The organism is Streptomyces sp. NPDC002602, from assembly GCF_042889445.1.
Lineage (GTDB): Bacteria > Actinomycetota > Actinomycetes > Streptomycetales > Streptomycetaceae > Streptomyces.
This window is the reverse complement of record NZ_JBIAQX010000008.1, coordinates 183,376-297,098: the sequence shown is the minus strand read 5'-3', so window position 1 is coordinate 297,098 and position 113,723 is coordinate 183,376. Positions and strand designations below refer to the sequence as shown.

General features: G+C 72.6%; 97 protein-coding genes and 1 pseudogene. 52 read left to right on the top strand and 46 right to left on the bottom strand.

Going from position 1 to position 113,723, the window contains the following annotated elements; translation table 11 throughout:
- Nucleotides 1–75: 75 nt before the first annotated feature.
- Both ACFYW3_RS23205 and ACFYW3_RS23200 read left to right on the top strand, forming a co-directional pair.
- Nucleotides 76–423, top strand: a complete 348-nt coding sequence (locus ACFYW3_RS23205; protein WP_389387168.1) for a PRC-barrel domain-containing protein — start codon at nt 76–78, stop codon at nt 421–423.
- A gap of 156 nt (nt 424–579) precedes the next feature.
- Nucleotides 580–909 (top strand): STAS domain-containing protein, encoded by a 330-nt coding sequence (locus tag ACFYW3_RS23200; protein WP_351761840.1) that lies wholly within the window; start codon nt 580–582, stop codon nt 907–909.
- A gap of 23 nt (nt 910–932) precedes the next feature.
- On the opposite strand, the gene ACFYW3_RS23195 is transcribed toward ACFYW3_RS23200, so the two are convergent.
- Both ACFYW3_RS23195 and ACFYW3_RS23190 read right to left on the bottom strand, forming a co-directional pair.
- Nucleotides 933–1,298 carry an STAS domain-containing protein gene (locus tag ACFYW3_RS23195; RefSeq protein ID WP_389387167.1) on the bottom strand — a complete coding sequence of 122 codons (366 nt, stop codon included), beginning with the start codon at nt 1,296–1,298 and terminating at the stop codon, nt 933–935.
- Between the two features lie 236 nt (nt 1,299–1,534).
- Nucleotides 1,535–1,822 (bottom strand): WhiB family transcriptional regulator, encoded by a 288-nt coding sequence (locus tag ACFYW3_RS23190; RefSeq protein ID WP_389387166.1) that lies wholly within the window; start codon nt 1,820–1,822, stop codon nt 1,535–1,537.
- Nucleotides 1,823–2,048: 226 nt separating this feature from the next.
- On the opposite strand from ACFYW3_RS23190, the gene ACFYW3_RS23185 reads away from it, so the two are divergent.
- Nucleotides 2,049–2,315, top strand: a complete 267-nt coding sequence (locus tag ACFYW3_RS23185; protein WP_351761832.1) for a DUF6479 family protein — start codon at nt 2,049–2,051, stop codon at nt 2,313–2,315.
- 154 nt (nt 2,316–2,469) lie between these two features.
- Here the strand turns inward: ACFYW3_RS23185 and ACFYW3_RS23180 are convergent, their stop codons facing one another.
- Both ACFYW3_RS23180 and ACFYW3_RS23175 read right to left on the bottom strand, forming a co-directional pair.
- Nucleotides 2,470–2,658, bottom strand: coding sequence for a DUF6381 family protein (locus ACFYW3_RS23180; protein ID WP_351761829.1), 189 nt, complete (start codon nt 2,656–2,658; stop codon nt 2,470–2,472).
- 112 nt (nt 2,659–2,770) lie between these two features.
- Complete coding sequence (locus ACFYW3_RS23175; protein ID WP_351761826.1) at nt 2,771–3,598, bottom strand: ribonuclease BN; 828 nt, start codon at nt 3,596–3,598, stop codon at nt 2,771–2,773.
- 229 nt (nt 3,599–3,827) lie between these two features.
- Here ACFYW3_RS23175 and ACFYW3_RS23170 point away from each other — a divergent pair, with 229 nt between their 5' ends.
- Nucleotides 3,828–3,956 (top strand): hypothetical protein, encoded by a 129-nt coding sequence (locus ACFYW3_RS23170; protein WP_266952688.1) that lies wholly within the window; start codon nt 3,828–3,830, stop codon nt 3,954–3,956.
- A 21-nt stretch (nt 3,957–3,977) separates the two neighbouring features.
- On the opposite strand, the gene ACFYW3_RS23165 is transcribed toward ACFYW3_RS23170, so the two are convergent.
- Nucleotides 3,978–5,246 (bottom strand): YhgE/Pip domain-containing protein, encoded by a 1,269-nt coding sequence (locus ACFYW3_RS23165; protein WP_389387165.1) that lies wholly within the window; start codon nt 5,244–5,246, stop codon nt 3,978–3,980.
- A 251-nt stretch (nt 5,247–5,497) separates the two neighbouring features.
- On the opposite strand from ACFYW3_RS23165, the gene lpdA reads away from it, so the two are divergent.
- A complete protein-coding gene (lpdA, locus tag ACFYW3_RS23160; RefSeq protein ID WP_389387164.1) occupies nt 5,498–6,901 on the top strand; it encodes a dihydrolipoyl dehydrogenase in 1,404 nt (467 codons plus the stop codon).
- Between the two features lie 110 nt (nt 6,902–7,011).
- Here lpdA and ACFYW3_RS23155 read toward each other — a convergent pair whose 3' ends face one another.
- On the bottom strand, nt 7,012–8,694 hold the full coding sequence (locus tag ACFYW3_RS23155; protein WP_389387163.1) for a BCCT family transporter: 1,683 nt from the start codon (nt 8,692–8,694) through the stop codon (nt 7,012–7,014).
- A 198-nt stretch (nt 8,695–8,892) separates the two neighbouring features.
- Between ACFYW3_RS23155 and ACFYW3_RS23150 the strand changes: the two genes are divergently transcribed.
- Nucleotides 8,893–9,450 carry a chloride channel protein gene (locus tag ACFYW3_RS23150; RefSeq protein ID WP_389387162.1) on the top strand — a complete coding sequence of 186 codons (558 nt, stop codon included), beginning with the start codon at nt 8,893–8,895 and terminating at the stop codon, nt 9,448–9,450.
- A gap of 155 nt (nt 9,451–9,605) precedes the next feature.
- Here ACFYW3_RS23150 and ACFYW3_RS23145 read toward each other — a convergent pair whose 3' ends face one another.
- The 12 genes and pseudogenes from ACFYW3_RS23145 to ACFYW3_RS23090 all read right to left on the bottom strand — a co-directional run bounded on the left by ACFYW3_RS23145 (nt 9,606) and on the right by ACFYW3_RS23090 (nt 22,797).
- Nucleotides 9,606–9,896 carry an SHOCT domain-containing protein gene (locus ACFYW3_RS23145; protein ID WP_351761811.1) on the bottom strand — a complete coding sequence of 97 codons (291 nt, stop codon included), beginning with the start codon at nt 9,894–9,896 and terminating at the stop codon, nt 9,606–9,608.
- 42 nt (nt 9,897–9,938) lie between these two features.
- Nucleotides 9,939–10,412, bottom strand: coding sequence for a DUF6325 family protein (locus tag ACFYW3_RS23140; protein ID WP_389387161.1), 474 nt, complete (start codon nt 10,410–10,412; stop codon nt 9,939–9,941).
- 204 nt (nt 10,413–10,616) lie between these two features.
- Nucleotides 10,617–11,387, bottom strand: coding sequence for a GAP family protein (locus ACFYW3_RS23135; protein ID WP_389387160.1), 771 nt, complete (start codon nt 11,385–11,387; stop codon nt 10,617–10,619).
- A 90-nt stretch (nt 11,388–11,477) separates the two neighbouring features.
- Nucleotides 11,478–11,987, bottom strand: a complete 510-nt coding sequence (locus ACFYW3_RS23130) for a gluconokinase (RefSeq protein ID WP_351761860.1) — start codon at nt 11,985–11,987, stop codon at nt 11,478–11,480.
- Nucleotides 11,988–12,041: 54 nt separating this feature from the next.
- A complete protein-coding gene (locus ACFYW3_RS23125) occupies nt 12,042–13,622 on the bottom strand; it encodes a GMC oxidoreductase (protein WP_389387159.1) in 1,581 nt (526 codons plus the stop codon).
- 51 nt (nt 13,623–13,673) lie between these two features.
- Nucleotides 13,674–14,633 carry a cyclase family protein gene (locus ACFYW3_RS23120; protein ID WP_389387158.1) on the bottom strand — a complete coding sequence of 320 codons (960 nt, stop codon included), beginning with the start codon at nt 14,631–14,633 and terminating at the stop codon, nt 13,674–13,676.
- A 1-nt stretch (nt 14,634) separates the two neighbouring features.
- Nucleotides 14,635–16,455, bottom strand: a complete 1,821-nt coding sequence (locus ACFYW3_RS23115) for a glycoside hydrolase family 15 protein (protein ID WP_351761797.1) — start codon at nt 16,453–16,455, stop codon at nt 14,635–14,637.
- A gap of 312 nt (nt 16,456–16,767) precedes the next feature.
- Nucleotides 16,768–16,889, bottom strand: a pseudogene (locus ACFYW3_RS23110) (IS481 family transposase); the annotation flags it as partial.
- Nucleotides 16,890–17,139: 250 nt separating this feature from the next.
- Complete coding sequence (locus tag ACFYW3_RS23105; RefSeq protein ID WP_389387157.1) at nt 17,140–18,549, bottom strand: hypothetical protein; 1,410 nt, start codon at nt 18,547–18,549, stop codon at nt 17,140–17,142.
- 218 nt (nt 18,550–18,767) lie between these two features.
- Entirely contained in the window at nt 18,768–19,967 is a 1,200-nt protein-coding gene (locus tag ACFYW3_RS23100) for an NAD(P)/FAD-dependent oxidoreductase (RefSeq protein ID WP_389387156.1), read from the bottom strand.
- Nucleotides 19,964–21,361: an FAD-dependent oxidoreductase gene (locus tag ACFYW3_RS23095; RefSeq protein WP_389387155.1), complete on the bottom strand. Its 1,398-nt coding sequence runs from the start codon at nt 21,359–21,361 to the stop codon at nt 19,964–19,966. The genes ACFYW3_RS23100 and ACFYW3_RS23095 overlap by 4 nt, the downstream gene beginning before the upstream one ends.
- Nucleotides 21,358–22,797, bottom strand: coding sequence for an FGGY family carbohydrate kinase (locus ACFYW3_RS23090; protein WP_389387154.1), 1,440 nt, complete (start codon nt 22,795–22,797; stop codon nt 21,358–21,360). Before ACFYW3_RS23090 ends, ACFYW3_RS23095 begins: the two co-directional genes overlap by 4 nt.
- Nucleotides 22,798–23,211: 414 nt before the next feature.
- Here ACFYW3_RS23090 and ACFYW3_RS23085 point away from each other — a divergent pair, with 414 nt between their 5' ends.
- Together ACFYW3_RS23085 and ACFYW3_RS23080 are read left to right on the top strand one after the other, a co-directional pair.
- Nucleotides 23,212–24,192 carry a hypothetical protein gene (locus ACFYW3_RS23085; protein ID WP_351762751.1) on the top strand — a complete coding sequence of 327 codons (981 nt, stop codon included), beginning with the start codon at nt 23,212–23,214 and terminating at the stop codon, nt 24,190–24,192.
- 79 nt (nt 24,193–24,271) lie between these two features.
- Complete coding sequence (locus tag ACFYW3_RS23080; protein ID WP_351762753.1) at nt 24,272–25,807, top strand: amino acid permease; 1,536 nt, start codon at nt 24,272–24,274, stop codon at nt 25,805–25,807.
- 94 nt (nt 25,808–25,901) lie between these two features.
- Here ACFYW3_RS23080 and ACFYW3_RS23075 read toward each other — a convergent pair whose 3' ends face one another.
- The 3 genes from ACFYW3_RS23075 to ACFYW3_RS23065 all read right to left on the bottom strand — a co-directional run bounded on the left by ACFYW3_RS23075 (nt 25,902) and on the right by ACFYW3_RS23065 (nt 31,706).
- On the bottom strand, nt 25,902–26,105 hold the full coding sequence (locus ACFYW3_RS23075) for a cold-shock protein (protein ID WP_266952720.1): 204 nt from the start codon (nt 26,103–26,105) through the stop codon (nt 25,902–25,904).
- 139 nt (nt 26,106–26,244) lie between these two features.
- Nucleotides 26,245–27,651, bottom strand: coding sequence for a M1 family metallopeptidase (locus ACFYW3_RS23070; RefSeq protein WP_351762756.1), 1,407 nt, complete (start codon nt 27,649–27,651; stop codon nt 26,245–26,247).
- A 35-nt stretch (nt 27,652–27,686) separates the two neighbouring features.
- Nucleotides 27,687–31,706, bottom strand: a complete 4,020-nt coding sequence (locus tag ACFYW3_RS23065; protein WP_389387153.1) for a Pls/PosA family non-ribosomal peptide synthetase — start codon at nt 31,704–31,706, stop codon at nt 27,687–27,689.
- A gap of 257 nt (nt 31,707–31,963) precedes the next feature.
- On the opposite strand from ACFYW3_RS23065, the gene ACFYW3_RS23060 reads away from it, so the two are divergent.
- Both ACFYW3_RS23060 and ACFYW3_RS23055 read left to right on the top strand, forming a co-directional pair.
- Entirely contained in the window at nt 31,964–32,698 is a 735-nt protein-coding gene (locus ACFYW3_RS23060) for a helix-turn-helix domain-containing protein (protein WP_351762762.1), read from the top strand.
- An 86-nt stretch (nt 32,699–32,784) separates the two neighbouring features.
- Entirely contained in the window at nt 32,785–33,786 is a 1,002-nt protein-coding gene (locus ACFYW3_RS23055; RefSeq protein ID WP_389387152.1) for a DMT family transporter, read from the top strand.
- A 122-nt stretch (nt 33,787–33,908) separates the two neighbouring features.
- Here ACFYW3_RS23055 and ACFYW3_RS23050 read toward each other — a convergent pair whose 3' ends face one another.
- Nucleotides 33,909–34,052, bottom strand: a complete 144-nt coding sequence (locus tag ACFYW3_RS23050) for a hypothetical protein (RefSeq protein WP_266952730.1) — start codon at nt 34,050–34,052, stop codon at nt 33,909–33,911.
- A gap of 108 nt (nt 34,053–34,160) precedes the next feature.
- The gene (locus ACFYW3_RS23045; protein WP_351762768.1) at nt 34,161–34,439 is read right to left on the bottom strand and encodes a hypothetical protein; all 279 of its coding nucleotides are present in this window, start codon (nt 34,437–34,439) and stop codon (nt 34,161–34,163) included.
- 211 nt (nt 34,440–34,650) lie between these two features.
- On the opposite strand from ACFYW3_RS23045, the gene ACFYW3_RS23040 reads away from it, so the two are divergent.
- The 3 genes from ACFYW3_RS23040 to ACFYW3_RS23030 all read left to right on the top strand — a co-directional run bounded on the left by ACFYW3_RS23040 (nt 34,651) and on the right by ACFYW3_RS23030 (nt 37,748).
- A complete protein-coding gene (locus ACFYW3_RS23040) occupies nt 34,651–35,703 on the top strand; it encodes a mechanosensitive ion channel domain-containing protein (RefSeq protein ID WP_351762771.1) in 1,053 nt (350 codons plus the stop codon).
- A 171-nt stretch (nt 35,704–35,874) separates the two neighbouring features.
- Complete coding sequence (locus tag ACFYW3_RS23035; RefSeq protein ID WP_389387151.1) at nt 35,875–36,222, top strand: hypothetical protein; 348 nt, start codon at nt 35,875–35,877, stop codon at nt 36,220–36,222.
- Between the two features lie 152 nt (nt 36,223–36,374).
- Nucleotides 36,375–37,748: an NAD(P)/FAD-dependent oxidoreductase gene (locus ACFYW3_RS23030; protein WP_389387150.1), complete on the top strand. Its 1,374-nt coding sequence runs from the start codon at nt 36,375–36,377 to the stop codon at nt 37,746–37,748.
- A gap of 159 nt (nt 37,749–37,907) precedes the next feature.
- Here ACFYW3_RS23030 and ACFYW3_RS23025 read toward each other — a convergent pair whose 3' ends face one another.
- On the bottom strand, nt 37,908–38,105 hold the full coding sequence (locus ACFYW3_RS23025) for a CsbD family protein (RefSeq protein WP_351763782.1): 198 nt from the start codon (nt 38,103–38,105) through the stop codon (nt 37,908–37,910).
- 123 nt (nt 38,106–38,228) lie between these two features.
- The gene (locus ACFYW3_RS23020) at nt 38,229–38,456 is read right to left on the bottom strand and encodes a DUF5133 domain-containing protein (RefSeq protein WP_266952748.1); all 228 of its coding nucleotides are present in this window, start codon (nt 38,454–38,456) and stop codon (nt 38,229–38,231) included.
- A gap of 203 nt (nt 38,457–38,659) precedes the next feature.
- Here ACFYW3_RS23020 and ACFYW3_RS23015 point away from each other — a divergent pair, with 203 nt between their 5' ends.
- A complete protein-coding gene (locus ACFYW3_RS23015) occupies nt 38,660–39,064 on the top strand; it encodes a hypothetical protein (RefSeq protein ID WP_351763780.1) in 405 nt (134 codons plus the stop codon).
- Between the two features lie 462 nt (nt 39,065–39,526).
- Nucleotides 39,527–42,421: an AAA family ATPase gene (locus ACFYW3_RS23010; protein ID WP_389387149.1), complete on the top strand. Its 2,895-nt coding sequence runs from the start codon at nt 39,527–39,529 to the stop codon at nt 42,419–42,421.
- 64 nt (nt 42,422–42,485) lie between these two features.
- Here the strand turns inward: ACFYW3_RS23010 and ACFYW3_RS23005 are convergent, their stop codons facing one another.
- Nucleotides 42,486–45,260: an AAA family ATPase gene (locus ACFYW3_RS23005; protein WP_389387148.1), complete on the bottom strand. Its 2,775-nt coding sequence runs from the start codon at nt 45,258–45,260 to the stop codon at nt 42,486–42,488.
- 341 nt (nt 45,261–45,601) lie between these two features.
- Here ACFYW3_RS23005 and ACFYW3_RS23000 point away from each other — a divergent pair, with 341 nt between their 5' ends.
- Nucleotides 45,602–46,693 carry a helix-turn-helix domain-containing protein gene (locus tag ACFYW3_RS23000; RefSeq protein WP_389387147.1) on the top strand — a complete coding sequence of 364 codons (1,092 nt, stop codon included), beginning with the start codon at nt 45,602–45,604 and terminating at the stop codon, nt 46,691–46,693.
- A 40-nt stretch (nt 46,694–46,733) separates the two neighbouring features.
- Here ACFYW3_RS23000 and ACFYW3_RS22995 read toward each other — a convergent pair whose 3' ends face one another.
- Nucleotides 46,734–47,732, bottom strand: coding sequence for a helix-turn-helix domain-containing protein (locus tag ACFYW3_RS22995; RefSeq protein WP_351761730.1), 999 nt, complete (start codon nt 47,730–47,732; stop codon nt 46,734–46,736).
- Between the two features lie 409 nt (nt 47,733–48,141).
- Here ACFYW3_RS22995 and ACFYW3_RS22990 point away from each other — a divergent pair, with 409 nt between their 5' ends.
- Nucleotides 48,142–49,131, top strand: a complete 990-nt coding sequence (locus tag ACFYW3_RS22990; protein WP_389387146.1) for an alpha/beta hydrolase fold domain-containing protein — start codon at nt 48,142–48,144, stop codon at nt 49,129–49,131.
- On the opposite strand, the gene ACFYW3_RS22985 is transcribed toward ACFYW3_RS22990, so the two are convergent.
- Nucleotides 49,116–50,090, bottom strand: a complete 975-nt coding sequence (locus tag ACFYW3_RS22985) for a helix-turn-helix domain-containing protein (RefSeq protein WP_351761736.1) — start codon at nt 50,088–50,090, stop codon at nt 49,116–49,118. The two genes, ACFYW3_RS22990 and ACFYW3_RS22985, sit on opposite strands and share 16 nt — an antisense overlap.
- A gap of 123 nt (nt 50,091–50,213) precedes the next feature.
- On the bottom strand, nt 50,214–51,314 hold the full coding sequence (locus tag ACFYW3_RS22980; RefSeq protein ID WP_389387145.1) for an FAD-dependent monooxygenase: 1,101 nt from the start codon (nt 51,312–51,314) through the stop codon (nt 50,214–50,216).
- 161 nt (nt 51,315–51,475) lie between these two features.
- On the opposite strand from ACFYW3_RS22980, the gene ACFYW3_RS22975 reads away from it, so the two are divergent.
- From ACFYW3_RS22975 to ACFYW3_RS22965, 3 genes are all read left to right on the top strand, one after another.
- Nucleotides 51,476–52,447 carry a TetR/AcrR family transcriptional regulator C-terminal domain-containing protein gene (locus ACFYW3_RS22975; RefSeq protein WP_389387144.1) on the top strand — a complete coding sequence of 324 codons (972 nt, stop codon included), beginning with the start codon at nt 51,476–51,478 and terminating at the stop codon, nt 52,445–52,447.
- A 47-nt stretch (nt 52,448–52,494) separates the two neighbouring features.
- A complete protein-coding gene (gene argG, locus ACFYW3_RS22970; RefSeq protein WP_351761744.1) occupies nt 52,495–53,943 on the top strand; it encodes an argininosuccinate synthase in 1,449 nt (482 codons plus the stop codon).
- Between the two features lie 449 nt (nt 53,944–54,392).
- The gene (locus tag ACFYW3_RS22965; RefSeq protein WP_389387143.1) at nt 54,393–54,782 is read left to right on the top strand and encodes a C40 family peptidase; all 390 of its coding nucleotides are present in this window, start codon (nt 54,393–54,395) and stop codon (nt 54,780–54,782) included.
- Between the two features lie 200 nt (nt 54,783–54,982).
- Here ACFYW3_RS22965 and ACFYW3_RS22960 read toward each other — a convergent pair whose 3' ends face one another.
- Complete coding sequence (locus tag ACFYW3_RS22960) at nt 54,983–56,440, bottom strand: FUSC family protein (RefSeq protein WP_389387142.1); 1,458 nt, start codon at nt 56,438–56,440, stop codon at nt 54,983–54,985.
- 111 nt (nt 56,441–56,551) lie between these two features.
- A complete protein-coding gene (gene katG, locus ACFYW3_RS22955; RefSeq protein ID WP_389387141.1) occupies nt 56,552–58,786 on the bottom strand; it encodes a catalase/peroxidase HPI in 2,235 nt (744 codons plus the stop codon).
- Between the two features lie 358 nt (nt 58,787–59,144).
- Here katG and ACFYW3_RS22950 point away from each other — a divergent pair, with 358 nt between their 5' ends.
- Entirely contained in the window at nt 59,145–59,555 is a 411-nt protein-coding gene (locus tag ACFYW3_RS22950) for a Fur family transcriptional regulator (RefSeq protein WP_351761756.1), read from the top strand.
- Nucleotides 59,556–59,753: 198 nt separating this feature from the next.
- Nucleotides 59,754–60,176, top strand: a complete 423-nt coding sequence (locus ACFYW3_RS22945; protein ID WP_389387140.1) for a hypothetical protein — start codon at nt 59,754–59,756, stop codon at nt 60,174–60,176.
- On the opposite strand, the gene ACFYW3_RS22940 is transcribed toward ACFYW3_RS22945, so the two are convergent.
- Nucleotides 60,143–60,790: a TetR/AcrR family transcriptional regulator gene (locus ACFYW3_RS22940; protein WP_389387139.1), complete on the bottom strand. Its 648-nt coding sequence runs from the start codon at nt 60,788–60,790 to the stop codon at nt 60,143–60,145. The genes ACFYW3_RS22945 and ACFYW3_RS22940 overlap by 34 nt on opposite strands.
- A gap of 287 nt (nt 60,791–61,077) precedes the next feature.
- Between ACFYW3_RS22940 and ACFYW3_RS22935 the strand changes: the two genes are divergently transcribed.
- The 4 genes from ACFYW3_RS22935 to ACFYW3_RS22920 all read left to right on the top strand — a co-directional run bounded on the left by ACFYW3_RS22935 (nt 61,078) and on the right by ACFYW3_RS22920 (nt 64,854).
- Nucleotides 61,078–61,869: an SDR family NAD(P)-dependent oxidoreductase gene (locus tag ACFYW3_RS22935; RefSeq protein ID WP_389387138.1), complete on the top strand. Its 792-nt coding sequence runs from the start codon at nt 61,078–61,080 to the stop codon at nt 61,867–61,869.
- Nucleotides 61,870–61,991: 122 nt separating this feature from the next.
- Nucleotides 61,992–62,381: a hypothetical protein gene (locus ACFYW3_RS22930; RefSeq protein ID WP_389387137.1), complete on the top strand. Its 390-nt coding sequence runs from the start codon at nt 61,992–61,994 to the stop codon at nt 62,379–62,381.
- A 107-nt stretch (nt 62,382–62,488) separates the two neighbouring features.
- A complete protein-coding gene (locus ACFYW3_RS22925; protein WP_389387136.1) occupies nt 62,489–63,058 on the top strand; it encodes a PadR family transcriptional regulator in 570 nt (189 codons plus the stop codon).
- Between the two features lie 77 nt (nt 63,059–63,135).
- On the top strand, nt 63,136–64,854 hold the full coding sequence (locus tag ACFYW3_RS22920) for an acyl-CoA dehydrogenase family protein (protein WP_389387135.1): 1,719 nt from the start codon (nt 63,136–63,138) through the stop codon (nt 64,852–64,854).
- 122 nt (nt 64,855–64,976) lie between these two features.
- Here ACFYW3_RS22920 and ACFYW3_RS22915 read toward each other — a convergent pair whose 3' ends face one another.
- Nucleotides 64,977–65,432 (bottom strand): hypothetical protein, encoded by a 456-nt coding sequence (locus ACFYW3_RS22915; protein ID WP_389387134.1) that lies wholly within the window; start codon nt 65,430–65,432, stop codon nt 64,977–64,979.
- On the opposite strand from ACFYW3_RS22915, the gene ACFYW3_RS22910 reads away from it, so the two are divergent.
- The 9 genes from ACFYW3_RS22910 (at nt 65,425) to ACFYW3_RS22870 (ending at nt 73,781) form a co-directional block, all read left to right on the top strand.
- On the top strand, nt 65,425–65,550 hold the full coding sequence (locus tag ACFYW3_RS22910; RefSeq protein WP_351914083.1) for a hypothetical protein: 126 nt from the start codon (nt 65,425–65,427) through the stop codon (nt 65,548–65,550). The two genes, ACFYW3_RS22915 and ACFYW3_RS22910, sit on opposite strands and share 8 nt — an antisense overlap.
- Before the next feature lie 187 nt (nt 65,551–65,737).
- On the top strand, nt 65,738–66,460 hold the full coding sequence (locus tag ACFYW3_RS22905; RefSeq protein WP_351761784.1) for a response regulator transcription factor: 723 nt from the start codon (nt 65,738–65,740) through the stop codon (nt 66,458–66,460).
- Complete coding sequence (locus ACFYW3_RS22900; RefSeq protein ID WP_389387133.1) at nt 66,457–67,875, top strand: ATP-binding protein; 1,419 nt, start codon at nt 66,457–66,459, stop codon at nt 67,873–67,875. The genes ACFYW3_RS22905 and ACFYW3_RS22900 overlap by 4 nt, the downstream gene beginning before the upstream one ends.
- A 231-nt stretch (nt 67,876–68,106) precedes the next feature.
- The gene (locus ACFYW3_RS22895) at nt 68,107–68,946 is read left to right on the top strand and encodes a CAP domain-containing protein (protein WP_351761790.1); all 840 of its coding nucleotides are present in this window, start codon (nt 68,107–68,109) and stop codon (nt 68,944–68,946) included.
- A 459-nt stretch (nt 68,947–69,405) separates the two neighbouring features.
- Entirely contained in the window at nt 69,406–70,944 is a 1,539-nt protein-coding gene (locus ACFYW3_RS22890; protein ID WP_389387132.1) for a sensor histidine kinase, read from the top strand.
- 6 nt (nt 70,945–70,950) lie between these two features.
- Entirely contained in the window at nt 70,951–71,358 is a 408-nt protein-coding gene (locus tag ACFYW3_RS22885) for a roadblock/LC7 domain-containing protein (protein WP_351371370.1), read from the top strand.
- Nucleotides 71,355–71,714, top strand: coding sequence for a DUF742 domain-containing protein (locus tag ACFYW3_RS22880; protein ID WP_389387131.1), 360 nt, complete (start codon nt 71,355–71,357; stop codon nt 71,712–71,714). The genes ACFYW3_RS22885 and ACFYW3_RS22880 overlap by 4 nt, the downstream gene beginning before the upstream one ends.
- Nucleotides 71,695–72,321: an ATP/GTP-binding protein gene (locus ACFYW3_RS22875; RefSeq protein WP_351757992.1), complete on the top strand. Its 627-nt coding sequence runs from the start codon at nt 71,695–71,697 to the stop codon at nt 72,319–72,321. The genes ACFYW3_RS22880 and ACFYW3_RS22875 overlap by 20 nt, the downstream gene beginning before the upstream one ends.
- Nucleotides 72,318–73,781: a cytochrome P450 gene (locus tag ACFYW3_RS22870; protein ID WP_389387130.1), complete on the top strand. Its 1,464-nt coding sequence runs from the start codon at nt 72,318–72,320 to the stop codon at nt 73,779–73,781. The genes ACFYW3_RS22875 and ACFYW3_RS22870 overlap by 4 nt, the downstream gene beginning before the upstream one ends.
- 86 nt (nt 73,782–73,867) lie before the next feature.
- Here ACFYW3_RS22870 and ACFYW3_RS22865 read toward each other — a convergent pair whose 3' ends face one another.
- The 3 genes from ACFYW3_RS22865 to ACFYW3_RS22855 form a co-directional block, all read right to left on the bottom strand.
- Nucleotides 73,868–74,965 (bottom strand): hypothetical protein, encoded by a 1,098-nt coding sequence (locus ACFYW3_RS22865; protein WP_389387129.1) that lies wholly within the window; start codon nt 74,963–74,965, stop codon nt 73,868–73,870.
- 5 nt (nt 74,966–74,970) lie between these two features.
- The gene (locus ACFYW3_RS22860; RefSeq protein WP_351757984.1) at nt 74,971–75,876 is read right to left on the bottom strand and encodes a class I SAM-dependent methyltransferase; all 906 of its coding nucleotides are present in this window, start codon (nt 75,874–75,876) and stop codon (nt 74,971–74,973) included.
- Nucleotides 75,877–76,385: 509 nt separating this feature from the next.
- A complete protein-coding gene (locus ACFYW3_RS22855; RefSeq protein WP_389387128.1) occupies nt 76,386–76,805 on the bottom strand; it encodes a molybdopterin-binding protein in 420 nt (139 codons plus the stop codon).
- 467 nt (nt 76,806–77,272) lie between these two features.
- Between ACFYW3_RS22855 and ACFYW3_RS22850 the strand changes: the two genes are divergently transcribed.
- On the top strand, nt 77,273–77,773 hold the full coding sequence (locus ACFYW3_RS22850; protein WP_389387127.1) for a DUF5709 domain-containing protein: 501 nt from the start codon (nt 77,273–77,275) through the stop codon (nt 77,771–77,773).
- Nucleotides 77,774–77,859: 86 nt separating this feature from the next.
- On the opposite strand, the gene ACFYW3_RS22845 is transcribed toward ACFYW3_RS22850, so the two are convergent.
- Nucleotides 77,860–79,581 (bottom strand): alpha/beta hydrolase, encoded by a 1,722-nt coding sequence (locus tag ACFYW3_RS22845; RefSeq protein ID WP_389387126.1) that lies wholly within the window; start codon nt 79,579–79,581, stop codon nt 77,860–77,862.
- A gap of 414 nt (nt 79,582–79,995) precedes the next feature.
- On the opposite strand from ACFYW3_RS22845, the gene ACFYW3_RS22840 reads away from it, so the two are divergent.
- The 3 genes from ACFYW3_RS22840 (at nt 79,996) to ACFYW3_RS22830 (ending at nt 83,601) form a co-directional block, all read left to right on the top strand.
- Nucleotides 79,996–81,468 (top strand): basic amino acid/polyamine antiporter, encoded by a 1,473-nt coding sequence (locus tag ACFYW3_RS22840; RefSeq protein ID WP_389387125.1) that lies wholly within the window; start codon nt 79,996–79,998, stop codon nt 81,466–81,468.
- Nucleotides 81,469–81,494: 26 nt separating this feature from the next.
- Complete coding sequence (locus ACFYW3_RS22835) at nt 81,495–82,223, top strand: CPBP family intramembrane glutamic endopeptidase (RefSeq protein WP_389387124.1); 729 nt, start codon at nt 81,495–81,497, stop codon at nt 82,221–82,223.
- Nucleotides 82,224–82,341: 118 nt separating this feature from the next.
- The gene (locus ACFYW3_RS22830) at nt 82,342–83,601 is read left to right on the top strand and encodes an arginine deiminase (protein WP_389387123.1); all 1,260 of its coding nucleotides are present in this window, start codon (nt 82,342–82,344) and stop codon (nt 83,599–83,601) included.
- A gap of 123 nt (nt 83,602–83,724) precedes the next feature.
- Here the strand turns inward: ACFYW3_RS22830 and ACFYW3_RS22825 are convergent, their stop codons facing one another.
- The 3 genes from ACFYW3_RS22825 to ACFYW3_RS22815 all read right to left on the bottom strand — a co-directional run bounded on the left by ACFYW3_RS22825 (nt 83,725) and on the right by ACFYW3_RS22815 (nt 89,217).
- The gene (locus ACFYW3_RS22825) at nt 83,725–86,616 is read right to left on the bottom strand and encodes an ATP-binding protein (RefSeq protein ID WP_389387122.1); all 2,892 of its coding nucleotides are present in this window, start codon (nt 86,614–86,616) and stop codon (nt 83,725–83,727) included.
- 190 nt (nt 86,617–86,806) lie between these two features.
- Nucleotides 86,807–88,165: a cytochrome P450 gene (locus tag ACFYW3_RS22820; protein ID WP_389387121.1), complete on the bottom strand. Its 1,359-nt coding sequence runs from the start codon at nt 88,163–88,165 to the stop codon at nt 86,807–86,809.
- Nucleotides 88,166–88,179: 14 nt separating this feature from the next.
- On the bottom strand, nt 88,180–89,217 hold the full coding sequence (locus tag ACFYW3_RS22815) for a terpene synthase family protein (RefSeq protein WP_351757961.1): 1,038 nt from the start codon (nt 89,215–89,217) through the stop codon (nt 88,180–88,182).
- Between the two features lie 417 nt (nt 89,218–89,634).
- Between ACFYW3_RS22815 and ACFYW3_RS22810 the strand changes: the two genes are divergently transcribed.
- Together ACFYW3_RS22810 and ACFYW3_RS22805 are read left to right on the top strand one after the other, a co-directional pair.
- Complete coding sequence (locus ACFYW3_RS22810) at nt 89,635–89,940, top strand: hypothetical protein (protein ID WP_389387120.1); 306 nt, start codon at nt 89,635–89,637, stop codon at nt 89,938–89,940.
- Nucleotides 89,941–90,028: 88 nt separating this feature from the next.
- A complete protein-coding gene (locus ACFYW3_RS22805) occupies nt 90,029–91,138 on the top strand; it encodes a mechanosensitive ion channel family protein (protein ID WP_389387119.1) in 1,110 nt (369 codons plus the stop codon).
- A gap of 66 nt (nt 91,139–91,204) precedes the next feature.
- Here ACFYW3_RS22805 and argJ read toward each other — a convergent pair whose 3' ends face one another.
- The 3 genes from argJ to ACFYW3_RS22790 all read right to left on the bottom strand — a co-directional run bounded on the left by argJ (nt 91,205) and on the right by ACFYW3_RS22790 (nt 94,748).
- The gene (gene argJ, locus ACFYW3_RS22800) at nt 91,205–92,350 is read right to left on the bottom strand and encodes a bifunctional glutamate N-acetyltransferase/amino-acid acetyltransferase ArgJ (RefSeq protein ID WP_389387118.1); all 1,146 of its coding nucleotides are present in this window, start codon (nt 92,348–92,350) and stop codon (nt 91,205–91,207) included.
- Nucleotides 92,351–92,553: 203 nt separating this feature from the next.
- Entirely contained in the window at nt 92,554–93,567 is a 1,014-nt protein-coding gene (locus ACFYW3_RS22795) for an SDR family NAD(P)-dependent oxidoreductase (protein WP_389387117.1), read from the bottom strand.
- On the bottom strand, nt 93,564–94,748 hold the full coding sequence (locus ACFYW3_RS22790; protein ID WP_389387116.1) for a glycosyltransferase: 1,185 nt from the start codon (nt 94,746–94,748) through the stop codon (nt 93,564–93,566). The genes ACFYW3_RS22795 and ACFYW3_RS22790 overlap by 4 nt, the downstream gene beginning before the upstream one ends.
- A gap of 80 nt (nt 94,749–94,828) precedes the next feature.
- On the opposite strand from ACFYW3_RS22790, the gene ACFYW3_RS22785 reads away from it, so the two are divergent.
- Nucleotides 94,829–95,518 carry a response regulator transcription factor gene (locus ACFYW3_RS22785; RefSeq protein ID WP_351758005.1) on the top strand — a complete coding sequence of 230 codons (690 nt, stop codon included), beginning with the start codon at nt 94,829–94,831 and terminating at the stop codon, nt 95,516–95,518.
- Nucleotides 95,515–96,900 carry a HAMP domain-containing sensor histidine kinase gene (locus ACFYW3_RS22780; protein WP_351757944.1) on the top strand — a complete coding sequence of 462 codons (1,386 nt, stop codon included), beginning with the start codon at nt 95,515–95,517 and terminating at the stop codon, nt 96,898–96,900. The genes ACFYW3_RS22785 and ACFYW3_RS22780 overlap by 4 nt, the downstream gene beginning before the upstream one ends.
- Nucleotides 96,901–96,940: 40 nt before the next feature.
- On the opposite strand, the gene ACFYW3_RS22775 is transcribed toward ACFYW3_RS22780, so the two are convergent.
- Nucleotides 96,941–97,552, bottom strand: a complete 612-nt coding sequence (locus tag ACFYW3_RS22775; RefSeq protein ID WP_351757941.1) for a TetR family transcriptional regulator — start codon at nt 97,550–97,552, stop codon at nt 96,941–96,943.
- Nucleotides 97,549–99,054 (bottom strand): MFS transporter, encoded by a 1,506-nt coding sequence (locus tag ACFYW3_RS22770; protein ID WP_389387115.1) that lies wholly within the window; start codon nt 99,052–99,054, stop codon nt 97,549–97,551. Before ACFYW3_RS22770 ends, ACFYW3_RS22775 begins: the two co-directional genes overlap by 4 nt.
- Before the next feature lie 333 nt (nt 99,055–99,387).
- Between ACFYW3_RS22770 and ACFYW3_RS22765 the strand changes: the two genes are divergently transcribed.
- The 8 genes from ACFYW3_RS22765 to ACFYW3_RS22730 all read left to right on the top strand — a co-directional run bounded on the left by ACFYW3_RS22765 (nt 99,388) and on the right by ACFYW3_RS22730 (nt 110,588).
- A complete protein-coding gene (locus ACFYW3_RS22765) occupies nt 99,388–99,795 on the top strand; it encodes a YciI family protein (protein ID WP_389387114.1) in 408 nt (135 codons plus the stop codon).
- 8 nt (nt 99,796–99,803) lie between these two features.
- Complete coding sequence (locus tag ACFYW3_RS22760) at nt 99,804–100,979, top strand: RNA polymerase sigma factor (protein WP_389387186.1); 1,176 nt, start codon at nt 99,804–99,806, stop codon at nt 100,977–100,979.
- A gap of 458 nt (nt 100,980–101,437) precedes the next feature.
- Nucleotides 101,438–102,472, top strand: coding sequence for a 3-oxoacyl-[acyl-carrier-protein] synthase III C-terminal domain-containing protein (locus ACFYW3_RS22755; RefSeq protein ID WP_351757935.1), 1,035 nt, complete (start codon nt 101,438–101,440; stop codon nt 102,470–102,472).
- A 9-nt stretch (nt 102,473–102,481) separates the two neighbouring features.
- A complete protein-coding gene (locus ACFYW3_RS22750; protein ID WP_389387113.1) occupies nt 102,482–103,396 on the top strand; it encodes a hypothetical protein in 915 nt (304 codons plus the stop codon).
- A gap of 4 nt (nt 103,397–103,400) precedes the next feature.
- On the top strand, nt 103,401–105,437 hold the full coding sequence (locus ACFYW3_RS22745; protein ID WP_389387112.1) for a fatty acid CoA ligase family protein: 2,037 nt from the start codon (nt 103,401–103,403) through the stop codon (nt 105,435–105,437).
- Nucleotides 105,422–106,723 (top strand): NAD-dependent epimerase/dehydratase family protein, encoded by a 1,302-nt coding sequence (locus ACFYW3_RS22740; RefSeq protein ID WP_389387111.1) that lies wholly within the window; start codon nt 105,422–105,424, stop codon nt 106,721–106,723. Before ACFYW3_RS22745 ends, ACFYW3_RS22740 begins: the two co-directional genes overlap by 16 nt.
- The gene (locus ACFYW3_RS22735) at nt 106,720–109,884 is read left to right on the top strand and encodes a non-ribosomal peptide synthetase (RefSeq protein WP_389387110.1); all 3,165 of its coding nucleotides are present in this window, start codon (nt 106,720–106,722) and stop codon (nt 109,882–109,884) included. Before ACFYW3_RS22740 ends, ACFYW3_RS22735 begins: the two co-directional genes overlap by 4 nt.
- Entirely contained in the window at nt 109,881–110,588 is a 708-nt protein-coding gene (locus tag ACFYW3_RS22730) for a formyltransferase family protein (RefSeq protein ID WP_389387109.1), read from the top strand. The genes ACFYW3_RS22735 and ACFYW3_RS22730 overlap by 4 nt, the downstream gene beginning before the upstream one ends.
- Nucleotides 110,589–110,870: 282 nt before the next feature.
- Here the strand turns inward: ACFYW3_RS22730 and ACFYW3_RS22725 are convergent, their stop codons facing one another.
- Entirely contained in the window at nt 110,871–111,071 is a 201-nt protein-coding gene (locus ACFYW3_RS22725) for a hypothetical protein (protein ID WP_351757916.1), read from the bottom strand.
- Between the two features lie 907 nt (nt 111,072–111,978).
- Here ACFYW3_RS22725 and ACFYW3_RS22720 point away from each other — a divergent pair.
- Nucleotides 111,979–113,586: a phospholipase gene (locus ACFYW3_RS22720; RefSeq protein ID WP_389387108.1), complete on the top strand. Its 1,608-nt coding sequence runs from the start codon at nt 111,979–111,981 to the stop codon at nt 113,584–113,586.
- Nucleotides 113,587–113,723 lie beyond the last annotated feature (137 nt).

The following is a 113,723-nucleotide window of genomic DNA, read 5'->3' as shown; positions in this document are numbered from 1 at the left end:
GCCGCCGGCGGGAGCCCCGGCCGGGAAACATGGCCGCGTCCCCTCGGCGTGAGGGGCGACCAGGAAAGAGGATCCATGTCCGAACTGTGGAGCTACGGCCCCGACTCCCGCTACCCGGTCGGCGCCGTGCTGATCGGATTCAAGGTGGAGGCCGCCGACGGTCACATCGGCAAGGTCGACTCGCACACCGAGGACGTCGGGTCCTCGTACATCGTCGTGGACACCGGACCGTGGATCTTCGGCAAGGAGGTCCTCCTGCCCGCGGGAACGATCGAAAGCGTGGACATGGAGGGGGAGCGGATCCGGGTGAGCCGCACCAAGGAACAGATCAAGAACGCACCCGAGTACGACAAGGACAAGCACCGCGGCGACGCCGCCTACCGCAGCCGCGTCGCCGACTACTACGGCCGCGACCAGGGCTGAGCTCGCCGGCCCGGGCACCGGCGACACGCGGCCCGGCCGGCCGGTTCACGATTCCGTCGGCCGGGGTAGCCTCGCACCGGACGTGCTGCCCGGGAACGGGCGGCGGACGGCTCGTCGTGTGGAGCGACCGGGATCCGGCGCGTGAAGGGGTCGCAGGTGGAGCAAGGCGTGGTGGTGCTGCCGGACGACGGCGGGGTCCGTGTGATCACGTGCGTGGGGGAGTTCGATCAGGACACCCTCGGACCGCTGACCGCGGCGAGTGCGGCGGCCGTCGCCGATCCGTCCCTGCGGCGGATCGTGTTGGACGTCCGCGAGGTCACGTTCGCCGACTCCTCGCTGCTCAACCACATGGTGATCCTGCTGCGCAGCGGCCGCCTGGTCCTCGCCGGTCCGGTACCGCCCCGGCTGGACCGGCTGCTGGAACTCACCGAGGCCCGCGCGTTGTTCACCATCACCGACGGCGTGGACGAGGCGCGCGCCATGTGAGCCGCCGCCCCGAGGACGGCGGCTCAGGTCTGGAGCGTCGCGGCGGCGAGGTCGGCATGGACGGTGACCACCTGGTCCGCGCCGGTGACCTCCAGCAGACGGCCCAGTTGACGGGAGGGCCCGGCGATCCGCAGGTCGGTGAGCTGCCGTACGCGCAGCAGCACGCTCAGGCACGTGGAATCAGCGAAGGAGACGCCCCGCGCGTCCAGGATCACGATGTGGTGCGAGGCCGCGGCCTGGCTGAGTGCCGCTTCCAGGGGAGGGAGCGTTTCGAGGTCCAATTCCCCGCGCGCCTCCACCACCCAGGCCGCCCCCGAGGCGTGTTGGTACCCCAGGGGGCCCCGCGAGCCGTCGGTTCCGGTCGCGTCCGCTCCGATCGGTCCACTCATGATGTCGTCTCCCAAGACGTCTCCTGCGGCGGCGAGTACGTCCGAGGACCGCGTGCGTGATCGGGTCTCGAACGTCGAGGGCGGGGCACGGCTGGTGCTGTGACCCGGTGAACCTTTCCGGCCACGGCACCAGGCCGTCTCTTTCGGATCTTGCCTGGTACTCGGGAGCCTCTCCGCCTTGCGATGCACGGCACCGGACGACGCGGGCCTGACCGGCAGGATCCGAAAGAGACGGCCTAGGCCGCCGCGGGGCGCGATTCGGCGGCCGGTTGACGTTCCTTCGCCGTCAACCCGCCCCAGACCCCGTACGGTTCCGCGACGCTCAGGGCGTGCTCCAGGCAGCGGGCCCGCACGGGGCATGCCGCGCACACGGCCTTGGCCGCTTCCTCGCGCATCGTCCGGTCCGGGCCTCGTTCGCCGTCCGGGTGGAAGAACGCCTCCGAGCCCAGACCGCGGCACGCGGCCTCCATCTGCCAGATCCAGTGGTGCTCCGCCCGCCCGGGCAGATGCGACACCTTCGCCATCCCCATTGCTCTCCCACAGCCGCGTCCATCGAACACATTCCTCAAAGGCCGTCTGACCGCAAAGACTTGTTCGAAACGTGAGGCGGGGTCCGGCGCCGGGATCCACCGGTGTCCCGCTTCGGTACCGGCGGGGGTCGGGGGCGGGGTGCCGGGAGGCCGTCGTCGCTGGTGGCGCGCCGTGTCACCGCACCGCCGTAAGTCCGCCGATCGCGGGTAGGCGGGATTCATGACTGCCATCGCGTACGCCACCGAGATCCCCTCCGACATCGCCACCGGCGCGCTCGCGGCCGAGGGCCAGGGCTCGCTGTACCTCGTCATCGCCGGCGTGGTCCTGGTCGTCCTGCTGATCGGCGCCTTCTGGTACGGCAGCCGACGCAACGCACGGCGCGAGGCCCCGGCCCAGCCGACCGAGCAGCCCACCGCGGCGCGAGGACGCGAGGACTCCTGGCAGACGCCGGGGGAGGCCGCGGGAGGCACCGACCCCCGCCCGTGAGCCCTGCCCGCCTCGCTTCAGCCCTTGCCCGGCCCCGCTCGGCGGCGGTCGCCGCGGGCCGGGCCCCGCGGGCCGTGCCCGCCCGCGGACCGGGGCCGTCGCGGGTCACGCCGCCCCCGCCCGGGGGTGAGGCGCCCTCAGGGGCGCCGTGAGGTCACATGGGGTCCATGGTCCCGGCGCCCGGGCCGTTCTCCTGCTCGCTCTTCTCGCGAATGTGCAGGGCCTTCTGCGTCAGCCGCTGCCGTTCCGCGGGATCCATGGCCCGCTGGGCCGCCTGCTCCAGTTCCTGGGCCTCGTCGCGCATCTGCCGTGCTCGCGCGCTCGGCCGGCTCTCATTGCCCATGATCCGTCCTCGGGTCGGGGAGTGGTCGGAGTGGATCCGGGGAGTATCGCTCCGCTCCCCCCAGCCAAACAGTGCCGGACCCCGTCCGCCACCCTGGCGGGCGACCGCCGACTCACGGCTCCCGCCGCGTGCCGAGCGGCCGGCGCGGCAGCTCGTCGTGCAGGAGCCGGCCGACGAGCGCGCCGCCGAACACGACGACCCCGACGCCGACCAGCCAGGACTGGATGACCAGGACGGTGCCGAAGGGGCCGTAGGTGACGGCGCTGGACGCGATCAGCGGCGAGAAGACGAGCCTCGAGAAGATCCGGAGCCCGAACAGGCCGATCATGGTCGCCACCGCGCCCGGGAGCAGCGCGCGCCAGGGGAGCCGGCCGGCGAGCAGCAGTCGCTGGGACCACCAGAAGAACAGGACGCCGATGAGGACCGTGACGAAGCCGCGGGCCGGGGAGTCGCGCCACGGCGGGGAGAACGCGGACAGGTACAGGGCGCCGATCAACACGCCGAGCCACAGGACGTGCCGCCACCGGGCCCACCATCGGGCAGGGGGCAGGTCCCAGACCCGCTCGTAGCCGCTCTGCAACATCGTCGCGAAGGACAGACCGAACACGGCGAGGAGTGCGAGGCCGAACGCCGTCGTGGTCCGCCACGCCTGACCCGGCAGGGCGAAGAGCCGTTCGATCTCCATCCGGGCGGTCGCCGACACCCCGAGCCCGTCCCCGAGCCACTGCGCGAACCCCTGCCCGCCGCCGGCGTCCGCCGCGGACACGACGACCAGCAGCGGCACCAGCGTCAGGAACCCGAGGGCGGCGAAGCCGAGCGAACGTTGCCACAGGTCCAGCTCCCGCACGCGCCCCCACCGGCGCCCCGCCCGCGCGCGCCGGATCGCGCTGCGCAGCCGTCCCGCTGCCGACAGCCGCCCGGACCCCTCAGAACCGGTCATCACGGCAGGGGGACGTCAGGGGGCTCCTCGTCCGCGGGCGTGACGAGGGGAACGTGGGGTTCGAGGTGGGTGTGACGAGCATGGCCGCTCCAACCGCTGCTCCCACCGTAGGACCGAGTGACGGATGTGGCACACGCTGAAGGCCGGCCCATCATGGGAGGGCGGGGCCGGCCGCACGGTCATGCGACCGGGCCGCGCTCGCGGCAGCGCGCCGACCGGAGGTGACGCCATGGACACGGACATCGACGAATCACGCAGGGACGAGTCGCGCAGGGCGTGGCTCATGATCTTCGGCATCCTCGCCGTGATCTTCGCCGACCTCCTGGCGATCATCCTGATGAACACCGTCGGCAGGTAGATCGCCCCTGGTCGAGGTGGATCAGACGGGCTGCGGGGTGAGGCGCTTGAGCCCCTTGCGGTCGTAGTACCTGGTCATGGCGAAGCCGAAGAGCAGGGCGAGGACCGTGCCGACCGCGATCATGATCCAGGAGCGGGTCAGCCCGGCGTCGCCCCGGGCGTCGAAGTAGAGGATCGCCCGCACCCCGTCACTGAGCTGCCGCATGGGCTCGAAGTGCGACAGGAAGCGGTAGAAGCCGGGCACCGCCTGGAGCGGCACCGTGGCGCCCGACGAGGGCAGCCCCAGCACGATGAACACGAACATCGACACCAACTGGCCGATCCCGCCGAACGCGGCGTTGATCGCCTGTACGCCGAGGCCGACGGCGAGAGCCGCGCAGAAGGAGAAGATCCACAGCAGGGGCACGTGGGACGCGTCCATGCCGAGGACGACGACGCAGGCGAGGAGGACCAGCGAGGAGCTGAGGAGCGTGATGCCCGCGGTCATCATCATCTTCAACAGGAGCGTCTGCGTCCGGTTGATCGGCACGGTGGGGCGGCGGGTGTGCCAGGGGCCGATCTCGTTGTCCGCGTAGCCGAGGGCGGTGTCGACGCCGTTGCTGATGACGTTGCCGCCCATGAACCCGGCCAGCACGAGCAGCAGGGTGTAGTAGAACGCCGTGAGGCCCAGGCCGCTGTTGGTGCCGATGGGGTGGCCGACTTGGGTGACGACGTTGACCGGGTCGGCGAGCAGCAACCTCACGGTGGGGCTCGACCGCGTGCCGGCCGAGGCGGTGAGCTGCCGGCCGAGGCTCTGGGACGCCTGGTGCGCGGCCTTCGTCGTGATCTGACTGGCGAGCGAGGAACCGAGGCTTCCCTTGCCCGGGTTGGTGAGCACGGTGATCGTCGGCTGTTCGGTGGCCCGTGACGTGGTGAGGGCGGTGACGGTGTTGGTGAATCCGGCCGGGACGACCAACGCGCCGTACACCTTGCCGGAGTCGAGCTGGTCCTGGGCCTGGGCGCGGGTGAGTGTGCGCCAATCGGCCTTGCCGCCACCGGTGTCGGCGGCGATGGCCGTCGTGACCTGCGCGCCCAGGTTCTCCTTCTGTCCGGCCGGCGGCTTGCCGGTGTCGTCGTTGACCAGGGCGATCGGCAGGTCGTGCAGGTCCCAGTTGGGGTTGACGATCCCGCCCATGTACAGCAGGGACAGCAGCAGGGCGAGCAGCCCCGTGAGGACCGTGGGCACCAGCCACAGCCGGGGGCGGCGCACCAGCGTCGCGGCGGTGGCCTGAGGGGCGGCGGGCTCGGCCATGGTTCTCCGTGGGGTCCGGGCGGTACGAGGACCGCGCAGCGGGGCGGGACGGGCCGACCGGGTGACGTCGCGGCGACCGTACGAGAGGCCAGGATGCGGCCCGCACGGGTGCCCGCCGGTGCACGCCTCGCGTTCCTCCCCCCGTTGCAGTACCGGCCCCCCGGCCCCCGTCCTCGACCGGCACGGCCTAGGGTCGACGGATGTGTCCCGGCACAGGCCCTGACACTCGGTCCGACAGAAGAGGAACGCACATGGACGAGCGCTTCGACGTCGTGGTACTCGGCGCGGGACCCGGCGGTTACGTGGCCGCGATCCGCGCCGCCCAACTGGGACGGCGGGTCGCGGTCGTGGAGGAGAAGTACTGGGGCGGTGTCTGCCTGAACGTCGGATGCATTCCGACCAAGGCGCTGTTGCGCAACGCCGAACTCGCCCACCTCTTCACCCACGAGGCCAAGACCTTCGGCATCAAGGTGGAGGGCAAGGTCACCTTCGACTACGCGGAGGCGTTCAACCGCAGCCGCCGGGTCGCGGACGGCCGGGTCAAGGGCGTCCACTACCTGATGAAGAAGAACGGCATCACCGAGATCGACGGGCGGGGCACCTTCCTCGACGCGAACACCCTCCGGGTGGCCCAACCGGACGGCAGTACCCGTGAGGTCTCCTTCGACCAGTGCGTCATCGCGACCGGCGCCACCCCGCGGCTGCTGCCCGGAACCCGACGCAGCGAGCGCGTCGTGACGTACGAGGAGCAGATCCTGGCCCAGGACGTCCCGGAGTCCGTCGTGATCGCGGGCGCCGGTGCCATCGGGATCGAGTTCGCCTACGTCCTGCACAACTACGGTGTGAAGGTCACCATCGTCGAGTTCCTCGACCGGATCGCACCGCTGGAGGACGCGGACGTCTCCGCCGAACTCGCCAAGCAGTACCGCAAGCTCGGGATCGACGTGCTGACCTCGACCAGGGTCGAATCCATCGACGAGTCCGGCCCGCGGGTCCGCGTGCACGTCACAGGCAAGGACGGCGCACCGAAGGTGCTGGAGGCCGACAAGGTGCTCCAGGCGATCGGCTTCGCGCCGAACGTCACCGGCTACGGCCTCGAAGCCACCGGCGTACGCGTCACCGAACGCGGGGCGATCGAGGTCGACGGCCGTTGCCGCACCTCCGTCCCGAACATCTACGCCATCGGGGACGTCACGGCCAAGCTCATGCTGGCCCACACCGCCGAGGCCATGGGCGTCATCGCCGCCGAGACCATCGCCGACGCCGAGACGATGGAACTCGACTATCCGATGATCCCGCGCGCCACCTACTGCCAGCCGCAGATCGCCAGCTTCGGCTGGACCGAGGCCCAGGCGAAGGAGAAGGGCTTCGACGTCAAGGTCGCCAAGTTCCCCTTCACCGCCAACGGCAAGGCACACGGTCTGGGCGACCCGGTCGGCTTCGTCAAGCTGATCAGCGACGCCACCCACGGGGAGATCATCGGCGCCCACCTGATCGGGCCCGACGTCACCGAACTGCTGCCGGAACTGACCCTGGCCCAGCAGTGGGACCTGACCGTGCACGAGGTAGCCCGCAACGTGCACGCCCACCCGACGCTGGGCGAGGCGGTCAAGGAAGCCGTCCACGGACTCGCCGGACACATGATCAACTTCTGAGTCGGGGGAGGCCGTTCCGGGTCGCGGGCGTCCGCGCCCCGCAACGGCCTCACGCGCGCCCGGTGGCCGGGCCCTGCCGCGCCCGACCGCCGGGTCCTCCGGCCCCGCCGTTACGGCTCCTCGTCGAGCGGGGACGGCGGCCGGGGTCCGGTGGGGGTCGGGCCGGTGCCCGGCCCGATGCGGATCTCGAAGTCGCCGTCGTACTCCTCGTGGCCGGCGACCACGGCCTGGGCCACGGCCTCCTTGCCCATCTCCCCCCGGACGATCAGCGGATCCCGGCGCAGATCGCGCATGAGGGCCACGCACATGCCGATCATGACCACGGTGAACGGCGCCGCCACGAGGATCGTCAGGTTCTGCAGCCCGGCGAGCGCGTCGCCCTCGCCGTTGCCGATGAGCAGCATGATGGCGGCGACGGCCCCGGTGACCACGCCCCAGAAGACGACCACCAGTCGGGCCGGTTCGAAGGTGCCCTTCTGCGAGAGGGTGCCCATCACGATGGACGCGGCGTCGGCGCCGGAGACGAAGAAGATGCCGACGAGGACCATCACCAACAGGCTCATCAGGGTGGGAACGGGGAACTGTTGCAGCAGCCCGAAGAGCTGCCCCTCCGGCGTGGTCTCCTTGCCGAGCCTGCCGCTCTCCTGGAGTTTCATCGCCGTGCCGCCGAACACGGCGAACCACAGCAGGCTGACCGTGCTCGGTACCAGGATGACGCCGCCGATGAACTGACGGATCGTGCGGCCGCGGCTGATGCGGGCGATGAACATGCCGACGAACGGCGTCCAGGAGATCCACCACGCCCAGTAGAAGACGGTCCAACTGCCCAACCAACTGGCGACGTCACCGCCGCCGGTCGCCTCCGTGCGGCCGATCAACTGGGGCAGGTCACCGAGGTACGCGCCGAGGGACGTGGGGAGCAGGTCGAGCACGATGATGGTGGGTCCGGCGATGAACACGAAGGTCGCGAGGACGAGGGCGAGCACCATGTTGATGTTCGACAGCCACTGGATGCCGCGCTCCACGCCGGAGACCGCGGACGCCACGAACGCCACGGTCAGCACGGCGATGATGGCGACCAGGAGCGCGGTGCTGACGGTGCTCATCCAGCCGAGTTCGCGGAAACCGCTGCCGATCTGCAGGGCGCCCAGGCCCAGGGAGGCCGCCGAGCCGAAGAGGGTGGCGAAGATCGCGACGATGTCGATGACGCGGCCCGCCGCTCCGTGCGCGTGCCGGGAGCCGATGAGCGGCTCGAACACCGCGCTGATCGTCTGGCGCCGGCCGCGCCGAAAGGTGCTGTACGCGATGGCGAGTCCGACGACCGCGTAGATCGCCCACGGGTGGAGCGTCCAGTGGAAGAGCGTGGTGGCCATCGCCGTCTGCATCCGCTCGGCGGAATCGACGGGGTGGGTGCCGGGCGGGGGCGTCCCGTAGTGCGCCAGCGGTTCGCTGACGCCGTAGAACATGAGGCCGATGCCCATGCCGGCGCTGAACATCATCGCCACCCACGACACGGTGCGGAACTCCGGAGCCTCGCTCTCCCGGCCGAGGCGGATCCGGCCGTAGCGGCTGATGGCCAGCCAGAGGGCGAAGACGACGAAGCCCGTGGCCGCGAGCATGAAGGCCCAGCCGCCGTTGTGGATGAGCCCCTTCAGCAGGCGGTTCGACACGCTCTCCAGCGAATCGGTGGCCAGGGCGCCCCACAGCACGAAAGCGAGGGTCAACACGGCCGTGACGCCGAAGACCACCTTGTCTGTTCGGGAACGAGGGCCGGTCGGTGAATCGTTCGACAACGAATTCCCCCTTCGCGAAGGGCCGAAAAACCCATATGGGTGATGATGATGGCTTATCACACTTTTGCCCGCGAATCGGTGTCCTGACGGCCCTCGGTCGTCGATGTCGCCGGCCTCGCGCCGCGCAGCGGAACGACGCCCGTCCGTTCGCCCGGTCGGGGACGGTTTCGGCGCGGTCGTGGCGAGGTCCGGGACGGCATGCGGCCCTCGGGCCGGTCTCTGACGGACGCGACGGATCCGACGGACCTGCCCGTCCCGCCGCTCGCCCTGCTGCCCGCCTTCCTGCTGTTCGAAGCGGCCACGGGCGTCCTGGGGGCGGCCTACAACCGCCTCGTCATCGGGCTCCCGGACCTCTGCGACCACGTCACCCGCGTCGGACCGGTCGCGCGAGCGGCCGCCATCGGCGCCGTCATGGGCCTCCTGCTCGGCGTCGACCCCGAGCCGGCCGGCGGTGGGGACCGGCTGAGCGGGCGCCTGCTGGGCGGCGACATCCCACTGATCCCCGTGCTCGCCGGATACCTCGTGGTGCGGTTCCTGGCCGGCCCGCTCAGCTACGCGGCCCGCACACCGGGCGGGCTGTTCGCGCCCCTGCCGGCCGTGGGAGCCCTGTGGGGCGTCCTCGTACACGCGCTCGCGCAGCCCCTCCTCCCGGGCGGCGCCGCCGACGCGGTGCCGTTCGCCATCGTCGGGATGGCCGCGCTCGTCGCCTCGGTCGTGCGCGCCCCGTCACCGGCATCGTCCTCGTCGTCGAGATGACGGGCGCGACCTCGCCGCTGATTCCCCTGATGACCGCCTGCTTCGCCGCGACCCCGACCGCCGACCGGATGGGCAGCACCCCCGATCCACGACAGCCTGCGCCCGCGGACGGTGTGGCGCGACTGAGCGCGCCACACCGTCCGCGGGCCGTCGGATCAGCCGAGGATCCGGCGCTTCTGCTCGGCGAACTCCTCATCGGTCAGCAGCCCCTGCTCCTTGAGGGTGCCGAGCTCCTTCAGCTGGTCGATCTTGCTGCTCATCTCGTCGCCGGGTGCCGCGACCGGAGCCGCGACCGGAGGAGCCGCCTGGGGGGCGGGCTCCGCCTGCGCCTGGGCGTTCTGGTCCGCCCACCGGCCGGATTGCCGTCGGGACACACGGTTGGACACCGCGGTCGCCGTTCCGGCGACGACGGCGGTACGGGCGATCCCGCGAAGAAGTCCGGGCATGATGCTCATCTCCAAGCTGGGCGGAGTCGGCCGAGGCCGCCCTCACCGTCCGTCGGTCGGGTCCTCGAAGGCGTCCAGCGTCGCGAGCAGCGACTGGACGGGGATCCGTCCGGCCGCCACGAGCTGTGCGCCCGCACGCCGCATGGCGCGGGCGAAGGGCGCCGCCCAGGTGTTCTCGTACACGATGATCCCCGCCGAGTTGCCCGGTTGCAGGGCGACGCCGGCGTCGTCGATGTCGCCCTGGTCCAGCAGACCGGAGGACGCCCCCTCGAAGACCGAGAGGTCCACCTCGTCGCCGAGGTCACGGAGCTCCACCGCCATCACCGAACCGTCGGCGTCCTTGCGGACGAAGACGAGGTCGAGGATGCGGATCACGCCGCGATCCACGAGATCGACGAGCAGGGGAAAGCCCTCGCCCGTCATGCGGTTTCCCGGGAACTCGATCACGAGATAGTCCACCGGGCCCATGTCCTCGATGGATCCGCCTCCGGTACGTTCCTCGACCTCGTTGCTCATGGTTGCTCCCGTCTGGCTGGGTGGGGGAGGACGTGCCGACGGCCGTGGGCGCGGGCCGTGGGGTCCGGCGCGCATGAGGCAGGGGCGGACGTCATCTACTGCCATTCCAACACCGCCCCGGTGCCGCCGCATGTCCGGCTTCCGCCCGGTCGCCCGTCCGGCGGGACGCCGAGCCGGCGACGCGCGGACGGGGGCGCGCGATCGTCAGCCGGTCAGCAGGTAGATGTTCTGCGCGGTCAGCCACAGGCCCAGCACCAGTGAGCCGATCACGATCGCCTGTTCCTTGTGGCGCAGCAACCACGCGCGCAGCCCGTGCAGCCGTACCTGGGCGACCTCGGGCGAGAACACGATGTACAGCTCGGCGGCCAGCAGGCCCGCGCTGGCAAGGAGGCAGAAGCCGAACAGGGCCGCGAAGGTGGCCGGATGCGAGGTGTTCGCCTCGATCACGGTCACCGCCCCCGCGGCGACCAGACCCCACGGCTGGAGCAGAACCGCCAGGGCCGCCGCCCCCCACATCGACGGCGACTCCACGGCCGAGGCGGTCGCCGTGGAGGGCTCGCCGGCCGCGTCGAGGCCGCGGAGGGTGCCCGTACCGCCCGTACCGCCCGTGCCGCCCGTACCGCCTGTACCGCCCGTGCCGGTGAACGTGGTCCTCGCGTCCCCGCCGCCCGCCGCGTCCGAGCGCGCCCGCCGCATCCTGCGGCGGCGACGCAGGCCGTAGGCGACGAGCCCCAGACCGATGGCCGACTTGATCGTCAGCGCCGCCACACCGGGCGGGGAACGGGGCGCGGGGGGCCGGCCGCCGGTCACCAGGAGCACGATGGCGATCACCGCGACCAGACAGGCGAGCCAGGCCAGGATGAAGACGAGCCCCTTCCGTGCGCCTCTCGCCGATGTCACCACCAGCACGAACGCCATGACGGGCAGCGGGTCGAGGGCGATGGCGAGCCCGATGAGCATGAGGTCGAGGACCATGACGCCCCCAGAGTGGGACCACCTACGACGCTACACACGGGACGTTTCGGCGACACCTTTTCGGCCCGGGAGCCGTCCCCGTCCCGGACGCTATCCGTCCTTCGCCACGCCCCGGGCCTCGAAGCGGGTGATCGCCGCCTGGGCCCGGGCGAGGACCGCGTCGGCGGCCGTGTCCGCGTGGACGGTGAGCCCGGGTTCGTCGGCTCCCAGGGGCTCCAGGGCCTCGTACTGCGACTCCAGGAGCGCGACCGGCATGAAGTGCCCCGCCCGACGGGCGACGCGCGCCCGTGCCACCTCCCGGTCCAGCTCCAGGTACAGGAACCAGACGCCCGCACCGGCGGACCGGAAGCGGTCCCGGTACTTCCGTTTGAGCGCCGAGCACGAGATCACGACGCTCTGCCCGGCCCGGGTGCTCTCGCGGACGTACTCGACGAGGCTCGCCAGCCACGGTTCGCGGTCCGCGTCGTCGAGCGGATGCCCGGCGGCCATCCTGGCGACGTTCGCGGCCGGGTGGAAGCCGTCACCCTCCGCGAAGGGCACGTGAAGCCGCCCCGCGAGGAGCCGCCCCAGCGTGCTCTTGCCCGAGCCGGAGACGCCCATGACCACCACGACGACGGTCGGCGCCGTACGGGCCGCGACCGGGGCCACCGCGCCTCAACCCAGGCGCTCGGCGATGACGTCACCGACGCGCATCGCGTTCGCGATGGCGGTCAGGGACGGGTTCACCGCGCCGATGCTCGGGAAGAAGCTGGTGTCCACGACGTAGAGGTTGTCGAGGTCGTGGGCCTTGCAGTTGACGTCGAGCGCCGAAGTCCGCGGGTCGGTGCCGAAACGCACGGTGCCGGCCTGGTGGGCGGTGGCGCCGATCGGCATCCCCTTGTGCAGGTAGAGGCTGTGGGGGAGCAGATGGTGCGGGTGCATGCCGAGCGCGTCGAGCATTCCCCGCAGCTTGTGCCGCAGCCGCTTCAGCCCTTCGATGTTGTTCTTCTCGTCGAGGGCCAGATGGACGTCGCCGTTGCCGTCGAGAGTGACGCGGTTCGCCGGCTGGGGAAGGTCCTCGCCGCACAGCCAGAAGTCCACCGCGTGATGGGCCATCACCTCGAACGGCATGTCGGGCGAGAGCAGTCCGGCCCAGTGGGGCGCCTCGCCCTTGATCTGGTCCGAGTCCGACTTGCCCAACATCTGGATGCCGCCGAGCGGGAAGTCCCAGTCGTCGGAGCCCAGGTACCAGTCGTTCAGAGCGAGGGTCTTCTGGAAGCGGGTGTCGTTCGGTTCCTTCGACACCGCCATCAGCGCCAGGTTGTTGTGCCGCATGTAGTGGCGGCCGACCGTGTCCGAACTGTTGGCCAGGCCGCCGGGGTGCCGCTCGTCGGCCGAACGCAGCAGCAGCACCGCGGAGTTCACCGCGCCGCACGCCACCACCACGATGTCGGCGCTGAAGCGCGCCTCCGTCCCGTCCTCCATCCGCGCGACGACATCGGTGACCGTGCCGCCGGCGGCGTCGGTCTCCAGCCTGCGGACGTCGGCGCCGGTGACCATCTCCACGTTGTCGTGGCGCAGGGCGGGGTCGACACAGATCACCTGCGCGTCGGCCTTGCCGCCGAGCGGGCACGGGAAGCCGTCCACCCGGTCGCAGCGGATGCACACGCTCTCGTGGGTGGCGCGGCCCTTCGCGTCCTGGGTGAGGTTCACGCCGATCGGCAGGTGGAAGGGATGCAGCCCGTGGGCCGTGAGGTCCTCGCTGAGCTGCTGGATCCGTGGCTCGTGCTCCACCGGCGGGTAGGCGTACTGGGCGCTGACGGGCCCCTCGCTCGGATCCTCGCCGTGCCGGCCGTGCACGAGGTAGAGGTGTTCCGCCTCGGTGTAGTACGGCTCCAGGTCCTCGTAGCCGATCGGCCAGGCGGGGGAGAGCCCGCCGTGGTGGCGCAGCACGCCGAAGTCCTCGGGGCGCAGCCGGAACAGCGCGGCGCCGTAGAACTTGGTGTTCCCGCCGACGTAGTAGTTGACCTCGGGCGGGAACCGGTCACCGTGTTTGTCGTACCAGAACTCGGGCGCCCGGTACTTGCCCTTGACGAAGACCGCGGTGGACTCCCAGTTGTCACGTTCCCGGGGAAGGTACCCGCCGCGCTCCAGGATCAGGATGCGCTTCCCGCTCGGGGCGAGACGGTGGGCGATGGTGCCGCCGCCGGCTCCGGTGCCGATGACGATGACGTCGTATCGCTGGTTGTCGGCCATGGCCGCCACCTTGCTGTCGATGGTGTGGGGGTGCCCGCCTTCGGACGGAGGTCAGAGGACGGCGATGGGGTTGACCGGCGAGCCGGTGGCCCGGGGCAGGCGCAACGGCGCGACCACGCAGAAGAACGACCAGCGGCCCGCCTCCTCGCAGAGCGGCACCAGGTCCTCGAAGCGGAGGTAGTCCAGGAGGTACAACCCGAGGGCGTGCACGCCCAGTACGTGCACCGGGAAGTCCACGCCGTCCGTGACGCTCGGCGCCGTGTCGTTGTTGCCGTCACCGCCCAGAAGGGCGACGTGGCGATCGGCGAGGAACTCCATCGCCGTCGGGTGCAGTCCCGCGCGGGAACTCGCGGCGTCCCACGGGCCGAGTTCGGTGCGTCTGAGCCGGTGGCCGACCCGGACGAACAACAGGTCCCCTTCGCCGACCTCGACCCGTTGGCCCCGTTCGGCGGCCGACAGGTCGTCGGCGGTGACGTGATCGCCGGGCTCCAGCCACGGCACCCCGCGCAGCCGCGGGATGTCGAGCAGGACCCCTCGGCCCACGATGCCGTTCCTGACCGAGTCCACCGACAGGGCCACCGCCCCCTCGGGGGTGAGCGTGGCCGCGTCGACGCCGCCGTGCAGGGTTCCGTCGTAGACGACGTGACAGAGGGCGTCGAGGTGGCTGTCGGCATTGCCGTGGACGTTCATCTCGAAGTGGTCGAGGGCGAAGTGGAGTCCGTGCGCGTGGACCGCGCTCCGGGACGGCCCGGTCAGCCTGTGCGCGGCCGGCTCCGGATTGTCGGGAGAGGTCCGGGTCTCGATCGGCGCCGCGAGCGTCACCGTCCGGCCGGTCCGGATCTCGTTCGCCGCCGCCCTGACGTGCTCGGGCGTGATGGTGGCCACCGCGCCCCGGACATCGCTCGTCGCCCGGTCCCGAAGGCGCCGGTAGAGCGCCTCGAAGTCGGCGGGACTCTGGCGCGGTGGGACGCCCGGCGACCGGGGCTCCGCGGGCACCGCTTCCCCGGCCATGTCAGTCGCGTTGCCGGTCGAGGGCTTCGTCGAGCGTGCAGGCCGCCGTGATGAGCGACAGGTGGGTGAAGGCCTGCGGGAAGTTGCCGAGTTGCTCGCCACTGGGACCCACCTCCTCGGCGAAGAGGCCGACGTGGTTGGCGTAGGTGTGCATCTTCTCGAACGTGTACCGGGCCGGCCGAAGCCGCCCCGCCCGGGCGAGCGCGTCCACGTAGAGGAAGGTGCAGAGACTGAACGTGCCCTCGGAGCCCCGCAGTCCGTCCGGGGAAGCCGCCGGGTCGTAGCGGTACACCAGGCTGTCGGACACCAGCGTGCGGTCCATCGCGTCCAGGGTGGACAGCCACGACGGATCCCTGGGGCTCACGAACCCCACCCGGGGCATGAGGAGCAGAGAGGCGTCCAGGATGTCCTGCCCGCCGTAGTGCTGCACGTAGGCCCCGATGGATTCGCTCCAACCGCGTTCCATCACCTGCTCGATGATGGCGTCGCGGGTCGTCCTCCAGTGTTCGGTGTCGGCGGGCCGACTGAACTCGGAGGCCAGTTTCAGACCGCGGTCGAAGGCGGCCCAGCACATGACCCGGCTGTACGTGAAGTCCTTGCGGCCGCCGCGCGTTTCCCAGATGCCCTCGTCGGGGCGGTCCCAGGAGTCGGCCAGCCAGTCCAGGGTGCGGGAGAGCACCTTCCAGCCGCGGTAGCCGGCCTGGGAGGCGATCTCGTGCCCCGCCGACAGGGCGTAGAGCGCCTCGCCGTAGATGTCCAACTGCAACTGGTCCGAGGCCGCGTTGCCGAGCCGCACCGGAGCCGAGCCGCGGTAGCCCTCCAGATGGCCGAGGATCTCCTCGGTGAGCAGGGGTTCCCCGTCGACCCGGTACATGATCTGCAGGGGTTCGCCGGGCTTGCCCTCCGTCTCGCGCAGGCGGTCACCGAGCCAGCGCACGAAGGAGTTGGCCTCCTCGACGAAGCCGAGGTCGAGCAACGCCCGGACGGACAGCGAACCGTCGCGCACCCAGGTGTAGCGGTAGTCCCAGTTCCGTTCGCCGCCGACCTGTTCGGGCAGGCCCATCGTGGCCGCGGCGACCGGGGCGCCACTGGGAGCGTAGGTGAGCAGCTTCAGGGTGATCGCGGAACGGTTCACCATGTCGGGCCAGCGACCCCGGTAGTTGGAGCCGCGCACCCACTTCTGCCAGAAGTCCGCCGAGTCCCAGAGCTCCTGGGTGATCCCGTCGACGCTGAGTGGAGGCGGTGCCTCGGCGCCGGTGCCGCAGACCGTGAGGACGGCCGCCGCGGTCTCCCCGACGTTCAGCGTGACCGACCCGCGCAGATCGTCGCCGTCCCTCTCCAGGGGGAAGGTGCTCTGCAGGAACGCGGTCACGCCGGGCGCGCGGAAGGTGGAGAGCCCCGGCGTCACGTCGAGTTCGTGGGCGGCGCGGGCGTAGTCGAAGCGCGGGCGGCACTCCAGGTCGAAACTGACGGTTCCCCGCACCGTGCGTGCGGTCCGGATCAGGGTGTGCCGGTCCGCGGGGGAGAGGCCGGTGTTCGGGGTCATCCAGTCGATGACCTCACCGACCCCGTCGGGCGACATGAACCGGGTGACCAGAAGAGCGGTGTCCGGGTAGTAGAGCTGCTTGCACGTGGCCTGGGAATCGTTGGACGCGAGCCGGAAGTATCCACCCCGGTCGTGATCGAGCAGCGAGGCGAAGATGCTGGGCGAGTCGAAGCGCGGCGCCGCGAACCAGTCCACGACGCCCCGTGACGTGACCAGCGCGGCCGTTTGCAGGTCGCCTATGAGCCCGTGCTCGGCGATGGGCGGGTATCGGTCCATGTGTGTCCCCAGACGAAGGAGATCCCCTGATCTCACTATCTTCCAGAAGCCGCCGATGTGCCCGTTGCGCCGTCCGGCGGCTCCCCGCACCGGTCACGGGCAGCCGTCCATCCGCCCTCCGACGAGGCGGAAACCGCAGCTCACGGCCGGGGTCGGATGATGCGGGCGCCGACTACGGAGAGTCGCCGTCCTCCTCGGCGGCCGGTACGGGGGCGGGCGGCCGGATGCCGCCGGCCTGCCCGCGCCGGGCCTCACCCGCCGGTGCGTCGCGGGTTCGGCGCAGGTCACGGACACGGACCCGGACGGCGGCGGGTGGGCGGTGGCTCGTGATGTGCGCATCTCGGCGGCGACGTGGCGACCGGACGGCCGGATGCGAGGAGTTCGACCGGCAGCCGTCTTCCGAAGACGGTCAGTCGGGCGTTACCGTGGGACACGAAGACCTCCGCGCGGTGGGTTCCCAGACAGTTCCCGCCACATCGGAGGTCTTCGCCATGTTCAAGACCAGACCGGTGTCACCGCACTGGGCCGTCTCTTTCGGATGTTGCCTGACCCGCGCCGCCCGGCACCGCACCTCGCCGCGTTGTCGAGGCACCCGAGGGCGTCCGGTACTAGGGAGCCTCTCCGCCGTGCGATGCACGGCACCGGACGACGCGGGCCTGACCGGCAAGATCCGAAGGAGAGGGCCTAGCGGCCGATCTTGCCGCTCGTGAGGGGCCACTCGCGGTTCAGGGCGCCCAGCGGGATGCGGCGTTCGAAGACCGGGGTGCCGAACAGGGCCAGCTTGAACTGGAGTTGCCCGCTGAGGTCGAAGCCGCCGTAGACGGCCCACGCACCGCTCACGGAGGCCTTGCCGTCGGTGGAGGCGGACGCCTTGACGTCGGCCTCACCGCGCAGGTAGGGGGCGAAGTCCGCGGACACGCCAACGGCTCCGTACAGGCCGACGGCGGCCTCGGCGCCGAGCGCGGCCTTGACGCGCCCGTTGGCGGTGACCTCGGCCTTGACCGGCGTGCTCCGGACGTGCGAGGTACTGACCGGATTCCAGCCCTTGCCCAGCGCGTAGCTGCCACCGACACGGAAGTCGCCCTTGACGTCCTGCCGGACGTCGAGGGTGACGCGTCCGTCGGCTTCCACCTGGATGTAGCAGGTCAGGTCCAGGGTGACGACCACCGGTACCGGGCCCACCTGGATGACCGGGGCGCCGTGCAGCTTGGCGAACGGGATGCGCTTGGGGGCTCCCGTGCTCGCGGCGGCATGGCCCTTGAGGCTCCACTGGGAGGACCAGTCACCGTTCATGCCGAGGAAGGCGGATCGGGGGCCGGAGCCGCCCGAGCCGTCGTACGAGAACTCCACCGTGGGGGCGAGTTGGACGAATCCGGAGACCGAGGCACCGGCGGAGACGGGGGCTCCGGGGGCGGTCTCGACGGGGGCGTTCACGTCGAGCCGCAGGTTGCCCAGGGGCAGCTTCGCGCCCTCGGGGCCGAACCGGACCCCCTGGCTCTTGGCCCAGGAGAGCGTGACCCCCTTCATCAGGGGTTCGACCGTGACCGACGCCGGGTCGACCGGGACCTTGCCGTCCGCCTTGTCGTCGTCGAGGACGGAGGACAACGTCGTGGAGGTCGTCTCGACCTCGGTGCCCAGAGGGGTCTTCGCGCCGACCTGGGTGACCTTCGCGAGGAGTCCGTCGGGGGCTCCCGGCGCGGGGGCGCTGGCGATGACGTCGCCCACGGCGACGGGCTTGTCGGGTGCCGGCGAGCCGCTCGCCGAGCTGCCCGGCGACGGCTTGACCGGCTGCGGGGGACGGGATATGACGGCCCGTCCGGTCTTGCGGTCGTAGGAGGCGACCTTCAGCGACGACGCCTTCGGGGCGCCCTTCCCGCCGCCGGTGCCCGCCCGGGCGACGGCCGTCGGGGTGGGGGAGTCCACCGGGGCCGCGGCGACGTCGAGTCGCCGCGAACCGTCGGCTTCGGACGCGAGGGGGGAGGGAGCCGCGGTTTCGGCGGTGGCGCCGGTGTGCGTGGTCGAGGCACAACCGGTCGCGGCGAGCACCAGCGTGGTGAGGCCGGGGAGGAGGAGGCGTCTGGCGAGCATGCGCACGTACGTAAGGCCTTCTGGTTGGGGGGAGGTTGCGCTACTGGGAAGTAACGTGAGGGTCGATCATGCCAGGCGGATTCACCGCGAGGGCATTAACCGGCCACCGCGCACCCGCGACCGCGCCGCGACCGAGGGTCCGCATCCGGGTCGGGTCCGCATCCGGGTCGGTGTCCCCGCGCGCCCCGACGCCCCGCCCGATACGTCAGGCGACCGACGCCGCGTCAGGCGACCGACACCGCGACGGGTCCGCCCGACCGGTCGACCCGGCCCGTCCACCCCACCGGCAGCCGCAGCGACCGGGACGGTGACACCTGGTGGGGGATCCGGCGCCGCCACAGCCGGCGGCCGTCCTGCTCGACCGTCACCACCGGGCAGGTCAGGGGTTCCCCGGACCGCACCAGCAACGGACGTCCGGCGAGGCCCGTGAGGCGGTTCGGTGTCACCCACACCAGCGGGGCCCGCACCACCAGGAGCGGGCCCGGGGCCGGCCAGGGCGCCCCCGCGAGGTGCGCCAGGACCGGTGTCGCGGCGGCGGCGCCCTCCGAGGCGGCCGTGGCGGCGCGCTCGACGCCGCGCAGCGCGTTGCCGACCGCGAAGACGCCCGGGGTCCGCGTACGGAAGGACGCGTCCACGCAGGGGCCGCGGGTGCTCCCGTCCAGGGTGACGCCGCCGCGGCGGGCCAGTTCGTGGTCGGGGATCCAGTCGCCGGTGAACACCACCGTGTCGCAGGCCAGGACTCCCGACCTGCCGTCCCGATGGCGGACGGCCACACCCGACAGGCTTGCCCTGCCGCGCAGTTCGGACACGGTCGTGGCGGTGAGCAGCGGTACCCCCGGGAGGGCGCGGGCGCGCGGTCGTTCGGTGAGCATCGCCACCACGTCCGCGCCCGCGTGCCGCAGGCTCCGGACCGCGTGCCGGGCCACCGGCTCGGCGCCCACCACCACGGCCCGCCGGCCGACCGCCCCGCCGTGGAGGTGGACCCACCGCTGCAACTCGCCGGTGGTGAAGACACCCGCCGGACGGGACCCCGGGACCAGTCGGGCGCTGCGGGGGCGCTCCCTGGCTCCCGTCGCGAGGATCACGGCCCGGGCCCTGATCCGTTCGAGTCCCGCCGGACTCGTGGTCTCCAACGTCAGGGGTCCCGCCCAGCCGGTGGCGCTGACACCGGTACGGACGTCGACCCCGGCGTTCACGGCCCCTTCCGTCAACTCCCGTGCGTACGCGGGCCCGTGGAGCAGGGAACGCAGCGGCCGGGCGGCGTCCCATCCGAGGCCGTGGTGGCAGTGGCGGGGCGCCCCGCCCGCCTCCCGCTCACGCTCCAGCACCTCGACCCGTCCGGCGCCGGCGCCGGCGAGGCGGGCGGCCAGGGTCAACCCGGCGGGACCGGCCCCGACGATCAGGACGTCGACCGTACGGTTCACCGCCGGGCCTCCTCGAACAGGGCGCGAACGGCGGCGCCACAGTGGAAGCCCTGACAGCGGCCGCCCCGGGCGCGGGTGCGCCTGCGCAGTCCGTCCGGCGAGGCGGGCGGGATCGTCGACGCGAACGCGTCGCGGATCTCCCCGCGGGTCACGCGCTCGCAGTGGCAGACGATCCTGCCGTACTCCGGGTCCGCCTCGATCATCCGCGCGTCGCGGTACGGCCGGGGGTACGCCTCGCCCAGGTTCGGCATCCGTACCGGCTCCGGCTCGCGCGCGCCGGCCACGGGCAGGCCTCCGTCGGCGAGCAGTTCCACCACGTGGGCGGCGATGGCCATCGAGGCGGTCAGGCCCGTCGAGCGGATCCCGCCCACGGCGACGTACCGCTGCGCGGGATGGGCCCTGATCGCGTAGTCCTCGTGCTCGGTGGCGGTCCGCAGCCCGGCGTAGACGGCGGTGACCTCCTCCTCCAGGAGCGCCGGCAGGATCCGCCGGCCCTTCTCGCGCAGCAGCGCGAGTCCCTCGGCGGTCGATCCGGTGTCCGTCTTGTCGTCCAGGTCCTCGGCGGTCGGCCCGAGCATCACGTTCCCGTACACCGTCGGCGACACCAACACCCCCTTGCCGAGGGCGCCCGGCACCGGCAGCAGGATGTGCCGGACCAGATCGCGGGCGAGTTCGTCGAACACGATCAGCTGGCCCCGCCGGGGCGTCACGGTGAAGTCCGCGTGGCCCAGGAACCGGTCGATCTCGTCCGCGTACAGGCCCGCCGCGTTGACCAGGTGACGGGTGCGCAGCGCCCCCCGTGTCGTGGTCAGGGTGTGCGGGTCTCCCGAAGCGACCGATTCGACACGGCAGCCGAGGTGCAGGTCCACGCCCGCGCGGACGGCCTGCGTCGCGTACGCGAGCGTGGTCGTCCAAGGGCAGATGATGGACTCGCCCGGCACGTCGAGCGCCCCCGTCACGCCCGGTCCGAGACGGGGTTCGCGGGCCCTCACCTCCTCGGCCGGGATGATCCGGGCGGCGTGGTAGCCGTTGCGCACGGCCTTGTCGGCGAGGCCCGGCAGCGCGGCCCGCTGCTCCTCGTCCCAGGCGACGAGGAGCGCCCCGAGCGGCTCGACGGGGATGCCGCTCTCGGCGGCGTACGCGGTGAGCAGCCGTCGGCCCTCCCGGACCAGCCGGGCTTCGAGGGAGCCCGGCACCGCGTCGAAACCGGTGTGCAGGATCGCGGTGTTGGCCTTGGACGTGCCGTCCCCGACGTCGTCGGATGCCTCGACCAGGGCGACGCGCAAGGGGAGTCGGGCCAGTTCGCGGGCGATGGCCGCACCCACCACGCCCGCGCCGACGACCGTCACGTCGTACGTCCCGCCCGGCAGGGCGCCCGCCGTGGTGACGCTCATGCCGGGCCGTCGCCGAGCATCGCCGACACCGCCGTCCGAAACCGTGCGCGGCGTTCCGCGGCCTGCCCGGCGTCGCACCTCGGCTCGTAGACGGCGGCCGGCTTCCACTCCGGGACGGCCTCGTGGACGGTGAGCGACGGATCGAGACCGAGCCGGGCGACCGCGCCGACGCCCAGCGCTGTCACATCGGGCAACGCCGAGACCTCGACGGGGATCCGGAGCAGATCGGCCTGGGCCTGCATGAGCAGCGCCGAACGGGTCAGCCCGCCGTCCACGCGCAGGGACGTGAGCGGCGCGCCCAGATCGCCGGCGACCGCGTCCGCGAGCTCCGCCACCTGCGCGGCGATGCCGTCACACAGGGCGCGCACCAGGTGCCCGGCCGTGGTGTCGAGGCCGAGGCCGGTGACCGAGCCCCGCAGGTCGCCGCGCCACCACGGGGCGGCGAGCCCGGCGAGCGCGGGCACGAAGGTGACGCCCCCGCAGTCCGCGACGCCGCCGCCCACGGTGTCGATGTCCTCGGCGCCCGACACCACCCCGAGATCGGTCAGCCAGCGCACGGCGGACGCGGCCGTGTACACCTGTCCGTCCAGGCAGTAGTCGGTGCGTCCGGCGATCCGCCAGGCGACGCAGCCGACCAGCCCGGAGGCGCTTCGACGGGGCAGCGGTCCGCTCTGCGCGAGCAGGAACGCCCCCGTTCCGTAGGTGCACTTGGCGGCGCCGGGTTCGGTGACGCGCTGGGCGAGCAGCGCCGCCTGCTGGTCCACGAGCAGCCCCGTCAAGGGCACCTCGGGCCCGAAGGCGGTGGTGGTGCCGACGCGGGTGTCCGCGTCGACGATCTCCGGCAGACGTTCGCCCGAGAGGTCGAAGGCGCCGAGGGCCGCGTCCGACCAGCGGACGGTCTCCAGGTCCAGCAGTTGGGTACGGCCCGCGGTCGCCGCATCGGTGACGAACGCACCGGTGAGACGGTGGACCAGCCACACATCGCTCGTCGTCACGACACCCTCGCGGGTCAGATGACGGCGTATCCAGGCCATCTTGGGCGCGGCGAAATACGGGTCCAGCGGCAGTCCCGTCGTCTCCCGCAACCACGCGGCGTGTGGCGCGAGTTCGGCGCAGAGCGGTTCGGCGCGCCGGTCCTGCCAGACGATCGCGTCGGTCAGCGGTTCACCGCTCGCCGGATCCCAGGCGAGGACCGTCTCGCCCTGGTTGGCCAACCCCACCGCCACCACGGGTTCACCGGCCGCGGCCAGCGCGGCGCGCCCCGCCTCGACCACCGAGTTCAGCAGCTCGAAGGGGGCGACCTCCACCCGGCCGCCCGGCAGGTATCGGGGGCGCACGGCTGCGAAACCCGAGCCGATGACCCCGCGTACCGGACAGATCACGAGTGCCTTGGTGCCCGATGTGCCTTGGTCGATCGCGAGCACCGGGCCCGTCATCACCGCTCCGCTCCTGGGGTCCACACGTCTGATCTCCGGTCGCTTGATCGTCGGTCGGAAGCCTTCACCAGCGGAGCCACCCCGTCAAGATCCGCCGGCGAGGTGACGCGCCTGCCTGACGCAAAGTCACATGTCTTGCATGACTTGATGTTTGCGGTCGTTCATGTCCCCGGATGCGGATGCGCTCACTCGTTCTATAGTGATCGCCGATCAACGGGAAGGATGCCGACCGTGGGTCAACGGCGGGGATCGAGCGCACGGTTCGCACGCGGTTCGCACGTCCCGTGCGCCGGTAGGGCCGCGGTGTGGCGGTCGAACGCCGACTGAACCCACCCTCCACGCGACCCGAGGACTGATGAACACGACCACCGCACGTCGCCCGCGACCCCGCCTCCCGTCGACCGGGACGAGGTGATGGCGGGCGGAGACCTCCGGCCCGTCTACCACCCCGCCGGCCACGACAACGAACTGCGGCTCGCCGTCCAGGACCTGCGCACCGGTCGCTGGGTCTCGATGGAGCGGTTACTCGAACGGACGACCGGCTGGGGACTGTGGACCCAGCGCACCCAGGTCCTCGCCGCCGTCGCCGCCGGAACCGATGTCGTCCAGGCATGGCGGGCCGAGCAACCGCGAAGCCTCGCGGCGACCGTGATGCACACCCGGGTCGCCGTCGAACGTGCCGTACGCGCCCACCGTGCCGGACACCCCCGCACCCACGAGCTGTGGGAGGAGGCCTGGCAGGCCTGCAACGCCACCGCCGGCCTCAGCCCCGCCGACCCCGTGCCCTGGATCTGCCTGCTCGCGCTCGCCCTCCTCGACGAGCACCACCAGATGGACGAACACCGGCTCCCGCCTCCCGGCCCGATGCTGCCCACGGGGCCCTGGGGCATCCTCGCGGAGGCGGACCGGCGGGACCCGTACAACCGCGAGGCGTACCACCGGATGCTCCAGTTCGTGTACGCGCGCACGCCGCGACCCCTCTCCGACGCGGCCGACTTCGTCCACTGGGCGGCCGGTTCCGCTCCGCCCGGGTCCGCCGTCCACGTGCTGCCGCTCTATGTGCGGGTCGAGCGCTACCGACGCGAAGGCGGCCAGGACAAGGCCCTCGACCTGCACTGGGTCGCCGAGGACGCCGCCCGCGAAGCCGGACACGCCCTGGACGCGTGGTTCCACCACACCGACCCGGAGTACGCCTCCCCGCTCGATCTGAACCACCTGGCCCACGCCCTGTGGGGAGCCCTCCGCTTCGACGACGCGTCCCGGGTCTTCGACGCGATCGGCCGGTACTGGACCGCCCTGCCGTGGGCGGACCGGACCCGCGACCCGGCCGACCCGGCAGCCGCCGAGGAGGTGTTCCTCCAGGCCAGGTCCCGCAGCCTGGCCGGCCGGGACTGAACCACCCCGCGGACCCGCTCCCGCGACACCACCCCCGCACCCCACCGTCCCCTGCTCGACCACCCCCGGAGGTACCGCCATGTCCCGAACCGCATGGGAATCCCGCCAGGACCGCAAGGCGGCCCCACCCCGACAGGACGAGGAGGAACGACTCAGAGAACTGGGCTACCAGCCCGTCCTCGCCCGCCGCATGGGCGGCTTCGGCAACTTCGCCATCAGCTTCTCGGTCATATCCGTCCTCTCCGGCTGCATGACCCTGTACGGCTTCGGCCTGGGCACCGGCGGCCCGTCCGTCATGCTGTGGGGCTGGGTCGGTGTCGGCCTCTTCGTGCTCTGCGTGGGCCTCGCCCTGGCCGAGGTGACCAGCGCCTACCCGACGTCGGGGGCGCTGTACTACATGGCCGACCGGCTCGGCGGACGCCGCTGGGGCTGGTACACGGGCTGGCTGAACCTGCTGGGCCTGCTCGGCGCGATCGCCGGGATCGACTACGGCGCCGCCCTGTTCACCGGAGCCTTCCTCAACCTCCAGTTCGGCTTCGTGCCCACCGCCGGCTCCACGTTCCTGATCTTCCTGTGCATCCTGCTGCTGCACGCCACGCTCAACCTCTTCGGCGTCCGCCTCGTCAGCGTGCTCAACTCCATCAGCGTCTGGTGGCACCTGGCCGGTGTAGCCGTGATCGTCGGCGCCCTGGCCTTCATCCCCGACCACCACCAGTCGGCCTCGTTCGTCTTCACCGAGTTCGTCAACGACACCGGCTGGGCCAACCCGTTCTACGTGGCGGCGGTCGGCCTGCTCCTCGCCCAGTACACCTTCTCCGGCTACGACGCCTCCGCGCACCTGTCCGAGGAGACCTCGAACGCCTCCGTCTCCGCCGCCAAGGGCATCGTCCGGGCCATCTGGGTCTCCTGGATCGCCGGATTCGCCCTGCTCGCGGGCCTCACCTTCGCCATCCAGGACTACGCGGCCGTCCAGAACAGCGCCACCGGCGTCCCACCGGCCCAGATCCTCCTGGACGCCCTCGGCTCCGGCGGCGCGACCGCCCTGCTGCTCGTCGTCATCGTCGCGCAGCTCTTCTGCGGCAACGCCGAGGTGGCCGCCGCGAGCCGGATGGTCTTCGCGTTCAGCCGCGACAACGCCCTGCCCGGCTCGGCGCTGTGGCGCAAGGTCAGCAGCCGTACCCAGACGCCCGTCCCGGCGGTGTGGCTGTCGGTCGTCGTAGCGGGCGTGCTCGCCCTGCCGTCCCTCTACTCCGCCACCGCGTACGGCGCCGTGACCGCCATCAACGTCATCGGCATCACCCCGGCCTACGCCATCCCCATCTACCTGCGGCTCCGCGCCGGCAACCGGTTCGAACCCGGCCCGTGGCACCTCGGCCGCTGGAGCAAGCCGATCGGCTGGATCGCCGTCGTCTGGGTGGCCGTCGTCACCGTGCTGTTCTGCCTGCCGCAGAAATCCCCGGTCACCATCGACTCGATGAACTACGCGGTGATCGCCCTGGCCGTGGTGTTGGTGCTCGCCAGCGTGTGGTGGTACGTCGCCCGACGCTCCTACGGGACCCCGTCCGCGTACGGGAACGCCCGGGAGCAGGCGGAGATCGCCGAGGACATCGTCTGAGCACACGAAGCGACGCCCGCCCGGGCCGGTCACCGGATGGTGGCCGGCCGGGGCGGGCGGGGTGAAGCCTCGCTCAGAGATCCGTGCGCTGCGTTCAGGCGACCACGATGTTCTCGGCCTGCGGCCCCTTCTGCCCCTGGGTCACGTCGAACGTGACGGCCTGCCCCTCGGTGAGCTCCCGGTAGCCCGAGCCCGCGATGTTGGAGTAGTGGGCGAACACGTCCGGTCCGCCACCCTCCTGGGCGATGAAGCCGAAGCCCTTCTCGGAGTTGAACCACTTCACGGTGCCACTGGCCATGCCGAACATCCTTCGTCCACACGGGGAACCGGCCCGGTCGGGACGGCCCCGAAGCGCGGCGCCGCCGGGCTTCGGCAGCAGGACTACCCCGATCCGCGCCCGCGTACGCCAGGCGGGGACCCTTCGATCGGGGCGCTTGTCAGGCGGAGTCGCGCCCCCTGCGGGCGGGCTCGCCGTTCGCCGGCGGGTAGCCCGGTCGTGCCGGCACCGGCGGCCGCAGCGGCGGCGAGGGCAGCGGCGGGAGGGCCGGATCGTAGAGCCAGGTCGCGAACAGGTCGTCGACCGGTTCGGCCGCGTAGCGGGCCACGTGGCCGATGAAGCCCGCGGTGGTCACCACGCCGTTGCGGTGCGCCGCGGCCCAGTCGCGCAACATCCGGAAGAACGCGCCGTCGCCCAGGGCGCAACGCACCGCGTGCACGGCCAGACCCCCGCGCTGGTACAGCCGGTCGTCGAACATCAGCTTGCGGCCGGGATCCGCCGGCGTGAGGTCCTGCGGCTGCGAGGACAGCAGCCGGTGCGCACCGACGGCCAGCGCGTGCGCGGTGCGGCCACCGGAGTGCTCCGACCAGAGCCATTCCGCGTACTTCGCGAAGCCCTCGTTCAGCCAGATGTGCCGCCAGTCGGCGATGCTCACGCTGTTGCCGAACCACTGGTGGGCGAGTTCGTGGGCGACGAGCCGCTCCGAACCGCGCGCGCCGTCCACGTGATTGGCGCCGAAGAGCGACAACCCCTGGGCCTCCACCGGCACGTCCAGTTCCTCGTCGACCACCACGACCGCGTACTCGCCGAACGGATAGGGGCCGAACAGGTCCTCGAACAACCGCATCATGGCGGGTTGCCGGGCGAAGTCGCGGGAGAAGCGCGGCAGCAGGTGGGCCGGTACGTGGGCGGTCTGCGGCACCCCGCCCAGGCCGGGGTCGCCGAGCAACACCGTCTGGTACGCGCCGATGGCCAGGCCCACCAGATAGCTGGAGGTCGGCGCGGACTGTTCGTACACCCAGGTGGTGGTGCTGGCCTTCGTCGTGCGGGTGAGCAACCGGCCGCCGGCCACCACCGTGTAGGCGGACGGGGTGTTGACCGAGATCTGGTACGAGGCCTTGTCCGCCGGCCTGTCGTTGCACGGATACCAGGAGGGGGCGCCGACCGGCTGGCTGGCCACCAGCGCGCCGTCCGTCAGCTCCTCCCAGCCGATGCCGCCCCAGGGGCTGCGCACCGGCTTCGGATTGCCCGCCCAGTGCACCTCCACCGTGAAGGCGGCGCCTGCGGCGAGCGGCTTGGCCGGCCGGACCCGCAGCTTTCCGCCGCGGTGGGTGAAATGCGGCGCCCGGCCGTTCACCAGGACCCGGCCTATCTTGAACTCGGCCAGGTTCAGGTGGAACTCGGCGAGCGGTGCCCGCCCGGCGATCGCGCTGAGTCGGGCCGTCCCGGCCAGCCGGTTGGGGCCGGGACGGTACTCCAGAGCGAGTTCGTAGCGGTGCACACGGTAACGGGGGTCGCCGTTGGCCGGAAAGTACGGGTCCGATGCCGCTGTTCTCTGGCCGCTCATGCCGCTACCGCTCCCTGCGCTGTGCTCGGGCCCTCTCAGGCCCGCCACGCCTCGATCGGGTTGCCCAGCCAACGGGTGTTGGCGGGGACGGATTCCCCGGCCATCACGAGAGAGGCGGGACCCAGTGTGCTGTGGGCCCCGACCGTACTCCCGGGCAGGACGATTCCGCCCGGCCCCAGGGTGGAGCCCTCACGGAGGACCACAGTATCCGTCCTCAAGATCCGGTCGTGGAAGAGGTGCGTCTGCAACACGCAGCCGCGGTTCACACTGACCGCGTCGCCCAGCACCACCAGGTCCGTCTCGGGCAACCAGTAGCTCTCGCACCACACGCCCCGGCCGATCCGGGCCCCGAGGGCGCGCAACCACAGGGCCAGCACCGGCGTACCGGGCACGGATCCGGCCAACCACGGCACGGCCAGCACCTCGACGAAGGTGTCGGCCAGCTCGTTGCGCCACACGAAGCCGCTCCACAACGGGTGCTCTCCGGCCCGGTGCCGCCCCACCAGCAGCCACTTCGCGGCCACCGTGACCCCGCACGCCGCCGCGCCGGCCGCGAGCAGGACCACCCCGGACAGCAGCGCCGCGCCCGCGACCCCCGTCCCGTCCGCCGTGCCCAGCGCGCAGAGCGCCGCCACCGTCAGCACGGCCAGGGCCGCCGAGCAGAACACCGGCACGAGCCGGCACAGCTCCACCAGGCCCCGCGCCCACAGCAGCCGTACGGGCGGATCGTAGGTCAGGCTCTGGTCGGCGTCCGCGGTGGACCGGGGCAGCCTGACCGGCGGCAGACCCAGGTACGAACTGCCCTTCTTGGCCTTCTTCGGGGTCGCCGACAACACCCCGACCAGCCCGCCGTCCGGCACCGTGCGGCCCGGCGCGGTCATGCCGGAGTTCCCCAGGAACGCCCGCCGGCCGATCTCGGAGTGGCCGATCCGCATCCAGCCGCCGCCCAGTTCGTACGGGGCGGTCAGGGTGTCGTCGGCGAGGAAGGCACCCTCGCCGACGGTGGTGAGGCTCGGCAGGGCGAGGACCGTGGACACCTCCGCGCCCCGGCCGATCCTCATGCCCAGCAGCCTCAGCCACACCGGAGTGATCAGCCCGGCGTACAGCGGGAACAGGGTCTCCCGCGACAGGTCCATCAGCTGGGTGACCGTCCACGCCTGCCAGCCGATCCTGCCGTGCGTCGGATGCGTGCCCGTCCGCAGGCCGAGGCTGAGCAGCCGTACGGACACCAACAACAGCAGCGCGTACGCCGCCCCGAACGCGAGGGCCCCGGGCACCACGGCGAGCAGGGCGCCCCGCAGCGCCCCGCCGAGCCCGGCGTCGGCTGGCACGAACCGACTCACCACGAGCAGGGCGGGCAGGGCGGCGAGCACCGGCAGTGCGGTGAGGCCGAAGCCGGCGGCGCCGTAGGCGGCCCGCCACCGGAGCGAGCGCGGCGGGCGTTCCCGGGGCCAGTTGCGCTTGGCCTTGCCGAGCTTGACGGCGGGAGCCCCGGCCCAGCGCTGGCCGGTCGGCACCTGCCCGGCCACGGCGGAACCGGGGGCCACCTCGGCCCGCTTGCCGACCCGCGCGCCGGGGAAGAGCAGGCTGCGGGTGCCGACCACCGCACCCGCTCCGACCTTCACCGGGCCGATCACCAGCCGGTCCCCGTCCAACCAGTGCCCGCTCAGGTCCACCTCGGACTCCACGGCGCAGCCGCGGCCGAGCTTGAGCATGCCCGTCACCGGCGGCAGCGAGTGCAGGTCCACCTCGGGCCCGACCTTGGCGCCGAGGGCCCGCGCGTAACGCTCCAGCCAGGAACCGGTCAGGGAGGTCGCGCCGGCGCACTCGGCGAGCCGCTCGGCGGTCCACAACCTCAGGTGGACGCTTCCCCCGCGCGGGTGACGCCCCGCCTTCACCCCGCGCAACAGCAGGCGCGCGCCGCCGGCCGCGATCACCAGCCGGCCCGGCGGACTGAACAGCAGCGCCGCGCCGGCGGCGACCAGCCACCACGAGGCGGTGGGCGCCCACGGACAGGGCCCGAACAGGTGCACCACGTTGCCCAGGGCCAGCAGCGCCACCGTCCAGCGCAGACCGACCAGCGTGAACAGCGGGAGCAGCAGGAGCGACTGCGCCACCTGGGAGCGCGGCGGAACCGGGGCGACGACCCGGGCCGCTTCCTCGTCCCGTACCGACTTCTCCAACCGGCGGGCCAGCTTGCGCAGGGTGGGCTGCTGATAGATGTCGAGGACGGCCGCACGCGGGTAGCGGGTGCGCAGGCGCGTGGTGAGCCGGGCGGCGGCGAGGCTGTTGCCGCCGATCGCGAAGAAGTCGTCGCAGGCCCCGGCGACGGTCACCCCCAAGGTCTCGCCCCACTGCTCGGCGAGCCAGGCCTCGGTGCCGTACAACTGCTCGACGGGCCCGTCGGCCTCCGTCTCGGGGAGCGGCCAGGGCAGCGCGTCCCGGTCCACCTTGCCGGAGGTGCGCGTCGGCAGGTCGGCGACGGGCGCCAGCAGCGGCACGAGGGCCGCGGGCAACTCGGCGCGCAGCCGCTCGACGGCCGCCGCCCGGTCCCAACCCTCCTGGGTGACCAGATAGCCGACCAGGAGTTGGTTGCCGCCGCGTGCCGTGCGGACGGCGCACGCCGCGCCCGCGACGCCGGGCAGGGCCTGGAGCGCGGAGTCCACCTCGCCCAGCTCGATCCGGCGACCGCCCAGCTTGATCTGTTCGTCACCGCGACCGAGGAAGACCAGCCCCTCCGGTTCCGCGCGGACCAGGTCGCCGCTGCGGTAGGCGCGCCGCCAGCCCAGGGACTCCAGCGGGGCGTACTTCTCGGCGTCCTTCACCGGGTCCAGGTAGCGGGCCAGTCCGACACCGCCGATGACGAGCTGTCCACTGCCGCCCATCGGCACCGGTTCGCCGGACTCGTCGACCACGGCCAGTTCCCAGCCGTTCAGCGGGAGGCCGATCCGGATCGGCTCCTCACCCGTCAGGAGCGAGGCGCAGGCCACGACGGTGGCCTCGGTGGGACCGTAGGTGTTCCACACCTCACGGCCCTCGGTGACCAGGCGCTGGGTCAGCTCGGGCGGGCACGCCTCCCCGCCGAAGATCAGCAACCGGACGTCGGCGAGGGTGTCGGGCTCCCAGAGCGCGGCCAGGGTGGGGACCGTGGACACCACGGTGATGTCCTGTTCCAACAGCCAGGGGCCGAGGTCGGCGCCGCTGCGGACCTGGGAGCGGGGCACGGGCACCAGGCAGGCGCCGTGACGCCAGGCCAGCCACATCTCCTCGCAGGACGCGTCGAAGGCCACGGACAGCCCTGCCATGACCCGGTCGCCGGGCCCGACGGGCTCCTCGGCGAGGAACAGCGCGGCCTCCGCGTCGACGAACGCGGCGGCGCCGCGATGGCTCACGGCGACGCCCTTGGGCTTGCCGGTGGAACCGGAGGTGAAGATGATCCACGCGTCGTGCTCGGGCCCGGGGCGCGCGGCGGGCTCCGCCGGGAGCCCCGAGGGCGCCGCCGCCGGTCCGGTCACCTCGACGCGCTCTCCGGCGCCCAGGACGGCCCGCACCCCGGCCTCGGCGAAGACCAGCTCGGCCCGCTCGTCCGGGTCCTCGGCGTCGACCGGCACGTAGGCGGCGCCGGCGGCGAGCACGGCGAGGACGGACATGTACAGCTCGTTGGTCCCGGACGGCACGCGAACGCCGACCCGGTCGCCTCGCCCCACCCCGGCGGCCGCGAGGGCACGCCTGCGACGCTCCACCTCCGAGGCCAGCGCCCGATAGGTCAGGCGGGCGGCGCCGTCGTCCAGGGCGAGCTCGTCGGGATGCGCGCGCACGGTGGCGTCGAAGACGTCGACGAGGGTGCGCGGAGGGGCGGCGGGCCCGGCGGAGAAGACCGCGCCCTTCCCGGACTCCCCGCCCGTCCCGTGCTCCCCGTGCTCCCCGTGCCCGGCGGAACCGCCGGAACGCTCGGGCCCGAAGCCGTCTCGATCCGCCTCGGCGGCGCCCACGTGGCCGTTTCCGCCCTCGCCGTCGAGCAGAGTCAGTTCACCGCGTTCAGGTGTGGCTGCCATCGGCCCTCACGTCTCGGTCCCGGAGTGTCCGGGTCGCCGGCGGAGCCCGGGTTTGCCCGGGTTGTTCCGGCCCAGCACCAAACAACCGGCCAGTCTAGTGCGCGATCAAGAATCTTCTCGTCGAAGCCTTGTGTGTGGCGGAGAAGAGGCGGTACGGGAGTCGGACGCGCCCCGTCCGGGCCGGGCTGCCGTACGACCCGTCCTCAAGGACCGGCAACCATTCGGTGTCCAGCGAAGTTTTGCGGCATCCTGGGACCATGAACGACGTACCGGCCGCAAGGCCCGCCGACGCCCCCGCCCCCGCTGCGCGCCTGGCCTCGCTCGCCGCGGCGCTGGCCGACGAGACCCGGGCCGCCATCTGCATGACCCTGCTCGAGGGGCGCGCCTGGACCGCCGGTGAACTGGCCCGGATCACCTCGGTCGCGCCGTCCACGATCAGCGGCCACCTGGCCCGGCTGCTCGACGCGGGGATCTGCGTCACCGAGCGGCAGGGGCGCCACAGTTACGTACGGATCGCCGACGCGGCGACGGCCCGCCTGGTGGACGAACTCGCCTCCCACGCCATCCCCGATCGGGACGCCGCGCACGCCGTTCCCGTCGTGTCCGCGCCCGATCCGCTGGCCCGGGCCCGGACCTGCTACGACCACTTCGCGGGGCGCCTCGGGATGGCGGTCACCGACGCCATGGGGGAGCGGGGGCTGCTGCGGACCGAGGCGGCCTTCGAGCTGACCGAGGCGGGGCGCGAGTGGTGCGGGCGGGCCGGCGTGGACCTCGCCCTGGAAGGGCGCCGGCCCCTGGCGAGCTCCTGTCTGGACTGGACCGAGCGGCGGCGGCACCTGGGCGGCCTCGCCGGGGCGCGACTGTGCGCGCGGGCGCTGGACGGGCGCTGGGTGGAGAGGCCCGCCGGCGGTGGGCGGGGGCTCCTGGTGACCGAGGAGGGGGAGCGGGCCTTCGGAGCGTTGCTGGGGATCACGGCGGACGCCTGGGCCTGAAGGGCGGGCACAGGAGCGGCGGGACAGGAAGAACACAGCCGAACATTTCGGTGGACGCCGAAATGATTGCTGGTTAGGGTGCGTCCATGAAGTCCCGTCTGAGTGTGCTCTCACCCGCCGTCCTCACGGTCGGCGCCGTCACCTTCACGGTGTTCGCCTGGGCCTCCGCCTTCGTGTCCATCCGCAGCGCCGGCGCCGCCTACTCGCCCGGGTCCCTGGCCCTCGGCAGGCTGCTGGCCGCCTCCCTGGTGCTCGTCACCCTGCTCTTGATCCGGCGCCAGGGACTGCCCCCGCGCGGAGCCCGGCGCGGCATCCTGGTCTCCGGACTCGTATGGTTCTGCGGCTACACCATCGCGTTGAACTGGGGTGAACGGCTGGTCGACGCGGGTACGGCCTCCCTGCTGGTGAACACCGGCCCCATCCTGATGGCCCTGCTCGCCGCCCGCCTGTTGGGTGAGGCCCTGCCGCCGAGACTGCTGGCCGGCATGGCCGTCTCCTTCATCGGCGCGGTGGTCGTCGGACTCTCCATGTCCTCGGGCGGCGACGGCTCCACCTCGGTGCTCGGGGTCGCGCTGTGCCTGCTGGCCGCCGTGGCCTACGCGACCGGTGTGGTCGCGCAGAAGCCCGCGCTCTCCTTCGGGACGCCCCTGCAGATCACCGCGTACAGCTGCCTGATCGGCGCCGTGGCCTGCCTGCCCTTCGCCGGGCAGCTCGCGACGGAGCTGCCCGAGGCGCCGCTGTCCGCGACGCTGAACATGATCTACCTGGGCGTGGTGCCGACCGCGCTCGCCTTCATCGCGTGGACGTACGCCCTGGCCCGGATGCCGGCCGGAAAGCTGGGCTCCACGACATACGCCGTTCCGGCCGTGGTGGTCCTGCTGAGCTGGGTGTTCCTGGGCGAGGTGCCCGCGTGGCTGACCCTGCTCGGCGGAGTGCTGTGCCTGGCCGGGGTGGGCGTGGCCCGCAGTCGTCCGCGCACCGCGGCGCCCACCGGGACCGACGTGCGCACCGAGGCGCCGACCGGGACCGACGTGCGCACCGCGGCGTGGGCGTCGAACCCGTCGCGCTCTCAACCCCCGCGCATGTGAAGGTCGTTGGTGAAGTCGCCCATGCGGGACGGGAGGCACACGAAACGGTGCGGGCCACCGCTCGATCGCGGTGGCCCGCACCGTCGAGTCCCGCGCCGTCCCCGTCCGGTCGGGCGGCGCGGTCAGCGCCTGCGCAGTCGGTCGACGAGCCGCCTCGCCTGCGCCCGCTTGCGCGGATCGGCGGCGGCACGGCGGACGGACGCCTCCGCCCGAACACCCTGCGGGGTGCGACGGAATTCCTTCAACTTGGCGAGCAGACCGGCCATGGTTTCCCTCCCGGATACGGAACCTTTACCCGCGTCTGCCCCGACCCCGGCCGACGATGCGCGGGATCCGGGCACGCCCCCTCGCCCCCGCCGCCGGCATCACCTGCGTCAACGCCGCGCGCCCACCCGGTCCGGGTTCGCGTTCCTCTCGGCTCCCCGCTCGCCGGTCGGCGCGCTGTCCGGCGCCACCGCACGACGGGGGTCCCGGCCGGCGTCGGCGTCACGCCGCGCTCGGGGGAACAGCGTCCACTCCGCGAACCACCACGTCCCCGCGACGACACCCGCCCAGAACAGTCCGGCCGCCACCGCCGCCGACCACGGCGCCAGTTCACTCCACCTCTCCAGTCCGGTGAACCCCACCCAAGCGGTCAGGAACACAGCTGTCACTCGTACACGTCGATGCCGGAACATGCGGTGCCCCTACCCCACGCGTCCCACCGCACACAGGGTCCGACCGGGGCTCTCCTCGTGGTCGATTCCCCTGGCCGTTTTCCCGTGCGCGATCTTCCTCGTCGTCCGGTCGGGCGCGGTTTGTCCTTCGCGTCGTCGGGCACGAGCGGCGGGGTCCGTCTCCTGCCGAGATCCGCTCTGAGGAGTTATGAACACCGTTCTGCGTCTACTGACCGTCATAGGCGGCTCGATCGTGCTCACACTCACCGTGGGCTGGCTCACCGACCTGCTGCTGCGCCGCGCCGACGCGCGACATCCGGAGACACCACTGTGGAACCGCCTGCGCCGTTGCCGGGTGTCCCTGCAGGTGTTCCTGCTGGCCGCCCTGCTCAAGGGGTCGTACCGGCAGATCGACTGGCGGCCCTTGCGGGAACACGCCGGCGCCGTCAGCCAGGTGCTGACCCTGATGCTGATCGGCGCCGGTGCGTGGTTCGTCGTCCACATCACCTCCGCCGTGGTCGAGTCCTCGTACGCCCGCTACGCGACCGGCACCCGTGACCCCTCCCGGGTCCGCCGGGTCCGGACCCAGGTCACCCTGATCATGAGGATCGTCACCGCGGTCGTCGCCGTCGTCGCGGCGGCCGCGATGCTGCTGACCTTCCCCGACTTCCGCGCCATCGGCACGTCCGTACTCGCCTCCGCGGGCATCATCGGCATCGTGGCGGGCGTCGCCGCCCAGTCCACCCTGGGCAATCTCTTCGCGGGCTTCCAGATCGCCTTCGGGGACATGGTGCGGATCGGCGACACGGTGGTCGTGAACGAGGAGTGGGGCGTGGTGGAGGAAGTGACCCTCACCTACCTGGCCGTGCGCACCTGGGACGAACGCCGCATCACCATGCCGGTCTCCTACTTCACGGGCCGTCCGTTCGAGAACTGGTCGCGCGGTGGGATCCAGATGACGGGGGCGGTGTTCATCCACTGCGATCACGCCACGCCCTTCGCGCTGATGCGGGAGAAGCTGAAGGAGATCCTGGACGCCTGCGAGGAGTGGGACGGTCGCGGCTGGGACCTCGCCGTCACGGACACCACGGCCAGCACCGTCACGGTCCGCGCGATCGTCACGGCGAAGGACCCGGACGACCTGTGGACCACGCGGTGCGCGGTCCGTGAGCAACTCGTCGCCTGGCTGGCCGAGAAGCACCCCTACGCACTGCCCCGCATCGCCACGTCCCCCGCGGCGGAGGCCTCCGGCGACCACTGACGTCCGACCGGGTGGTTGAACGCGCATGCATGTCGAGGTGTCGGTGGGGCAGACGGTTCGCGGGGGGCGAACCGGTGTCCCCGCTGGACGCTGACGCATTTTCAACGTGTTCCCGCCCTGGTCGCAGGGCATTTGATGGTTACCGTCAAGAGTGCCCGAAGGGGGCCGCCCGTGCCTATCACCCATGATTTCGACAACGGCGTGCTGGTCATCCGTCTCAACGAAGACCTGGACATCAGCAACCGAGGTGCGGCGCTCTGGGAGCTCGAGTCACTGCTCCGCGGGTACCGGCCCCGGCACCTCGTCATGGTGGTCGCGACCCCGCTCATCGGCCCGGCGGTGCTGAGCACCGTGTTGCGGGCCGAACGACGGTGCCAGGAACTGGGCGCCACCCTCAGCGTGGTGGCCCCCGAACGCGAGGCGCGGCGCCTGCTCCGCTCCCACCACACGCCGCACGTGTACGAGACGATCGCGCAGGCCGTCGCAGCCGAGGAGAGCGCCGGCACGGCGGCGGCCTGACTGCTCGTCAACTCACCTTCTCTGTACGGGACATCGTGCGCGACGGAGCACCCTGCTCGGCCCGGCCGAGCAGGGCGCTCCGCCATGCCGGTGTTCGAGTGGAGATCATCAAGCAGTAGGCTCGTCCCGCAACACGACGCGAAGGGGATGCGGTGGCGCGGGTTGCGGTGATCGGCGGGGGTATCGGCGGGCTGGGGACGGCGCTCATGCTCGGACGGCGGGGCCATGCGGTCACGTTGTTCGAACAGGACGCGCGGCAGGCCGGAGAGGACCCGAACCGGGACTTCTTCCACTGGAACAGACCCCGCGTCCCCCAGGCCGTCCAACCCCACTCGTTCCTCGCGCCCGTGCGCACCGTGTTGCGGGCCGAGGCCCCTGACGTCTACGCGGACCTGCTGGCACGCGGGGCCCGGGAGTACCACGACTTCGACTGGTTCGGCGAGCACCCGCCGCACCGGGCCGGCGACGAGGACCTGGTGACCCTGCGCACCCGCCGCATCGTGCTGGAGGCCGCCCTGACCGCGGCCGTGCGGCGGGAGGGCACCGTGGACGTGCGGCGCGGATGCCGGGTCGACGGCCTCACCGTGGAGGGGGGTGGCCCGGCCCGGGTCACCGGGGTGCGGGTGGGAACGGAAACGTGCGGGGCGGACCTCGTCGTCGACGCGTCCGGTCGTCGCTCGCCGGTTCCCGCCTGGCTGATCGAGGCCGGTTGCCGGCCACCCGTGGTCGACAGCCACCGCACCGGGATCGCCTACCTGTGCCGCTGGTACCGCCTGCGTACCGACGGTCCGCGCGACCCCGGGCGGGTGAAGACCGGCTCGGCATCGTCGTTCGCGCTCGCCGGCGTCTTCCCTTCCGACAACGACACCTTCGCGGTGCACCTGGTGCTCTCCACGGGCGATCCGACCCGCGGCGCGCTCACCGACCCCGCCGTGTTCGAGGCCGCCGCCCGCCGATTCCCCGCCACCGCCGCCTGGCTCGACCTGGACCCCGAACCCCGGTCGGCCGTCCTCGCGATGGCCGGCCTGGACAACCGCTGGACCGCCCTGGTCGACGACGAGGGCCCCGTCGTCAGCGGCCTGGTCAACGTCGGGGACAGTCTCATCCACACCAACCCCACCCTGGGTCACGGCGTCGCCCTCGGCCTGGTCGCCGCCCGACACCTCGCCACCCATGCCGACCTGATCGCCGCGGACCCCGCCCACTACCACGCCTGGACCGCGGGGACCCTCCGTCCGTGGTTCGACGCACAGGTCGCGGCCGATCGCGCCAACGAGCAACGACTCGCCGAGAGCGCGGGCCCCCCGGACCGGCGGGCCGCGGCCCTGGCCGCCTGCGCCTTCGACGATCCCGTCGTCATGAGAGCCCGAGCCCAGGTACGCCACCTCGTGCGACCGGCCCAGGACGCCTACGGCACCGACGAGGTGGACCGCCACGTGACCTCCTGGCTGGACGCCCACCCGGAGTTCTCGCCGCGGCACGACGGCCCGACCCGGGACCAGTGGGAAGCGCTCATCCCGGCCTGAGTGCCCCGTCGGCAATGTGAGCCCCGGACGGGCGGGCTCCGCCCGCCGGACCTGACGGCGGCGCCGACGCCGGACGCGGCGCCGAGGGCGCGGACGGTGCCCGGACGCGGCGCGGGGTCCCCGGACCGGTGTCCGGGGACCCCGCGCGGGCGTGCCGGGTCAGGGCTTGGTGCGCTTGTCCCGCATCGAGTCCTTGACGCCCTGGGTGCGCTCCCTGGCCTCGCCCATGGCCTCCTTGGCCTTGCCCTTGGCCTGGTCGGTCTTGCCCTCGGCGGCCATCCGGTCGTTGCCGGTGACCTTCCCGGCGACCTCCTTGGCCTTGCCCTTCGCCTTGTCCATGCCGCCCTTGTCGGCCATGGTGCACTCCTTATGCTGGGGATGCTGACGGGGTTCAAACTAGGTGATATCGGTCACGGGCGCGCGTCGAGAATCCGGCGTCGGTTCTCGCCGCGCTCCCCGTCCCGCGCCCCGATGCCCGCCTCAGGAGGGCAGGACCGAATCGTCGAAGGTCCCCGCCCCGGGAAGCCGGTAGCGGGCCGCGATCAGGGCCGCGTCAGGGTTGCCCGTCCCCGTCGCCGTGCACAGGAGCTCGGCGACCTCCTCCATCCGCCGCCGCGTCCGCGGGCTGCCTTCGAGGGCGTTCAGAAGGCTCAGCGTCTCGTACTCCCGGACGGCGGCGGGCAGCAGCGCGGGGTGGGCCATCAGCATGGAGGGAGTTCCCTTCTCCGGCGGTCGATCTCTCTGCGCCGGCGTGTACCCCACTCCTCGTCGATCACACGGGCCCGTGGTCCTGCGCGGAGCACCCGGCTCGCGGCCTTGGACTTCCGGGCGCGGACGGAGCGGCCCGGACGACGCCCCAGGACCGTCCCGGGTCGCCCCGGCGGTGGCCGCGACGGAGGATGGTGACCGTGATGACGGTTCTGGTGGTCGGCGTGCCCGAAGGCGAGGAACTGGAACGGCTGCGGTCGCGCATCCAGAGCAACCCGCACTTCCAGGTCATCTCCCATGCCCGAGAGGCGGCCGTCGCCCTCGCCCACGCCCGCGTCCTGCTCCCCGACATCACGGTCCTGGCCCTGTCCGGCGGCCTCGACGCCGACCCGGTGGCGCTGGAGGTCTTCCGGGGGGTACGCGCCCTGGACCCGCCGAGCGGGGTCGTCCTGCGGACCGGCGCCGACACCCTGGTCGCCGAACTGGCCGGTGTGGCCGCCGAAGGGGCCGTACACGTCGTCCGAGAGGGTGACGCCGACGGCCTGATGCGCGCCCTGCGCACCATCGGGCTGCGCCGCGCGAGCTGCGACCCGGACGAGATGCCCTGACCGGCCCGCCCGAGGCCGCCCGCGCCGGTTGCTCCGCCTCGGGCGGACCGGCCGGGTCGGCGAAGCGTCGGACGAACGCCTGCGCCGTGTGGGCGACCTCGCGCGGCCGTGGTCGATGGTGAGGTGGTGGTTCGCCGGGCTGCCCGGTACCGCGCTCGCGGCCCGCAGGGACGACAGGGGAAGCTGGGCGGCAGGACTCGCACCCCTGCGCAGGGGCACGGCGACGGCGGCACGCCGGGGCGTGGGAGGGGCGTTGTCGCCGCTGAGCGCACACGCCCTGCGCCACGGTGCGCGAACGGCCCGCCGCGGCGGGCCGAGATGCGCCGGCCCGCCCTTCCACCTGCGGTTTCGGATTTCGGCCCGTGATCGGGGGCTGGTCTACTGTGCGCTCGATGAGGTGGCGCGCGCCGTGGTGGGAGCCGCCGGCGGGACGACGGGAAGCACGTGAGGATCGGAGCCGACATGGAGACCGAGAGCGGCGCGCGCCCCGGGGAATCGACATCGGATCCGGCGGCGCGCGGACCGGAGCGCGCACTCCTGGCTCCGGCACTGGACGCCGTTCGTTCGACGGGAGCGGCGTTCCTGTTGCGCGGCGATCCCGGGATGGGGAAGACCGCCCTCCTCGACTGGGCCGAGGAGCGGGCCGTTCACGCCGGTCTGCGCGTGCTTCGGATGGCCGGGACCGAGGCCGAGTCGGTACTTTCGTTCGCGGCCCTGCACCAGGTGCTCTGGCCGCTGCTCGACACCGCCCACAGCCTCCCGGACGGCCAACGACACCTGCTGGAAGCGGCCTTGGGGGTACGGGCGGACGAGGCACCCGAGGCGGGGGAGGTGGCCGGTGCCGCGCTCGCGCTGTTGGCCCGGGCCGCCTCCCGCCGGCCGATCGTCCTGCTCCTCGACGGCCTTCAGTGGGCGGACCCGTCCAGCGCCGCCGTGTTCCGGCTCATCGGGTCACGGGCGGCCGGGCTCCCGCTCGTCGTCATCGGCGCCACCCGCCACGGGAGCCGCTACGCCGTACGGGGGGCCGGCCGGCCGATCGATCTCGAACCACTCGACGACGCGCGCGCCGGCGACCTGCTGCGCGCCCTGCACCCCCACCTCGCCGAGTGGGCGCGCCGCCGTGTCCTGCGCGCGGCGGGCGGCAACCCCCTCGCCCTGCGGGACCTGCCCGCGGAGTTGGAACGGGCCGCCCCGGACCGGCTCGCCGTCCACGTCGATCCGGAGACCGGAGAACTGCTCGGCGAACTGCCGCTGGGCGAACGTCTCGGCAGACTGTACGAGGACCGGCTGCGCGCCCTCCCCGAGGATGCCCACCACCTCCTGCTGCTCGCGGCACTCGGCGGTTCGGCGACGCCCGGCGCGGCCGCGGGGGAGAGCGCCGCGCCCGCGGAGGCCGGCGGCGCCCGCACGGCCGACGACACGCACACGACCATCGGGGCGCGGACGGCCGGCACGTGGCGGCGGATCGAGGACTCCGGACTCGCGCGCGTCGACCCGAGGACGGGCCGCGTGCGCTTCCACCACCCCCTGGTGCGCGCCGGACTGGTTCACACCGCCTCGTCCGCGGAGCGCCGCGCCGCCCACCGCGGGCTCGCCGAAGCCCTGCCCCCGCACAGTCCGCAGCGGCTCGCGCACCTCGCGGCGGCCGCCATCGGCCCCGACGACGACCTGGCCGCCCGGCTGGCCTCGGCGGCACGGACCATGGCGGAACGCGGAGGCGAGGCGGAGGCGGCGAGCGTCATGGCGCGCGCCGCCGGACTGACCGCCGACCCGGAGGCCAGGGCCGCACGCCTCGTCGCCGCCGCGGCCCTGGCCGCCCGGGGCGGCCGACTGAGGTTCGCGGACCGGCTGCTCGCCGAGGCCCAGAACGAGGCCCGCCCGCGCACACCGCGCCCGGCGGCCCTGTACGCCCTGGCGGTCGCCTATGTACGGCTCCACCTCGACGGGGATCCGACCCCCGCGGTCGAGGGGCTGCCCGCCGTGCTGGACGCCGCGGCCCCCTTCAGCGACGCGGGGCGGCGCGCGGCCCTGCTCGAACCGGCGCTCTTCGTCCTCGTCATCGTCGCCTCGCACACCGGCGACGACCGGGCCCGGGCCGCCCTGGAGCGCCATGTCGGGGAGGCCTCGGAACTGACCGCGCTGTGCCATCAGGCGTGGGCCGATCCGCCGCGCACCGCACGGGAGGTACCCGCCCGGCTGCGGGCCGCCGTCGCGGCGCAGGCGGCCGGGCCGGCGGACCCCCTCGCCGCCCGGCTGCTCCTGTGGACGGCGATGGCCGTCGACGCCGTCGGCGACCACGCCGAGCTGTGGGACCGCCTGTCGTCCCGGAGCACCTACGTCACCCAGGCGTTCATCGAACTCGCCCGCACCCACGACGACTTCCTCCACGGCCGGTGGGACCAGTCCCTCGCCCTCGCCCGTCGGGGCGCCGCCGCCTCGGCCGCCCACGGCTACGGCTTCAACGAGATGATGTTCCTCCTCCACCACGGCCAGGTCCTCGCCGGCCGGGGCGACACCGCCGGCCTGGAGGCGGTCGCGCGGACCCTGTCGCCCTGGGCGGCCGACCGGCACCTGCGGCTGGTCACGGGCAGGCTGCTCGGCCTGAGGGCGCTCTGCGCCCTGGGGCACGGTCGAGCCGGGGAGGCCTGGCACCACGTACGGTCCCTCACCCCGCCGGGCGTTCCGCTGCCGCGTCTGCCCTGGATCCAGCTGACCCTGTTGGACTTCGCCCAGGCCGCCGTGGAGACCGGCCACCGGGTCGAGGCGCAGGCCCACCTGCGCGCGGTGCGCGAGGCCGGGATCGGGGCCGTCTCCCCCCACCACGCCTTCCTGGTGGCCGCGGCCGAGGCCCTGGCGGCGGCCGACGACGCGGCCGAGGACCGGTACGAGGCCGCCTACGCCCTGCCCGGAGCCGAGGAATGGCCCTTCGAACTGGCCCGACTCCACCTGGCCCACGGAGCCTGCCTGCGACGCCGCTCCCGACGCCGGGAAGCCGCCGCCCGGCTGACGGCCGCGCACGCCGTGTTCGAGCGGCTGCGGGCCGCGCCCTGGGCGGGGCAGGCGGCCCGGGAACTCGCCGCCGCCGGAGGACCGGGCTCGGAGGCGGCGGGAGCCGAACGTCCCGCCGGCGAACTCCGGAACCCGCTCTCCGCACAGGAGTCGAGAATCGCCGAACTGGCCGCCGAGGGGCTGACCAACCGAGAGATCGGCGCACGTCTGAGGCTGTCCCCCCGCACCGTCGGCGCACACCTCTACAAGATCTTTCCCAAGCTGGGCATCACCACCCGGGGCGCGATGGCCCGCGCCCTGCGCGAGGCGGGGACGGACGACGCCCAACGGCGCTCCTGCGGACCGTAGTCACGGGCAGCGGGGGAGCCGGCCGACGGCCGCCGCGCGGTGGGACGCGCCGCCGGGCTTCCGCTCAGACGTCCGCCAGCGCCCGGGCCACCGCGGCCCGCGAGGTGATCCCGAGCTTGGGGAAGACCTTGTAGAGGTGCCCGGCGACGGTACGCGGCGACAGCCGCAGCGCCGCGCCGATCTCCTTGTTCGTCAGCCCGGTGGCCACCAGACGCGCGATGCGCAACTCCTGGGGCGTGAGCGGCTCCCGGCCGGCCGCGCCGCCGTCCACCGACCGTCCCGCCGCGCGCAGCTCCTCCCGGCACTGCTCGGCCCACGGATCGGCCCGCAACTCCAGGAAGGAGTGGTACGCCGTACGCAGCACTTCCTCGGCCTCGTCCCGCCGACCCCGCCGGCGCAGCCGGGAACCGTGGGCCAGCCGCAGCCGGGCCAGTTCGAAGACCCACCGGCCGGCGCCCGGTACGGCGTACGCGGCGGCGTACCGTGCGTCGGCCTCCTCGGCGTCGTCCTCCTCCGAGCCGACCGTCAGCGCGTCCGCCGCCGCGAGCAGGAAGGCGTGGTGCTCGGAGATCTCCTCCATCCGGGCCGCACGCGCGGCGGCCACGTGGACCACGGCCTCCGCCCACCTCCCGCACCGCACTGCCGCCAGGACGAAGTCGAAGAAGGGCAGGTGGAACCAGGGCAGCCCGAGAGGCAGTTCGCCCGGTGCCATCAACCGGCGCAGCCGGCCGTACGCCTCCTCGTACCGCCCGTGCGCCAGCGCGGCCAGCGCACCCAGATGGGCCAGGTGGTCGGTGACGAAACGCATTCCGGCCTTCGTCGCGGCCGGCTCGATCCGGGCCGTGATCTCGCGCAGCCCCTCCTCGTCGCCCCTTCCCGCAAGGAAGTGGGCGTGGTAGTGACGGAACAACAACGCGTTGCAGTGGTAGCCGAGTTCCTCCGCGGCGTCCGCCTCCCGCAGGCAGTCCTCCGCCATGTCCCAACGGCCCCGCAGGAAGTGCCGATAACACTTGGCCTTGGCCACGGAACCCTGGGTGGCGAACGCGTGCTGCCCGGCGAAGAGCCGCCACAGACCCGAGTCCGCGCCGTCCACCGCGCAGGCGGTCCACAGCAGCAGCCAGGAGTGCCCCGCCTCCCGTCCCGTCGCCAAGCGCTCGAACATCGCCCGCAGCTCGCTCTCCACGCCGTGCGCGGTACGGGGCGGATCGGCCCAGGCGCGGTGGCACAGACGGGCGGCCGGGGAGACCTGCCCCAGGTGCGCCTCCAAGGCCCGCCGCCCCCGGGCATCGCCGGTGTACGCCGTGGCCAGCAACAGTTTGAAGAAGGCCTGTTCCACCAGGTCGCCGAACGGCTCCCCGCCGGCGGCGGCAAGGCCCGCGATGGCCTGCGGCAGCAGCGTGAACGACGAGTCGAAGTCCACGTGATGGCTCTGGTCCACGTACACGACCGCGTAAGCGAACAAGGGGGCGATGTCCGCCGGCACCGGACCCTGTTTGAGCTCCTCGACCAGCCGCGCCGCGTACGGAAGCCGACCGCCGCGCGCCGACATCACCGCGGCCAGGGTCAGGCGTCTCGCCCTGTCGTCGGGGTCGGTGCTGTGCGCCGCCGCGCGGTCCAGGAGCAGCGCCCCCTCCGCGTCGCCCCCGCGGAGCGCGAGCCGCGATCCGGCCTGCTGGAGTCGCGCGGCGAGCGGCTCGCCCGGCGCCTCGGCGGCGGAAGCCTCGTGCAGGAGACGCCGTACGTCCCCCTCGGGCAGGTCCTCCGCCAGGGCTTGGTGGGCGGCCCGCCGCTCCGCCTCCGAGGCCGAGGCGATGACCGCGCTGCGCACCAGCGGATGCCGGAACACCAGCCTCCCGGCGTGGTCCAGCCGGGCGAGACCGCTCGCCTCGATCCGGTCGAGCACCCGCTCCGCCCGGTCCCCGCCGGCCGCCCGCCACCACGTGCCCGCCTGCCCGGCGGACCCGTCGCCGCCGAGGGCGGCCGCCAGCAGCACCCTCGTCGTCTCCGCGGACAGCGACTCCAGACGTTGTGCGAACAGCCGCTCCAGCCGTTGCCCGAGGGGCAGGCGCTCCGGCAGCGGCACGGTGCCCCGCCGGTGCTCCCGGCCCAACTGCCTCGGCAGTTCGGCCAGGGCGAGCGGATTGCCGGCCGCCTCGTCCACGACCCGCGCGGCCGTGGTGCCGGCCAGGCCCGGATGCCACTGACGCAGCAGGGTGGCGGCGTCGTCGCCCGACAGCGCGTCCACGTCCACGGGATGGGTGGACCACCCCTCCAGAGCGGAGCCGTCCGGGCGCGTCGTGAACACCATCACCAGGGGGAGATCGCAGATCCGGTGCCGGAGGAAGGCGAAGACGGCCCTGCTGGAGGAGTCGACACAGTGCAGGTCGTCCACCAGGATCAGCAACGGCCGGCGGCGCGCCGCCTCCGCGAGCAGCCCGAGCGCCGCCGCTCCGACCGTGAACCCTCCCGGCGGAAGGCCTTCCCGGATCCCCAGCGCGCTTTCCAGGGCGGCCCGTTGGTGTTCCGGGAGTGCCCGCGAGCCGCCCAGCAGCGGTCGCAGTACCTGGCCCAGTACACCGAAGGCGGTCGCCAGCTCGGCCTCCGCGCCGACGGCGCGCAGGACCGTCAACCCGGCCTCGGTGGCGCGTGCAGCCGTCCAGTCCAGCAGCGCGGTCTTGCCGATCCCCGCGTCGCCCCGCAGGACCGTCGACGAACCGCCCGAACCGGACCGGGCGCTCCGCAGCGCCCGCTCCAGCAGCAGACGTTCGCGCCGGCGGCCGACGAGACGCGGTCCGATGAAGCCGGTGTTCTCGGTGACCACGGTGTTCTCGGTGACCACGGATCCCCCCAGCCGGCCGGGGCGTGGGCCGGGCCGTCACGCTCACCGGAAGCGGCCGCCCCCAGCCCCTTCCGCCTCGATCCGCCCGCGCGGCGGCGACGTTCGAGTGCCACGTCATTATCCCGTACCCGCGCGAGCGTCGCGACGACGCCCGCTGTTGCCCCAGCCTGCACGGCTGTTGCTCCTCGGTGCACCGAACGCCCCGCGCCCTACCGATCCGGACCGTCCCGGCGCAGGCTGAGGGGCGAGGGCAGGCGCGCCGCGCGCGGCCCGGATTCCGGCACAACGCCTCGGCCTCCGGGGCAGCGCACAGATCAGGGGGCCGCATGAGCCTGACATCCATGTCCCGAACCGCCGGCGCGGATCGGTCGGACACCAACGCGAACGCGGACATCAACGCGAACGCGGACACCCACATGAACGCGGACACCAGCGGGAACGCGGGCGCGGTCACGGACACGGGGGCGGCCCCGGGACCCGCGTCCGTCGGGGCGGGCGTCGCGGAGGCCTTCGTCCCCCTGGTCGTCACCGACCGCGAAGCCGCCCGTTTCACCGGCCGGGCCGACTCCCGCACCCTGGGCTTCCTCCACGTGAGCACGGTCCGAGGCCCGGCCCGGACCACCCTCGCCCTGGACGCCTCGACCACGCCCGGCGGGCACCTCCTGCTGGGCGTCCTCTCCGACGGTCGTGCACGGTTGGTCCCCGGCGGCCCGGACGCGCACCCCGCCGGGCAGGGGGAACCGGAGGCGGCCCTGTGCCCGTCGGACCTGTTCGTCCTGGACGGCTCGACGCCCTTCGCCCTCCACGCGTACGAGGGCTTTCGCCTGCACCTCCTGCGGATTCCGTGCGCCTCCCTCGCCGTCACCGGTGAGCGGATCCGCGACCTGGTCCGCCGGGACCTGCCCCTGCGCGGCCCGGTGGCATCGCTGCTCGCGCCCCTCCTGCGGACCCTGGCCGAGGAGGCCCCGGGATACTCGGCGCGCACGGCCCTGCACCTGGCCGGCAACGTCGCCGAACTCGTCGCCGCCCTGGCGGTCGAGGCGGGCGACAACGGGGCACGGCCGGCACGGCGGCACGAGCGAGAGGAGCTCACCCGCAGGCTGCGCGCCCACATCGACGAGTCCCTCTGGGACCGCGGACTCTCACCCGTGACCGTCGCCGCCGCGCACCACGTGTCGATCCGCCATCTGCACAACCTCTTCTCGGAGCACGACAGCACGGTCGGGCGCTGGATCCAGCACCGCCGGCTGGAGGAGGCGCGCCGGGAGCTGGCCCGGCCCGGACGCACCGACACCGGCGTGGCCGTCGTCGCCGGTCGTTGGGGGTTCGCCAGCGCGGCCCACTTCAGCCGCAGTTTCCGTACAGCCTACGGAATGTCGCCGAGCGACTGGCGCGACTCCCGGGTCCGGCCGCCGGGGAACCCCGCCGGCTGAACCCCGGCCTGTCCCCGGGGGCGCCGGGTTCCGTGCCGCGTCACGCTCGCGGGGGCGCGGAGTCCGCGGCGCCGAGGGCGGCCGCCCGCCACTGGCGCGGCGAGTGCCCGTACACGGCCTTGAAGGCCCGGCTGAAGTGCGCGGGGCTGCGAAAGCCCCAGCGTTGGGCCACCGCCGAGATGGACGGGCTCACCCGACCGCGCCGGCTCAGCTCCCGCTCGCACTGCTCGACGCGCCGCCGGTGGACCAGCCTGCCCACGGTGATGTCCTCCGCCTCGAAGAGCCGGTGCAGGTAGCGGACCGAGATGCCGTGGGCCGCCGCTATGCGTTCCGGGGACAGGTCCGGGTCGCCGAGGTGGCGATCGATGTGCTCCCGGACGGCGCGGAGCAGCGCCTCACGCCCCGGGCAGGCGGGACCGCCCGGCTCCTGCGGTTCCTCGTTCCACTCGTTCACGAGCGCGGCCACGAACTCCGTGACGACACCGCCCAGTCGCTCGCCGACCGACACGGACATCGCGTCGGTCGACGCGCCGAGACCCTGCAGCAGGGGCCCCAGCAGCGCCGCCACACCGTCCCCGTCGACCGGCAGGACGCGCCCGAGGACGGGACGCAGGTCCGCCACCGACGGCCCCAGGACGTGCGCCGGCAGCCGGCAGAGCAGTACCGATGCCCCCTCGGCGCGCTCCATCGCGAACGGCCGGCGCAGGTCGATCAGGGTCAGCTCGCCCGCTCCGACCCTGGCGCCGCGGCCGTCCTGGGTGACGGCGGTCGTGCCGTGCCGGGGAAGTACGACGGCGACGGCGTCCAGGGGCTCTCGCGCCACCGTCCGAGGTGTACGACTCAGTTGTGCGGGCGCCGCCTGCCAGAGGAACAGGCGCAGGTATCCGAAACCGCGACACCGGGGGGCGTCGCCCTCGGGCTCGTGTGCCCGGGCGCCGCGCGAGACGGGCGCCAGCCAGCGCGCGAGCTCGGCGGCGCCGTCGGTGTTCCGCTCCGCGTCGGCATCCGGTGGTGCGGCAGGTGCGGTGAGAGCACGCACGCAGACTCCCTTCGGCCGCCTCGGAGAACAACAGGACGCACGGGGGAAGGGGCGGCTGCCCTCCCGCGGTACTGCAGCCGAGTCTGTGGCGCCACCGGCGACCACTGGTAGGTCATATGACTGCCGTCGACGGGCGCGGTCACGGGCCGGCCGTTCCCGCGCTCGCCGCGCACTCCCGCGCCGGCGAGCCGGGTGCCCGGCGAACTGTGCGCGCAGCGTCACGTTCGGGCACGGTGCCGCCGTCGAAGTCCCGTCCGGCGTTCCGTAGGGTGGGCCCCCGGTGCCGCGGCAAGACCGGATCCGGCACCGAGCGCCAGCCTGCCCGGCCGTGGGGGGGCCGTCAGGGGCCGCTCCGTCGAAGGCCCGCGGCCACGCCCCGTGCAGCAGGAGTGCCCGTGCAGGAGTGCCCGTGAACAACGACGTCGAGGCCGACCGGCCGGGACCCGTTCTCGAACGCCAGGTCCGGGCCTTCGTGCGGCGCCACTCGTGTCCGACGGAACGCGACGGGCTCGACATCGCCGCCTCGCGCGCCCGCGTGTCTGACCTCTGGGACGGGGGCGACGCGCCGCCCGAACCCGATGTCGTGGAGGAGTGGCTGGCCGTCCCGGGCCCGGGGGGACGGCGGATCCGCGTACGGATCCTGCGCCCGGCCGACAGCGACGGCCCGCTGCCGGTGGTCCTCTACCTGCACGGACTGGGCTGGATGCTGACCGACGCCTACGCGCACCGGCGACTGGTCACCGACCTCGTCCTCGGCGCCGATGCCGCCGTGGTCATCCCCGAGTACGACGTTCCGGGCGACGCACGCCACCCCGGCGCCGTCGAGCAGGCCCACACCATCGCGCGCTGGATCGTCGCCCAGGGGGGTGAATGCGGTCTCGACGGGACCAGGATGGCCGTGATCGGCGTCAGCGCCGGCGCGCACCACGCCGCCGCCCTGACGCTGAGGGCGAACCGGTGCGGCGGGCCGCGCTTCCTCCAACAGGTCCTGGTCTGCCCGGCGACCGACGCCGCGATGGACACCCCGTCCTACGAGGAGTTCGCCGAGGGGTACTTCCTGGGCCGCGCCGCGATGCGGGACTACTGGGAGCAGTACGCGCCCGACGCCGAGACCCGCGAGCAGCGTGCCGTCTCCCCGCTCAGGGCGTCGAGCGAGCAGCTCAGGGGGCTGCCTCCGGCGCTGGTCCTCACCGCCGAGGCCGACGTGCTGCGCGACGAGGGCGAGGCGTACGCGGCCCGGCTGAGGGAGGCGGACGTCCCCGTGGTGTCGGTCCGCTACCACGGCACCATCCACGGATTCGTCCTCTTCGACCTGCTCCGCGGCACGCACGCCGCCCGCGCGGCCCGCATCCAGATCACGGACACCCTGCACATCGCCCTGCATCAGCCGGTGCGTTGAGACCTGCGCCATTCGCTCGGAGTCAGCCCGTACGCTGCCTGGAACCTGCGGCTGAAGTGACTCGCCCCGGCGAATCCGCACCGGGCCGCGACCGCCGCGACGGTGAGACCCGCGTACCGGGCGGAGGCGAGCATCCGCCGTGCCAGCGCGAGGCGTTCGGTGATGAGCCACTGTTCCAGGCTGATGCCCTCGCGGCTGAGGACCGCGTACAACCGGCGTACGGAGACAGCGTGTTCCGCCGCCAGGCGCTCGGGAGTGAGGTTCCGGTCGGCGAGGTGGCGGCGGGCGTGCGCCAGGACGCGGGACGCCAGGGTGTCGTCCATGGCCTCCCTGGTCTCGGGTGCCCGTTCGCCGGCCCCGGCCGAGAGCAGCAGCGCGCGGACGAGTTCGACGGTGGCGCTCGCCAGTGCCGGGGCGCCGGGGTCACCCTCCAACCGGCCGGGGTCCCGCCACAGCCCGCGCAGGTGGTTCAGGACCAGGTCGTACAGGGGGCTGGCGCGCAGTCGGAAGCCGGCCCGCAGCACCGTGTCGACCGGGACGCCGAGCCGCTCGGCGTCCAACATCAGCGACTGCGAGGCCCCGTCGCCGGACCAACCGAAGGACCGCGGTGTCAGTTCGTGGAACACGCAGATGTCATCCGGCCCGAACACCTGCCGCTGTCCCGCGAGTTCGGCCCGGCCGAGCCCGTGCGGCTGGAGCGCGATCGAGACCACCGGGTTGCTGCGGTGCCGGCGCACGTGCAGGTCCGTGCGGTGCACCGTGAAGCCCGAGTTGCGCGTGGAGAACAGCGGGAGGCCGCCGACCTGCCACAGCTCCATCCGCGCGTGGATGGACGCCCCGCCGTCCTCGTGGACCACGTGGTTGGGTACCGAGTCGTCGGTCAGCGTGTGGTGAAAGGCCGCCACCCGCTCGCCCGGTGCCACGGTGGTCAGATCCAACAGCAGCACGACGCCCCCCATGTGACCAGCGAGGGAAGCATTGTGCGGCATTACCCGTCGTAACCGGTTGGTCGATGGCGCCGGTTGTGGCGCCGGGTGCGGTCCGAGGCGCCCTCCGGTGGCCTTCGCGCCCGACGGTCGGGATCAACCGTCCAGCGCGAAGGCGTTCTTGGCGTGTGCGACGGATGCCTCGGACGCCGGACCGCCGGGGTTCTCCGTCGCCAGAGCCTGGTTGAGGGCGACGAAGGGCCGCATACGCCGCTCGTAGGCGGCGTACGCGGCGCCGTGGTCGCCGGACGAGCGGGCGAGCGAGTCGGCCAGCACGTAGGCGCCGACGAGAGCCAGGCTGGTGCCCTGCCCCGAGAGCGGGGAGGGGCACCAGCCGGCGTCCCCGAGCAGGGTCACCCTGCCGCGCGACCAATTGTCCAGGTGAACCTGGGCCATGGCGTCACAGTGGAAGTCGGACGCCTCCAGGGCGGCCTCGGCCAGTCGGGCTCCGTGTACGCGCAGCGCCGCGATCCGGTCCGCGACCAGCCGCCGTAGCGAGTCGGGGTCGTGGGGGAGGGGCCCGGACTCGAAGCCGAAGGCGACCCGGATCTCCGTGTTGTCGCGCACGGGCATGATGCCGAAGCCGGCGTCGCCGTCCCGCATCCACACCTGCCAGTCCTCGAGGGCGAGGAAGTTGTCCGCGCCGAACACGGACAGGTGGCTGCCCAGGTGGCGGGTGAAGTGTTCCTCCGGTCCGAAGGCCAGGCGTCGCACGTTCGAGTGCAGCCCGTCGGCCCCGACCACGAGGTCGAAGGTGCGCGACGCCCCCTGTGCGAAGTCGACGCGCACCCCGCCGTCGTGGTCGTCGAGCGCGGTGACGCTGTCGCCGAAGAGGTACTCGACGTCCGCGCGGGTGTGTTCGTGGATCAGTCGCACCAGATCGTCGCGCAGCACCTCGACGTCTTCGCCGTCGAGTCGGCCGCTGCTGAAGGTGGCCTCGGTGGAGCGCTCGATCTCGCGGCCGTCGGCGTCCAGGAGGGACATGCCGCGCATCCGGGTGCGCACGGCCCGGACCTGCTCCAGCAGGCCCGTTCGTGCCATGACGTCGAGGGCGACGCCGCGGATGTCCACGGCCTGACCGCCGGGTCGCGGGCCCGGGGCGAGCTCGACGACGGTCGGGGCGAAGCCGTGTCGACGCAGCCAGTGGGCGAGCACGGGGCCGGCGATTCCGCCACCGGAGATGAGAACGGTCTGCATGGGAGGTCTCCTCTTCGTACGCTGTAAGCGCGCTGAACGTACGCCGTACGCGCAGTCCTCTCAACTGCGTCGGTGGCCTGTCTGTACTAGGTCACAGAGGCCACTCGGGACGTTCGTGCTGCTACCGTCTGTGCTAGTACAGACGGAAAGGATCAGGCGACGTGACGAAGCCCACGGCACCCCAGGACGAGCCGCCCTATCTGCGGATCGTCGGCGACATCCGGCGACGCGTCGCGAGCGGTGAACTCGCCCCGGGGGACCGCGTTCCCTCCATCCGCCGGATCGCCCGGGACTGGGGCGTCGCGTCCGCCACCGCCGCCAAGGCCCTGACCACCCTGCGTCTGGAGGGCCTCGTCGAGACGCGGCCCCGCACCGCCGCCGTCGTGGCCTCGTCCGCACCGCCTCCGGCGACCCGCGGGAGGCCGGCTCCGGGTCCCGCGGTGGAGGGCGATCTGAGCCTGGAACGCGTCGTCCGCGCGGGCATCGACATCGCCGACGCCGAAGGGCTCCCGGCGCTCTCCATGCGCGGCGTCGCGGCCCGGCTCGGCGTCGCCGCCATGTCGCCCTACCGGTACGTGACCGGCAAGGGGGATCTCGTGCTGTTGATGGCCGACGCCGCGTTCGGCGAGGCGACCTACCCGGCGGACGCCGCGCGGGGGTGGCGTGCCCGCGTCGAGCTGGGCGGCCGCACGCTCTGGGCCCTCTACCGCAAGCACCCGTGGCTGGCCCAGATCGGCTCGCTCCACCGTCCGTTGCTCGTGCCCCGTCTGATGGTCCACGCCGAGTGGATCTTGGCCGCGCTGGACGGCCACGGACTCGATCCCACCACGCTGTTCGACGTCCACGTCCTGCTCTACAGCCACGTCCAGGGCCTGGCCGTGCACCTCGAATGGGAGGCCCAGGAGGAAGCGACCACCGGCCAATCGGGCGAGCAGTGGATGGACGGCCGGGCCACGGCCCTCCGGGAACTCGTGGAGTCCGGCCGCTATCCGACCTTCGCCAAGGTGGTGGGAGCCTTCGACGACGGGTACGAGCTGCGCCTGGACGCGCTCTTCGAACTCGGCCTCACGGCACTTCTGGACGGGCTGAGCCCCCTGTTCGACGGTGGGCCGGCCACACCGCCGACAGTCTGAGGGAAGCGGGTTTTGCATAGACATGCGTTTCGGTGCATACTCTTCCCATGTCTAAGGTTCTCACCTCCCTGCCCGCCGGCGAGCGCGTCGGCATCGCCTTCTCGGGCGGCCTCGACACCTCGGTCGCGGTCGCGTGGATGCGCGACAAGGGTGCCGTCCCGTGCACCTACACCGCCGACATCGGCCAGTACGACGAGCCCGACATCGGCTCGGTGCCCGGGCGGGCGCAGGCCTACGGGGCCGAGGTCGCGCGCCTGGTCGACTGCCGGGCGGCCCTGGTCGAGGAAGGCCTGGCCGCGCTCGCCTGCGGCGCGTTCCACATCCGCTCCGGCGGCCGTGCCTACTTCAACACCACCCCGCTCGGCCGCGCCGTCACCGGCACGCTGCTGGTCCGGGCGATGGTCGAGGACGACGTACAGATCTGGGGCGACGGATCGACGTTCAAGGGCAACGACATCGAGCGGTTCTACCGCTACGGCCTGCTCGCCAACCCGCACCTGCGCATCTACAAGCCGTGGCTCGACGCCGCCTTCGTCTCCGAGCTCGGCGGACGCAAGGAGATGTCGGAGTGGCTGGTCGCCCACGGGCTCCCCTACCGGGACAGCACCGAGAAGGCGTACTCGACCGACGCCAACATCTGGGGCGCCACCCACGAGGCCAAGACCCTGGAGCACCTGGACACCGGTGTGGAGTCCGTGGAGCCGATCATGGGCGTGCGGTTCTGGGACCCCTCGGTCGAGATCGCCGCCGAGGACGTGACGATCGGCTTCGACCAGGGCCGCCCGGTGTCGATCAACGGCAAGGAGTTCGCCTCGCCGGTCGACCTGGTGATGGAGGCGAACGCGATCGGCGGCCGGCACGGCATCGGCATGTCGGACCAGATCGAGAACCGGATCATCGAGGCCAAGAGCCGCGGCATCTACGAGGCTCCCGGCATGGCCCTGCTGCACGCCGCGTACGAGCGTCTCGTCAACGCGATCCACAACGAGGACACCGTCGCCCAGTACCACAACGAGGGGCGGCGCCTCGGTCGGCTCATGTACGAGGGTCGCTGGCTGGACCCGCAGGCCCTCATGGTCCGCGAGTCGCTCCAGCGCTGGGTCGGCTCCGCGGTCACGGGCGAGGTGACCCTGCGGCTGCGGCGTGGCGAGGACTACTCCCTCCTCAACACCACGGGACCGGCCTTCAGCTACCACCCGGACAAGCTCTCGATGGAGCGCACCGAGGACTCGGCGTTCGGCCCGGTGGACCGGATCGGTCAGCTCACGATGCGCAACCTCGACATCGCCGACTCGCGCGCCAAGCTGGAGCAGTACGCGGGCCTCGGCATCGTCGGCACGGCCCGCCCCGCGCTGGTCGGCGCCGCGCAGGCGGCCGCCACCGGCCTGATCGGCAGCATGCCGGAGGGCGGCGCCGAGGCCATCGCCTCGCGCGGTGAGGTCTCCGGCGACGACGAGCTGCTGGACCGTGCCGCGATGGAGTTCGGCACCGACTGATCCGGTCGCGGGTCCAGGACCCGGGCGGCGCGCACATCGGTGCGCGTCGAGCCCCCGGGTCGCGGAGGAGACGTACGAGCCGGGCCCGCACGCGGGCCCGGCTCTTTCGTGTCGTGCGGCGGGATCGCCTGGTGCCCACGCTCCTTCTCCGCGAGGGGAGTTGCGGGGCCGCCATTCCGGAATGGCGAACTTTTACAGAAAACAGTCGGGATATGTCGTGTCTCACACCGATATCCGGCTTCACGTACAGAACACTTGTCGGCGGTCACGCGTCAACGGATATCCACGAAAGGAGCAACTCGAAGAAACAGGTCGGCTGTCTCGCATCCGAATACGGAGGTATCACGATGCCCCACTCCACGACGGACGCCCGCAAAGCCCCATTTCGCCGAAAATCCGCTCGACTCGCTTCTCCGCTCCTGCTCCTCGTCACCATCGCAACCCCCGCCGTGGTTCCGGCGCATGCGGCCCCCATCGAGGTGGCCCCCGCCTACGGCAACAAGGCACTGGCCGTGGCGGCTTCCAAAGAGGGCGCACCCTACGCGCGCGGCGCGTCGGGCCCCGAACGCTTCGACTGCTCCGGATTGACGCTCTACGCCTTCCGGCAGGCCGGCAAGAAACTGCCACGCACCGCCGAGCAGCAGTACGAACACACCCGCCCGGTCCCTTCCGTTCAACGGGCGGCAGGAGACCTGGTGTTCTTCCCCAAGGGCTCGACCGTGGGACACGTCGGCATCTACGCCGGCAACGACAAACTCTGGCACGCGCCGCGGCCGGGCGCCTCGGTGCGCCTGGAACGCATCTGGACCGGCAACGTCCGCTACGGCCGGGCCACATGACCTGTTCGACTTCCCCGCCGGCCGCGAACGGTTCGCCGGAATCGGCGACAAGGCGCACCAACGCCCCCCATCACACGTGTGGTTGTCGACAGAGCGCGGAGCCTCGGGCCGCCCTGCGAGGCGGGTCGCGGCTCACACGTGTGGTTGTCGACAGAGCGCGGAGCCTCGGGCCGCCCTGCGAGGCGGGTCGCGGCAGGCCCCTACGCGGCGCCCGCCCCGACGGCCGCGCGCGCCGAGTCCAGGGCGCCGGTGGCGGCTCGGCCCGTCGCGTCGAACTCCAGCGAGGTCAGGCCCGCCGCCGTGCCATCGAGGTTCCTCGCGGCCGTGCGCAGGTCGGGCGCCGAGAGCCCGGAGGTCGCGTACGGGCGGAGCGGCGTGATCGCGCCGCGGAGCCGGTCCGCGGCCACCACCGCGGCCACCACGTCGGGGTGCGGCCCGCTCAACCGGTCCAGCGCGGAGCGCAGGTCCACGCTCGCCGCCTCCGCGGCCCGTACCCGCCGCTCCCGCGCCGGCGGAGGCCCGTACTCCACCACGCTCGCCACGCGGTCCAGGAAACGGGCGTGGGTCTCCAGCAGGGTCTGCAGCCGCTCCGGCAACCGGCGTTCCTCGCGGGCGGGCCACACGAACAGTACGGTCACGGCGGCGAACACGGCCCCCAGGGCGTTGTTCGTGAGGCGCTGGAGCACGTCGCTCCACACCACATGGGCATCGGTCTCGGTCAGCAGGATCAGTACCGGCGTGCCGAAGACGGGCCAGAAGCCGTAGTTCCAGCCCCGCATGGGCCGGGCGATCCCCCCGCAGACGGTGATCACGATCGCCGCGGCGACCGGTCGGCCCGAGGTGAGGGCGAGGAGGACGACGGTCAGGGCGCAACCGAGGCACAGCCCGATGAGCCGCTTCGTGATCCTGGTGCGGGTGGCGCCCCAACTGGGTCGCAGGGTCGTGAGGATGCCGACGAGCGCCCAGGCGGCGTGCGGCACGTCCAGCCAGGTGAGACCGGCGTAGGCGACGGTGAAGCACACGCAGATCCGCACGGCGTAGCGCAGTCTCGGGTTTCCCTCGCGCGCCGCCACGCGGAGCGCGGCGAGGCTCCCACCCGCGCCGCGGCGGGCCGGGCGGGGTCCGACGGTCGGCGCCGCGTAGGCCCCGCCGAGGAACGGCGCGAGCAGGACGGCGCCGGCCCACAGCGAGCCGCCCGCGAAGAGCAGCAGGTGCGTGCCCGTGTCCGGGACCGGCTGCGGCCCGACGGCCATCACCAGCGTGATCAGCGGGGTGACGCCCACGTAGGGCAGGGGCGAGAGCAGGCACAGGACGGCCGAGACGAGCAGCACGGCCCAGAGCAGGTCCCCGGCGAGCAGCCCGACGGCGGTGGTGGCCGTGAGCAGGACGGTACGGAAGGCCGACTGCCGGATCCGGTCGGCCGCCGTCTCCCTCGGTACCGCCAGCGAGGTGAACCAGGCGCCGAGGGAGACGAGGGCGGCTTGCGGCGTCCACCCCGTGGCCGTCCCCACCAGCACCGGCGCGCCGACCATCAGGGCCATGGCGAGGGCGAGGTGCCAGTCGTACCGGTCGGAACCCTCACGCGCGAGGTACACCGCGCGCAGTTCGCGGACCGTCGAGCCGAGCGCGGACGCGAAACGGGGGCGGGGTGCGGCCATGCGCCGGATTCTAGGACGGGCTTGTCGGCCCTCCCGTCATTCCGCCTGTGTCGAGGTTTCCACCGGTGTCGAGGTCCGGGTCGGCCGGTGGGGCCGACCCGGACCTCGCGATCAGACGAGGTCGAACCGGTCCAGGTTCATGACCTTGTCCCACGCGGCGACGAAGTCCTTGACGAACTTCTCCTTCGCGTCATCGCTCGCGTAGACCTCCGCGACCGCGCGCAGCTCGGAGTTCGAGCCGAAGACGAGGTCGGCGCGGGTGCCGGTCCACTTGACCTCGCCCGTGGAGGAGTCGCGCCCCTCGAAGGTGTTCGCGTCCTGGGACGTCGCCGTCCACGTGGTGCCCAGGTCGAGCAGGTTGGCGAAGAAGTCGTTCGTCAGCGACTCGGGCGTCTTGGTGAGGACGCCCGCCGACGACTTCTGGTGGTTCGCGCCGAGCACGCGGAGCCCACCGACGAGGACCGTCATCTCGGGCGCGCTCAAAGTCAACAGGTTCGCCCGGTCGATGAGCAGGTACTCGGCCGGCAGCCGGTTGCCCTTGCCGAGGTAGTTGCGGAAACCGTCGGCGGCCGGCTCCAGGGCCGCGAAGGACTCCACGTCCGTCTGCTCCTGGGAGGCGTCCACCCGGCCCGGGGTGAAGGGGACCCGCACGTCGAAGCCCGCGTTCTTGGCGGCCTGTTCGACGGCCGCGCCGCCGGCCAGCACGATCAGGTCGGCGAGCGAGACCTGCTTGCCGTCGGACCGGGCGGAGTTGAAGGTCTCCCGGACGCCTTCCAGCGTGCGCAGTACCGTCGCCAGCTCGTCGGGGTTGTTGACCTCCCAGCCGCTCTGCGGTTCGAGGCGGACGCGCGCACCGTTGGCGCCACCGCGCTTGTCGCTGCCGCGGAACGACGAGGCGGACGCCCACGCCGCGGACACGAGCGCGGACACCGACAGGTCCGAGGCGAGGACCCGGCGCTTGAGGTCGGCGACGTCCTCCGCGTCGACGAGCGCGTGCGTCACCGCGGGGAGCGGGTCCTGCCACAGCAGGGTCTCGGAGGGGACCTCCGGGCCGAGGTAGCGCACGATCGGGCCCATGTCACGGTGCGTCAGCTTGAACCACGCGCGGGCGAAGGCGTCCGCGAACGCGGCCGGGTTCTCGTGGAAGCGCCGCGAGATCCGCTCGTACGCCGGGTCGACGCGCAGCGACAGGTCGGTCGTCAGCATCGTCGGCGCGTGGGTCTTGGACGCGTCGTGCGCGTCGGGAACGGTGCCCGCCCCGCCGTTGTCCTTGGGTCGCCACTGGTGCGCGCCGGCCGGGCTCTTGAACAGCTCCCACTCGTACCCGAAGAGGATGTCGAAGAAGGTGTTGTCCCAGGTCACCGGGGTGGTCGTCCAGATGCCCTCAAGGCCGCTGGTGATCGCGTCCCCGCCCTTGCCGGTACCGAAGGTGTTGCTCCAGCCCAGGCCCTGCTGCTCGATGGGCGCGGCCTCGGGGTCGTCGCCGACATGGTCCGCCGGGCCCGCGCCGTGGGTCTTGCCGAAGGTGTGACCACCCGCGATGAGGGCCACCGTCTCCTCGTCGTTCATCGCCATGCGGCGGAACGTCTCACGGATGTCGCGCGCCGCGGCGAGCGGGTCGGGGGTGCCGTTCGGGCCCTCGGGGTTGACGTAGATCAGGCCCATCTGGACCGCGCCGAGCGGGTTCTCCAGCTCGCGGTCGCCCGTGTAGCGCTCGTCGTCGAGCCAGGTGGTCTCGGGACCCCAGTAGACGTCCTCGTCGGGCTCCCACACGTCCGCGCGACCGCCGGCGAAGCCGAAGGTCTCGAAGCCCATCGACTCCAGGGCGACGTTGCCGGTCAGGATCATGAGGTCGGCCCACGAGATGTTCTGGCCGTACTTCTTCTTCACCGGCCACAGCAGGCGGCGGGCCTTGTCCAGGTTGCCGTTGTCGGGCCAGCTGTTGAGGGGGGCGAAGCGCTGCTGCCCGGCACCGGCGCCGCCGCGGCCGTCGCTGATGCGGTAGGTGCCCGCGCTGTGCCACGCCATACGGATCATGAACGGGCCGTAGTTGCCGAAGTCGGCCGGCCACCAGTCCTGCGAGTCCGTCAGAACCTCGGCGATGTCCCGCTTCACGGCCGCGAGGTCAAGGTTGTTGAACGCCTCGGCGTAGTCGAACTCCTCGCCGAGCGGGTTGGCCACGGCGGGGTTCTTGGCGAGGATCTTCAGGTTGAGCCGCTCCGGCCACCACTGGCGGTTTCCACCGCCCTGGGTCGGGTGCGCGGCGCGGTCGTGCGCGACCGGGCAGCCACCTCCGCCCTCGTTCGTCTTCGCGTCTACGACGATTGCGTCATGGTTCTCAGACATGGGAATCCTTCCGGGCCAAGCGGATCACGGTGCCAGGCAACTGCGGGCGACGGAACAGCGAAACGATCGGGTTCAGGGCGCAGGGGGCGGGAGCGGACGCCGGCGACCACACGGTGCGCGTGCCGAACCCGACCGGCGCCCGGTCGGTCGGACGCGGCCCGGCTGCTGCGCGGGGGCGGTCCGTCACGTCGGTGTCTCCTGCGGTGCTGAAAATCTTCCTGTCCCTTGGCTGTCGACAGAACCGATCCTACGATGGACAGAGTCCAAGTCAAGAAGGGCACCAGACCCATATCCCATAGGATTCCGGACGGTCCGATGAACTCCGGGCTCCCACCGAACCCGAAAAGGTGAATCGAACATGAGTGACCTGCTGGAGCGACTGCGGGGGCGTGGCTGGAGGATGACCTCCCAGCGGCGTGTCGTGGCGGAGGTGCTCGACGGTGATCACGTGCACCTGACGGCCGACGAGGTGCACGCACGCGCGGTGGAGCGACTGCCCGAGATCTCGCGGGCGACCGTCTACAACGCCCTCGGCGAGCTGGTCGTCCTGGGCGAGGTCAGGGAGCTGTCCACCGACGGACGAGCGAAGCGCTACGACCCCAACGCGCGCCACCCGCACCACCACCTGGTGTGCTCCGGCTGCGGCACCATCCGCGACGTCCACCCGACCGGCAGCCCCCTGTCGGACCTTCCCGCGGAGGAGCGGTTCGGGTTCTCCGTTTCCGGGGTGGAGGTCACCTACCGCGGTCTGTGCCCTTCCTGCGCGTAGTCCCCGATCAAGGGCGGCGCCGACGCCTTGACGGAGGGGGCGAAACATATGACACTCGAAGTGCAATTAGTTTTGTCCTCCAGCGATCGAGGGGTCGAAATGCCGGCCACTGTCGAGACCCGCAGGTCCCCGGGCGTGGCACCGTCCGACCGGCGCGCAGGAGAGCGGCCCCGGCCGCCCGCCCGAGCCCGGACATGGATGTCCCGGCACGCCGAAGCCGTCGCGTACGCCGTCGCGGGCCTGGTCATGGGCGCGGTCTGGGCCCTAGGCGGTGACACACCGCCCGCCGAGCACGCACTGCGCGTGCTGGCCATCCTCGCCGTGGCCGCGCTGGCGATGACCCTGAACGGCCGCCGTCGGGCCCGGGCCGGGACGGCCCGTGACAAGCGGCTGGTTCTCTCGCTCCTGGCGGCCAAGGTGCTGCTCGTGGCCGTCGCGCTGCTCCTCGACTGGATCCTGGGCGCGTGGCTCCCCGAGCCGAGCCTCGTCACCGCCGGCTGCCTGTTCGTTCTCGTGGCGGCGGGCGGGCCCACCCTGCACGCGAGGCTGTCCGGGCACGGTCAGGCGCCGCCCCCGGCGGCCGAGGATCACCGCCCCGGATCCGCCGAATCCGCTGCCTGATCCGTCGCCTGGTCCGTCGCCGCCAGAAGGGCGCGCACCGAGGTCTCCATGGCGCGGCGCGCCGCGCCGACGTCGAGGCCGCTGCTGCGCCAGTGGTACCAGGCGCCCCAGGTGGTCACGGCGTCCAGACCGTTCAGCAGGTCGGCCGCGCGCTCTGCCGGAGCCCGGCCCAGCTCCTCGGCGAAGACCGTCGCCAAGCGGTCGCGGGCCAGGTCCAGCACCTGCCGGGTCACCTCGTCGATCCGCTCGGATCGCCGCTCCAGGCGCATGGTCGTCAGTTGAGCCGGTGTGATCCATTCCAGGATCCTGGCGCGCTGCTCCGTGAGGGCCTCGACCCGGGCGGTCCGCGATCCCTGTGTCGGCAGGGGTTGGATCTGCTCGATCAGTTGCTCCAACCTGCGGGCGATGGCGGTTTCGACCAGCTGCGCCATGTCCGCGAAATGGTGGAAGACGAGCCGGCGGGACACGCCCGCGCGCTCGGCCACCCGATCCGCGGCGAAGTGCGTCTCTCCCTCGTCGAGCAGGGAGAGCACGGCGTCCGCGATCTTCACCCGCGATTGCCGTCCGCGCTCCGCACGGCCGTCCGGAGCGCGGTCCTCTGCCTGCTGAGCCACGTGCTCCACCCTGCTTCCTCGCGGCCGACGATCGACAGGGGGATTCTCGCAAACGGCGGCCCACCCTTCGCCGAGCCCTCCGTCGAGCCCTCCGGCGCCGGAGCCGGACGCCGCCTCCGCCCGTTCACGGACGGCCCGTCGCGGAGCCCCCTGGGTCAGAGCCCCCTGGGTCAACCGCGCCGCGCGAGGGGGCCGTTCGGGAATCGACGCGGTCCGGTTCTCGACGTGGACACGCCCGGTTCCACTCTCTATTGTTCGTTCGAACGAACAAGAAGGAGGGTCTTGGGATGCGCATCACCGGATCGACCGTTCTCCTCACCGGCGTCACGGGCGGCATAGGCCTGACGCTGGCCCGCGCGCTCACCGCGAAGGGCGCGAAAATCGTGATCACGGGACGCAGGGAGGAAGCCCTCAAGGCCGTGGCCGACGAACTCGGCGCACGATCCGTCCTCGCCGACCTCGCCGATCCGAACGACGTCACCCGTCTCGCCGAGGCCTGCCCCGAGACGGACATCCTCATCGCCAACGCGGCCCTTCCGTCCAGCGGCGACCTGCTCGACTACACGCCCGAGCAGGTCGACCGCTCCCTGGCCGTGAACCTGCGCGCCCCCGTCATGCTGACCCGCCTGCTCGCGCCCCGCATGGTCGAGGCGGGCAAGGGCCACATCGTGCTCGTCGGCTCGATCTCCGGGAAGGCCGCCACCAAGTCCTCCTCGCTCTACAACGCCTCGAAGTTCGGCCTCCGCGGCTTCGCGCTGGCCTTCCGCCAGGACCTGCGGGGCACCGGTGTCGGACTCTCGCTCGTCCAACCGGGATACGTACGGGACGCGGGCATGTTCGCCGCGACGGGATCGACTCCTCCCGGCGGGGTGCGGACGGTGTCCCCGGAGGACGTGGCTCGGGGCGTGACGCGTGCCGTCGAGCGCGACCTGTGCGAAGTCAACGTGGCCCCGATCGAGTTGAGGCTGCTCAGTGCCATCGCCGGCCAGTTCCCGGCCTTCTCCGAGAAGGTGCAGCGCCGCGCGGGAGTGGACGGCACGGTGAGCCGCATCGTGGAGGCTCAGCGCGGAAGTCGGTGAGCGGACACCGCAGAGGCGGGCCGCGTACCCGGAAAGGGTGAGCGCGTGAAGTGGAGTCGGGGGCAACCCGGTTGAAGGACCCGACGGCCGGTGAGGGGCGGCGCGTGCCTACAGTGGGCGCCATGACCACACCGGTGCGCGGCAGTCGTTCGTCGTTCGTGCGGCGCATGGCCGTCTCCGCCGCCGTCGTGACGGGCGTCCTCTACGTCCTCGCCCTCCTGCTCATCGGTCTCACCGTGAGCGAGGTGGGGGAGGGGGCGGACTCCACTCCCATGCACCAGTGCCGCCACACGTCCCGGCGTCCGCAGGACGCGGTGGTGTCCACGCACGAGGTGCGGTTCGTCCCGCCGACGATCCTGTGCCGCACCACCGACGGAAAGCGGTTCGACAGCGGGGTCGTCTCCTCCGGTTACCACCTGACCCTCGGCGTCGCCTTCGCGACCACCCTCGTCTTCACGGCCGCCGCGTTCGTGCAGGCCGATCGGCGGGCAGCGGCGGCGCACCGCGGGTGAACCCGCCCCCTCCGGGGGCTCGGCGAGAGGCGACGTCCCGGGTGAGTCACGTCTCACCCGGGCCCGGCGACTTGTCTATGCAACGAGTTGCATAGAAGGATCGCGGTATGGCGCTCGAACACGCGATCCTCGTCTCGCTGCTGGAGAAGCCGGGCTCCGGCTATGAGCTGGCCCGGCGCTTCGAGCGGTCCATCGGCTACTTCTGGACCGCCACCCACCAGCAGATCTACCGCGTGCTCAAGCGCATGGAGAGCGACGGCCTGCTCGCCGTCCGCGAGGTGCCGCAACAGGGCCGCCCGGACAAGAAGGAATACTCCGTCGCCGACGCCGGGCGCACCGCGCTCTCCGGGTGGCTGCACGAGCCGATCGAGCCCGAGAGCCTCCGGCACGACCTCGCCGTGAAGATCCGCGGCGCGGCCTTCGACGACCCGGCCGCGCTCACGCGCGAGGTCGAACGGCACCGCCAGGTGCACGCCGACCGCCTCGCCCACTACCTCGCCGGGGAACTGCGCGACTTCACCGGGCCCGAGGCCCCCGCGCCGCCCGACGCCGGGCAGGAACTGCAACACGTCGTGCTGCGCGGCGGCATCGCGTACGAGCGCATGACCGTCGCCTGGCTCGACGACGTACTCGCCACCGTCCACCGGATCGGCGGGTCCTCCCACCCGGACGCCTGACCGCGCCCACCCCCTGCTCCACATCACCGACTCCGAACCTCCCAGCCGCACCCCCGACCCTCGGAAGGCGAACCTCCATGGCCGACCCGTTGCTGTTCAACCCGCGCACCTACGACCCGCGGCACTTCGACCCCGAGACCCGCAGGCTGCTGCGCGCCACCGTCGACTGGTTCGAGGAGCGCGGCAAGCGCCGGCTGATCGAGGACTACCGCTCCCGCGCCTGGCTGGGGGACTTCCTCGCGTTCTCCGCCAAGGAAGGCCTGTTCGCCACCTTCCTCACCCCGGCCTCCGCCTCCGCGCGGGAGGGCCGGCGCTGGGACACCGCCCGGATCGCCGCCCTCAACGAGATCTTCGGGTTCTACGGCCTCGACTACTGGTACGCGTGGCAGGTGACCATCCTCGGTCTCGGGCCCGTCTGGCAGAGCGACAACGCCGACGCCCGCGACCGCGCGGCCGAACTCCTCGACCAGGGCGAGGTGTTCGCCTTCGGCCTGTCCGAGAAGACGCACGGCGCCGACATCTACTCCACCGACATGCTCCTGGAGCCCGACGGCGACGGCGGGTTCCGGGCGAGCGGCTCCAAGTACTACATCGGCAACGGCAACGCCGCCGGCCTGGTGTCCGTCTTCGGTCGCCGCACCGACGTCGAGGGCCCCGACGGGTACGTCTTCTTCGCGGCCGACAGCCGCCACCCGTCGTACGCGCTCGTGAAGAACGTCGTCGACTCCTCGAAGTACGTCAGCGAGTTCCGTCTGACGGACTACCCGGTCACCCCGCAGGACGTCCTGCACACCGGCCGAGCCGCCTTCGACGCCGCCCTCAACACGGTCAACGTGGGCAAGTTCAACCTCTGCACCGCCTCCATCGGCATCTGCGAGCACGCGATGTACGAGGCCGTCACCCACGCGCACAACCGCGTGCTCTACGGGCGCCCCGTCACCGCCTTCCCGCACGTGCGGCGCGAGTTGAGCGACGCGTACGTCCGCCTCGTGGGAATGAAGCTCTTCAGCGACCGCGCCGTGGACTACTTCCGCTCCGCGGGCCCCGACGACCGCCGGTACCTGCTGTTCAACCCGATGACGAAGATGAAGGTGACCACGGAGGGCGAGAAGGTCATCGACCTCCTGTGGGACGTCATCGCCGCCAAGGGCTTCGAGAAGGACACGTACTTCGCCCAGGCCGCCGTCGAGATCCGCGGGCTGCCCAAGCTGGAGGGCACGGTCCACGTCAACCTCGCGCTGATCCTCAAGTTCATGCGCAACCACCTGCTGGACCCGGCCGACTACGCACCCGTCCCGACCCGGCTCGACGCCGCCGACGACGCGTTCCTCTTCCGCCAGGGCCCGGCCCGGGGCCTGGGTTCCGTACGCTTCCACGACTGGCGCACCGCCTACGACGCGTACGCCGAGGTCCCGAACGTCGCGCGGCTGCGCGAGCAGGCCGACGCGCTGTGCGAGTTCGTCGCCACCGCCGCCCCCGACGAGGAGCAGAGTCGCGACCTGGACCTGCTGCTCGCCGTGGGCCAGTTGTTCGCCCTCGTGGTCCACGGCCAGTTGATCCTGGAGCAGGCCCGCCTCACGGACCTGGACGAGGACGTACTGGACGAACTGTTCTCCGTCCTCGTGCGCGACTTCTCCGCGCACGCCGTCGAACTGCACGGCAAGGACTCCGCCACCGAGCAGCAGCAGGACTGGGCACTCGGCGCGGTGCGACGCCCCGTCGTGGACGAGGCGCGCTCGGCGCGCGTGTGGGCGCGGGTCGAGGCGCTGTCGGGGACCTACGAGATGGCGCCGTAGCCGTCACCGGCGCCGGGCCCACCGCAGGTCGGTGAGCCCGGCGCCGGGGGAGCGCGTACCGGGTCACCGACCGGGCCGCACCTCCGTCACTATGGTGGAGTGCACCGCTTCCGCTTTCCGCGTTACCTGCTCATATGGGTGTCCTGTACGGCCGCCAGCGTGACGGCCGTCATGGCCACCGTCGACTTCGTGACGGGCTCCACCCGCCCGAAGCCCCCGGTCGCCCGGTCGGCGCCGACCGTGTTCCCCTCGTCGAGCCCGCCGGCGCCGGCCTCCGCCTCCGCTTCCGGGTCCGTCTCCGCGAGCCCCTCCGCCTCGCCCTCGGCTCCCGGCCCGCAGGCCTCCTCGCCGTCGCCCTCCGCCGCGAACACGCCGCGCCCGTCCGCGTCGAGCAGCCGCGCGAGCACGTCCTCCACCCCGAGCGGCACACCGCGCACCACCCCGGCCCAGAGCTGTGAGCGCGGCGGGTCGGGTCCGCACACGATCCCGTCGACGGGCGGCAAGGCGACCGTGCGGTACGGAAACGACGGGGTGTGTCTGATCTCCGCGGTTCCGGCGCCCGGATTCAAGGTGGCCACCGCCCAGTCCGTCGACGACACGCTGACCGTCACCTTCTCCGGCAGCGGTCACCGTTCGCAGATCACGGCGACCGTCGTGCCGTCGGCGCGGGCCACCGTACGGGAGACGTCCTTCTGACGCGGCGGCCGAGCCCGACGCGTCGAACGCCGACGTGGTGACGGTCCATCCGGTCTCCCCCCGAACGGCACCGGAAAGGGCGGCACATTTCGGTGACCGACATCCGATGGAATGTCGGAAAAGCTGTGGAGATTGACACCCGACTCCTCGATTCCGGCCAAATGCCCCGCTGGATAAGGTGTCCCGCATGCCCCGTGTACTCGTCGTCGAGGACGACCCCCGCATTCGCGCGTTCCTGATCGAAATACTCACCGAGCAGGGGTACGCCGTCCACAACACAGGCGACGGTTTCGGAGCCCTGCGGGAAATCACCCGGACGGCGTTCGACGCGGTCGTGCTCGACCTCGGGCTGCCCGACCTGGACGGCGGTGACGCACTCCGCATGATCAGGGGCATATCCCCGGTGCCCGTGGTGGTCGCCACCGCCCGCGACGACGAGGCGGAGATCATCCGGCTGCTCAACGCGGGCGCCGACGACTACCTGGTCAAACCGTTCTCGGGCGGTCAACTCGTGGCCCGCCTCTCCGCGGTGCTGCGCCGCACGACCGGGGCGCACACCGCGGATCCGGGCGCCGCTCCCCGGCCCGCCGCCCCGGCCGACCTGATGCGCCCGGTGTCCGTCGGACAATTGACGCTGGACCCCGTGGCCCGGACCGCCGTCCTCGCCGGACAGGAACTCCGATTCACCCGCCGCGAGTTCGATCTCCTGGCATTCCTCGCCCATCACGCCGGACAGGTCGTCTCCAAACGCCGGCTCCTCAGTGAGGTGTGGCGCGAACCCTACGTGGACGACCAGACCGTCGACGTGCACCTCTCGGCGGTGCGTCGCAAACTCGGCGAGAGCGCCGCCGCGCCCCGCTATCTGAGGACCGTGCGGGGAGTCGGCATCAAAATGGTGGAACCCCGTTGAGACGCTCCCTGGCAGGAGTGGCCCTCGCCGTCACCTCCATGGTCGCCCTCTCGTTCCTGATCCCGCTCGCCGTACTGGTCATGTCGTTGGCCCGGGAACAGAGCATCACGGCCGCGGAACAACCGGCCGCCGCCATGGCGCCCATCCTGACCCTGACCACCGACCCGGACGACCTCCGGGAATCCATGGCGGGCCTGGACCGGGCGGAACACCTGGCCATCCACCTGCCCGATGCGCGCGAACTCGGCACCAGCCACGCCCCCGCCGAACTGCTCGAACGGGCCAAACAGGGCCGGGAGTCCATCTCCCAGGACGTGCCCGGCGGCGGCTGGATCTTCCTCCAGCCGGTCGTGCTCCCGCACGACCGGGTCGCCGTCGTCGAGAACTTCGTCCCCGAGGACGACCTGACCCGGGGTGTCGCCGCCTCATGGACCGTGATGCTGGTCCTGGCGGTCGGCCTGCTCATCGGCTCGGTACTCGTCGCCGACCGCCTCGGCGCGAAGGTCGTCCGGTCTTCGAAGGAACTCGCCCAGGCCTCCTACGTGCTGGGGGAGGGCAACCTCGACACCCGTGTCGTGCCCATGGGGCCGAGCGAACTGCGCGACGCCGGCGTGGCCTTCAACGCCATGGCCGACCGGATGACCGAACTCCTCGCCATCGAAAGGGAACTCGTCGCGGACCTCTCCCACCGGCTGCGCACACCGCTGACGGCACTGCACCTGGCCACCGAACGGATGGGCCCGAGCCCGGAGTCGGGCAGGGTCGAGGCGGCGGTCGGCGCGTTGGAGGCGGAACTCCAGGCGATCATCACCACCGCACGCACCCCGCTCGCCATGGGTCCTATGGGGCGCACCCTGCGCGAGGCGGGCGAAACGGGCGCCGCGACGCCGGCGGCCCACGGGAAGACGGCGGGGGAGCGGTGCGAGGCGGCCGAGGTGATCCGCCGCCGGGCGGGCTTCTGGGCCGTACTCGCCGAACAGCAGGGAAGAAGCTGCTCCTTGCGCATCGCCGAGGAGGCCACCACCGTCGACCTCGCCCACGACGACGTGGCCGCCGTCGTGGACGCCCTGGTGGGGAACGTGTTCCGGTACACGGGCGACGGCACGGCGTTCACGATCGTCGTGGACCGCACCGCGCAGGCGGTGGAACTGCTGGTCGAGGACGCCGGCCCCGGCATCCCCGACCCGGACCAGGCGTTGACGCGCGGGAGCAGCACCGGCTCGACGGGCCTGGGGCTGGACATCGTCCGGCGGGCGGCGACGGCGACCGGAGGCACCGTGCGGATCGGGCGGGCCACCCTGGGAGGCGCCTGCGTACACGTCACCTTCGGCCTCTCCACCGTCGCAGCCGACACCGGCCGGCGCTCCCTGCGCGGTCGGCGCCGACGCGGCGGCACACGACAGCAGACGGACTGACCGGCCGGCCCCGGCGGCGGCAGGCACGGGCGGACACCGGCACGATCCGACACCGGGCGCGGGCATCGGAGTCTGAGCAGTTCCTTAAGAGCACCTGCGGGCTCCCTTCAGAGGCCGTCCGGCGGCCCGTGCGACTCGTACAGTCGTACGGAGCCGCCCGACACCGGCGCGGCAGCACGTCCGTGGCGCGACCCGGCGTGTGCGACACCCGCCTGTACGGAGGCCCCTGCCATGCGAACCCCCCAGCCCCGCATACCCGGCGGCCACCGCGCCGCGCGCCACCCGCGGGCCCGGCGCGTGGTCCTGGCCGCCGTGGGCACCCTGGCGGCCGGCACGGTGGGAGTGCTCGCCGTGGACTTCGCGGGCGACTCGGCGGGGAACGTCCGCACGGCCGACTCCGACGTCCGGGCGGACTCCCTCCCGGCCGGCGGATCCGCGTCCGCGTCCGACCCCGCGGCGACGGGGAGCGCACGGCCGACGGAGTCGGCGTCCCCCACCGCGACCGCCTCGCCGAGCCCGACGGCCTCGTCCGCCTCGCCGAAGGCCTCCACGACGAAGCCCACGGCCACCGCCCCCCGTGACACGACCGAGAAGAAGGCGGCCCCCGGCTCCGCCCCCGCCCCCGCCCCCGTCAAGCCGGCCGGCAAACCCAGGAAGCCCGCACCGGCCGACCCCGTCCCGGCCCCCTCGGGGGCGGTCGCCCAGGTGATCAGCCTGGTGAACGCCGAACGCCGGCAGGCCGGCTGCGGAGACCTGACGGCGAACGCCAAACTGACCTCGGCGGCCCAGTCGTACACCGGGGTGATGTCCCGCTCCGGAGAGCTCTCCCACACCGGACCGGACGGATCCACCATGTCGGGCCGCATCAGCGCGACCGGATACAAGTGGTCCGCGACGGGCGAGAACATCGCCAGGGGACAGGCGAACGCGACTGAGGTCATGGACTCCTGGATGAAGAGCCCCGGGCACCGCGCGAACATCCTGAACTGCAACTTCACCGAGATCGGCGTCGGCGTCGTGGAGGGCGGCGGGGGTCCGTGGTGGACCCAGGACTTCGCCCGTCCCCAGTAGCGGGGCCACGACCCCGGCGAAGGAACCCCGGCGCCCCGACCCCGGCGTACAGGGTCCCGCGCACCCGGTCTCCGCAACGGCTCCGCCGTGCCGGGACCGAGGACGACCACGGCCGTCCGCACCGCTCCCCCGGTGCGGACGGCCCTTCCGTGTTCGGCCCTTTACCCGATCCCGCCGAATGGCGTCAGGTCACCCGGGCATGGTGACCTGAATGCTCCACCAAGAGTGTTCGAATTATCGAGCGCCGATTCAAATGCCTTGCCCGCGCATGGTGTTCTCAACAGCGACCTTTCCGAACGGGGGTCGCATCGAACACCTTTCCCCTTCGCCCAGGTCATGGCGCATTATCGTTCCTCCGTCTGATGAACAACAACGAATCTCCGGACCAGCCGAGTTGGCCCCGTTAAGCTCCCGCCCATCGGTCATAAGATCCCCTCTTTCGATGGCTCGAGGAACTTGATGGCGCAAGAACATTCCCCACCCGCAGCCTCCTCATTCGAGGCAGGGATAAGCTGGACACTCCCCGCGATCGTGGTCGTGGCCGCGACCTGCCTGGTCGGCGCACTGGTCTCCGCCTCGGGGTCCGCCCCCGTCGTGTGGATCGCGATCGGCGGTGCCTGCACGGTCGCGGCGGTCGCCGAAGCGGTGCTCCGCGGACGGTCCGCGACCGCCCGCCGCGCACAGGTCGCGGAACTCCTCACCGCCCTGCGGCGCCAAGAGGCCGAGACGATCCACCTCGCCGACGTACTGCTGCCCGAGGTGATCGACCGGCTGCGCCGGGGCGAGTACCCCGACGACGTGCTGAACTCGCTCGTCGGCAACGCCGGACACACCGCGCGCTGGAGCGCGGACACCTCCATGACACCGCAGTTCAAGACCGCCCTGCGGACCGTGCTCGCCCGTGTGGTCGACGCCGTGGACGCCGAGGAGAACCTCCGCGAGTCGGCGCAGCGCGCCTTTGTGAACATCGCCCGCCGCGTACAGGCCATCGTTCACCAACAGGCCCAGGAAATGCGCGAGATGGAGGACCGGCACGGCAACGACCCCGACGTGTTCGGCGACCTGCTCCGGCTCGACCACGGCACCGCCCTGATCGGTCGACTCGCCGACTCGATCTCCGTCCTCGGCGGGGCCCGCCCCGGCCGCCAGTGGAGCCGGGCCGTCCCGCTCTACAGCGTCCTGCGCGGAGCGATGTCCCGCATCATCGACTACCAGCGCGTCGAACTGCACTCGGTCTCCGAGGTCGCGGTCGTCGGCCCCGCCGTCGAACCGCTGATCCACGCCCTGGCCGAGCTGCTCGACAACGCCACCCGGTACTCGCCGCCCCACACCCGGGTGCACCTGACCGCCGTCGAGGTGCAGTCGGGAATCGCCGTCGAGATCGAGGACGGCGGGGTGAACATGAGCGAGGAGGCCCGCAAGCGGGCCGAACGGATGCTCGCCCAGGCCCAGACCGGCATCGACCTCAACGACCTCGGCGAGACCCCGCGCCTGGGCCTCGCGGTCGTCGGCCGACTCGCGCAGGCCTACGGATTCCAGATCTCCCTGCGGTCCTCGGCCTACGGCGGGGTGCGCGCGGTACTCATCGTTCCCCAGGACCTGATCACCACGACGTCCGCCGCGACCGGGCTCGCCCACGGCATCGGCGCGTCCTCCGGTCCGCGGGCCGTCGCACCCAGCCCCCGGCAGCACCCCGTGGACCACCTCTCGGCGCAGACCTCCGCGCCGCCCCCGCCGCCCGCGGCCCGCCCGGTGCCCCCGGCCCGACCCGGCCGCGGCGACGACGCCGTTCCCGTCACCGAGCGCACCCCCACCGGTCTGCCGCAGCGGCGGCGCAAGGACCGGGAGGTCGCGCCCTACGCACCGTACGGGTTCCCCTCCCGGACCCCGGCGGACGAGGCGGCCCCCGGCATGTGGCTGGAGGCATTCCACAACGGTCTGTCCGGCACGCCAGGCGGCGAGGACGATGGCCCGGGCCCAGCGAACAAAGGGACGTAAGCAGTGATGCAACAGCGAGTCAGCAGCCTGGACTGGATGCTCAAGGACCTGGCCTCCGGAGTCCCACAGACACGCCACGTGATCGTGCTGTCGGCGGACGGCCTGTGCGTGGCCCAGTACGGGGCCGAGATCGACACCGCGGACCGACTGGCGGCCGCCTGCGCGGGCCTGCAGAGCCTGGCCGGCGCCGTCGCCTCCGAACTGCCCCGCTCCGAGGGGCGGATGAGGCTGGTCGTCATCGAGATGGACGGCGGCTTCTTCTACCTGATGGCCGCCGGATCCGGCTCCTACCTGGCGGTACTGGCGGACGAGGGTGTCGACGCCGGCTTGATGGGCGCGCAGATGCGCGACCTGGTGAGCCGGATTGGAGAACACCTGAGCACCCCGCCTCGACACGACGGACACACCGCGTGAGCGAGCCCCCCGGAGGCTGGGAGGAGGACAGTCCCGAGCGGCTGTACGTCATCACCGGTGGCCGCAGCGGATCGTCCACCTCCACCCGCCTCGACCTCGTCACGCTCGTGGTCGCGAAGGCGGGCGCGCGCCCGGAGACGCAGCCCGAGCACGCGTCGATCCTGCGGATGTGTCAGGCACCGCTGTCGGTGGCCGAGATCTCGGCCTACGTCGGCCTGCCCGTGAGCGTGGTCACCGTCCTGATCGGCGATCTCCTGGCGGGCAAACAGGTCCAGGTGCGCCCGCCCGTGCCCGTCGCCAAACTTCCCGACATCGCTCTGATCGAGGCCGTGATCGATGGACTACAGAAACTATGACCTGCCGGCCGTCGCCGGACCCCGGCACGAGGACGTACTCCCGCAGTCGACGGCCACCGCCGTCAAGATCGTCGTCGTCGGCGGTTTCGGCGTGGGCAAGACGACCATGGTCGGCGCGGTCAGTGAGATCAGGCCGCTGACCACCGAGGAGACGATGACCAAGGCGGGCATCGGCGTGGACGACACGCGCGGGGTGGGGCACAAGACCACCACCACCGTCGCCATGGACTTCGGCCGGATCAGCATCAACGACGAACTCGTGCTCTACCTGTTCGGCACCCCGGGACAGGAGCGCTTCTGGTTCCTGTGGCGGGGACTGTTCGAGGGCGCGCTCGGAGCCGTCGTCCTCCTCGACACCCGCAGGCTGGAGATCAGCTTCGACGTGATCGGTCGGCTGGAGGAGCGCGGTGTGCCCTTCGTCGTCGCCGTGAACTCCTTCCCGGACGCGCCCGAGCACCCCCTCGAGGAACTCCGCCAAGCCCTGGACCTGCCCCCCGCGGTCCCCATCCTCGTCTGCGACGCCAGGCGCCGGGGCTCGGCCCGCGACGTCCTGCTGACCCTCATGCGCCACCTGCACTCCCAGGCGGCAATCACGGAGGCACTGTGAGTACCAACCCCACCCCGCCACCCGGGTGCCCCGCGCACGCCGCGGCGACCCCCGGCGGGCTGCACCGGCTCGACGGACCCGAGGCGGCGTCGGACCCGGCGGGTCTGTACGAGACGCTCCGTGCGGAACACGGCCCGGTCGCCCCGGTCCTCGTCCAGGGCGAGCTGCGGGCCTGGCTCGTCCTCGGCCACCGCGAGAACCTCGACGTGGCCCGCACCCCTTCCCGCTTCGCCCGCGACCCTCGCGGCTGGCGCGACATGCGGGAGGGCAGGGTGCCGGCCGACACCCCGCTGGGACCGATGGTCGCCTGGGTACCGGTGTGCAACTTCACCGACGGCCCCGTCCACGAACGACTGCGCGGCGCCGTCGTGGAGTCGCTGCTGCGCTTCGACAGACGAGGCATTCGACGCCACGTCACCCGCTTCGCCAACCAGCTGATCGACCGGATCGCCGCCGACGGACGCGCAGACCTGGTCGCCGCCTTCTCCGACCAGCTCCCCATGCTCGTCATGACCCAGCTCGTCGGCGCACCCGACGAACACGGCCCCCGCCTGGTCAAGGCGGCCCGCGACATGCTGCAAGGGACCGAGACGGCCCTGGAGAGCGACCGGTACGTCACCGCGACCCTGGAACAACTGGTCCACGCCCGCAAGTCGGTGCCCGCCCGGGACCTGGCCTCCTGGCTGCTGGAGCACCCGGCGGACCTCACCGACACGGAAGTGCTCATGCACCTGCGCGTCGTGCTGATCGCGGCGTACGAGACGACCGCGAACCTCATCGCGAACACCCTGCGGACGGTGCTGACCGACCGGCGTTTCCGCGCCAGCCTCTCCGGCGGTCACATGACCCTGCCCGACGCGCTCGAACAGGTCCTGTGGGACGACCCGCCGATCAACACCATCATCGGGCGGTGGGCCACCGGGGACACCCGACTCGGGGGGCGGGACATCAAGGCCGGCGACATGCTGCTGCTCGGCCTGTCGGCGGGTAACGCCGATCCGCAGATCCGCCCGGATCCCGACGCGTCCGTGCACGGCAACCGTTCACACCTCGCCTTCAGCAGCGGCCCCCATGAATGCCCCGGCCAGGACATCGGCAGGGCCATCGCGGACACGGGCATCGAGGTACTGCTCAGTCGACTGCCCGACCTGCAACTGGGCGTACCCGAGAGCGAGTTGCGCTGGCGCGGCACGCTCATGTCCCGGCACCTGCTGGCCCTGCCGGTACGGTTCACGCCGCGCCCGCTGGACGACTGCTCGGAGCCGAACGGCCGGCGCCCCTTCCCGGAGCAGGCCGTCGGACACCCGCCGCACGCCCCGACCGCCCATGCCCAGACCGCCCATGCCCCGGCCGCCCACGCCCCGACCGGGCCCGTCCCGCCGCGGCCGGCGGCGATGCCCGCGACCTCCGCCACCCATCGCAGGCCGAGTTGGTGGCGACGGCTGCTCGGACTCGGCTGAGCGGGATCCGGCCCGTCCGCCCCGGGGCCCGCGCCGCGACGGCCCGTCCGCCCCGGGGCGTCGACCCCGGGGCGTGGGTGACCTCCTCAACCGTCCAGTTGGTCCCACCACCAGGCGAGGGCCGGCAACGACGGCGCCCCCGTCCTGACGTCGCTCGGCACGTCGCCGTACCGGATGTCGAACCGGGCCCCCTCGACGGGCAGTTCGTTGCGGTTGCGCGGGCTGGCGTAGCGCGGCGCCCGGTCCTGCCACGCGAGGCAGCCCGCGATGTAGTGGCCCATGGACTCCAGGTGGCGGGCGAGTTGTTCGTCCGCGTCGCGGGCCACCTGCTCCCGCAGCCGCAGGAAGAGGCCCATCGCCCGGTCCCGGAGGGCCACCGCCACCGGCACCGCCTGCGCCGGTGTGAGGTCCTCCTGGTGGGCGATCACGTTGATGAGGTTCACCTCCCGCGGTTCCACGTGGTCGTCCTTGTCGTACGAGAACAGGTCGTTGTCGGCGCTGACGACGAATCCCGCGGCGTCGGTCAGCGCCCGCACCGCCGGCGCGTACAGCACGTCGGGGGCCAATCGGACCCGATTCGCCACGTCGGCCCAGGTGAGCGAGAAGCGAGTGCCGTTCGCGAGGGTTCCCATGGCCGCGAAGTCCGCCAGGCCGGGCATCAGGCCCCGCTCGGCGTTCGCCGCCTCCCAGGCCGCCCCGAGCAGCCAGTCACGCGTCCCCTCGGTGAACCGGCGGAGCTCGAACGGGGTGAGGAGCGCGTGCGTGCGCGTCACGAGGTCGTCGAGGGCGCGGGTCATCGGCCCGTCGGGCAGGAGGCCCGCCCCCGGTGTCTCGATGGTCCGCAGCAGCCGCACGCCGTGGTCGGTGACGGCCGCCGTACGGACCTCGTCCGCCCCCGAGTCCTGCCAGTCGTCGACGGCGTTGGCCCAGTAGTTCCACTCGATGAACAGCAGCAGGGCCGTGTCGTCGCCGTGCGGGACGATGCGGCACGAGAAGTCGGCACTGTGCGTGGCCAGGCTCCAGGCCCGTTCGACGGGATCGGCGTGGATCCCGTACGAGTCGAGCCAGTCGACGGCCAGGGCCTCCAGTTCCTTCGCACGGGGATGGATCAGCCCGGTGTCGAGGGGACAGTGGAACGCCGGCAGCGGCCTGCCGATCCGGGAAGGGCGATCGATGCTCGGCACGGTCCTCAGCCCCCGTTCCGGAACATCAGCAGCCGGGTCTCGACCGCGTGGTCGCGCCAGAGCCGGAAGAGTCTGCTGTGCACCACGGTCGACTCCTCCAGCCGCCTCGGGGTCCATGCCGCCGGGGCGCCGCCGGCCCGGACCCGGTCCAGCTCGCAGGTGTTCCAGGCCATCGACTGCACCCAGAACTCCGCCACCCGGTCGGTGACGTCCTCGTCCCGTTCGAGGGTGAAGCCCGCCGCCGACGCGGCGCTCACGTACTCCTCGCGCGTCCCGAGCCGGGTCTTGTAGTACTCGTCGAGGAACCCGCGCCACTCGGGCCTGCGCACGAAGTGCTCCTGTATGCCGAACCAGCCGCCCGGCCGAAGCGCTCGCGCGACGACCTCGAAGAGCCGGGAGCGGTCCATGTAGCCGCTGCTCTCGTTGGCGTAGGCGGCGTCGTAGGTCCGCACGGCGTCGTGCGCGTGGATGTCGGCCATGTGGGCGCGGACCCGGTCGCCGACGCCCGCCTGCCGCGCGAAGTGCTCGATGAGCGGCACGTGTTCGGCGGCGACGGTGAGACCGGTGACCCTCGTGCGGTGGCGTTGCGCCCAGTACAGCGAGCCGCCGCCGAGACCGCAGCCGATGTCGAGGAGGGTGCGGGGAGGGCGTTCGTACGCGCCCCAGGAGCGGGCGGCGTGCTCGACTATCTCCTCCTGCGCGCCCACGATGCGCTGCTTGATCACGTCCTGCGGGACGGTGGTGTGGGGGTGCGTGTCGTGTCCGAACATCCCCAGGTGGAAGTGGACACGCGGACCCGGGCCGTACTTGTGGAGGATGTCCGCGGTCTTGCGGCCGTAGTAGAGCCGCACCTGCTCATCGTCCAGGCCCTGCCCGCTGCCTATGGGAGAAGTGAATGGTGTAGCGCTCATGTCTGCCCGCCCCTTCGTGGCGTAGGGCTGCCGAGGGGGCCGACAACTGGTTTCGGTCACCCCGACTGACGGTTGAAGCATGGATCATCGTGGCACTTACCGGCCGTCCCGTCTGCACACAAGAGCGCTTTGAATCACGGGAGTTGGTGAAGAAATGATTCTGCAGACGCCTCGACCGCCCCGACCTCGTACGTGACGGGTCGGGGCGGTGGGGCGGACACGTCGTGGTGTGACGCGAGTCTGTCCGAACGTGAACGCGAAGCCGCCGGATCCCGGGGCCGGGTTGACGCCGAACCCGTGTCCCGTGGGGCTGTCGTTTGTCGCCGGGGCGGTCGGGGGTGGTGAGCCCGTGGACCGCCCCTCCCCGGGCGCTGGGCCGAGAAGCGTCACGCGGAGCGCCGTTCGGCGGGTTCGTGGCCGGGAACCGGTGGACATTCGGCCCGCCCATGACCATCTCCGGGGGAGGCCACGCCGGCCGGCGCGCCGCGGGACGCGCGCCGTGCGGGTGATCAGGCGTTGGCGAGGGAGATCTCGGTCGACTTGACGAGGGCGACGACAGAGGTGCCGGCGGTCAGACCGAGGGCCTCGACGGCGTCCTTGGTGATGGCGGCGGTCAGCTCGCCGCCCTCCACGGTCACCTTGACAGAGCCCATGGCGCCGCCCGTGGCGACATCGGTGACGGTTCCCGGGATCTGGTTGCGGATGGAGACGCCCTCGACCGGAGCGGTCGCCAGGGAGACCTCGGTGGACTTCACGAGGGCCGTGACGGCGGAGCCCTCGGTGAGCCCGAGGTCCCTCACCGCGTCGGAGGTGATCGCCGCGGTGATGTCCTGGCCGCCCGCCAGGCGCACCTTCACGGTCGCCATGGCCTCGCCCGTCGTGACGGAGGTGACGGTGCCGGACAACTGGTTGCGGATGCTCAGGCTCATGGGGGAACGCCTCACAAATCTCGGGGGGACGCCAGCTCCGTGAGCGGGCTGCGGGGTGGCCGAAGCCACTGACGTGGTGCCCGACGCTACTGAAGCGCGGGGCGACCACCGGGGAGGGCGGCGCGTTCGCCGGTCGAACGGCCCCTGTCCGGGTGAACGAGCGCCACCCCGCCCACCCCGTCGGAGCCGGCCACGGGTCCGCGTGCGGCCCGAATCCCCGCCCGTTGCCGTACGTACCGGGCCCGGCCCCCGGACGCCACCGGTGCAGCATTCGTCAGCCGACGGGAGTGCGGCCATGATGGGAGGAGAGCCTGAGCGCTCTGACCATGGCCGGTCGGTACGCGAGAGGGAGATGCGGCGCATGGACGGTGCGGGCGGTCACACGCCGGGGAGCGGAGAGCGGCCGTACCCGCGAGTACGCCACTCCGGTCCTGGCCGAGGCTCGTCAACCCAGACGGGAAAGAACCATGGTCGATGAAGCGAATGGCCAGGGCGACGACGTGTACCAGCCCCAGGACACCGACCAGACGTCCGAGGGACAGCCGGACATGGAGAACGCGCTCGAAGAGCCGAACGCCGATCTGGGGCTCGACGAGGGCTACCAGACCGCCGCGGACCGCGCGAGCGTGGTGACGCGCCACGGCACCACGGGGCGCGAACAGATCGAGGGCCAGTCGCTCGACGAACGACTGGCACAGGAGGTGCCCGAGATCGGCGAGGCACCCCGCGCGCCGTTCCTCCTCGACGAGGACGGAGTCGGTCGGCTGGTCTCCGTGAGGGAGGCGGGCTCGCGACGGAACACCGACGTACTGGGGTTCGACGCGGGCGACGACGCGGGGGAGGAATCCGCCGAGGAGGCGGCCATGCACGTGGTCGGACGCAATGTGGCCGGCGGGACCTCGGAGAGCCGGCACCACGTCCTGTCCGGGGAGGACCCCCCGGAGCCTGAGCCGGAGCCCTCGCGCTGACCCCCGGCCGACAGGGCCCAGGGTCCCGTGGGCACCGGCACGCGGGGCGCCGCCGGCGGCAGCCGGCGGGCACCCCGCGCGCGATCTCAGTGCCGGGCGCCCAGGTGCTTGGCCAGGGCGGCGGTCCGTTCGGGGGTCCAGCCCGGTGGGCGGGTGATCTGGGCCCAGGCGGTCGTCGGCATCGTGCCGTAACGGTGCCCGTGGCCGTCGGGCACCGCGTCGGCGCCGGCCAGGTCGCACACCACCTGCCAGAACGTCAGTACCGGATACCAGCGCATCGCCGATGACACGTCCCCCGCCCTGGGGTCGTCGAGCCAGTCGGGGTGCCGATAGGCGAGATCCGGCGACCACCACACCACGGGATCCGAACCGTTCTGGAGGTACACCGAGCGCGGGCCCGGCCACGGCGCCGCCGGAATCGCGTAGTCCGAGGGGACCTGCGCGAACCGCACCTGTGCCCCGTCACCGACGACGGGCCGCCACGACGGGCTGTCGGGAGCACGGCCGTCCGTGAGTGTCTTCCAGAGCGGGTTGGCATAGGTGGGGCCGACGAACAACGCCCCGTCGGTGCGGCCGGTCAGGCCCTTCAACGTGCCGCCGAGCGCGTTCTCCATGGCGTACGAACCAAGACTCTCGCCGTACGCGAGCAGCTTCGGCCGGGTCTCGGCCGGCAGTGTCCGCCACTTGTCGTACACCGCCGTGAACAGCGCCCTGCTCGCGTCGGCCGCCTCGTCCTCGGTGAGGACGGACACCCAACTGGGCAGGTACGAGTACTGCATGGCCACCAACGCGCTGTCGCCGTACCAGAGGTACTCCAAGGGGCGGCTTCCCTGGTCGTTGACCCAGCCGGTGCCCGTCGTGCCCATCACGGCGAGCACGTCCCGCTCGAAGCCCCCGGCGCGTTCCAGTTCGCGGACGGCCAGCCGGGCCCGTTCGTCGAGCGAGTCCGCCGTACGCAGACCCACGTACACCCGGACCGGATCCTTGGCGTCCCGTCCGGTGAAGCGCGCGATGTCCGCGCGGGTGCTCGCCCCGCCGACGAAGTCGCGGCCCTTCGCCCCCAGGGTGTCCCAGGGCGTGTACGAGCCGTCGCCTCCCGAGAGCGTCGTGGAGGTCGGGCGGACCACGCCCTCGCTCGTCCCCCGGTCCGTCAGGGACGCGCCGTCCTCCACCACGTGGAGGACGCCCTTGAGCAGGAAGCCCTGGACGAAACCGACGACGAGGAAGGCGACCAGGGCGATCCCCGTGCCGTAGGCGACCGAGCGCGGGACCAACCACGTCAGCGGCTGCGCCGTCTTGCGCGTGGCCAGCCGCAGGCCGCGTGCCGCGCACAGGAGCAGGGCGGCGACGAGGCCCGCGAGGACGGGCACCAGCGCCCACTGCCACCACACCACCTGCGGCCGCATTCCGACCGCCCTGCGCATGTCGCCCTGCCAGGACACGCTGAACGCGGTCGTCACGACGACGGCGAGCACGCAGAGCGCGGCCACCGCGCACCACGCGGCGCGCTGCGGGGACCGGGCGGGGAGGATCAGCCTGCGCCCGGCCAGTGCCCGCGTCAGCGTGCCGAGGACCGCGCCGAGGGCGTACCCGAGGGCCGCGGTCACCCCCGCCTCCACCCCCTGGAGCCACCACGGGCGGGGGAGCAGGGCCGGCGTCAGGGACAGGCAGTAGAAGACCGTCGCCAGCACGGCACCGGTCAGGGAGAGCCCCCGGCGCACCACCCGCCCGCTCCGCGGGCTCTCGCCGTACCGTCCGTCTCCCGGGAGCCCGCCACTGCCGGGGAGCGGCACGTGGGGGGGTATCACGCTCAGCACCATGGCGGTGGCGCCATCGCGCGGGCCGGGTGCGCCCCGTCGGTGAGCGACGGGGTGACGCCGGACGACGGGCGGGTACGGGACGACGGCCGGTCACTGCCGTGGTCATCGGTACTCCGGCTCAGGGGAGCGTGTTCGTCAGGTATGCGAGTGCTCACTGCGCGAGTCCTTTCCGGCCGCGGCGTTCTCCCCCCGATCGTCACGTCGCGGGTGGTCGGGCGCGCGCTGGGTGCGGCCGGACGGGAAGCCGGCTCGTGTGGGCCGCCCTCCGGGCCCCGGATCGCGCAAGATCGAAAAGATGCGGGGCACGGCGAACTGACGGACAGTGGCGGAGTCCACGGACGGACGGCCCGCTCAGGTCGCGCGGGGTCCGGTTCCGAGTCCGGACCGGCGATGAGGAACACCATGTCCCAGGCTGAACGCGCGGCGAGCGCGCCGGAATCCGCGCCCGCGGCGAAGCTGACCCTCCTCACCCTGACGGCCATGGTCGTCGGGTCCATGGTGGGCGCCGGGGTGTTCTCGCTCCCTCGCCGATTCGCACAGGAAACCGGTGTGGCGGGCGCCCTCATCTCCTGGGCGATCGCGGGCGCCGGCATGTTGATGCTGGCGCTCGTCTTCCAGACGCTCGCGGTACGCCGGCCCGACCTGGACGCCGGTGTGTACGCGTACGCCAAGGCCGGCTTCGGCGAGTACCTCGGCTTCTTCTCCGCCTTCGGCTACTGGGCCAGCGCCTGCGTCGGGAACGTGACGTACTGGGTGCTGATCATGTCGACGATCGGTGCCGTCTTCCCCGCCCTCGGCGAGGGGGACACCGTCCTGGCCGCGGCACTGTCGTCGGTCGGGCTGTGGGCCTTCTTCCTCTTCATCCGGCGCGGGGTGAAGGAAGCCGCGGCGATCAACAGGATCGTCACCGCGGCGAAGCTGGTGCCGATCCTCTTCTTCATCGTCCTCGCGCTCTTCTACCTCGACCCGGGCGTCTTCGCGGACAACTTCGCCGGCGCCGACTACGCGGGCTCCCTCTTCGACCAGGTGCGCGGAACGATGCTGGCCACCGTCTTCGTCTTCCTGGGCGTCGAAGGCGCCAGCGTGTACTCGCGCCACGCCAAGCGCCGTGAGGACGTGGGCCGGGCCACCATCCTCGGCTTCCTGAGCGTCTTCGCCGTGTTCGCCTCGGTCACCATCGTCTCCTACGGGATCCTGCCGATGAGCGAGATCGCCGAGCTGCGCCAGCCGTCCATGGCCGGGGTGCTGGAGGCGGCAGTCGGTACCTGGGGCAACGCCTTCGTCAGCGTCGGACTGATCATCTCCGTGCTCGGCGCCTACCTGGCGTGGACACTGATGGCGGCCGAAGTCCTCTTCGTCGCCGCCAAGGACGAGGACATGCCCCGGTTCCTCGGCCGGGCCACGGCTCAGGACGTGCCGGTTCCCGCGCTCGTGATGACGACCGTGCTCTCGCAGATCATCCTGATCGTCACGCTGTTCTCCGATGATGCGTTCAACTTCGCCCTCGACCTGACCAGCGCCCTCTCGCTCATCCCGTTCCTGCTCGCCGCGGCCTTCGCCGTCAAGGTCGCCGTCGGCGACCGTCGTGCGAGGTACCCCGAGGCGGCGGGGACGACAACGGGTCACCGAAGGCGCCAACTGCTCGTCGCCGTGCTGGCGACGCTCTACACGGCCTTCCTCATCTACGCGGCCGGACTGCGCTACGTGCTCATCTCCTTCATCCTCTACGCCCCCGCGACGGTCCTCTTCGTGATGGCCCGGCGGGAACAGGGCAGGAGGCTGTTCTCGCCCCGCGAGTACGTCATCCTCGCCGTCTCGGTGGCCGGCGCGGTCCTCGGGATCGTCGCCCTGGCCGTGGGCTGGGTCGAGCTCTGACCCGAACGGATCGGAGGAGAACCGCCATGAACGGCCCGGCGTCGACGGCGGCACGTCGTCCGATCCTGTCCACGCGAGCCGCCCTGCTGTGCGTGATCGTCGTCCTGGTGCTCACGAACCTGGCCGACAACCGCTGGGCGCCGTCGTGGATCGTCCTGACCGCCCTGGTGGCCACGACCGTCCTGATCGCCCTCGCGTGGCTCGCCGGCTGCGACGCGGACGACATCGGGCTGGGCAGGACCGATCTGCCCCGTCAACTGCGGTGGGCCGGCGTCCTCGTCCTCATCGTCGCCTGCTGCTATCTCGCGGCCGCGCTGGTACCGGCCGGCCAAGGTCTCTTCGTGGACCGGCGCACCGGCGGCCTCGGCTCCCGCGAGCTGCTCTGGCGCGTCTGCGTGGCCGTTCCCATCGGCACGGTGCTGTTGGAGGAGGTCGCCTTCCGGGGCGTCCTCTACGGCCTCGTGGACCGCGACTTCGGCACCCGGGCGGCCATCGGCTTCTCCTCCCTGCTCTTCGGCCTGTGGCACATCCTGCCGTCGCTGCACCTGAACGACGCGAAACCCGTCCTCGGTTCCGTCTTCGGCCACTCGCCGTGGGGAGCCGTGCTGAGCACCGCCGCGGCGGTGCTCTTCACCGCGGCGGCGGGGGTGGTGCTGTGCGTGCTGCGCAGTCTGAGCGGAGGGCTGCTCGCCCCGATGGCGCTGCACTGGTCGACCAACGCGTTCGGCTACCTCGTCGCCCACCTGGTCGCATGAACGGTACGCCGGTCACCCGTCACCGAATGGGCGGTTTGTCCGCGATGGGGAATCATGGTGCCGTGTGTGCGTCGAGGAGTGCAGGCGTACCCCGACCCGTCCCGACGAGGGGAACCGCATGAACGACTCCGTCCGTCACGTTCCGACCCCGGGTGTGCACTCGGAGGTCGGCAGGCTGCGCAAGGTACTGGTGTGCGCCCCCGGTCTCGCCCACCGCCGCCTCACCCCCACCAACGCCGACGACCTGCTGTTCGACGACGTGATGTGGGTGGACAACGCGCAGCGCGACCACGCCGACTTCGTCAACAAGCTGCGTGCGCGGGACGTCGAAGTGGTCGAGCTCCACGACCTGCTGGGACAGACGATGGCGCTGCCCGAGGCGAGGGACTGGCTGCTGGAACGCAAGATCGTCGCGAACGAGGTCGGCATCGGTCTCATCGACGACACCCGGGCCTTCCTGGAGACGCTGGAACCCCGCCGGCTCGCCGAGTTCCTGATCGGCGGACTCGCCACGGCCGACCTCCCGGACGAGTTCAGGTCCGAGTACCTGGCCCTGGCCCGGGACGCCGGCGGCATCCGCGAGTACCTCATGCCCCCGCTGCCGAACACGCTCTACACCCGCGACACCACCTGTTGGTTGTACGGCGGCGTCACGCTGAACCCGCTGTACTGGCCGGCCCGGCACGACGAGACGCTGCTGATGAAGGCCGTCTACCGCTTCCACCCCGACTTCAAGGACTCCACCGTCTGGTGGGGCGACCCCGAACAGGACTGGGGCCAGGCTACCTTCGAGGGCGGCGACATCATGCCGGTGGGCAACGGCGTCGTCCTCATGGGCATGAGCGAACGCACCTCGCGGCAGGCCATCACCCAGGTCGCCGCGGCCCTCTTCGCGCGGGGCGCCGCCGAACACGTCGTCGTCGCCGCGATGCCGAAGCTCCGCGCGGCCATGCACCTCGACACGGTCTTCACCTTCGCCGACCGGGACATCGTCACCCTGTACCCGCGCATCATGGACGCGGTCCACACCTTCTCGCTGCGCCCGTCCGACAAGGCTCCCGGCGTCCGGATCACGGACGAGGGCTCCCGCACGTTCGTCGAGGTGGTCACCGAGGCCCTCGGACTGCCCGACATGCGGGTGATCGAGACGGGCGGTGACGTCTACGCCTCCGAACGCCAGCAGTGGGACAGCGGCAACAACGCCGTGGCGATCGAGCCGGGCGTGGTCTTCACCTACGACCGCAACACCCAGACCAACACGCTCCTGCGCAAGGCCGGGGTGGAGGTCATCACCATCGTCGGCGCCGAGCTGGGCCGCGGCCGCGGCGGCGGCCACTGCATGACGTGCCCGCTCGTCCGCGACCCCGTCGACTTCTGACGGACGGACGGACGGACGGACGGACAGAAGGACGCAGGCGGGGACAGGCGGACGCACACACGCACGGACACACCGACGGGCGGCCGTGTCACGGCCGCCCGTCGGTGTCGCCCGAACCGTCGCTCAGATCCCGAGGGCCCGCCGCAGACCGAGCCGGTCGGTGCCCAATTTGGTGAAGGAGGACGACAGCAGCTCGGACGCCGTCCGCGGATCGGTGCCCAACTCCCGTGCGATCGACGCGTTGTCGAGCCCGAGCGCGGCGTGACGCGCCGCCGCGTGCTCCGCGATCGTCAGGGTGTCCTGCTCGAAGGTGTGCAGACGGCGTGGGCGCAGCCCCGCGGAGGCGAGTTGGGAGCGGGCACGGGCCGCGAGCGCGTCGGCACCGCAGGCCGCGGCGGTCTCCATGCCCCGATAGAGCTGCTGGGCCGCCTGGTGCGGATCGCCCAGGGTGTGCAACGCCGTACCGTGATCGACGAGTGCGTGCGCGAGTTCACAGGCGGCCGGCGACTGTTCGAGATGACCCACCGCCTCCTGCAACAGCACGGCCGCCCGGGACGCGTCCACGGTCGTCGCCAGGACGCGCAGGGACTGCCCGATCACGCTCGCCGCCCCGAAGGCGCGGGCGCGCGCCAACGCCTCGGTCGCCGTCGCACGTGCCTGGTCGGGCTCGTGGGTGACCTGCGCCAAGGCCAGGTCCAGTTGCCACGGACTCCACGACGGGTTGCGCGTGCCGCGCAGGTCGAGCCGCTTGCCCGCCGCGCTGAGCTGCTGTTCCGCCTCGTCGATCCGCCCCTGGGCCAGCAGGAGCTTGCCCCGGACGGCCTGTGGGTCGGGATAGACCACGGCCTTGGGCAGTTCCTCCGCCAGCCTGTAGGACTGGGCGACCCTGTGCGCCTCGTCCGTGTTCCCGCGGGCGAGCAGCGTTTCGATGAGCGTGCCGATCGCGTACCACTGGGCCGGGATGCCGTGCCCGACACGGTCGGCGATCTGCAGGCCGTTGCGCACGAAGTCCTCGGCCTCGGCGAGCCGTCCGCGCCGGTACCGCACGTATCCCAGCAGGGTGTAGACGAACGACAGGTGCGCTCCGCGCCAGCCCTTGTCCTCGAACTCCAGGATGGCGGTGTTGAACAGCTCCTCCGCGCGGCCCGGTTGGTCGCAGTACATGAGCGTGACGGCCACGACCGCCGGCACCTCGAACCCGAAGTCCTGGTCGGTCCAGCTCATGCCGCCGGTCAGTGCCTGTTCCGCGTAGTCCAGAGCCGTCGTGACGGATTCGCCGCGCATCGCGGCGTCCCAGGCCCGCAGCCCCAGGATGTGCCGCTCGGGCAGGCCGCGACCACTCAGTCGCTTCGCGAACTGGGCGAGCAATCGGGAACGCGCGGGTGAGTTGTCCTCGTCGATCCGGACCGAGTTCCACTTGAACTGCTCGGCCTGCATGCGCAGCCGGGTGCGGGAACTCGACGAGAGCCGTGCCTCGTCCGAGAGGAGGCCGGCCGCCTCCGCCATCTGGCCCGTGTGGGCGAGGGCCTGGGCGAGACGGTAGGTGATCGCCTCCCGCAGCGCCTGCTCGGTCTTGGGTTCCTCCAGGGCGGCCCGGAGCTGGTTGATGGTCGTCGCGGGTTCGTGCAGCAGGTTGGCGGAGCCGAGCTCGAACAGCACCTCGGCCCGGTCCTCCATGCCCGGCGGTTCGCGCAGCGCACGGGCCAGGTAGCGACGGGCCGCGTCGGGGGCGCCCGCGGAGAAGCTCTCGCGTGCGGCTTGACGCAGTTGCTGCACCACCCAGGGGTCACCCTCGGGATGCATCTCCAACAGGTGGCGGGCGGCCGCCGCGGCGCCGAAGCCGTCGTCGACCATGGCCTGCGCCGCCATCCCGTGCATCCTGACGCGCACGCCCGGCGGAATCGACCGGTACACGGCGGTCGCGATGAGCGGATGGAAGAACTCGACGACCTCCTTGCGGTGCAGGCTGGTGAGGACGGTAAGGATGCGGGCGTTGCGCAATCGGTCGATGGACTCGGCGGCCTGCGCCTCTCCGAGCGCCGCGACGCTCGCGACGATGCTGATCGGGACGGCGGTTCCGAGGACGGCGGCGGCCCACGCGAGTCGGACCGTGGACGGTCCGAGCTGTTCGAGGCGGTCGATGAGGCCACTGCCCTTGACGGCGGACGCCAGGTCGCGCAGTTGGGGAATGCTGTCCTGGTGGGGCTTCAGTCCGCGGGCGCGACCCCTCATCGCCAACTCGGTGACCTCGAAGGGGTTGCCGCCCGTGATCGCCCAACACTCGCGACAGAACACGTCGTCCGCGCTCTCGCCCAGGGCGTCGCGGATGATGCGCGCCACCGCGCTCGTGGTGAGCGTGGCCAGTTCGTACGGACGTGTTCCCTGGCGTCCCATCAGGGCGCGCAGCGAGGCGGCGTCGGCGGGGATCTCGTCCGGCCGACAGGCCACGAGGATCAGCATGGACAGTTCCTCGGCCCGCGCCGCGAAAGCCGTCAGCCACGCCAGGGACTCCGCGTCCGCCCAATGCGCGTCGTCGACGATCAGCACGACGGGTGAGCTGCGCACGGTCAGATGCGTGACCACCCAGTCCAGGCCGTCCCGTACGCCCTGCGGGTCGGGTGCCGTCGGGCCCTTGGGGGCGGCGGTCAGACCGAGCGCCGGCGCGACGATGCCGTACCAGTTGCCGAGGACGTCGCGCCGTCCGTCCTCGCTCATCGCCGCGAACGTGGGTTGTATGAGCTGCCGCATCACGTGGAACGGCGTCTGCTTCTCCTGCTCGCCGCCCCGGGCGAACAGTACGGTGCAGGAGCGCGCGATGGCATGCCGCCGGGCTTCGCCGAGCAGTTTCGTCTTGCCGATGCCGCCCGCACCGGCGAAGGTCAGCACGCCGCCTCGGCGGGTCGTGGGACCGGTGCGCGAGGTACCGCACAGTTCGTCCACCGCGCGGTGGATCGCGCGAACCTCGGATTCCCGCTCCAGTAAGGGCTGGGTGGCCCACCCTTGCGGTTCCGTCATGTCTGACATTCTTGCCCCCTCCGGCGCGTGCGGCCGAGTGTACGGGCCAGGGAGCGAGTTGTTGCTGCTTAAGCACATTATCGCGGCATCTCGCCACTCGTTCGAGGACAACGCTGTATCCTCGGCTGACGTTTTCCGGAGGGCACGTCAGGAGACTGGCGAGAAGCCGCGTTGAAGGAAAGCCGACGGCCTAGTGCCGCGCAACGGGAATCATGGGCAGTGCGCTGGGTTGGGGTATCCCGGCGGGCACCTCGCGCACCGTGACGCCCGGCGCGGGCACCAGGCGCCAGCGGGACGCCACGCTCGCCACCGCGGTCAGGATCTCCGTCACGGCGAACGAGTCGCCGATGCACTTGTGCTGCCCCGCCCCGAAGGGGATGTACTTCTGGGCGCGCCCCCGCTCGCTCCCCTCCTGCTGCCAGCGGTCCGGGTCGAAGACCGTGGGGTCACGGAACAGCGCCGGGTCCCGGTGCAACGCGTAGGGACTGTAGGCGAGTTCCGCCCCCTCGGGGATCGATACTCCGCCCAGGGTGAGGGGAGCCAGTGCCCGCCTGGTGAAGAGGAGCGGTGAGTGCAGGCGCAGCGCCTCTTGGAACACGCTGTTCGTGTAGGCGAGTCGGGGTATGTCCTCGGCTCGAACGGGTCGGGTGCCCACCACCGCGTCGACTTCCTCGTGGAGGCGCCTCTCCACCTCGGGGTGGCGGCCGAGTTCGTGGAACACCCAGGCAAGGGTGGTGGCCGAGGTCTCCGTGCCGGCCAGCATGATGGCGATCACCTCGTCCCGCACCTGCTCGGCGGCCATCGTCGCCCCCGACTCGGCGTCCACGCTGGACAACAACAGCGAGAGGAGGTCGTGACCCTCCGCGCCCTTCTCCGCGCTGTACTGCGCGATCACCTCGTCGATGGTCCGGCGCAGGCGGGTGGCGGCCGCGTCGAACCGCTGGTTGTACGGGATCGGAAGCCGGTCCAGGACCTTGGGCATGATCGCGCGGACCAGCATGCCCTCCAGGACGATGGGCAACGAGCGGTGCACCTCCGTGATCGCCGGCCGGCTCAGCTCGCCGGAGAAGATCATCTCGGCCACCGACGACATCGCGTACCCGCGTGCCTCGGTGACCATCGAGATCTCACGCCCCGGCGTCCACGACGCGGACATGCTCTCCGCCTGCCGGCTCATCACCTCGGTGTAGTCGGTGATGTGGCTTCGGTGGAAAGCGGGCTGCATCATCCGTCGCTGCTTGCGGTGGAACTCCCCGTCGGTCGTCACGATGCCGTTGCCGAACACCGGGCGGAGCCGGTCGAAGATCCGGCCCCGGCCGAAGCGCTGTGCCTGCTGCACCAGTACGGCGTGCACGTGCTCCGGACTGGTGAGGACGTGCACCGGCCACGTGCCGATGTCGAGGCGCACGATGTCGCCGTGATCGCGCAATGACTCCAGGAACGCGATCGGTTGTCGCCACAGCTGTAGTGCGTGACCCAGGAGGGGTAACCGCCCGGGTGCGACGGGGGCGTTGACCGCGGGGCCGGAATGTTCCACTTGCGTAGCCATGGGTCGACTCCCTGTCATGCCACCGAGACGAGATCCGGGCGGATGTACGCAGACTCCAGCCCGGCCGCGAACCGTTCGTCGCGGTACCTCGTGCACTCGTAACGCTGCCACAGATCCGCGCCGATCATCCAGTCCTCATAACTGCGCACGCAGCGGGAGACGACGGTCCGCACGGCGGGGTCGACATCACCTCGTGCGTCAAGGGCCCGGAACAGGCGGTCCTTTCCGGACAGGTACTCCTCGATGCGGGTCTGGATGCGCCCCTCGACGGCCCGGACCGCGTCGGCGAGACTGCACCCCTCCCACGCGGAGATGAGCGAGACGAGGTTGTTGTTGTCCCCGCAGGAGTACTCCTTCGGCAGCGAGAACACGTCGTTGCCCCACGAGATGATGTCCACGGAACTCGCGATGAGGGCCTGGAACTCCGGCAGTTCGTGGATGTGCGGGGGCACGTCGATGCCCAGGCCCGCCTCGACCACGTCCATCATCGGCAGCATCTGCGAACTGTGACGCCGCATCAGGATGTAGTCCTCGACGGAGGGGTGGCCCTCGTCCCCGCGGTTGCCCGCCTCCTGGTCCAAGGAGTCCAACATCAGGGGGACATGGGCCCGGTAGCGCGCGGCGGTCACCTCGGACATGCCGGCGAGGATCCGGTCGCACAGGTCGATGAACCCGGTCACCAGCGGATTGGGCCGCGAGGACGCCGCGCCCGTCCTGCCCGTGGCCACGTACGTGGTGATCGTGTCGGTGACGGGCCGCCAGGCCGCCAACTCGCCCGTCCTGATGAGGTGGTCGTGCTGATCGTCCAGGACGAAGGACCAGGCCATCCACTCGGCGAGGAGGACGACCCTCTCGTACGGCACTTCACCGCTCACCCGGCCGGCGAGATGGCCGAAGCCGATCCCCGCGAACTGCTCCGAGGCGTCGGTGACCAGCTCGTGGCGCAGGGCCCACGAGGTGGCCTCGTGGTTGGCCCGCGCGGCCTGCGGATGCTTGGAGTTGCCGAACGGAAGGTGGAAATCGGGAACGGAGAAAAAGTCGAGCTGGGCCATTGATCCCCCCACGGAAGAGTCGGATTCGCCAATACCCGCTCAATGTACGATCGTCAGTGCACTCGCGTGCACATGAGTATCGGAACACCCCTCTACTGAGACGTCGCCACGGGGGACACACCCCGACCGTCGGAATGAACCGGTCGCGGACTGACGCGATCCCGCCACGCGCGACCACATCTGGCCACGCCCGAAGTAATTAACCCGCAGGGCGCAGCGCACTGTCAATGTGGGACGAGGGATGATGTGGAATTCATCCAGGCGTTGCCGAACGCGCATTCAAAAGGAATATGCGAGGGGCATGGTCGACCGGCTCCGCCGCCCAGGACCGGACGGTCGGCCAGGTGCGGCCGGAGGGCCGGGGAAACCCGCGGAGTGGCCGGATCTCCTGCGTGAGTACCTGTCCCTGATGCCGTGATGATCACCGGTCACCCGGACCACCGCCCGGTGGAACTCGCCGCCCCCGACGGGGCCCGGGGCCGGGCTGTCGTGGACACCACCCACCCCGACGCCGAACGGGCCCGGATCGACACGGAACTCGACGGGATCGTCCGCGCCACCGACCTCCCCACCTCCCGATCCGGCCATCGGGACGGTTCCGCTCCGTCCGCCGAGCGGCTCCGCCCGCCCCACCTGCGCCGCCCTCCGTACCCATGCGGCAGGATGGCAGCCCGTTCCGGATCGCACACACGCCCGAACGGGCCTTTTCGTACGACGAACTGACAGGTGACAAGGTGACGACACACCCGATACGACGCTCGGCGGCGCCCGCAACCCCCTCCCCGAACCGCCGCGCGACGGGAGGCGCCCGTTGAACCGGACCCTCGTGTTGCACGACTGGCTGGTGGCCGGCATCGCGTTGGCCGCGGGCGGGGCGGGGGCCCTGCTCCTGCGTGCCCTGCTGCGCTGGCTCGGCAAGCACGCCCTGCGGACGCGGTGGAGCGGCGACGACATCATCGTCCACGGGCTGCGCACCCTCGCTCCGGGCGCGGCGCTCATCGCGGGCACGGCGGTGGCGGCCTCGACCCTGCCCCTGACCACGAGGGTCTCGGGCTTCGTGAACCAGACCCTGACCGCCCTGCTCATCCTCATCGCCACGCTCGCCGCCGCCCGGGTCGTCGCGGGTCTCGTCCAGTCCCTGGCGCAGTCGCGGACCGGCGTGGCCGGATCGGCGACCATCTTCGTGAACATCACGCGGGTCGTCGTCCTCGCGATGGGGGTCCTCGTCGCCCTCGAAACGGTGGGCGTCTCCATCGCGCCCCTGCTCACCGCGCTCGGCGTGGGCGGACTGGCGGTCGCCCTGGCCCTCCAGGACACCCTCGCCAACCTCTTCGCGGGCGTGCACATCCTCGCCTCCAAGACGGTGCAGCCCGGCGACTACATCCGTCTCACCAGCGGGGAGGAGGGTTACGTCGTCGACATCAACTGGCGCAACACCGTCGTGCGCAACCTGTCGAACAACCTGGTGATCATCCCCAACGGCCGGCTGGCGCGCACGAACATGACCAACTTCACGCAGCCCGAGCAGCAGTTGTCGATCCTCGTCCAGGTCGGGGTGGGCTACGAAAGCGACCTGGAGCACGTGGAGCGGGTGACGCTGGAGGTCGTCGACAGCGTGATGGCGGACATCAACGGGGCGGTCCCCGACCACGAAGGGGCCGTCCGCTTCCACACGTTCGCCGATTCCAGGATCAACTTCACGGTGATCCTCGGCGTCGGAGAGTTCAGCGACCAGTACCGGATCAAGCACGAGTTCATCAAGCGACTTCACCGGCGGTTCCGGGCGGAGGGCATCTCGATCCCCGCGCCCACCCGTACGGTCGCGCTGCGACCCGAGGGCGATGTCCGGCCGGCACCGACCGCGGCGATCCCGCACCAGCGGGAGGTTCCGCCGTCGGTGCCGATGGACAGCGCGCGGTAGGAGACGCCGGCGAGGGACGGTGCCCGGCGCTCGGTCCTCCGCGCGCCGGGTGACCGGGGCGTGGGGTCAGGTGGTGTAGTCGGCGTTGATCCGGACGTAGCCGTCACCCAGGTCGCAGCCCCAGACCCGGGCAGTCGAGGTGCCGGTGGCGAGGGAGACGTGGATCAGGACCTCGTCCGCGTTCATGACCTCGGTCAGCCCGGCCAGGTCCGGTTCGGCCTGCGGGTAGACGACCAGGTCGCCGAAGCGGATCACCACCCGGTCCGGGTCGATGTCGGTGTCGTCCTTGCACTTGCCCACGGCCATCGCGACCCGCCCCCAGTTGGGATCGGATCCGTGGACGGCGGTCTTCACCAGCGGCGAGTTGACGATCGCCTTCGCGACACGACGGGCCTGCCCCTCGTCCCGCGCCCGGTCCACGACCACCTCGATCAGCTTGGTGGCGCCCTCCCCGTCCCGGGCGACCTGCTTGGTGAGGTCCTCCGCCACGCAGTACAGGGCCGCCTCGAACTCCGCGACGTCCACCTCGCCGGCCGCTCCGTTGGCGAGGATCACGGCGCTGTCGCTGGTGGAGGTGTCCGAGTCCACGCTCACGCAGTTGAAGGTCCGGTTCATCACCCGCCGGAAGACGGCGTCGAGTTCGGCGGCCGGCAGGGCCGCGTCGGTGAAGTAGTACGTGAGCAGCGTGGCCATGTCGGGCTCCAACATGCCGACGCCCTTGGCGACTCCGACCAGGGTCGCCGATCCGATCCGGACCCGCGCCAGCTTCGGGTGGGTGTCCGTGGTCATGATGGCCTCGGAGACGGCGTCGAAGTCGGGCTCCTCGTCGGCCCGTACCCCGGGGATCCCCGCCCGCATCGTCTCCATCGGGTAAGGCCGCCCGATGACCCCGGTCGATCCGATCAGCACCTCCCGAGGCGCGCATCCCACCAGGGCCGCGGTCAGCGCGACGACCTCCTCGGCGTCGCGCACACCGCGTTCCCCGTTGGCGACGTTGGCGTTCTTGGACACGGTCACCACCGCGCGCGCCGATCCGTCGGCCACGTGCTCGCGGCTGAGCAGCACGCTCGGTCCGGCGAACCGGGACTGCGTGAACACGGCCGCCGCGGCGCAGGGGTGCTCGGAAACCACCACCGTGAAATCGCGGGTGGTGTCCTTGACGCCGAGGTTCGCGACAAAGGTGTGGAATCCGATGGGGTTCAGCTCCGACACGCGAGATCTCCGGTTCGTTCCGTTGGTCGGCCAGTTCCTCTGATCGCCGTGATGGTAGCAACCGGACAGCCGCCGACAGGCCCGCGTCCCGGCGGCCGCGCACCGTCCTGACCTGGGAGTCTCGGCTGAAGGGCGGCCCGTTCCGGGCTTCTCGTCGCCCCGGGGCGGGGTGCCCCCGGGCGTCCCGGGGGCACCCCGCCCGGTCAGACCTGGTAGCGGTCCGGGGCGAAGAGGGCGAGGTTGGCCGCGATCCAGTCCGAGGTGCGGCGCAGCCCCTCCGTGAGCGAGACCCGCGGCTCCCACGAAGCCCACTCGCGGGCCCGGGAGTTGTCCGACAGCAACCGCTGGACCTCGCTGCCCGACGGGCGCAGGCGGGACGGGTCGACCACGACACGGGCCTCCCGGCCGGACGCCGTGATCAGGGCCCGCGCCAGGTCGCCGACGGAGATCTCCTGCCCCGTCCCGAGGTTGACCACCTCGCCCAGGGCCCGGTCGCACTCCGCGACCGCCAGGAAGCCCTCCGCGGTGTCGGTGACGTACGTGAAGTCCCGCGTGGGGGTGAGGGATCCGAGGCGGATCTCGTCCGCCCCGGAGTGCAGTTGGGCGAGGATCGTGGGGATGACGGCGCGCGCGGACTGTCGCGGCCCATACGTGTTGAACGGCCGCACCACCGTCACCGGGAGTTCGAAGGCGTGGTGGAAGGAGAGCGCCATCATGTCCGCGCCGATCTTCGAAGCGGAGTACGGGGACTGCGGCTGGAGCGGGTGCGTCTCCGCGATCGGGGCCGTCAGCGCGGTTCCGTACACCTCGCTGGTCGAGGTGTGCACCAGGCGGCGCACCCCGTGCCGACGGCAGGCCTCGGCCATGTTCTCCGTGCCGGTCACGTTCGTCTGGACGTACGCGCCGGGCGAGGCGTAGCTGTACGGGATCCCGATCAGCGCCGCCAGGTGGAACACGGTGTCGCAGCCGGCCACCGCGTCGCTGACCCGGCCCGCGTCGCGGATGTCACCGGCCCACATCTCCACGGGGCCGTTCGGCTCGGCGAGGTATCGCGCGAGGTGGCCCTTCTCGGCGTACGGCTTGTAGTGCACGAAGGCGCGGACCCGGGCGCCCCGGGCCACCAGCAGGTCGACCAGGGTCGAGCCGATGAATCCCTCGGCGCCGGTGACCAGGACCGTACGGCCGTTCCAGTTGTTCGTGTTGTTCGTGGTGCTCATGCTCGCTCCAGGAGGGGAAGGGTGATGCCGGAAACGCGGAGGACCTCCGCGGCCAGCAGTTCGGCGGCCCGCGCGTGCGGGCCGGGATCGGCGGCGCCGGCCATCGCCGACAGCCGGGCCGGGTTCGCCAGCAACGGACCCACGAGGTCCGCGAGCCGTTCGGTGGTGGCGGCGGCGTCGGGCAGCAACAGCCCCGCGCCGGCGTCGGACAGCACCCGGGCGTTGTGGGTCTGGTGGTCGCCCGGCGCGTGCGGGTACGGGACCAGGACGGACGGAACGCCGGTCGCGGCGAGTTCCGCGACCGTCGCCGATCCGGCCCGGCACACCACGAGGTCCGCTGCGGCGTACACGAGGTCCATCCGGTCCAGGTACGGCACGGCCCGCGCGATCCGCTGCCCGCCGCTCGCGGCGAGGTCCGCCACCGCGTCCGGCAGCGCCGCGGGCCCCGTCTTGATCAGCAGGTGAACGTCGTCCCGCCCCTGCCAGAGCCCGGCCAGCCCGACGGCCGCCCCGGTGAGCCGGACGGCGCCGAGGCTGCCGCCGTTGAACACCACCAGCCGACGCCCGTCCGGTACGCCCAACACCCGCCGGGCCTCGGCGCGTAGCACCGCCCGCTCGTGGCCGGGCAACTCGGCGAGACCGGCCAGGGCCGCGGAGATCGGCATCCCGGTGGTCAGCGCCCGCTCCCCACCCGCCAGATGGTCGCGGCTGCGGTCGAAGGCCACCGCGACGTGCGGGGTGAGCCGGGCCGCGAACTGGTTGGCGCGCCCCGGGACCGCGTTGGACTCGTGGATCAGGGCCGGCAGTCCGGCCAGCCGGGCGCCGAGCACGGCGGGCGCGCTCGGATAGCCGCCCATGCCGACGACGGCGTGCGCCCCCTGGGCCCGGATCACGGCCCGCGCCTGCCCGGCCGACCGCAGGAGCGCGGCGGGCAGCAGATAGCGCTTGGCGCCCAGCGCGGGATCGAAGGGGATCATGTCGACGGTGTGCAGCCGATAGCCGGCGCGCGGTATCAGCTCGGTCTCCAGGCCGCGCTCGGTCCCGATGAACGAGACCACGGCGCCGGGAACGGCAGCGCGCAGGGCCTCGGCGAGAGCGAGCCCGGGATAGATGTGGCCACCGGTGCCGCCGGCACCGATCACGACGGACAGGGGAGCCGGGGGAGTGCCTCGTGTGGTCATGGCGGCAGACTTCCGGTGTGCCCTAAGAAGCTTCTAAGAGGTTCCGCCGCGGCCTTTGGCAGGCTTTGCCCATGAGCTCCATGAGCAGACAGCGGATTCTGGTGGTCGACGACGAGCCCGAGGTGCGGGCCGCCGTACAGGACGGCCTGGCCGTCGAGGGGTACGAGGTGCGCGGCGCGGCCGACGGGCTGGCCGCGCTGTCCGAGGTCGCGGCATGGGAACCCGACGCCGTGGTCCTGGACGTGATGATGCCCGTGTTGGACGGCCTCGGCGTGTGCCGGCAACTGCGCGCGATGGGCGACCGGACACCCGTACTCGTCCTGACGGCGCTGGACTCGGTGAGCGAACGGGTCGACGGGCTGGACGCCGGCGCGGACGACTACCTCGTCAAACCGTTCGCCCTGGACGAGCTGGTGGCCCGGGTCCGGGCGCTGCTGCGGCGGGCCGCGCCCGCCCAGGACGAGGCCGGCGACCCCCTCGCGTACGCCGATCTCGTCCTCGACCCGGGCACCCGGACCGGCCGGCGGGCCGGGCGCCCGCTGGAGTTCAGCCGCACCGAGGCCGCGCTGCTGGAACTGCTGCTGCGCCACCCCGGGCAGGTGCTGCCGCGCGAACTCATCCTGGAACTGGTGTGGGGTCGGGACTTCGGACCGGACTCCAACTCCCTCGCCGTGTACGTCGGCTACCTGCGGCGCAAGCTGGAGGCCGGCGGCGAACCGCGGCTGGTGCACACCGTCCACGGCGTCGGCTACCGGCTGGACGCCGCGTGACCGGGGCCGGCAGGCGCAGGCTGGGCGCCCCCTGGCGCAGGCGCCGCCCGCTGCGGACCCGGCTGGCGCTGGCCGTCACCTCGGCCGTCGCGCTGGTCGCGGTCGGCGTGTGCACCGCGGCGTTCTTCGTCGTCCGCGGGGCCCTGTACGACCAGCTCGACCTCAGCCTCACCCAGTCCGCGCGGCTCGCCGCCGGGCGCAATCCCGACTCGGGACCCGACACCCTGGCCGGGGAATGCCGCTTCCTGGCCGCGCCCGCCTGCGCGGAGGTGGTGCCGGCCGATCCCGCCAAGGATCCCGCCCGGCCGTACATCCTGCCGGTGGACGCCGGGACCAGGGCCGTCGCCGCCGGCCGGCGCGCCCCGTTCTACACGAGCATCGTCCACGCCGGACACCCGACCCGGATGCTCACCACCGACTACACGAAGGGGCAGGCGCTCCAGGTCGCGCTGCGCGCCGACACCGTCGATGCCGGCATCTCCGACGCCGCCCGATGGCTGGTGGTGATCGGGGCGGCAGGCGTGCTGCTCGCCGCCGTGCTCGGGTACTGGGTCTCACGCACCGGACTCGCACCGGTGACCCGGCTCACCGCCACCGCCGAACGGATCGCGGCCACCCGGGACCCGCGCCACCGCATCGAGCTGCCCCCGCCGGGCCGGGAGGACGAGATCACCCGCCTCGCCGGGAGCTTCAACACCATGCTGGGGGAGTTGGAACAGTCCGTCACCGCGCAACGGCGCCTCGTCGCGGACGCCTCGCACGAACTGCGCACCCCCCTGACGGCGCTGCGCACCAACGCGGAACTGCTCGCGCGGGGCGAGCGGCTGACGAGGGAGCAGCGCGAGCGCGCCTCCCTCGCCCTGGGGCGGCTGCTGCGGGAGGTGACGGGCCTGGTCAACGACCTGATCGAGCTGGCCCGTGACGAGGAGCCGCAGCCGCTCGTCGAACAGGTCCGGCTGGGCCGGCTGCTGGAGCACAGCGCGCAGGCCGCGCGGGCGCACTGGCCCTCCGTGCCGATCGTCGTGCGCTCGACCGACGAGGTCGTCGTACCCGGGGTGCCCGCCCGGCTCAGCCGGTTGCTGGGGAACCTGCTGGACAACGCGGCGAAGTTCAGCCCGGCGGGCGTCCCGGTGGAGGTGGAGCTGACGGTGCGGGCCGGCCGGCCCGAGCTGACGGTACGGGACCACGGTCCGGGCATCGCGCCCCAGGACCTCCCGTACGTCTTCGACCGGTTCTACCGGGCGGGGGCTGCGCGGGCCCTGCCGGGGTCGGGGCTGGGCCTGGCGATGGCGCGACAGATCGCCCGGGCGCACGCGGCCGAGCTGACGGCGGAGGCCGCGCCGGGGGGAGGGGCCCTGTTCCGGCTGACCTTCGGCCCCTGATCGCGCGGCTTCCGCGCCACCGGCCCCGCGGCGGGTCCGCTCAGCCGCCGTCGATGAGCCGCTGGAGGCCGGGGGCGTACAGGTCCGCGAGTCGGTCGGGGGGCGTACGGCCCCCCGCGCCGTCCGGCCGGTGCAGGCTCAAGGTCGCTCCCAGGCCGAGCAGTTGACCGGCGATCAGCTCGGCGCGCAACTGCGGGTCGGGGCCGGTCAAGGTCGCGGCCAGGCGATCGGTGACCTGTTCACGGAAGCGTTCGCGCAGCAGGGTGCGTTCGTCGTCGTTGCCGAGGGAGAACACGACCCGCAGCAGCGGGTCCCCGCGGAACCGGTCGCGCAGCCGGACCATGGTGAGGACCAGATGCCGTCCCAGGGCCTCCCCAGGCGCCGCGAACAGCGCGTCGGCCGCCGGCCGGAAGTCGGCGACCGTGTTGAAGAGGGCCTCCTTGCTGCCGAACCGCTTCACGATCAGCGACGGGCTGACACCGGCGTCGGCGGCGATGCCGCGCATCGTCACCTCGGCGTAGGGGCGCAGGGTGAACGCCCGGCGGGCGGCGCGCACGATCGCGTCGCGCCCGCTCTCGCGCCCGGTACCGGCATCGGGTTCGGCATCGGCCTCGGGCCCGCTCTCGGAGGCGGGCTGGTCGGTGGTGCTCATGCGCTCTCCCGGGCGGCGGACGCGGACGCGGTCACCGTGACCGTACCGCCCGCCACACCGGACGCCGATCCGTCCGAGGGCAGGAAGAGGGTGGCGACCAGGGCCGCGAGCGCCGCTCCGGCGGCGATCAGGAAGATCAGCAGATAGGCGTGCAGGGTCGGGGCGGCGCGGCCGTCGACCAGGAACGTGACGTGCGCGAGGACGGAGGCGACCACGGCGCTGCAGCAGGCCTGACCGACGGAGCGCATGAGGGTGTTCAGCCCGTTGGCGGCGCCGGTCTCGCTCACCGGCACGGCCCGCATCACCAGGGCGGGCAGCGCCGAGTAGGCGATGGCGGTGCCGGAGGCGACCACGGTGGCCCCGGCCACGATCAGCCAGAGGCTGTGGCTGGTGAAGAACCGGACCACGTAGCCGACGGCCATGACCGCCGCGGCGAGCGCGAGCGCCGTACGGGGCCCGTACGCGGCGGAGATGCGGGCGGAGACCGGAGACAGCGCCACCATGGCCAGGCCGCCGGGCAGCAGGCACAGCCCGCTCACCACGATGGACGCGCCGAGCCCGTATCCCGTGCTCGTCGGCTCCTGCACCATCTGCCCGGTGACCAGCGAGTTCGCGTAGAAGGCGAAGCCGATCAGCAGGGCGGCGACATTGGTGAGCAGCACGGCGGGCCGGGCCGACACGCGCAGATCGACCATGGGGGAAGCGGTCCGCAGTTCGTGGCGTCCCCAGAGCAACCCGACGACCAGGGAGACGCCGAGCAGGCCGAGGGTGCGCGCGGAGGTCCAGCCCCGGTCCGCGCCCTGGGTGATGGCGAGGAGCAACCCCACGAGGGCGGCGCTCAGGCCGAGGGTTCCGAGCGCGTCGAAACGGCCGGGGGCGCGCGGGGGTGATTCGGGGACGATCCACAGCACGAGGATCAGGTCGAGCAGGCCGAGGGCGGCGGAGGCCCAGAACATCGCGTGCCAGTCGAAGTTCTCGATGACCACCGCCGCCACCGGGAGTCCGATCGCCGCGCCGATGCCGAGGGTCGAACTCATCAGCGCGATCGAGGACAGCACCCGCTCGGCCGGCAACTCGTCGCGGATGATGCTGATGCCCAGGGGGATGACGGCCAGCGCCGCGCCCTGCAACGCCCGGCCGGTGATCAGGATCCCGATGTCGGAGCCGGCCGCGCACAGCACGGATCCGGCCGTGAGGACCCCGAGGGACGCGAGCAGGACGCGCCGCTTCCCGTACATGTCGCCGACCCGGCCGAGGACGGGGGTGAACACGGCCCCGGTCAACAGGGTGATGGTGACGAGCCACCCCGCGGCGCCCGGGCTCGCGCCCGTCAGGTCCGGCACGTGCGGCAGCAGCGGGACGACCAGGGTCTGCATGACGGCGACGACCACGCCGCAGAAGGCGAGGACGGGGACGATCAGGCGGGAGTGCGGGGAGGGGTCGCGAGCGGGGTGGGGCGTCGTTGCGGGCGCCGAACCGGGGTCGGGTGTCGCGGCGGGCATGCTGCTCCAGACACGGAACGTGGGCGAGACGCACACGGGGGTGCACAAGCGTTCACCTCTCAGGGTAAACGTTCGTGCACCCCTGTGTCTCCACTCTCGGGAGGGCTGGTGGGGCGCCGCGGCCGACGGGGCTTGCAGGGTCGCAGGGTCCGAGGGGGGTCGGTTCGGGCCGCCACCCGGTCCCGCCGCCGACCCGGTCGCCGCGAGGCGGTTCACGGACTCGTCCACACGCGTCGAAAAAAGTTCGGGCGGCGATGTCGAGAACCCGTGCGCCGCTCCGTCCCCGGGGTGAAGGCGGCCAGAATGGTCGCACCGGCACCGAGGAGAGACACCATGGCGAAGTACCTGCTGCTGAAGCACTACCGGGGCGCCCCGGCCGCGGTCAACGACGTACCCATGGCCCAGTGGACCCCGGAGGAGATCACGGACCACGTGCGGTACATGAACGACTTCGCGGCCCGGCTGGAGAAGACGGGCGAGTTCGTCGACGGCCAGGCCCTCGCCCCGGAGGGAGAGTGGGTCCGCTACGACGGAGAGGGTCGCCCGCCGGTCACCGACGGTCCGTTCGCCGAGACCAAGGACCTCATCGCCGGCTGGATGATCATCGACGTCGACCACCACGAGCGCGCCGTCGAGCTGGCCGGGGAACTGTCCGCCGCCCCCGGGGCGGGCGGCAGGCCGATCCACGAGTGGCTGGAGGTTCGCCCGTTCCTGTCCGCGCCGCCCACCGTCACGGAGTGACCTCGCCCATCGACGAGGCCCTGCTCCGGCACCTCACCCCGAGCGTGATCGGGATCCTCGTCCGCCGCGGAGTCGATTTCGCGGCGGCCGAGGACGCCGTGCAGGACGCCCTGGTCGAGGCGGTCCGCGTGTGGCCGGCCGACCCCCCGCGGGACGCGAAGGGCTGGCTGGTCACCGTGGCCTGGCGCCGGTTCCTCGACGCGACCCGATCGGACGCCGCCCGGCGCCGGCGTGAGGTCCTCGTCCAAGAGGAGCCGGCGGCGGGGCCCGCGTCCTCGGTGGACGACACGCTGCGGCTGTACTTCCTGTGCGCCCACCCGTCGCTGACGCCGTCGTCCGCGGTCGCGCTCACGCTGCGAGCCCTCGGCGGGCTGACCACGCGCCAGATCGCCCAGGCCTACCTGGTGCCCGAGGCGACCATGGCGCAGCGCATCAGCCGGGCCAAGCGCACCGTCTCCGACGTGCGCTTCGACCGCACGGGCGACGTGGCCACCGTGTTGCGCGTCCTCTACCTGGTCTTCAACGAGGGCTACTCGGGTGACGTCGACCTCGCGGCCGAGGCCATCCGGCTCACCCGGCGGCTCGCGGCCGTGATCGACCATCCCGAGGTGGCCGGACTGCTCGCCCTGATGCTGCTCCACCACGCCCGGCGGGCCACCCGGACCGCGCCCGACGGCAGCCTGGTGCCGCTCGCCGAGCAGGACCGCGGCCGGTGGGACACCGAGTCGATCGCCGAGGGAGTGCGGATCCTGCAGGCGGCACTCGCCCGCGACCGCCTGGGCGAGTTCCAGGCCCAGGCCGCCATCGCGGCGCTCCACGCCGACGCGCCCACCGCCGGCGAGACGGACTGGGTGCAGATCGTCGAGTGGTACGACGAACTCGTGCGGCTGACCGACAGCCCCGTCGTCCGCCTCAACCGCGCGGTGGCCGTGGGCGAGGCCGACGGGCCGCGCGCCGGCCTGGCGGCGCTCGCGGAGCTGGACCCGTCCGCCCCGGGCCCCTCGGGCAGGGGGCAACCCCTGCCCCGCCACGCCGCGGTGGCGGCGTACCTCCACGAGCGCGACGGCGACCTGGTGCTGGCGGCGCGGCTGTACGCCGAGGCCGCCGCCAAGGCGCCGAACCTCGCCGAGCGCGACCACCTGACGCGCCAGGCCGCCCGGCTCAACGCCCTCGGGCGTCGCTGACGAGTCGCGTCGAGCGGGTGGTGGTCGGTGGTTCACGCGGTCGTTCGGTCGGTGGGCGTTCGTCCGGTCGGCGGGCGGTCAAGACGGACCGCGTGATTCCGGACAGGTTTTCGAAGATGTGTGCCCGGGGGAGTCGCGCGGGTACGGGCGCTGCGGGGGAGCGGGCTGCTCGGGCGGTGCGGCCCGGGAAGGGCGCGCGCGGCGGCCCCGCAAGCGGTGTGCGGGGCCACCGGCCCGGCGGAATGTCCCCCCGAGGGTAAATGGCCGATATTCGCCCCGTCGGTCCGCTTTCGGGTGGCCGCGTAACAGGGCCGACAAATCCGTACGCTACGGTAACTTCGCTGTCTGTCACCAGCGAAGCGCGGCGAACCGCCACGCCTTTCCGCCGGAGCGATGTGTGCTGCCCGCGTGCGGCCACCACGGAGTGAAAATTGAGCACGAATAACTTATACAGCCGTATGGAATCCATCGGATCCCATATACCGGCCACCACGCTGACCACCCGGGAACTGACCGGGCGAACCCCGAATCTGCGGGACGTGGACGTCGAAAGGATCACCGGAGTCGCCGAGAGGCGGGTCTACGACCCGCGCCCCGAAATGGGCGAGGACTCCTTCGGAATGGCCCTTCGTGCCGCGCGCGACTGCCTCGCGGCGTCCCGATACGAGGCCGCCGACCTGGACATCGTCATATCGGCGTCGATCACCCGTTTCAAGGACGCCGACCGCTTCTACTTCGAACCTTCCTTCGCGGGCTCCCTCGCCCGGGAACTGGGCGCCCGCTCCACCTTGCACTTCGACGTCTCCAACGCCTGCGCCGGAATGATGACCGGCGTGTACCTTCTCGACCGGATGATCCGTTCCGGCGCGGTCCGCAGCGGCATGGTCGTCAGCGGTGAGCAGGCGACCCGCGTCGCCGAGACGGCGGCCCGCGAGATCGGCGACTCGTACGACCCGCAATTCGCCTCCCTCTCCGTCGGCGACTCCGCCGCCGCGGTCATCATGGACCGGTCGGTGGACGAGGCCGACCGGATCCACTACGTGGACCTGATGACCTGTGCGGAGTACTCGCACCTGTGCATGGGAATGCCGAGCGAGCGCACCGAGGGAATCGCGCTCTACACGGACAACAAGAAGATGCACAACAAGGACCGGCTCGCCCTTTGGCCCCGATTCCACGGCGATCTGCTGTCCAAGAACGGCCGGGATTTCGCGGGCGAGGAATTCGACTACATCATTCAGCACCAGGTCGGCGCCCGGTTCATCGACTACGTGAACCAGACGGGCGAGGCGGAGTTCGGCACGCCGATGCCCACCTCGCTCGCCGTCGTGGAGAGGTACGGAAACACCGCCACCACCTCACACTTCCTGACGTTGCGTGAACACCTCGCGGCGGGCACCGCCCGGCGCGGATCCACCTTCCTGATGGTTCCCGCCGCCTCCGGCGTGGTCACCGGAGCCCTGTCGGCCACCGTCACCCACCTGGGGGTCTGAACCATGGGCATGATCATCACCGCCGCGGGCACCGCCACCGTCGACGCACACGTCCCCGACACCGGGGCCCCCGACACACACGCCCCCGACACCCGGGCCACCAACGCCCAGGCCACCCCCGGGGCCTCTTCCGTGGTGCTCGCCGGCCGGGCCGCCCGCGATTGCCTCGACCAGACCGGTCTGTCCCCATCGGCCGTCGGCGTCCTCGTCAACGTGGGCGTCTACCGGGAGTCCAACACCTTCGAACCGGCTCTCGCGGCCCTGGTGCAGAAGGAGGTCGGCATCAGCCTGGACTACCTCGTGGATCCCGCGGCCGGCTTCTCCTTCGACCTCATGAACGGCGCCTGCGGCGTACTGAACGCGGTTCAGGTCGGTCAGGCGCTCCTCGCCACGGGCAGCACCGAACGCCTCCTGGTCACCGCCGCCGACGTGCACCCCGGCGGCGACGCCCGCCGCGACCCCGACTACCCGTACGCGGACCTGGCCGGCGCCCTCCTGCTGGAGCGCAGCGCCGACCCCGAAGCCGGATTCGGCCCCGTACGGCACTACACGGCCGACGGCCCCAGCGACACCGAGGGCTACCTGGACACCGCCGGCATGGGCGCCGAGGGCCGGACCCTGATCACCGTGCGGCGCTCCCCGGACCACGACCGCCGACGCGCCGAACTCGCCGCCACCGCCGTCGCGGACTACGCCGCCGCGTACGGGCTCGACCTCGACCGCACCCTGGTCATCGGCCCGGGCACCGAGGCGGACGCGCTTCCCCCCGGCGAGACGGGCGAACCGCACACCGCGGCCCCCGTCCTCGGCTACCTCCACGCCCTGGCGGCCGGCCTGCCCGAGGACTGTGACCAACTGCTGTTCGTCACCGCCGGCGCCGGCCCCAGCGCGGCCTGCGCGAGCTACCGCCCCGAAGGCCGGTGATCCGGTGACCACCGCGAGCCATCGACGCACGAACACCCGGGCGCCGGCGGCCGGCGCCGCCGCGGGCCTCGCCGCCCGTCTGGAAGCCAACGCCCGCGCCTTCCCGCACAAGCCCGCCGTCATCCACCCCGATGGTGGCCGCGAACCCGACGGTCGCCCCCGCTACCGCACCCTGAACTACGGCGAGTTGCAGCGGGAGGTGGAGCGACTCGCCCACGGACTGACCCACGCGGGGATCGGCCGGGGAACCAAGACCGTGCTGATGACCCCGCCCGGACCCGAGCTGTTCGCCCTGGTCTTCGCACTCTTCCGGATCGGCGCCGTCCCCGTCGTCGTCGATCCCGGCATGGGGCCGCGCCGCATGCTCCACTGCTACCGGGCCGTGGGCGCCGAGGCCTTCATCGGGCCGCCGCTCGCCCACCTGGTGCGCGTCCTGGGCCGGCGCACCTTCGAAGCCGTGCGGATCCCGGTCACGCTCGGCCGCCGGCGCCTGTGGGGCGGTCACACCCTGGCGCGCCTGCGGTCCGCCCCGGGCCCGCGCACCGCGCCCCCCGCCGTCGGCGGGGACGACCTGCTGATGATCGGCTTCACCACGGGAAGCACCGGCCCCGCGAAGGGAGTCGAGTACACCCACCGGACCGCACTCTCGATCGCCCGTCGGATCGAGGACGCCCACGGCCGCACCCGGGACGACATATCCCTGGTCACCCTGCCCTTCTACGGCATGCTCGACCTGGTCTACGGGTCCACGATCGTCCTCGCCCCACTGGCCCCGGCGAAGGTCGCGCAGGCCGATCCCGAACTTCTCGTCGACGCGCTGGAACGTTTCGCCGTCAGTACGATGTTCGCCTCGCCCGCCCTGCTGCGCCGCCTCGCGGACCATCTCACGGCTCACACACACCCCTTGCCCGACCTGCGCTGCGTGGTGTCCGGCGGGGCGCCCGTGCCGCCCTCCGTCGTCGCCGCGCTGCGGGACGTCCTGGACGAGAAGGCCCGGATCCACGTCACCTACGGGGCCACCGAGGTCCTCCCGATCACCTCGATCGAGTCCGAGGAGATTCTGGCCGAGACCGCCGCCCGGGCCGCGCTGGGCGCCGGAACCTGCGTGGGCCGGCCCGTACCCGGCACCCTCCTGCGGATCGCGCCCGTCACCGACGGCCCGATGCGGGCCCTCGCCCCCGGGTCGGACACGGACCCGGAGCCGGGGCGCGTCGGGGAGATCCTCGTGGCCGGGGACTCCGTCAGCCCCCGCTACCACGCCGCCCCGCAGGCCGACGCCCTCCACAAGGTGCCCGAGACGGCGCCCGAGGACCCGGCCCGCGCGGGTCTCCACCCGCCCGGCGAGGCCGGACCCGCGCCCCGCGTCTGGCACCGCACCGGCGACCTCGGCTACCTCGACGGCAGTGGTCGACTGTGGTTCTGCGGACGGTCGGCCCAGCGCGTGCGCACCACCGGCCACGACCTCTACACGGTGCTCTGCGAGGGCGTCTTCAACGCACATCCGCTGGTCCGCCGCAGCGCCCTCGTCGGCGTCGGCCCGGCCGAGGCGCAGCGGCCCGTCGTCTGCGTGGAGACCGAGGCCCCCCTCGACGCGGACGCCTGGCGCGACCTCGTCGTCGAGCTGCGCGCATCGGCCACCCACCACGTCCCGGAGCTCGGGTCCGCGCCCTACCTGCGCCACACGGGATTCCCCGTCGACATCCGGCACAACGCCAAGATCGGCCGCGAGGAGCTCGGCCGGTGGGCCGAACGCCGCCTCGCACCCCCGGCGCCCCCGTGGTCCCGCGCCGGCGCCCCGAAGCTGATCCCGCTCGCCGGCTGGTCCTACCTCCTGGGCGGCGCGGTCCTGGCCGCCACCGTCGGAGCGCCCGAAGCCCCCGTCCTGCACTGGCTGTGGTGGATCGACGCCTTCCTCAGCGTCGGCGTGCACGCCGCGCAGATCCCCCTCGCCCTGCCCCGGGCCCGGGCGGCCGGACACGGGCGGGCAGCCGCCGTCGCCCTCACCATGCTCTACGGCGCGACCTGGTGGCGGACCCTGTGAACATCCTGATCACCGGGGCCACCGGCTTCCTCGGCGGCCACCTCGTCGACGCCTGCCTGCGCGAGGGCCACCACGTACGCGCCCTGGTACGCGAGGGCAGCGACACCGCACGGCTCGGTTCCCTGCCCGGGGTCGAACTCGCCGTCGGCGACCTGACGGACGAGGACTCGCTGCGCGCCGCCGCCGCGGACCGCGACACCGTGCTGCACAGCGCCGCCCGGGTCGTCGACCACGGCAGCCGCGCCCAGTTCCACGAGGCGAACGTCGCCGGCACGCGGCGGCTCATGGACGCCGCGCGGGCCGCCGGCGCCGGCCGGTTCGTCTTCGTCTCCAGCCCCAGCGCGCTGATGCGGATCCGCGAGGGCGACCGCGTCGACATCGACGAGTCCACGCCCTACCCGGACCGTTTCTTCAACCTGTACTGCGAGACCAAGGCCCGCGCCGAACAGGACGTACTGGCGGCCCACACCGAACGCTTCACCACCGTCGCCCTGCGCCCGCGCGGCATCTGGGGGCCGCGCGACCACGCCGGCTTCCTGCCCCGCATGATCGGCGCGATGCACGCGGGCCGGCTGCCCGACCTGTCGGGCGGCAAGCGGGTCCTGGTCTCGCTGTGCCACAGCGACAACGCCGTCGCCGCCTGCCTGCGGGCGGCCACCGCGCCGAGTGAACGCGTGGGCGGCCGGGCGTACTTCGTCGCGGACCGGGAACGGACCGACCTGTGGGCCTTCCTCACCGAGGTCGGCCGGCTCCTCGGCTGCGCACCGCCCGGACCGAGGATCCCGCTGCCGGTCGGCCGCGCCCTCGCCGGCGCCGTCGAGACGCTGTGGCGGCTGCGGCCCGGTTCCGAGGGGACCACACCGCCGATGAGCCGCTACATGATGGCGCTGCTCACCCGATCCACGACGTACGACACCGGTGCGGCCCGACGCGACCTCGGGTACGAGGCGCCGCGCGGCCGGGCGGACGGCGTCGGCGAACTGGTGCGGTGGGTGGAGGACATCGGAGGGGTCGACGCCTGGACCCGCCCCGGCGCCACACCACCCCAGGGCCGCCCACCCGACCCCAAGGTCGGCCCCCCGTCCGGGCCCCCGCGGGCCGGCGATCGCGCGGGAGGGCCCGCGACCGGGCGCTCCGACACCACCGCGCCGCGGCCCGTGCGGGCCATCGGGTTCGCGGTCGGATCCGGGGCCGGGCCCGCGTCCGAGGAAGGGCCCGCGTCCGTACCGCCGGGACCCGCCGGCACCGCACCCGCCCGTTCCGAGCGAGAAGGCACCCCGCGATGAACCGTCCCCGACCCACCCCCGCCCACCGCTACCGGCGCCCGGTCTCGCCCACCGAGCGGCTCTACCTCGCCGCCGAGCACGCCCGGGGCGCCATGGCGCTGCGCATCCTCGTCGAAGGCGAGGGCCTCCCCGCACCCGACCGTCTCCGGGCCGCGGTGGCCCGGGCCGCCGAGGCCGTCCCCGGCTCGCGGCTGGCCCGGCGGGGTCCGCTGTGGCACGCCGACGGGCCGTTGCCCCGCGTCCGCTACGCCGATGCCCGCTCCGCCGCGGCCTTCGAGGTGTCCACGCCGGACACGACCACCCTGTTGTACGGTCCCGCGCGGCGGACGGATCCGCCCGGCTGCGAGGTGCTGGTGGTGCCCGGCCGGGCCGCCCCGTCCGCCGCCGACGAGGGCGCGGTGCCGGGCACCCGCACCACGCTCGTGTTCAGCGTCTCGCACGCCCTGATGGACGGGCACGGCGCCCTGATCTGGGTACGCGAGGTCTTCCGGGCACTGCGCGGAGACCCGGTGCAACCCGCCTTGGGACCCGACACCGACCGAGGACTGCTGCGCCGGGTCGGCGCCGCCGACCGCCGCCCCACGCTGCCGCCCGACCAGCCGTCGCCCCTCGGCCGGGCCTCGGCAGGCCCCCCGCGGACCCTGTGGCTGCGCAGGACCCTGCCCGGACACCACTCGGCCCTCACGGCCCGCCTCGCCCAGGCCGTCACCGACGCCTCGGGCCGGCCCGGCCGGGTCATGGTTCCGGTCGACCTGCGCCGGCACCGCCCCGGCGTCACCGCCACCGGCAACCTGACGCTGCCGCTCTTCCTCGACCTGAGCCCGGGCGACGACTGGACCGGCCCGCACCTCGCCCTGCTGCGGTCCCTCGCCGAAGGCCGTGAACTCGCCACCGGCTTCGAGTCGGCCCTCGCCCCGCTGCCGCTCGCCGCGTCCGCCCTGTTGCTGCGCGCCGGCCAGGCCGCCACCGGCCGCGCCGACCGCCACCTCGCCACGGCCGTCGTGTCCCACCTGGGTCGACTGGCCCCGGAGGACTACAGCGGAGGGGGTTTCACGGCCACGACGGTCTACGCCCTGCCCGTCCACGCGCCCCTGGTACCCGTCTCGTTGGTCGCGGCCGAGACCCCCGAGGGGACCGAGCTGACGATGGGGGTACGGGGCGGCCCCGATCTCGCGGCCCGCGCGGAGCGCTTCCTCGACCGGGCCCTGGCCCGTCTCGCGCCCACGACCGAGCCGCCCCCGACCACCGTGTCCCCGTCCGCCCCGTTCCCGACCACCGCGCCCGGACCGGTCCCGGCCGCCACCGGGACCACCGTGGTCGACCTGCTCCGCGCGCAGGCGGCCCGCACCCCCCACGCGGTCGCCCTCGACGGGCCCGAGGGGGAGGTCACGTACGCGGAACTCGATCGCCGCTCCGACGCCGTCGCGCGCGAACTGGCCGGTCGCGGCATCGTCCGCGAGGACCTCGTCGGACTGATCGTGGACCGGACGCCGGCGGGCGTCACCGCCCTCTGGGGCATCCTGAAGGCGGGCGCCGCCTACGTGCCCCTCGACCCCGCCCACCCCGGCGAGCGGATCAAGGAGGTCCTCCAGGAGTGCGGCGCCCGGCTGTGTCTGACCCAGCGCCACCTCGCCGACGCGCTGACGGTGTCCGTTCCGTGCCCGTTGATCCTGACCGAGGACGTCCTCGACGCCCCCGCCACGGCGGTCGGGGCACTGCCCCCGGCCCCCGCGCCCGGGGACCTGGCGTACGTCATGCACACATCCGGTTCCTCCGGGCGTCCCAAGGGGGTGCGGATCGAGCACGGAGGGCTGACGGGGTTCGTCCGGTGGATGACCGACGTCTGCCGGGTCGACGAGGACACCCGCTTCGGGTTCGCCTCCTCCTACGCGTTCGACATCTCCTGTTTCGCGTTGTTCCTGCCGCCGGCCGCCGGCGCGACCACCGTGCTCGCTCCCGGGGCACCCTCCCGGGCGACCCTGCGCCGTCTCGTCCACGACCACCGCGCCGACACCCTCGCGCTCACCCCCTCGCACCTCGCGCTCTTCGGGGACCGGGCGGCCGTACGCACCCTGCTGCTCGGCGGTGAGCCGCTGACGCCCGCCGCCGTCCGCTCGGCCCGGGCCGCCTTCGGCCCGGACTGCCGGGTCGTCAACGGCTACGGGCCCACCGAGGCAACCGTGGCCTGCCTCGCGCACGTCGTGGACGGCAGCGAGACGACGGCCACCATCCCCCTCGGAACCGCCGGTCCCGCGACCCGGGTCGAGCTGGTGGCCGAGGACGGCCGAGCGATCGGCACGGGGGAGGAGGACCACGGCCGGACCGGTGAGATCGTCGTCAGCGGACTCCAGGTGGCCCGCGGCTACCTCGGTGCTCCCGACGGGACTTCCTCCCCGTTCGGCACCCGACCGGACGGCGTGCGTGTCTACCGCACGGGCGACCTCGGGCGCCGGCTGCCGGGCGGCGCGGTCGAGTACGCGGGGCGTGCCGACGGGCAGCTCAAGATCGCCGGGCACCGGGTGGAGCCCGCCGAGATCGTCGCCGCGCTGGAGGCGCACCCCGCGGTGAGCCGCGCCGTCGTTGCCGCGCGCGGCCGCCCCGGCACGACCGCACCCGTGCTGTGCGCGTACGTGGTGGCCGCGACCCCGCAGGAGCCGGTGGCCGCCGCGGCCCCGGATGCCGCGGAAGACCCGGAGGCGCGGCGGGTCGGCGGCCCGGACCTGTGCGCGGTGTTGCGCGCGGAGCTGGCCCATCGGCTGCCCGCCCACCTGGTCCCGGCCAGGATCACGACCGTCGCCGACATCCCCCGCACGGTCAGCGGCAAGGCGGACCTCGACGCGCTGCCCGACCCCTTCGGGGCGGTCGGACCGGAGGCGGATCCCATGCCGGCGCGCCCGAGCACGCTCCGGGACCGGGTCGCCCGTCACTGGGCGGGGATCCTCGGCGTGGACGCGGGGGCTCTCGCGGCGGGCGCGGAGTTCCGGCTCCTGGGCGGTGACTCCCTGGCCCTCGTCGAGATGCTCGACGCCGTCTCCTCGGACCTGCTCACCGAAGCCCAGGGGCGCTGGTTCATGAGCCGCCTCGAATCCCTCGTCCGAGACGTGACCCTCGACCACGTGTGTGCCCATGTGGAAGCCGCCCGGAAAGAGGTCCCCGCATGATCTTCATCGGTGACGGAGCCCTGGTGCGACGTGCCGTCGCCCACGCCGCCGCGCGGGGGCACACCGTCGACCTCGTCTGCTGCGAGGATCCGCGGGACGCCGCGGGCGCCCCGCACCTCGCCGCCGACGTCAACACCCGGGCCGCGGACCTCGCGGAGGCCTCCACGGACGGCATCGTCTGGTCCCTGAACAACCGTCGGATCCTCCGCGCACCCGTCCTCTCCCTGGGCCTGCGCATCCTCAACATCCACAACGGTCTCCTCCCGCGCCACCGGGGCCTGCCCTCGGTCGCGCTCCTCTTCGCCCTGCTGCGCGGCGACACCGAGTACGGCGCCACGCTGCACGAGGTCGACGCGGGCATAGACACCGGGCGGGTCCTGGCGGACCGGCGTTTCCCGATCGGCCCCGACGACCGCCACCACCAGGTCATGCTGCGGGGGATCCGGGCCTGCCAAGCCCTCTTCGAGGAGACGCTCGCGGCCGTCGTCGCCGGGTCGGGCCCGCCCGCCGATGCCGTGCGCCCGTACGGACCGGAGACCTACAACGGCGTGCGCGCACTCGAGCGCCTGGCGGAGCACCGGGACCACCCGGCGTTCGACCGGGCCACGGACCTGGGGCCGTTCGCCGTGCACGCACCGGAGTTGGCCCGCGCCGTGGCCGCCGTACGAGGCGACGACCGGGACCCGGTGGCGCCGCCCGTGTAGGTACGCGCGCCCCGTGCGACCCGCGACACCCGATGCGGGTCGCACGGGGCGGATGAGGGTCGTACGGTGCGCGAGCGCGGGGGTGGGCGAGCGTGGGGGTGAGCGGCTGCACGCGGGCCGCCGGTGCGACTCCGGGCGGGCGCGGGCGGGCGCGGGCGGGTGTCGAGCGGCAAGGATCCCGGCGTGGGCGCCCCCGGGCAGGGGATCCGGCCGTCGTCGCCCCGGGGCCGGGATCGAGTGTCGGTGTTCCGGGGCCGGGATCCGAGCGGCAGGGTCCGAACGTCAGTCGTTGAGGCTCTCGGCGAGCTGTCCGCCGAGCTCATTGGCGGTCTGGCCCAGATCACCGCTGGTCAGAAGCGGGTCCAGGGCGGTGGGCGGAGTGAGCGGCGCGGGTGGGGCGTCGGCCTGGGCGGTGCCCAGGCCAAGGCCGAGGGCTGCGACGGACAGTGCGGCGGTGAGGGCCATGCGGCCGGCGAGGGTCATGCCGGGCCAAACGAGGGCCGGTCCGCCGGGACACGCTCGCACTCCCACCGCGTCGCAGGCCTTGCGGGGAAGGGGAAGCGGACGCCGCGACGACCGCTTCCCCCGTCGCCCCGAGCGCCCGTCGGCCCCGGCTCCCGCGCTCGTCGGCCCCGCGCCCGTCGGCTCCCGCGTATGTCGGCCCGTGCGTCCGTCGGCCCGGCGCCCGTTGGCCCGGGCGCCCGCTGGCCCCGAGCGGCCGTCGGCCCCGCGCTTCGTCGGTCCCGCGCCCGTCGGTCCGTGCGCCCGTCGGCCCCGCGTATGTCGGCCCGGCGCCCGTCGGCCCGGGCTCCGCGGTCCCCATGCCCGGCGCGTCCGCCACGCGTCGCGTCCGGGCCCGGGCTCCGCGGTCCCCATGCCCGGCGCGTCCGCCACGCGTCGCGTCCGGCACCGTCCCGTCCACCACGCGGTTCCGTCCGAGGGCGGTCCCCGGAAGTCCGGACCCGCCGCCGTGCAGGCGGAATGCGGACAAGGTTCCCCTCCCCGTACGGGAGCGGCGCCCCGGCGGCGGCCCCCCGCGTGCCCGTGAGGACGGTCGGCCGTCGCGCCGGGGGCCGGGAGTCGGTGCGCGGGGGAGTCGGCCGGTGTCCCCGAGCCCGTGCGGCCGTTGTCGTGTCCGGGGTGATTCGGGCGTGCGCGGCGGCCGAGGGGTGGGGCCCGAAGAGCGGGGCCGCGTGCGGGCGGTCAAGGGAGGAGCGATACGGGGAAACTCGGACACGGCGTGAGAAAAGCCCCGGAGGGCCCGTGGCTGAATCCGGTATCCGGTGCCCGTCGCACTGATAGCGTCCGCGAGTTGATCTTGCCAGTCGCCCCGTCAGGACCCGTCGCGGTCGGGCGCGGTGACGGCCACCCCTCTCGCAAGGAACCCACATTGCTCCGCCCCACGCCCGCGCGGCCCGCCCGCCTCGCTCCCCGGGCCGCCGTCGCGGCCGCGCTCCTCGTGCTCCTGCCCGCCGCGCCGGCCGCAGCCGCCACCACACCGCACCTCGACGGGATCGAACAGGAACTCCGGCGGGTCTCGCCCGGCCTGGAAGGGCGTGTGTGGGAACGCACCGACGGCAACGCCCTCGACGCCTCGACGCCCGGCGGGAGTGACTGGCTGCTGCAGACCCCCGGCTGCTGGGGCGACGCCGGCTGTGCGACGCGGCCCGGTACCGAACGCCTGCTCGCGAAGATGGCCGAGAACGTCGCCCAGGCGAAGCAGACCGTCGACATATCGACCCTGGCCCCCTTTCCCAACGGGGCCTTCCAGGACGCCCTGGTCTCCGGCCTGAAGGCGTCGGTCGCGCGGGGCAACAAGCTCAAGGTGCGCGTCCTCGTCGGCGCCGCCCCGATCTACCACCTCAACGTGGTGCCGTCGAAGTACCGGGACGAACTCGTCGCCCGTCTCGGCGAGGACGCGCGGAACGTCGACCTCAACGTCGCTTCCATGACGACCTCCAAGACCGCCTTCTCCTGGAACCACTCCAAGATCCTCCTGGTCGACGGCCAGTCCGTCGTCACGGGTGGGATCAACAGTTGGAAGGACGACTATCTGGAGACCACGCACCCGGTGTCCGACGTCGACCTCGCCCTGAAGGGGCCGGCCGCCGCCTCCGCGGGTCGCTACCTGGACGAGCTGTGGTCCTGGACCTGCCAGAACAAGGGCAACATCGCCAGCGTCTGGTTCGCCTCCTCCAACGGCGCCGCCTGCCTGCCGTCGCTGCCGAAGTCCGGCGCGGCGCCCGCGGCCCAGGGTGACGTACCGGCCCTCGCCGTCGGCGGGCTCGGCGTCGGCATCATGCGCAACGACCCCACCTCGACGTTCCGGCCCCAGTTGCCGACCGCCCCCGACACCAAGTGCGTCGTCGGACTCCACGACAACACCAACGCCGACCGCGACTACGACACGGTCAACCCGGAGGAGAGCGCGCTGCGGGCGCTCATCTCCGGAGCGAACCGGCACATCGAGATCTCCCAGCAGGACCTCAACGCGACCTGCCCGCCCCTGCCCCGCTACGACATCCGCGTCTACGACGCCCTCGCCGCCAAACTGGCCGCCGGAGTCAAGGTGCGCATCGTGGTCAGCGACCCCGCCAACCGGGGCGCCGTGGGCAGCGGCGGCTACTCGCAGATCAAGTCCCTCTCCGAGATCAGCGACACGCTCCGTGACCGACTCGCCCTGGTCACCGGGGACCGTGCCGCCGCCCGCACGGCGATGTGCTCGAACCTCCAGCTCGCCACCTTCCGCGCAGCCCCCGGCGCGACCTGGGCGGACGGTCGCCCCTACGCCCAGCACCACAAGCTGATCTCCGTGGACGACGCCGCCTTCTACATCGGCTCGAAGAACCTCTACCCGGCGTGGCTCCAGGACTTCGGGTACGTCATCGAGAGCCCCGCGGCCGCCCGGCAGCTCACGGACCAGCTCCTCAGCCCGCAGTGGCAGTACTCGAAGCAGACCGCCACGGTCGACTACGAGCGGGGCGTCTGCCCGTCCTGACCCGCTTCTCCCACCGCATTCAGGCCCTGTGGACGGGGGGCCCCCCCCCCCCCCACCCGCGGCGGCCGCGCCCGGCGGCCGGCCGCGGCGCCCGCGCCCCCCCACCCCGGCCCGCCCGAGGCGCACACGCCCCAAAA

What these genes read in the sequence shown, in the direction of transcription:
- ACFYW3_RS23130 (WP_351761860.1), bottom strand. Translation starts at nt 11,987, where the DNA reads ATGGGCGTCTCCGGCTCGGGCAAGAGCACGCTGGGGCGGCTCCTCGCG.
- ACFYW3_RS22815 (WP_351757961.1), bottom strand. Translation starts at nt 89,217, where the DNA reads ATGGCCCAGCTCGACTTTTTCTCCGTTCCCGATTTCCACCTTCCGTTC.
- ACFYW3_RS23065 (WP_389387153.1), bottom strand. Translation starts at nt 31,706, where the DNA reads ATGGCAGCCACACCTGAACGCGGTGAACTGACTCTGCTCGACGGCGAG.
- ACFYW3_RS23090 (WP_389387154.1), bottom strand. Translation starts at nt 22,797, where the DNA reads ATGACGGGCCCGGTGCTCGCGATCGACCAAGGCACATCGGGCACCAAG.
- ACFYW3_RS22920 (WP_389387135.1), top strand. Translation starts at nt 63,136, where the DNA reads ATGGCCGACCCGTTGCTGTTCAACCCGCGCACCTACGACCCGCGGCAC.
- ACFYW3_RS22725 (WP_351757916.1), bottom strand. Translation starts at nt 111,071, where the DNA reads ATGACCCTCGCCGGCCGCATGGCCCTCACCGCCGCACTGTCCGTCGCA.
- ACFYW3_RS23170 (WP_266952688.1), top strand. Translation starts at nt 3,828, where the DNA reads ATGGACACGGACATCGACGAATCACGCAGGGACGAGTCGCGCAGGGCG.
- ACFYW3_RS23070 (WP_351762756.1), bottom strand. Translation starts at nt 27,651, where the DNA reads ATGAGCGGCCAGAGAACAGCGGCATCGGACCCGTACTTTCCGGCCAAC.
- ACFYW3_RS22945 (WP_389387140.1), top strand. Translation starts at nt 59,754, where the DNA reads ATGTCCCGGCACGCCGAAGCCGTCGCGTACGCCGTCGCGGGCCTGGTC.
- ACFYW3_RS23140 (WP_389387161.1), bottom strand. Translation starts at nt 10,412, where the DNA reads ATGAGCAACGAGGTCGAGGAACGTACCGGAGGCGGATCCATCGAGGAC.
- ACFYW3_RS23185 (WP_351761832.1), top strand. Translation starts at nt 2,049, where the DNA reads ATGACTGCCATCGCGTACGCCACCGAGATCCCCTCCGACATCGCCACC.
- ACFYW3_RS22875 (WP_351757992.1), top strand. Translation starts at nt 71,695, where the DNA reads ATGGACTACAGAAACTATGACCTGCCGGCCGTCGCCGGACCCCGGCAC.
- ACFYW3_RS22885 (WP_351371370.1), top strand. Translation starts at nt 70,951, where the DNA reads ATGCAACAGCGAGTCAGCAGCCTGGACTGGATGCTCAAGGACCTGGCC.
- ACFYW3_RS23040 (WP_351762771.1), top strand. Translation starts at nt 34,651, where the DNA reads ATGAACACCGTTCTGCGTCTACTGACCGTCATAGGCGGCTCGATCGTG.
- ACFYW3_RS22775 (WP_351757941.1), bottom strand. Translation starts at nt 97,552, where the DNA reads ATGAGCACCACCGACCAGCCCGCCTCCGAGAGCGGGCCCGAGGCCGAT.
- ACFYW3_RS23125 (WP_389387159.1), bottom strand. Translation starts at nt 13,622, where the DNA reads ATGGCCGACAACCAGCGATACGACGTCATCGTCATCGGCACCGGAGCC.
- ACFYW3_RS23015 (WP_351763780.1), top strand. Translation starts at nt 38,660, where the DNA reads ATGACGGTTCTGGTGGTCGGCGTGCCCGAAGGCGAGGAACTGGAACGG.
- ACFYW3_RS22765 (WP_389387114.1), top strand. Translation starts at nt 99,388, where the DNA reads ATGGCGAAGTACCTGCTGCTGAAGCACTACCGGGGCGCCCCGGCCGCG.
- ACFYW3_RS23085 (WP_351762751.1), top strand. Translation starts at nt 23,212, where the DNA reads ATGGCGGGCGGAGACCTCCGGCCCGTCTACCACCCCGCCGGCCACGAC.
- lpdA (WP_389387164.1), top strand. Translation starts at nt 5,498, where the DNA reads ATGGACGAGCGCTTCGACGTCGTGGTACTCGGCGCGGGACCCGGCGGT.
- ACFYW3_RS23050 (WP_266952730.1), bottom strand. Translation starts at nt 34,052, where the DNA reads ATGGCCGGTCTGCTCGCCAAGTTGAAGGAATTCCGTCGCACCCCGCAG.
- ACFYW3_RS23145 (WP_351761811.1), bottom strand. Translation starts at nt 9,896, where the DNA reads ATGCCCGGACTTCTTCGCGGGATCGCCCGTACCGCCGTCGTCGCCGGA.
- ACFYW3_RS23000 (WP_389387147.1), top strand. Translation starts at nt 45,602, where the DNA reads ATGTCCCGAACCGCCGGCGCGGATCGGTCGGACACCAACGCGAACGCG.
- ACFYW3_RS22895 (WP_351761790.1), top strand. Translation starts at nt 68,107, where the DNA reads ATGCGAACCCCCCAGCCCCGCATACCCGGCGGCCACCGCGCCGCGCGC.
- ACFYW3_RS22890 (WP_389387132.1), top strand. Translation starts at nt 69,406, where the DNA reads ATGGCGCAAGAACATTCCCCACCCGCAGCCTCCTCATTCGAGGCAGGG.
- ACFYW3_RS22810 (WP_389387120.1), top strand. Translation starts at nt 89,635, where the DNA reads ATGATCACCGGTCACCCGGACCACCGCCCGGTGGAACTCGCCGCCCCC.
- ACFYW3_RS22980 (WP_389387145.1), bottom strand. Translation starts at nt 51,314, where the DNA reads ATGCAGACCGTTCTCATCTCCGGTGGCGGAATCGCCGGCCCCGTGCTC.
- ACFYW3_RS22935 (WP_389387138.1), top strand. Translation starts at nt 61,078, where the DNA reads ATGCGCATCACCGGATCGACCGTTCTCCTCACCGGCGTCACGGGCGGC.
- ACFYW3_RS22785 (WP_351758005.1), top strand. Translation starts at nt 94,829, where the DNA reads ATGAGCAGACAGCGGATTCTGGTGGTCGACGACGAGCCCGAGGTGCGG.
- ACFYW3_RS22830 (WP_389387123.1), top strand. Translation starts at nt 82,342, where the DNA reads ATGAACGACTCCGTCCGTCACGTTCCGACCCCGGGTGTGCACTCGGAG.
- katG (WP_389387141.1), bottom strand. Translation starts at nt 58,786, where the DNA reads ATGTCTGAGAACCATGACGCAATCGTCGTAGACGCGAAGACGAACGAG.
- ACFYW3_RS23055 (WP_389387152.1), top strand. Translation starts at nt 32,785, where the DNA reads ATGAAGTCCCGTCTGAGTGTGCTCTCACCCGCCGTCCTCACGGTCGGC.
- ACFYW3_RS22770 (WP_389387115.1), bottom strand. Translation starts at nt 99,054, where the DNA reads ATGCCCGCCGCGACACCCGACCCCGGTTCGGCGCCCGCAACGACGCCC.
- ACFYW3_RS23195 (WP_389387167.1), bottom strand. Translation starts at nt 1,298, where the DNA reads ATGAGTGGACCGATCGGAGCGGACGCGACCGGAACCGACGGCTCGCGG.
- ACFYW3_RS23205 (WP_389387168.1), top strand. Translation starts at nt 76, where the DNA reads ATGTCCGAACTGTGGAGCTACGGCCCCGACTCCCGCTACCCGGTCGGC.
- ACFYW3_RS23060 (WP_351762762.1), top strand. Translation starts at nt 31,964, where the DNA reads ATGAACGACGTACCGGCCGCAAGGCCCGCCGACGCCCCCGCCCCCGCT.
- ACFYW3_RS22950 (WP_351761756.1), top strand. Translation starts at nt 59,145, where the DNA reads ATGAGTGACCTGCTGGAGCGACTGCGGGGGCGTGGCTGGAGGATGACC.
- ACFYW3_RS23025 (WP_351763782.1), bottom strand. Translation starts at nt 38,105, where the DNA reads ATGGCCGACAAGGGCGGCATGGACAAGGCGAAGGGCAAGGCCAAGGAG.
- ACFYW3_RS22985 (WP_351761736.1), bottom strand. Translation starts at nt 50,090, where the DNA reads ATGGGGGGCGTCGTGCTGCTGTTGGATCTGACCACCGTGGCACCGGGC.
- ACFYW3_RS22905 (WP_351761784.1), top strand. Translation starts at nt 65,738, where the DNA reads ATGCCCCGTGTACTCGTCGTCGAGGACGACCCCCGCATTCGCGCGTTC.
- ACFYW3_RS23095 (WP_389387155.1), bottom strand. Translation starts at nt 21,361, where the DNA reads ATGAGCGTCACCACGGCGGGCGCCCTGCCGGGCGGGACGTACGACGTG.
- ACFYW3_RS22790 (WP_389387116.1), bottom strand. Translation starts at nt 94,748, where the DNA reads ATGACCACACGAGGCACTCCCCCGGCTCCCCTGTCCGTCGTGATCGGT.
- ACFYW3_RS23190 (WP_389387166.1), bottom strand. Translation starts at nt 1,822, where the DNA reads ATGGCGAAGGTGTCGCATCTGCCCGGGCGGGCGGAGCACCACTGGATC.
- ACFYW3_RS23010 (WP_389387149.1), top strand. Translation starts at nt 39,527, where the DNA reads ATGGAGACCGAGAGCGGCGCGCGCCCCGGGGAATCGACATCGGATCCG.
- ACFYW3_RS22855 (WP_389387128.1), bottom strand. Translation starts at nt 76,805, where the DNA reads ATGAGCCTGAGCATCCGCAACCAGTTGTCCGGCACCGTCACCTCCGTC.
- ACFYW3_RS23075 (WP_266952720.1), bottom strand. Translation starts at nt 26,105, where the DNA reads ATGGCCAGTGGCACCGTGAAGTGGTTCAACTCCGAGAAGGGCTTCGGC.
- ACFYW3_RS22960 (WP_389387142.1), bottom strand. Translation starts at nt 56,440, where the DNA reads ATGGCCGCACCCCGCCCCCGTTTCGCGTCCGCGCTCGGCTCGACGGTC.
- ACFYW3_RS22795 (WP_389387117.1), bottom strand. Translation starts at nt 93,567, where the DNA reads ATGAGCACCACGAACAACACGAACAACTGGAACGGCCGTACGGTCCTG.
- ACFYW3_RS22730 (WP_389387109.1), top strand. Translation starts at nt 109,881, where the DNA reads ATGATCTTCATCGGTGACGGAGCCCTGGTGCGACGTGCCGTCGCCCAC.
- ACFYW3_RS23120 (WP_389387158.1), bottom strand. Translation starts at nt 14,633, where the DNA reads ATGGCCGGGGAAGCGGTGCCCGCGGAGCCCCGGTCGCCGGGCGTCCCA.
- ACFYW3_RS22825 (WP_389387122.1), bottom strand. Translation starts at nt 86,616, where the DNA reads ATGACGGAACCGCAAGGGTGGGCCACCCAGCCCTTACTGGAGCGGGAA.
- ACFYW3_RS22735 (WP_389387110.1), top strand. Translation starts at nt 106,720, where the DNA reads ATGAACCGTCCCCGACCCACCCCCGCCCACCGCTACCGGCGCCCGGTC.
- ACFYW3_RS22820 (WP_389387121.1), bottom strand. Translation starts at nt 88,165, where the DNA reads ATGGCTACGCAAGTGGAACATTCCGGCCCCGCGGTCAACGCCCCCGTC.
- ACFYW3_RS22860 (WP_351757984.1), bottom strand. Translation starts at nt 75,876, where the DNA reads ATGAGCGCTACACCATTCACTTCTCCCATAGGCAGCGGGCAGGGCCTG.
- ACFYW3_RS23080 (WP_351762753.1), top strand. Translation starts at nt 24,272, where the DNA reads ATGTCCCGAACCGCATGGGAATCCCGCCAGGACCGCAAGGCGGCCCCA.
- ACFYW3_RS23135 (WP_389387160.1), bottom strand. Translation starts at nt 11,387, where the DNA reads ATGGTCCTCGACCTCATGCTCATCGGGCTCGCCATCGCCCTCGACCCG.
- ACFYW3_RS23165 (WP_389387165.1), bottom strand. Translation starts at nt 5,246, where the DNA reads ATGGCCGAGCCCGCCGCCCCTCAGGCCACCGCCGCGACGCTGGTGCGC.
- ACFYW3_RS23020 (WP_266952748.1), bottom strand. Translation starts at nt 38,456, where the DNA reads ATGCTGATGGCCCACCCCGCGCTGCTGCCCGCCGCCGTCCGGGAGTAC.
- ACFYW3_RS22930 (WP_389387137.1), top strand. Translation starts at nt 61,992, where the DNA reads ATGACCACACCGGTGCGCGGCAGTCGTTCGTCGTTCGTGCGGCGCATG.
- ACFYW3_RS22835 (WP_389387124.1), top strand. Translation starts at nt 81,495, where the DNA reads ATGAACGGCCCGGCGTCGACGGCGGCACGTCGTCCGATCCTGTCCACG.
- ACFYW3_RS23180 (WP_351761829.1), bottom strand. Translation starts at nt 2,658, where the DNA reads ATGGGCAATGAGAGCCGGCCGAGCGCGCGAGCACGGCAGATGCGCGAC.
- ACFYW3_RS22840 (WP_389387125.1), top strand. Translation starts at nt 79,996, where the DNA reads ATGTCCCAGGCTGAACGCGCGGCGAGCGCGCCGGAATCCGCGCCCGCG.
- ACFYW3_RS22850 (WP_389387127.1), top strand. Translation starts at nt 77,273, where the DNA reads ATGGTCGATGAAGCGAATGGCCAGGGCGACGACGTGTACCAGCCCCAG.
- ACFYW3_RS23175 (WP_351761826.1), bottom strand. Translation starts at nt 3,598, where the DNA reads ATGACCGGTTCTGAGGGGTCCGGGCGGCTGTCGGCAGCGGGACGGCTG.
- ACFYW3_RS22925 (WP_389387136.1), top strand. Translation starts at nt 62,489, where the DNA reads ATGGCGCTCGAACACGCGATCCTCGTCTCGCTGCTGGAGAAGCCGGGC.
- ACFYW3_RS22755 (WP_351757935.1), top strand. Translation starts at nt 101,438, where the DNA reads ATGGAATCCATCGGATCCCATATACCGGCCACCACGCTGACCACCCGG.
- ACFYW3_RS23150 (WP_389387162.1), top strand. Translation starts at nt 8,893, where the DNA reads ATGCGGCCCTCGGGCCGGTCTCTGACGGACGCGACGGATCCGACGGAC.
- ACFYW3_RS22750 (WP_389387113.1), top strand. Translation starts at nt 102,482, where the DNA reads ATGATCATCACCGCCGCGGGCACCGCCACCGTCGACGCACACGTCCCC.
- ACFYW3_RS23115 (WP_351761797.1), bottom strand. Translation starts at nt 16,455, where the DNA reads ATGGACCGATACCCGCCCATCGCCGAGCACGGGCTCATAGGCGACCTG.
- argG (WP_351761744.1), top strand. Translation starts at nt 52,495, where the DNA reads ATGTCTAAGGTTCTCACCTCCCTGCCCGCCGGCGAGCGCGTCGGCATC.